We start from the raw sequence: 115,343 nt of genomic DNA, 5'->3' as shown, positions 1-115,343 counted from the left end.
GCGGAAACCATCCTGCCCCGCTGTGGCACGGGGCCTGTGCGGTTATACCTGCCCACTACTGTGCCCAGCGGAAGCCAAGCGGAACGACTAATTCCGCCTCTCTTCAGATCCGACGGTAACGCGTGAAGAGAAACCCGGCCTCTTCCAGCAGGCAGGCCGGTGCGAGCCGGTGCGGAACCGTGACGGACGGGCCCCCGGCGATCCTCTGGGCGTCACCCGCCGTGAGCATCGGCGAGATCGTCAGACACAGCTCGTCCAGCGCGTCCGCGGCCACGAACTGGCCCAGCAGCCGGGGCCCGCCCTCGGTGAGCTGTCGGCGCAGCCCCCGGTCCGCGAGTTCCCGTACGGCCCGGGCCGGGTCCACGCCCGCCCCGTCACCGGCCACCACCACCTGCGCCCCGGCCTTGACGGCCTCGGTGACCCGGCCGGCGGGGGCGGTGGCGCCCGTGAGCACGAGGGTGGGCACCAGGGGGGAGGCGAACAGCGGCAGCGAGAAGTCCAGGTCCAGGCTCGCCGAGACCACGGCGATGACGGCGGCGGGAGCCTGCCCCGCCGCCGCGCGGCGGGCCGCGAAGGCCTCCCGGGCCCGCGCCGGGCGGTAGCCCTCCTGGCGAACCGTTTCCGCACCGACGACCACCACATCGGCCAGGGCCCGCAGGGTGCCGAAGATCCGCATGTCGGTCTCGTTGGAGATGGGCTGGGAACGCCCGTCGTGCTGGGCCGCGCCGTCCAGGGTGGAGACCATGTTGGCCCGCAGCCAGTGGCCGTCCGGGCCGAGCCCCGGGTACTCGTACGCCTCGGCGAGTTCGTCCAGCGACCACGCACGGTCGGTCTGGTCCGCTGATGTCTGATCGGTCACAGGGAACAGGCGTCGCATCGGTGCAGTGTGCCACGCCCCGTAGAGTTAAGAGCTGTGTCAACCTCTCTCTCGCCCTCAGCGTCAGCCTCCGGGCGGCCCCCGATAGCCGACGTGGGACCGCAGTCCCTGTGTGCCCGCGAGCCCCGGGTGCCCGCCGAACGGCTCGTGGCCGAGATGGTGCCGCCGCCGCGCTTCGACGCGGTGCGCTTCGACACCTACGATCCCGACCCGGCCCAGCCCAGCCAGTCCGAGGCCGTCACCGTCCTCGCGGACTTCGCCGCGGGCCTCGGCGGGGCGCACGCGAGCGGCTCGGGCAAGCGCCGCTGGTTCGCGAGGAAGCCGGTGGCCCCCACCGCCCCGCGCGGGGTGTACCTCGACGGCGGCTACGGCGTCGGCAAGACCCACCTGCTCGCCTCCCTCTGGCACGCCACCCCGGCCGAGCCGGCCCTCAAGGCCTTCGGCACCTTCGTGGAGCTGACCAACCTCGTCGGCGCGCTCGGCTTCCAGCAGACCGTGCAGACCCTCGGCGGGCACCGCCTGCTGTGCATCGACGAGTTCGAGCTCGACGACCCGGGCGACACCGTCCTCGTCTCCTCCCTGCTCAGCCGCCTGGTCGAGCAGGGCGTGGCGCTGGCCGCCACCTCCAACACCCTGCCCGGCAAGCTCGGCGAGGGCCGCTTCGCCGCCGCCGACTTCCTGCGGGAGATCCAGGGGCTCTCCGCGCACTTCCGCCCGCTGCGCATCGACGGCCAGGACTACCGCCACCGCGGCCTGCCCGAGGCCCCCGCGCCGTTCTCCGACGAGCAGGTGACGAAGGCCGCGTACGCCACCGAGGGCGCGAGCCTCGACGATTTCCCGGGGCTGCTGGAGCACCTGGCCAAGGTCCACCCCAGCCGGTACGGGGCCCTGACCGACGGCATAGCGGCCGTCTGCCTCACCGACGTCGGGCCGGTCCCGGACCAGTCGACGGCGCTGCGGCTGGTGGTCCTCGCCGACCGGCTGTACGACCGGGAGGTCCCGGTCCTGGCGGCGGGCGTCCCCTTCGACAAGCTGTTCAGTGACGAAATGCTGAACGGCGGCTACCGCAAGAAGTACTTCCGGGCCATCTCGCGGCTCACCGCGCTGGCACGCGACGCGAAGCCCCTGGTGTCCCAGTAGGTTTGGAGACGTCGGCCCGTTCCGCGGGCCGGCCGTGTCCACTTCTGCGAAAGGGATCCACCATGGCTGGCGCCACCCGCAATGCACACGCCGTCTGGGAAGGCGACCTGTTCGAGGGCAAGGGCGAGGTCACCCTCGACTCCTCCGGCCTCGGCAGCTTCAAGGTCTCCTGGCCCGCGCGCACCGACGCGGAGGCGAACGGGCGGACCAGCCCGGAGGAGCTCATCGCCGCCGCGCACTCGAGCTGCTTCAACATGGCCTTCTCGAACGGTCTCGCGAAGGCGGGCAACCCGCCGACCAAGCTGACCACTTCCGCCGCCGTCACCTTCGTGCCGGGCAAGGGCATCACCGGGATCCACCTCACCGTCGAGGGCGAGGTTCCGGGCCTGGACAACGACGCGTTCGTCGCCGCGGCCGAGGACGCCAAGCAGAACTGCCCGGTCAGCCAGGCCCTGACGGGTACGACCATCACCCTCAGCGCGAAGCTGGCCTAGCTCCTGCGCTCCGCCCCGGTCCGGCCTCGTCGGCGTTCGAGGCGCGGGGTCTGGGGCGGAGCCCCGGGAGGTCCGGGCGCGGCGCGGCCGGGACCGCGGGGCGGCGTGGTACCACGGGCCGGTCGAAGACCGCCCCCGCACCCGGAGTTGCCGATGAACCTCAGCCGACGCAGCATGATGGCGGCCGCCGCCATCTCCTTCGGCGGAGCCCTCGGCGCGCTGTTCACCGGCGCCGCCGCCCCCGCAGCCGCCCGCGGCTACGGCCCGCTCGTCACCGACCCCGCCGGGCTGCTCGACCTGCCCGCCGGGTTCACGTACCGGGTCCTCTCGCGAGCCGGCGACCCGCTGCGTTCGGGCGAGGGCACCGTCCCGGGCAATTTCGACGGCATGGCCGCCTTCGACGCCGGGCAGGGCCGCGTCCGGCTGGTGCGCAACCACGAGAACCGGGCCACCGCCGCCCTGCGGGTCCCTCCCGTCGAGGGGCTCACCTACGACCCGTACGCCCTCGGCGGCTGCACCCTCCTCGACCTCGACCCGGCCGGCCGCGTCACCGGCGAGCGCGTCGCCCTCGCCGGCACGGCCGTCAACTGCGCGGGTGGCCGTACTCCCTGGAACACCTGGCTGTCCTGCGAGGAGACCGAGGACCGGGCGGGCACCGCCGGCTACACCCGCGACCACGGCTACGTCTTCGAGGTCGACCCCGCCGACCCCCGCCGCTCCGGCGCGGTCCCGCTCACCGCGATGGGCCGCTTCGCGCACGAGGCCGTCGCCGTGGACCCGTACCTCGGTGTGGTCTACGAGACCGAGGACGCCTTCGTCGAACCCTTCGGGCTCTTCTACCGGTTCCTGCCCGCCCGCCCCCTCGGCGGCCCGGGCTCCCTGCGCGCGGGCGGCGAGCTGGAGGCCCTGCGGGTTCCCGGGCTGGCGAACCTGGCGGTGGTGGACGAGCCCGGGGCCCAGTTCCCGGTGGAGTGGGTCCCCGTGCCGGACCCGTCCGCGTCCGGGACCCCGATCCGGCTCCAGGACTTCGGCCCCGGCGGGATCACCCACGCGCAGAAGCTGGAGGGCTGCTACTGGGGCGACGGCGGCGTCCACTTCGTCTCCAGCTACTCCCGCACCCGCGAGGGCGCCCCCGCCGACCACCACGGCCAGGTCTGGTTCTACGACCCGCTGCGCGCGCGGCTCCGGCTGGACGTGGTGTTCGGCCCGGCCGCGGACGTCCAGCTGCCCGGCGACTCCCCCGACAACATCTGCCTGGCCCCCGACGGCGGCCTGATGGTGTGCGAGGACGGCGGCGGCGCGCAGTACGTCTTCGGCGTGACCCCCGGGGGCGAGGTCTACCCGGTGGCCCGCAACGCCGCCGACATCGGGAAACCGGGGGCTCCGGAGTGGGGGGAGTTCGCCGGGGTCACCTTCTCTCCCGACGCCCGGACCATGTACGTGAACGCGTACACGCCCGGGACCACCTTCGCGGTGACGGGCCCGTGGCGGTGATCCGTACCGCCTTCCGTACCGCCTTCCGGCCCGCCCGTACCGCCTTCCGGCCCGCCCGGCCTGGTCTTTCGTCACGTCGCGGTCCACTGCGTTGTGGTGGAGGATCGTAGGGAGTCGACGGATCGAGGTAGGTAGCGGTGGCCAAGAAGGACAGCAGGAAGCCGGCGGGGGCGGCCGGGGCCGCCGAGAACGCGAGTGCCGCGAGTGCCGCGAAGGCCCGCAAGGACGAGAAGGCCGCCAAGGGCACGGAGGGCGGGAAGGCCGCCAAGGGTGCCGGGGCCGGGAAGGCTCCCAAGCCGCCCAAGGGCGAGAAGGCGGACAAGCCCGCCAAGGCCGCCAAGGCCAACAAGCCGGAGAAGGCTGAGAAGGGCGAGAAGGGCGAGAAGGCCGCCAAGGGCGAGAAGGAGAAGAAGGCCGACCCCGGCGGCGACTCAGGCTCCGCCGGCGCGACCACCGCCGGCGGGAAGCCGAAGTCCAAGCCCCTCTCCCTCCGCGAGCTGCTCCGCATCTCCGCCGAGAACTCCAAGGGTTCCAAGGGCGGCGCCCGCAAGTCCGGCGGCCACGGGTACGGCAACGGCCACGGGTACGACGCCCCCCTGAGCCCCCTGCTCCGCGTCCCCTCCGGCGAGCGCGTCGACCTCGGGGCCCTCCACCCCGGAGCGACCCCGGGCGGTCCCACCGACAAGGCGGCCGGCGTGGCGGCCACCGCCTTGATGGGCGAACGGCTCGCCTCCCTCCAGGAGCGGCTCTACGCCGCCAGCACCGCGGGCGACCGCCGCCGCGTCCTGCTGGTGCTCCAGGGCATGGACACCAGCGGTAAGGGCGGCACCGTCAAGCACGTGATCGGCCTGTTCAACCCCTCCGGCTGCCGGATCAAGGCCTTCAAGGCGCCCACGTCCGAGGAGCAGAACCACCCCTTCCTCTGGCGCATCATGAAGGCGCTCCCCCAGCCGGGCGAGATCGGCATCTTCGACCGTTCGCACTACGAGGACGTGCTCATCGCGCGCGTCCGCGACCTGGTGCCGCGCAGTCAGCTGGGCCGCCGCTACGCGCAGATCAACCGGTTCGAGAAGTCCCTCGCCGACGACGGCGTCACCGTGGTGAAGGTCTTCCTCCACATCGGCTACGACGAGCAGCGCAAGCGGCTCCTGGAGCGGCTCGACAACCCGGACAAGCACTGGAAGTTCAACGCCGGCGACATCGAGGAGCGCTCCGTGTGGCCCGCGTACCAGCAGGCGTACGAACTGGCCCTGGAGCGCTGCTCCACGGAGGCCGCGCCCTGGTACGTGGTCCCCTCGGACCGCAAGTGGTACCGCAACTGGGCGATCAGCAAACTGCTGCTGGAGCATCTGGAGGGCATCGCGCCGCAGTACCCGAAGGGTGACTTCGACGTGGAGGAGTGCCGCACCCGCCTGCTTGCCACATAGTCATATATTTTGCGTATGTGACCATCTCAGTACGCAGGACGACGGCTGCCGTCGCGGCCGTAGCAGCTCTCAGTGCCGCCCTCGCCGCGTGCGGGGGCGGCACCGGTACGCCGGACGCCGGCGGCCGGGCCCGGATGGGAGCCTCCGCGGCCCCCTCCGCTCCGGCCTCCGCCTCCCCTTCCACTGCGGGGTCCGCCGCCCCGGCGGCGAGCCCCCGGAGCAGTCCGCCGGCCGCTCCGCAGCCCGGGGCCCCGGGCAAGGCACCGACCCTGGCTCCCGGTCCGGGCGGTCTGACCCCCGTCTTCGACCGCGCGAAGCAGCGGACCGACAAGACGGTGGCACTCACCTTCGACGCCGACATGACGTCCGATCAGGGGCCGCGCGCGGCGGGCGGCGAGCGCTTCGACAACCCGCAGCTGATCTCCACGCTGCGCACCCTCAAGGTGCCCTCGACGGTGTTCATGACGGGCCGCTGGGCCGAGGAGTACCCGGACCAGACGAAGTCCATCGGCACCGACCCGAACTTCGAGATCGCGAACCACTCGTACAGCCACCACGCCTTCACGTCCCCCTGCTACGGACTCCCCACCCTCGACGAGGCGGCCGCCCGCGCCGACGTGGACCGGGCTTTCGAGGCCTTCCGCAAGGCGGGCGCGGTCAACACCGTCCCGTACTTCCGCTTCCCCGGCGGCTGCTACGACGACCAGGCGCTCCGGGCCATCTCCACGGCCAAGGTCACGGCCGTCCAGTGGGACGTGGTCAGCGGGGACGCGTTCGCGAAGGATCCCGACGCGGTGGCCGAGCAGGTGCTGGCCGGGGTGAAGCCCGGCTCGGTCGTGGTCATGCACTGCACGCGCAGCGCGGCCCCGGTCACCGAGGAGGCCATCCGGAAGATCGTCCCGGAGCTGCGCAAGCGCGGCTACCGCTTCGTCAAGGTCTCCGACCTCATCGGGAAGTAGCCGGGCCGCCGAGGGCCTCGGGCCCACGGGCTCAGCCGGAGCAGGCCGTGCGCTGCGCGTCCTGCCACTCGCACACCGGGCAGAGCACGACGCCCGGTGTCGCGACCCCGTACTCGGTGGGCTTCCCGCACTCCACGCAGTCGGCGTAGGGCGGCCCGGCCACCCGCCCGGCGGGGGCCGCGGGGGCGGGGCAGTACGAGGTGTCGGGCGCGTGCCGCTCCGTCTGGTCCATGTGGACGAGCCTACTGCGCGGTCAGTGGGCGGCGGCCGGCTCGGTGGCCTCGCTCGGGCGGACGATGACGAAGCCCTCGCCGCTGAGCTTCAGCTGGACGGCCTCCCCGGAGCCGCCCCGGATCATCGAGCCGATGGACTGGGAGCGGTGCAGCGCCGCCTCCAGGCGGGCGCTCCAGCCGACCACCGCGTCGGTGTCCACGCAGACCGGGGCCTGCGGGGTGACCGGTATGACGATCGGGTTCCCGTCGCAGACGACGGCGAGCTTTCCGGTGCCGGTGAAGAGGCTGTTGAAGAGGCCGCCGCCGGCCATGCCGGCACCCTTGAGCATCTTGATCTCGTAGCCGAGGGTCGGGTCGAAGCACAGCACGTTGCGGCCGTTGACGGTGAGCGCGTCGCCGGGCTCGAACTCGATGACGAAGCAGTGGCCCGCCCGGTGCGCGAACCAGGCCTCGCCCTGCCCGCGTACGGACATCAGCGGGAGCCCCTCACCCGTGACGGCGCGCCTGAGCATGCGGCCGACGCCCTCCCCCTTGCGCTCGAACTGCAGGTTCCCCCGGAAGGCGACCATGGAACCCTGGCGGGCGAGCATCTCACCATCGACGGTGTACTTCACGGACTTGGCGTTCTGCAGGGTCATCCCGGGTACGGCGGACGCCTCGGCCAGGTTCCCGGACGCGAAAAGGTCACTCTTCATGCGGTCGATCCTCGTCCGTACCGGGCCCCTCGGGCATCAGCCTGAAGGCGGAGGCTGGCATCCTTGACCGGATGAGCACCGAGGACACGCGCCACGACACCCAGGTACCCGCAGTCGGATCCGACAGCCCCTTCCGGCAGGAGCGGATCGCCCGCGACGACGCACCGCAGTACGTCCTCCCGCTGGTGGTGCGGATCGAGAAGGCTGAGCCGCCGGCCCGGACCGACGCCCTGGAAACGGCCGCCCGCGCGGTGCTCGTCCTGCTCACCGACGAGCGGTCGGCCGGCGAGGGCGAGTGGGCGGCGGCGGTCCGGGACTGGCAGGACGCGCGGATCCGCAAGGTGGTGCGCAGGGCCCGCGGAGCGGAGTGGCGCAAGGCCGGGACCCTGCCGGGCCTCACGGTGCACGGCGCCGACTCGGAGGTACGGGTCTTCCCGCCGGTCCCGCTCGACGGCTGGCCCAAGGAGCTGGCCAAGCTCCAGGTGTCGGGCACCGACCTGGACGACCCGGAGCCGGTCGCTCCGGCCGAGGCCGGGCTGCCGGTCCTCTGGCTCAACCCCGCTCTGGACATGTCGGCCGGCAAGGCCATGGCCCAGGCCGGACACGCGGCGCAGCTCGCGTGGTGGGAGCTGACCGGCCCGGAGCGGTCCGCGTGGCGGGAGTCCGGCTTCCGGCTGGCCGTACGGACGGCCCCGCGCGAGCGGTGGACGGAGCTGTCCGGGAGCGGGCTGCCGGTGGTGCGGGACGCGGGGTTCACCGAGATCGCGCCCGGCTCGTGCACGGTGGTCGCGGACCATCCGGCGCTGCGGGCGCGGCTGTAGGGGTGTCTTGCCGGCCCGGCATCCGGAAGGCGGCCCGGAAAGACGGCCCGGGCCGGGAACCTCAAATGTTGCTCTGAACGTCCCCCTGGGCGGGTTGGCCCGGCTCCGTCGGGGTCATGACATCGGCACACGGACCGATGAGAGGGGGCGAGGGGACATGAAGCCCATGGCACACCTGGGGGTGGGCATCGGCTGGCGGCCGGAGATCGCGGGGGCGGTGGAAAGCCTCCCGGGCTTGGACTGGGTCGAGGTCGTGGCGGAGAACATCTGCCCCGGCCACCTGCCCGAGTCCCTGGATCGGCTGCTCGCCCGCGGGATCCGCGTGGTGCCGCACGGGGTCTCGCTGGGCATCGGCGGCGCCGACCGGCCGGACCCGGCGAAGCTGGCCGCGCTCGGGGAGCGGGCGGTGGCGCTGGGGGCTCCGCTGGTCACCGAGCACATCGCGTTCGTACGGACCTCCTCGGTCGCGCCGGGACCGGTGCTCGAAGCCGGTCACCTGCTGCCCGTGCCGCGGACCCGGGACGCGCTGGACGTGCTCTGCGAGAACGTGCGGATCGCGCAGGACGCGCTGCCGGTGCCGCTCGCGCTGGAGAACATCGCGGCGCTGGTGTCGTGGCCGGGGGAGGAACTCACCGAGGGGCAGTTCCTGACGGAGCTCGTCGAGCGGACCGGGGTGCGGCTGCTGATCGACGTGGCCAACCTGCACACCAACCGGGTCAACCGGGGGGAGGACCCGGTGGCCGTACTGGACGGGATTCCGCTGGAGGCGCTGGCGTACGTGCACGTCGCCGGGGGCGTGGAGCGGGGTGGGGTGTGGCACGACACGCACGCGCATCCCGTACCGGCGGCGGTGCTGGATGTTCTCGCGGAGCTCCGCTCCCGGGTTGAGCCGGCGGGGGTCCTGCTGGAGCGGGACGACGACTTCCCGCCTGACGCGGAGCTGGCGGGTGAGCTCGCCGCGATCCGGCGGGTGCTGGGCGGCCCCGCGGGAGCCGTCCCCGACCCGCCCTTCCCCCGTTCCCCGGGCGCTGCCCGGACACGCGCCGCGAACACCGGCGCGGCCGAGGTCGGCTCCGGCCCGGCCCGCGCCGCAAGCGATGGCGGGGCCGAGGTCGGCTCCGGGGATGCCGTGCGGACTCGGGTCGGGATCGGGCAGGCCGCGCTGTTGTCGGCGCTGGTGGCCGGGACGCCCGTGCCCGAGGGGTTCGACCGGCAGCGGGTGCGCGTACAGGCGCGGGCGCTCGCGGCCAAGCGGGCCGGGGTCGTCTCCAAGCTGGCGCCCGAGCTGCCCGGGATCCTGGGCGGGGAGGACGCGTACCGGGAGGCCTTCCTCGGCTACGCCCGGCACCGGCCCATGACCGCCGGATACCGGCGGGACGCGATGGACTTCGCCGAGCACCTGCTGGTCCGGAACCTGCCCGCCGACCCCGCCGCCCGGCGCCGGCTCACGCTCTGGTGGCGGGACCGGGCCGGAGCCAGGCCACCGGGCCGGGCCGTGCGCTGGGCCCGCGCCCTGGTGGGGAGGGCGGCATGAACTTCTTCGACCTCCTCGCCGTGGCCGTCTGGATCGGCGTCATCGTCTCCAGCGTCCTGCTCGTGCGCGGCCTGCGGCAGTCGCGGCCGCCCACCCTGCGGCCCGCTCCTCGCCTGCACGACCTGTCCGAGGCCGCCTTCATGGCCGGCGGGCCGGGCGCGGTGGTGGACGCCGCGCTCGTCTCGCTGCTCTGCGACGGCCGGATGCTGGTCGGCGGGCCCGGCATCGTCCAGGTACGGCCCGGGGTGCGGGGCGGCGACCCCGCCCAGCGGGCCGTGCTCCAGGCCTGCCAGGGCGCTCCGTCCGGGTGGCTGTACCAGATCCGCTACGCCGCCATGCGGGACCCGGCCGTACAGGAGACCGGCGACGGCCTGGCCGCCCGCGGACTGATCGCCACCCCCGGCGGGCGGCACCGCTGGCTGCGCCACGGGGTGATCCAGGCCGTGGTGTGCGGGGTGCTGCTGATCCTCTCGCTGCCGCTGTCCTTCGTCGCCTTCGTGCTCCAGGAGGGGGCCGGATCCGTCCGCGTGCCGTTCATCGCCGAGGTGCTGCCCGTCCTGCTGGGCGGAATCGTCGTGGGCACCGTCGGCGCCTCCCGCGCCCGGCAGCGGATCACCCCGGCGGGGGCCGCGGCGCTGCGCGCCATCCGTGCGCACTACGGGGCCGACCAGAGCCCGTACGTCCAGACCTCGCTGTTCGGGCTCCGGGGTCTGCGGGACCCTTACCTGCGCGAGCAGTTGGTTCCGGCGGCCCGCGGGACCCGGCTGGCGGCGGCCCAGTCGCGCGGGCATTCCGGCGGCTCGCGATCCTCCTGGGAGTCCGGGGCCTCGGACTCGGGAGCCTCGATGATCCCGGTCGTCTGGTGCGCGGGCTCCGACGGCGGCGGGTCCGGCGGGTCCGGCGGGTCGGGCTGCGGCTCCTCGGGGTCGGGGTGCGGGTCCTCCGGGAGCGGTTGCGGGGGCGGCGGATCCGGTGGTTCGAGCTGTTCCAGCGGATCGAGCGGATCGAGCTGCTCCAGCAGCTCCAGCGGTTCGAGTTGTAGCAGTTCGTCCAGTTCCAGCTGTGGCAGCAGTTCCTGACCGCCCATCACGGACCCGTCACGAGCTGCTCACACCTCGGCAGAGCCCTGTACCGGCCGCTTCCACATCTTGTAGAACTCGGACATGTTCTGGGTCCTGTTCCTCCTCCTGGCCTGGGCAGGGCTGCTGATCGCGTGCACCCGCCTCCTGAAGGCCGCCGCCGAACTGGCGGAGCCGTCCCCGCCGGGCACCGCCGCGCGCCATCACCACGACGAGCTGAACCTGTACGAGGCCGCCTACCTCGCCGGCGGGCCCGAGCGGGTGGCCGAGCTGACGCTGCTCTCGATGCAGCGCCAGCGGCGGCTGCTGCTCGCGTACACCGGCTGGGCGACGGTCGTCGACCCGGTGGGCCGCGATCCGCACGAGTGCTCGGTGCTCGGCGCGTTCGGGCCGGACGGGCAGGAGCCGGTGACCTCCATACGGGCGGTCGCGGCGCGGGATCCGGCCGTACGGGCCCTCGCGGACCGGCTCTCGAAAGCCGGGCTCGCGCTGCGCGAAGGGGCCCAGCAGGACGTCGGCGCGGGGATCCGGTCGGTCCGGCGGGCCACCGTGCTGGTCCTCGGCATGCTGGTGGCCGCGCTGTGCGTACCCGATCCGGGGACCACGACCACGATGATCCTGTGCTGGTTCGCGCTCCCGCTGATCCTCGCGCTGGGCTGCCTGGCCATAGCCCGCGTCGAGGGGCACGCCCATTCCGGGTGGGCCTCCCCCGCCGGCCGGCGGCTCCTCGTGGAGCTGGGCCGGGAACGGGGTGTGCGGGGCTCGCTCACCGCGGTGGCGCTGCGGGGGCTGCGCGCGGTCACCGATCCCGAGCTGCGGGCGGCGCTCACGTACGGCAAGCGGGGCCGGATTCCGCGGCAACGGGGGCATTGAGCGCGACACCGGCCGGTGGTCCTGTACAGGGGGCCACCCGCCGGATCTCATCGGAGGGTCCGATGAGACGAGAGGCCCTGCCATGCGCATGCCCCGGGTGCCCGCCACGGTCGCGCTGGCCGTCCTGACACTGGCAGCCCTCCTGCCGACGGCCTCCGGCGCCGAGGCCGCTCCCCCCGGCCCGTCGCCGTCGGCGCCCCCCGGCCTCGCCTCCGCCCGGGCGGCCGCCGAGACCGCCGGGGCCGAACTCGTGGCCCGGCGAGCCGCGGCCGCCGCGCGCGCGGGGCTCGCGGGCCCGGGAGGGGCAGCGCGGCCGGGCCGTCAGGGTGCCGGTGACGGAGTGGAGTTCGGGCCGTGTCCCGTCGCCGAGGGGCTCGGGCCGGACGTGCGGTGCGGCACGCTCCGGGTGCCCGTCGACTACGCCCGGCCCTTCGGGGAGCGGACCGAGATCCTCGTCAGCCGGGTCGCCGCCTCCGGCGCGGGCGGGGCCCGGCGGCAGGGGGCGCTCGTGTACAACCCCGGCGGGCCGGGCGGGAACGGCCTCTTCTTCCCGCTCGTCGCCGGTCTGCCCGAGTGGCGCCGCGTCGGGGCCGCCTACGACCTCGTCGGCTACGCCCCGCGCGGGGTGGGCCGATCGGGGCACGCGCTGTCCTGCCAGGACCCGGCGCGGTACGCCCAGGCTCCGGCCGAGGCCGTCGGCGCCCGGCCGGACGCCGCCGCCAAGGAGGCCGGGGTCGCCGCCGCGCGGGCCTACGCCCGTGGTTGCGCGGAGCGGGCCGGGGCGGCCCTGGGCTCGTACACGACCCTGAACAACGTCCGTGACCTGCACGTGCTGCGCGCGGCGCTCGGCGAGAGCCGGCTGACCTTCATGGGGGCCTCGTACGGCACCTACCTGGGTGCGGTGTACGCCACCCTCTACCCCGGCCATGTCCGCCGGATGGTCTTCGACTCGGCGGTCGACCCCGACCCCCGCAAGGTCTGGTACCGCAACAACCTCGCCCAGGCCCCCGGCTTCGAGCGCCGCTGGGCCGACTTCCGCATCTGGGCGGCCCGCCACCACGCCGCGTACGGGCTCGGCTCCACCGCCGAAGCGGTCCAGGCGAGTTACGACCGGGTGCGGGCGGCGCTCGCCCGTGAACCGGCGGGCGGGGTGGTCGGCACCGGGCAGCTGCACTCCGCGTACTTGCGGACCGCGTACTACGACGAGGTCTGGCCGGGCCGCGCGGCGGCCCTGGCGGCGTTCCTGCGGGGCGACCCGCACCCGCTCGTCTCGCTCGCCGCCCCGGATCCGGCGGCGGCCGCCGAGGGCGAGAACGCGACGGCCGTCTACACGGCGACCCTGTGCAACGACGCCCCGTGGCCCGGCGACTGGGAGACCTGGGACCGCGACAACACCGAACTGGCCCGCACGGCCCCCTTCGAGACCTGGGCCAACGCCTTCCTGAACCTGCCGTGCGCCTTCTGGCCGGTGCGCGAACGGCAGCGGCCGGTGGACGTCGGGCCGCGGCCGGGAGCCCCGCTGCCCAGCACGCTGATCGTGGCGGCCGAGCGGGACGGCGCCACCCCGTACGGGGGCGCCCTGGAGCTCCAGCGGCGGCTCGGGCCGCGGGCCGGGCTGGTGACGGAGGCGGGGGCCGGAACCCACGGAGTGGTCGGCGGACGCAATGCCTGCGTGGACGCTCACGTGGAGCGGTACTTGCTGACAGGTGACACCTCGGGGTGGCGTGTCACGTGTGCGCCGCATCCGGAGCCCGCACCGGTGTCGCTGGACGACCGGGCAGCGGCCGCCCCGGGGCACCCCAGGGCACTGCTGCCGCCAGTCGTCTGAACTTCCGGGCGGGATCTCCGGCTGCGTCGATTCGGGGGCAGGGCCTCCCGATCCCCGGAGGGCGCCGGTCAGCGGTCCTCCGGTCCTTCCCCCCAGGGGAGGTCTCTAGGCGAGTCCGGCCACCAGATCGGCGACGGACTTGCGGCGCCCGGTGTAGAAGGGCACCTCTTCGCGGACGTGCATGCGGGCCTCGGAGGCGCGCAGGTGACGCATGAGGTCGACGATGCGGTACAGCTCGTCGGCCTCGAAGGCCAGCAGCCACTCGTAGTCGCCGAGCGAGAAGGAGGCCACCGTGTTGGCGCGCACGTCGGGGTAGCCGCGGGCCATCATGCCGTGGTCCTTGAGCATGCGGCGGCGGTCCTCGTCGGGCAGCAGGTACCAGTCGTAGCTGCGCACGAAGGGGTAGACGCTGACGTAGTCGCGCGGCGTCTCGTCGGCCAGGAAGGCCGGGATGTGGGACTTGTTGAACTCGGCCGGGCGGTGCAGGGCCATGTTCGACCAGACCGGCTCCAGCGCGCGGCCCAGCTTGGTGCGGCGGAACAGGTTGTACGCGGTCTGCAGCTCGTCGGAGGTCTCCGCGTGCCACCAGATCATGATGTCCGCGTCGGCGCGCAGGCCGGAGACGTCATAGGTGCCGCGGACGGTGATGTCCTTGGCGGCCAGCTGGTCGAACAGCTCCTGGACCTCGTCGGCGAAGCCGGCGCGGTTCTCGGGGAGCACGTCCTTCAGCTTGAAGACGGACCACAGGGTGTAGCGGATGACCTCGTTGAGGTCCTTCGCCTTCTTCCCCGCGTTGGGAATCTTCTCTGGTGCAGTCATGTGTCTATTGTCCCGTGTGCTGATCAGTGGTCGGTGCCAGGGGTGCCCCAGCGGCGCCCAACGTGGCGATCACCACGTCGGCGGCCTTGCCCGCGCTCGCGATGCAGGCCGGGATGCCGACCCCGTCGTACACGGCTCCGCACACCGCGAGGCCCGGCAGGGCCGCGACGGCGGAGCGGATCCGGGCCACCCGGCCGAGGTGGCCGACGGGGTACTGGGGCAGGCCGCCGTCCCAGCGGGTGACGGTGGAGGCCACCGGGCGGACGGTGGGCGCGAGGCCCACGGCCTGGCCGAGGTCGGCGAGGGAGACCTCGACCAGTTCCCCGTCGGAGCGCTTCAGGTCGCCCTCGTCGCCGTGGCGGCCGACGGAGGTGCGCAGCAGGAAGAGGTCGGGATCGGTCCCGGCCCAGGCCCACTTGTTGCTGGAGAAGGTCGAGGCCTTGATCGTCCGGCCGTCCACGGGCGGTACGAGGAACCCGCTCGCGCCGCCGTCGGCGATCCCCGCGGGCAGGTCGGAGCGGCGCAGGGCCATCGTGACCAGGGCCATGGAGGCGTACTCGACCCCGCGCAGCTCGGTGGCGGCCAGGGGTGCGATCCCGTCGAGCAGGCGGGCGGCGGGTCCGGCCTGGACGGCCACGACCACCCCGTCGGCCTCGATGGCCTCGGCGCCGCCCGGTGCGTCGGCGAGCACGCGCCAGCCGGTGGCGGTACGGGTGAGCTCGCGCGCGGGGGTGTCGAGGAGGATCCGGGCGCCGGCCGCCCGGCAGGCTTCGGCGACGGCGAGCGGGAGCCTGCCGATGCCGCCGTCGATGCCGGAGAAGACGGGACCGGTCTGCCCCGCGCGGGCGGCCCGGGCCTGCAGGTCCCGTACGCCCTCGCCGAGGGAGGCGTGGCTGCGGGCGGCCTCGAAGAGCTGGGGGACGGCGGCGCGCATCGAGATGCGGTAGGCGTTGCCGGCGTAGACCCCGCCGAGGAGGGGTTCCACGAGCCGGTCGACGACCTCGTGGCCCAGCCGGGCGGCGACGTACTCGCCGAGGGCCACGTCCTCGCCGATCTCCTCCGGTGCCAGCGCGTGTTCGGCTCCGGCCCGGGCCAGGCCCTCGGCGGAGAGCACTCCGGACGCCGCGAGCGGGCCCAGGTCGCCGGGCACGCCCATGACGTGACCGCCCGGCAGGGGGCGCAGCACGCCGCGGGTCCAGAGGCGGGCGGTGGCGGTGGCGGGTGGCTGCAGGGCCTCGCCGAGGCCCACCGCGCGGGCCAGTTCGAGCGCTTCGGGGCGGCGGGCGAGTACGGATTCGGCCCCGAGGTCCACGCGCAGGCCGGCCAGTTCGCCCGAGCGCAGCTTGCCGCCGAGGCGCGGGCCGGCTTCCAGGAGGGTGACGCGAAGGCCCTCGGCGAGCAGCCGGTGGGCCGCCGCGAGGCCCGCGATCCCGCCGCCGATGACGACGACGTGACCGGCGGGGGCCGGCCGGTCCGTACGCGTGTCCGCTTCGTGCATGGACACATCGTCTCAGACCCCTCATCGGGCGGTCGCCGAGGCCTGACCGTGACCGCTTCGGGATCACCTCGGAACCGTGCGTACGAAACCCGGGGCGGGACCCGGTACGTCAGAACGTCGAGGCACGGACAGATGCGCGTCCGACGATGCGGACACCTACCAGGGGGACCCAACGATGCAGACCCAGCACAGACGTTACGGCCGGTACGGACGGCGCTCGGCGACGGCTCTGGCAGCGCTCTCCCTGACCGGGGCGCTCGTCCTCACGGGCTGCGCCTCCGGCGGTGACGAAAAGGCGAGCAAGGCGGACGCGGCGTCCACCCAGCAGCGGGAGGCCGTCGGGGAGGGAGGGGCGGCCGCGGCCGCGTCGGGCGCGCCGGCCCCGGACGCCGACAAGAGCCGGCCGCAGGCTCCCGCCGTCCGCACGCAGATCATCCGCACGGCGACGCTCGGCGTGGAGACGGCCGACGTCCAGAAGGCGACGGCCGGTGCCCGGACGGCGGCGGAGAACGCGGGCGGGTACGTCGGCAACGAGGGCACCACGCGCGCACCCGACGGGTCGATGACCTCGACGGTGACCCTGCGGGTGCCGGGCGAGCGCTTCGACGCGGTGCTGGCCGCGATGGAGGGCGCGGGGAAGCTGCTGGAGCGCAAGGTCGAGGCGCAGGACGTGACGCAGAAGGTCGCGGACGTCGACAGCCGGGTCAAGTCCCAGCAGGCGAGCGTGGTGCGGGTGCGCGAGATGATGGAGAAGGCCTCGGGGCTCACCGAGGTGGTCACGCTGGAGGCCGAACTCAGCAAGCGCCAGGCCGATCTGGAGTCGCTGCTCGCCCAGCAGACGGCGCTGAAGGACCAGACCTCGCTCGGCACGATCACGCTGACGTTCTCGGAACCGGGGAAGCAGCCCGTCAAGGAGAAGGAGAAGCCGGATCCGGGCTTCTCCGACGCCCTGATCGGCGGCTGGAAGGTCTTCGCCGCGGCGGTCCTGTACCTGCTGATGGCGCTCGCCGCAGCCTCGCCGTTCCTGCTCAGCGGCGCGTTCCTGCTGCTCGGTTTCCGGCAGTACCGCAAGTGGCGGCCGGCGAAGCAGAAGCCCGGCCCCGCGGCGCGTCGCCTTCCCGCACAGAGCGGGCCGGTGTGGCCGGGGCACACGGCCGCCGCCCCGGCGGATCCGGCGCAGCCGGACGCGACCCCGCCGGCGGTCCGGGACTGACCGCCCGTGCGCACGTAGCGTGGGGCCCGCAGGCACAGGCGGCGGGGAAGGACGGTACGGGCGCATGGGGAACGGCACGGAACGACTGGTGGTGGTCGGCGGTGACGCGGCGGGGATGTCCGCCGCGTCACAGGCCCGGCGGCTCAAGGGTCCGGCGGAGCTGGAGATCACCGCCTTCGAGCGCGGGCACTTCACCTCGTACTCGGCGTGCGGGATCCCGTACTGGATCGGCGGCCTGGTCGGCGGCCGGGACGAGCTGATCGCCCGGACGCCCGAGGAGCACCGCGCGCGGGGCATCGACCTGCGGACGCGGACGGAGGTCGTGGAGCTGGACCTGGCGGGACAGCGGGTGCGCGCGCGGGATCTGGAGTCGGGCGCCGAGTACTGGACGGGGTACGACAAGCTCGTCCTCGCCACCGGCGCCCGGCCCGTCCGCCCGCGGCTGCCCGGCATCGGCGCGCACGGGGTGCACGGGGTGCAGACGCTGGACGACGGGCAGCGGCTGATGGCGGACCTGGAACGGACGGCGGGCCGCCGGGCGGTGGTCGTGGGCGCCGGCTACATCGGCGTGGAGATGGCGGAGGCCCTGATCGGGCGGGGCTTCGAGGTCACCGTGCTGCACCGGGGCGAGCAGCCGATGTCCACGCTGGACCCGGACATGGGCGGCCTCGTCCACAGCGCGATGAACGCGATGGGCATCCGTACGGTCGCGGGCGCCGAGGTGACGGAGATCCTCACCGACGGGGAGGGCCGGGCACGCGCGGTGGCCACGGCGGCCGGGGAGGAGTACCCGGCGGACGTGGTCGTCCTGGGCATCGGCGTCGAGCCGCGCACGGCCCTGGCCCGCGCGGCGGGCCTGCCGCTGGGCGAGTCGGGCGGGCTGCTGACCGACCTGTCCATGCGGGTCCGCGGCCACGGGAACATCTGGTCGGGCGGCGACTGCGTGGAGGTCCTGGACCTGGTGGCGGGCCGGATGCGGCACATCCCGCTGGGCACGCACGCGAACAAGCACGGCCAGGTCATCGGCTCGGGCGTGGGCGGCGGCTACGCGACCTTCCCGGGCGTGGTCGGCACGGCCGTGAGCAAGGTCTGTGACCTGGAGATCGCCCGTACGGGCCTGCGCGAGCGGGACGCGCTGGCCGTCGGGCTCCGCTTCGTCACGGCGACGATCAGCTCGACGAACACGGCGGGCTACTACCCGGGGGCGGCGGAGATGACGGTGAAAATGCTGGCGGAACGCCGCACGGGCCGCCTCCTCGGCGTCCAGATCGTCGGCGGCGCGGGCTCCGCGAAGCGGGTGGACATCGCCGCGGTGGCCCTGACGGCCGGCATGACGGTGGAGCAGGTGGTGTCCCTGGACCTGGGCTACGCCCCGCCGTTCTCCCCCGTGTGGGACCCGGTCCTGGTGGCCGCGCGCAAGGCGGTGTCCGCGGTGCGGGGGGCGGGGGCCTAGGTCGGGCCGCTTCCCGGGGTTCCGCCCCGGGCCCCGCGCCCCACACGCCGGCTGAGGCTGGAATCGCCCGTCGGGCAATCCAGCCTCAGCCACGCCGCGGCACCCCGCAGGGTCTAGCGCTGCGTCTGCGTGTGGACGTAGTCCACCAGGCGGGTCAGGGCGTCCGGGTTCGTCGTCGGGAGGACGCCGTGGCCCAGGTTGAAGATGTGGCCTTCCAGGCCCGCCGCGGCGTCCAGGACCTCGCGGGTCTTGGTCTCCACCGCCTCGGTGGTGGAGAAGAGGACCGCGGGGTCCAGGTTGCCCTGGAGCGCCTTGCCGGGGCCGACCCGGTGCACGGCGTCCTTCAGGGAGACCCGGTAGTCGACGCCCATGACGTCGGCGCCGGCCTCGCCCATGAGGCCGAGCAGCTCGCCCGTGCCCACGCCGAAGTGGATGCGCGGGACCCCGTACGAGGCGACGGACTCCAGGACCTTCGCGGAGGCGGGCATCACCGAGCGGCGGTAGTCCGCGGGGGCGAGCGCGCCGACCCAGGAGTCGAAGAGCTGGATCGCGGAGGCGCCGGCCTCGATCTGGACCTTCAGGAAGGCGGAGGTGATCTCGGCGAGGCGGTCCAGCAGGTCGGCCCAGAGCTCGGGGTCCCCGTACATGAGGGCCTTGGTGTGCTCGTGGTTCTTGGAGGGGCCGCCCTCGACCAGGTAGCTCGCGAGGGTGAAAGGCGCGCCGGCGAAGCCGATCAACGGCGTGGAGCCCAGTTCACTCGTGAGCATGCCGATCGCCTCGGTGACGTACGAGACGTCCTCCGGGGTGAGGTCGCGCAGCTGTGCGAGGTCCTCGCGGCGGCGGATCGGCTGGGCGACGACCGGGCCGACGCCCGGCTTGATGTCCAGGTCGATGCCGATGGCCTTCAGCGGGACCACGATGTCGGAGAAGAAGATGGCCGCGTCCACGTTGTGGCGCCGGACCGGCTGCAGGGTGATCTCGGTGACCAGGTCGGGCCGCATGCAGGATTCCAGCATCTGCGTGCCCTCGCGCACCTTGCGGTACTCCGGGAGGGAGCGCCCCGCCTGCCGCATGAACCACACGGGGGTGTGCGGCACCGGCTCGCGCCGGCACGCCTTCAGGAAGGCGGAATCGTACGTCTGGCTCGGCGTGCCCGTGGGGCGGGTGTTGGCGCTCACGACTCAAATCTTCGCACGTATGAAGAAGTGCCCGGCCCGGCGCGGGTGTCCCTGCGCCGTACGAGCGCTCGTTCCGCCTAGTCTTCCCCGCATGGCTGCGGCTCAGGGACGATTTTCAGATGGCGCTGACGGTACGGACAGCGCGAAGGACAGCTCCGTCCCACTCCCGTTCCGGCGGGCGGTCGACGGCTTGAAGAAGGCGAGGCTGCGGCAGGGGATCGAGATCGACCCCACCAAACCGCCACAGAGGCTGGCACCCCACGCGTACGCGCTGGAAGCGGCGGTCGTGGACGGTGACGAGGACCTGGCCGACGGCCGGCTCATCCTCTTGCACGACCCGGCCGGGCACGACGCGTGGCAGGGCACCTTCCGGCTGGTGACGCTCGTACGGGCGGAACTGGAGCCGGAGATGGCCGTGGACCCGCTCCTCCCGGAGGTGTGCTGGTCCTGGCTGACGGGGGCGCTGGACGCGCGCGGGCTGACGTACGGGGAGGCGAGCGGGACCGTGACCATGGCCGCCTCGCACTACTTCGGCGGGCTCGGAGAGCGGCGGCCGGCGACACAGATCGAGATCAGGGCCTCGTGGACGCCGCGCGAGGGGGTGGGCGGCGTGCCGGACACCTCCGCACACCTGTCGGCCTGGTGCGAACTGCTGTGCCAGATCGCGGGGCTGCCGCCGGTCGGGCCGACCGAGACGGTGACCGGCGTGGTCTCGCTGCCCCAGCGCCGCGGTCCGCATCACCCTCAGGGGTAGTTCCGCGAGGCCGGGACCCCTGCCGGCGCCTGCCGACCCATGCCGGTTCCCCTCGCCCCGGGCCCCGACACGGGGGCCGGATGTCGTTACAGGGCGCCCGTTGCGGGCTTCTGATCACCCTATGATCGATCGTGCGTCCGAATTGCCCGAATTGTTACTCACCAAATCGTGATCATTCCCTAAAGCCGGGCGGGTGACGTGCCGAAGGAGTCATAGACCATCCGCACGGTTCGCACCGGCTTCCTTCCCCGAGCCGGCCGTCCCGCCACTCCCCCCCAGGAGGCCTAGGTGTCCGTTCTTCTCGAGCAGCCCGCAAGCCTGGTCGCCTACCGCCCGAACAAGCCGACGGCCATGGTCGTCGTGGCCGACCCGCGCGTGCGTTCCACCGTGACCCGCCATTTGTGGGCCCTCGGAGTTCGCGACGTGATCGAGGCTTCGTCCATCGCGGAGGCCCGTCCACGCATCGGCAGCCCGCGCGACATCTGCGTGGCCGACGTACACCTGCCCGACGGTTCCGGTCTCACCCTGCTCTCCGAGACCCGCGCCGCCGGTTGGCCGAACGGCCTGGCCCTGTCCGCCGCCGACGACATCGGCGCCGTACGCAACGCCCTCGCGGGCGGAGTGAAGGGCTACGTCGTCACCGGCACCCGGACCAACATCGGGCTCCCGTCCCGGCCCGGCGCCGCCCCCATCGGCGCCGCCGCGGCCCGTATGCACCGCCGCCCCCCGGGTGCCCCGAGCCACCCGGGCGGCTACCGAGAGCTCTCCGGCCGCGAGGTCGAGGTCCTGCGCCTCGTCGCGGAGGGCCAGTCCAACAAGGCCATCGGCGTTTCGATGGGCCTGTCCGCCCTGACCGTCAAGTCCCACCTCGCACGGATCGCCCGCAAGCTGGGCACCGGCGACCGGGCCGGGATGGTCGCCGTCGCCCTGCGGACCGGGATCATCCACTGACCCGGCCGATATCCCCCGAAAGACGCCGGGAGAACTCCCGGACAACCCGGGGAAACGTCCGTCCTCCCCCCTCGCGCCCGTCGCCGGAACGTTCCGGCGACGGGCGCGTCGCATCCACGGATACCCTTGACCGGTGACCGACGCCCAAGAAACCGCAGCAGGCCTGCGCACCACCACCGGGGGCGGCCCCCCGGACGACGAGGTTTCGTCCGACGGGCTGCCGATTCCCTTGCTAGAACCCCGTGAGGGCATCCCCCCGGTGGTCGCCGACGCCGCCGCGCTCGCCGAGGTGGTCGCGGCCTTCGCCGCGGGCACCGGCCCCGTCGCCGTGGACGCCGAGCGCGCCTCCGGCTACCGCTACGGCCAGCGCGCCTACCTCGTACAGCTGCGCCGCGAGGGTGCGGGCTCCGCACTGATCGACCCGGTGGGCTGCCCCGACCTCTCCTCCCTCGGCGAGGCCCTGTCCGGCACCGAGTGGATCCTGCACGCCGCCACCCAGGACCTTCCGTGCCTGCGCGAAATAGGCATGGCGCCCACCTCCCTCTTCGACACCGAGCTGGCCGGCCGCCTCGCCGGCTTCCCGCGGGTCGGACTCGGCGCGATGGTCGAGGGGGTCCTCGGCTACGTGCTGGAGAAGGGCCACTCGGCCGTCGACTGGTCCACGCGTCCGCTCCCCGAGCCGTGGCTGCGCTACGCCGCGCTCGACGTGGAGCTGCTCGTGGACCTGAGGGACGCGCTGGAGAAGGAGCTGGACCGGCAGGGCAAGCTGGAATGGGCCCACCAGGAGTTCGACGCCATCGCCGCCGCACCGCCCGCGCCGCCCCGCAAGGACCCGTGGCGCCGGACGTCCGGCATGCACAAGGTGCGCCGGCGCCGGCAGATGGCCGTCGTACGGGAGCTGTGGGAGTCCCGGGACCGGATCGCGCAGCGACGTGACGTGTCACCGGGCAAGGTGCTGGGTGACGCCGCGATCGTCGAGGCCGCGCTCGCCATGCCGCTGAACGTGCAGGCCCTCTCCGCCCTGCCCGGCTACGGGCAGCGCATGGGCCGGCGCCAGCTGGACCAGTGGATGGCCGCAGTGGACCGGGCGAAGGCCCTGCCCGAGGCCGAGCTGCCGCTGCCGGGGGCGACCCCGGCGGGTCCGCCGCCGCCGCGCTCCTGGGCGGACAAGGACCCGGCGGCCGCGGCGCGGCTGGCCGCGGCCCGGACGGCCGTGTCGGCGCTGGCGGAGGGGCTGAACCTGCCGCAGGAGAACCTGATCACCCCCGACACGGTCCGCCGGCTGTGCTGGGAGCCGCCCGAGCGCCTGGAGGCCGACGCGGTGGCCGAGGCCCTGGCGGGCTACGGCGCCCGCCCGTGGCAGGTCGAACAGGTGACGGACGCCCTGGTCACGGCCCTGGCCGCGACCCCGCCCGTGATCGCGGCCGCACCCGAGACCGACGACTGACGCGCCCGCTCCACAGGGGGAAGCCCCCGGCCTTCCGGCCGGGGGCTTCCCCCTTTCCCGTTCGTGTCCCGGTTCCGCTACAGCCGGACCGGACGTCTTTTGAACACGCTCAAAGCCGCCTAGCTTTTGAACGTGATCAAACATGGGCGGGGATACGAGGCGTGGGTGAGCGACTTCGAGACCGAACGGGAGCGGCGGGCCGAGCGGGGGGATCCGGAGTGGAACCGGGCCGCCACGCTCCCCCCGGAGCTGGTGCGCAGCCTGCAGCGGTTCCAGGTCGGTGAGGACGGGGACGGCTCCGCGCTGATCGGCAAGGCCGACCGGGCCGGCGATCCGGTGTACGCACGGGCCGTACGCCTCTTCGTTGCGGAGGAGCAGAACCACGCGCGGATGCTGGCCCTGCTCCTGGAGGCGGGGGGTGCGAGGACCCTGGACGCCCACTGGAGCGACACGGCCTTCGTACGGCTGCGCAGACTGCTGGGGCTGCGGGTGGAACTGCTGGTGCTGATGGTGGCGGAGGTCGTGGCCCTGCGGTACTACCGGGCCGTGCGGGACGGGGCCGCCGATCCGCTGGCCTCGGAGGTCGCGCGGCTGATCCTCGCCGACGAGGAGCGCCACGTCCCCTTCCACTGCCTGCGCCTGCGCGAGGCCCTGGCGCCGCTGCCCGCCCCCGTCCGCCGGTCGGCGGTCTCGGCCTGGCGGGCCGTGCTCGCCGCCGCGGCCGTGGTGGTCGCCGCGGACCACGGACCGGCCCTGCGCACCCTGGACGTCAGCCGCCGCGCCTTCGTGGCGGACACCGTCCGGTCCTCGGCCGCCATGGCCGCGGACATCGCCGGCATCTCGCGAGAGGCGTCGGCGGCCGCGCTCGGGGCGCCGTCATGATCACGTGGGCGACGGGGCTGCGGAGCGGGGCTGCGGAGTGTGACCTTCGCCGCTCCTCCCGCGAGGGCTGTGCATGCCGGTTACCGGCAAGTAGCATGGAGAGGTGAGCGGGCGCTCAGTAATGGGCACGCCCCCGCGCAGCAGTGCACACCCGCACCTGGAGGAGAGCCAACGTGCCTCGTACCGTCAGGGACGTCGTCTTCGTCGACGGCGTCCGCACCCCGTTCGGCAAGGCGGGCCCGAAGGGCATCTACAACGAGACCCGCGCCGACGATCTCGTCGTCAAGGCGATCCGGGAGCTGCTGCGCCGCAACCCGGACCTGGACCCCGCGAAGATCGACGAGGTCGCCATCGCCGCGACCACGCAGATCGGCGACCAGGGCCTGACGCTGGGCCGCACGGCCGGCATTCTCGCGGGCCTCCCGCAGTCCGTCCCGGGCTACTCGATCGACCGCATGTGCGCCGGCGCGCTCACGGCCGTGACCGCCGTCGCGGGCGGCGTGGCCTTCGGTGCGTACGACGTCGCCCTCGCCGGCGGTGTCGAGCACATGGGACGCCACCCCATGGGCGAGGGCGTGGACCCGAACCCGCGCTTCGTCTCCGAGAAGCTGGTCGACGAGTCCGCCCTGTTCATGGGCATGACCGCCGAGAACCTGCACGACCGGTACCCGACGATCACCAAGCTCCGCGCCGACGAGTACGCCGTGCGCTCGCAGGAGAAGGCCGCCAAGGCGTACGCCGACGGCAAGATCCAGCAGGACCTGGTGCCGATCTCGGTGCGCAACAACAACGAGGCGGCCGGTGAGACGGGCTGGGGCCTGGTCACCGCCGACGAGCCGATGCGTCCGGGGACCACCCTGGAGAACCTGGCGGGCCTCAAGACCCCGTTCCGGGTCCACGGCAACGTCACCGCGGGCAACGCCGCCGGTCTCAACGACGGTGCCACGGCCGCGATCATCGCGTCCGAGGACTTCGCCCGCGAGAACAACCTCCCGGTCAAGATGCGCCTGGTCTCGTACTCCTTCGCGGGTGTCGAGCCGGAGGTCATGGGCTACGGCCCGATCCCGGCCACCGAGAAGGCGCTGGCGCAGGCCGGTCTGACGATCGATGACATCGGGCTCTTCGAGGTCAACGAGGCCTTCGCGGTCCAGGTCCTCGCGTTCCTGGAGCACTACGGCATCGCCGACGACGACGCCCGCGTCAACCAGTACGGCGGGGCCATCGCCTTCGGTCACCCGCTCGCCTCCTCCGGCGTCCGCCTGATGACCCAGCTGGCCCGCCAGTTCGAGGAGCAGCCGCACGTCCGCTACGGCCTGACCACCATGTGCGTCGGCTTCGGCATGGGCGCCACGGTCGTCTGGGAGAACCCGAACTTCACCGCCGAGGGAGACAGCAAGTGAGCACCACCACCACTGAGCTCCTGAAGGGCGCGGCCGAGCTGTTCCCGGACGAGGTCGTCACGCGCGCGCTCGTACGCCACCTGGACCTGCCCTTCGGCGCCGGGCGCTTCGCGCTCGTCACGCTGGACAACGGCCTGGACCACACCAAGCCGACCACCTTCGGCCCGCAGTCCCTCGCCAACCTGAACGCGGCGATCGACCAGGTCGAGCAGGAGGCCCTCGCGGGCTCCATCGTCGGTGCGGGCCTGACCGGCAAGCCGTTCATCTTCGCGGTCGGCGCCGACCTCAAGGGCGTCGAGCTGCTGAAGAAGCACGACGAGGCGCTCGCCATCGGCAAGGGCGGCCACGACGTCTTCAAGCGCCTCGCTGCGCTGGCCGTCCCCACCTTCGCGTACTACAACGGCGCGGCGATGGGCGGCGGTGTCGAGGTCGGTCTGCACTGCACCTACCGCACCGTCTCCAAGGCCATCCCGGCCTTCTCGCTGCCCGAGGTCTTCCTCGGCCTGGTTCCCGGCTGGGGCGGCTGCGCCCTGCTGCCGAACCTGATCGGCGCGGACCGCGCGGTCTCGGTCATCATCGAGAACTCGCTGAACCAGAACCGCCAGCTCAAGGGCAAGCAGGTCTTCGAGCTCGGCATCGCGGACGCGCTGTTCGACGGCGCGGACTTCCTGGAGCAGTCGCTCCTGTGGACCGCGAACGTGCTGAACGGCACGACCGAGGTCGTCCGTGACGAGATCGACCGCGGCGAGGCCTGGGACGCGGCGGTCGCCCGCGGCCGCTTCATCGCCGACTCCAAGGTGCACGGCGCGGCCCCGGCCGCCTACCGCGCGCTGGAGATCATCGAGGCGGCCAAGGACGGCGACCTGCAGAAGGGCTTCGACGCCGAGGACGCGGCCCTGGCCGACCTCATCATGGGCGGCGAACTGCGCTCCGGCATCTACGCCTTCAACCTGGTCCAGAAGCGCGCCAAGCGCCCGGCCGGCGCCCCGGACAAGAACCTGGCCCGCCAGGTCACCAAGGTCGGCGTCGTCGGCGCGGGCCTGATGGCCTCGCAGCTGGCGCTGCTGTTCCTGCGCCGCCTGGAGGTGCCGGTGGTCCTCACCGACATCGACCAGGAGCGCGTGGACAAGGGCGTGGGCTACGTCCACGCCGAGATCGAGAAGCTGCTGGGCAAGGGCCGCATCAACCAGGACAAGGCCAACCGCCTGACCGCCCTGGTGACGGGCGTCCTGGACAAGGCCGAGGGCTTCGCGGACGCGGACTTCATCATCGAGGCCGTGTTCGAGGAGATGTCCGTCAAGCAGAAGGTGTTCGCGGAGGTCGAGGCGGTCGCCCCGGCGCACGCGATCCTCGCCACCAACACCTCCTCGCTGTCGGTCTCCGAGATGGCCTCGAAGCTCCAGCACCCGGAGCGCGTGGTCGGCTTCCACTTCTTCAACCCGGTCGCGATCCTCCCGCTGCTGGAGATCGTCCGCGGTGAGCAGACCGACGACGCCTCGCTGGCCACGGCCTTCGGTGTCGCGCGGAAGCTGAAGAAGACCGCGGTCCTCACCAAGGACGCCCCGGCGTTCGTCGTGAACCGCATCCTGACCCGCTTCATGGGCGAGATCCAGAACGTCATCGACGAGGGCACCCCGGTGGTCACCGCCGAGAAGGCCATCGAGCCGCTCGGCCTGCCGATGTCCCCGCTGGTGCTGCTGGAGCTCGTGGGCCCGGCGATCGGCCTGCACGTCTCCGAGACCCTGAACCGCGCCTTCCCGGAGCGCTTCACGGTCTCCCCGAACCTGGCCGCGGTCGTGAAGGCCGGCAAGCGCGGGTTCTACACGTACTCCGCCGAGAACGACTTCAAGCCGGAGCTGGACCCCGAGGTCGCAGCCCTCCTCGTGCAGGGCGATGTCGTCCTCACCGAGGAGCAGGTCCGCGACCGCGTCCTGGACGCGGTGGCGCAGGAGATCGGCCTGATGCTGGAGGAGGGTGTCGTGGCCGAGGCCCAGGACATCGACCTCTGCCTCATCACGGGCGCGGGCTGGCCCTTCCACCTGGGCGGCGTGACTCCGTACCTGGACCGTGAGGGCGTCTCCGAGCGGGTGAACGGCAAGAAGTTCCTGGCCCCGGGCCTGGCGAGCGTTCCGGTCTGATCCGGACCCTCATACGACGACGGCCGGCGCCGCACCGCCCCGAAGGGGGTGGTGCGGCGCCGGCCGTCGTAGGCGGGCCGGTCGTGCTCAGCGCGCGAAGAGGGCCAGCGCGTTGGCCACGGGCCGTTCGATGACCTTCCCCGGGGTCTCCCGGGGGTTGTTGCGCAGTTCCCCGCCCACGACCATGCTCGTGGACCCGCCGCCGTCGAGGCCGATGGCGTCCTGGGCGCCGAGCGAGGCGAGGAGTTCGGCGGCCTCGGCGAGCGTGGCTCCGGCGTCCACACCGGGATTGCGCCCGTCGACCGTGACCAGGAGGAGCGCGCCGTCCGCGGTGACGCCGGCCAGCGTGCGCGGGGCCTTCCGGGGGGCGGCCGCCGCGGCGCCGAGCGCGGACTCCCCGTCCTTCAGCAGCCGGTAGCGGCCGCCCACCGCGGTGTCGACCTGACCCTCCACGGGCAGTCCGACCATGTCGTTCATATGGACGGACCGCTTGATCCGGCCGCCCTTGCGGGCGTGGGACTGCAGCCAGTCCGCACGGTCACCCGTCGCGTAGAGCGTGCTGCCGTTGGCGGGGAGGCGTCCTCCGGCGGGCTTTCGGACGTCCACCACCCGCCCGTCGGCGTCGAGTACCGCTTCCATGCTGCCCGGGGGGCCGGGCGGAGTGCGCTCGCCCCACTCCGCCGTGAAGGCCACGAGCTCGTCGCCGTCCGTGCACAGACCGCCGTACGGCTCCTCCATCGGCTCTTCCGTGACGGCCTCGCGGTCGCCGCCCACGCCTCCGCAGCCGAGGACGCGGCCCGGGACGCGGTTGATGCCGTCCAGTTCCCCGCGCGATCCGTCGTCGGAGATCACCTGGCCCTCGGTGGTGACCTCGTCGATGCGGGCGTCGAGGCGGCCGTCCCGGGTGCCGAGCAGCAGGGTGGTCCGGCCGTTCGTCGCCTCGCTGAGCAGCCGTCCGCCTTCGGTGTAGAGGCCCAGCGGGTCCCCGTCGTAACCGCCGTAGTTCTTGCCGGTGCTGATGTCGAAGTAGGAGGCGTTGACTGCGGCCAGCGCCCCGGCGGCCGCGGCCATCTCCCGTACCGTCTCGGCGTGGGCGAGGGACTTCCCGTGGACGGCCCCGACCCGGACCTTGGCGTCGGGCCGGATCGCCAGCATCTGTACGTGGGATTCCGCGCGGCCGTCGAGTTTGCGGACGAACTCCTTGTAGGTGACCCCCTCGGGCAGCGCGCCGTCCGGTACCGGCGCCCGGGAGGGGAACCCGGAGTCCGGGAACTCCGACCCGCTCGAACATCCCGCCAGGGCCAGGGCCATGACCAGGGCGGCCGCCATGCGGGCGTGCCTAGCCATGGAAGGCACTCAGCGCCCCCGGTGACATGCCCAGGTCGCCTATGCGGATGGTGACGTGCGAGCGGACGGAGTGCCCGGCCGCGTCCTCGTAGGTGCAGGTGAAGAAGTCGTAGCCCTGGTAGGCGGCGGGGGCCTGGTAGACGACCGTGCCGTCGGGGGCGCAGTGCAGCATGCCCTGCCGGGGGATGCCGACGCCGGTGCGGCGCAGACCGCGCTCGGCGTCCGGGGGCAGGGTGACCTGCGCGCCGGGGGGCAGGTGCAGGGCCCGGCCGGGGACGCTGTGGCGGCGGATCCAGAACCCCTGGTCCTCGATGCCCGAGCTGGGGATGAGCTTGTCGCCCTGGGCGGGCATCAGGCCGACCACCACGCGCGGGAGAGTGATGGCGCCGTCGGGGGCGTCCGCCTTCACCTTCACGGTGCAGGTGTGGGTGGCGGCCTCGGTGCCGGAGGCGTAGCCCATGTAGCGGCCGTTCTTCAGCAGCCGCAGGCCCTGGAGGTCGCCCATGACCACCGCGTCGCCCAGGGTGTCGCCGAGGACGTAGCCGTACGTGCGGTACGCGCCGCCGCTGGGGGTGATGGTCATCGCCAGGGTGAACTCCTGGCCGGGAACCAGGGGCCGGCTGGGGTCGGCCGAGGACGCCAGGTCGAGCACTCCGCTGTCGGCGCCCTGGGTGATCCAGGCGCGCACCACGGGGAACCAGGCGGTCACTTCGCTGCTCATGCCGTCGCTCCCACTATTGCCGCGCCGACCCGCTCCTTGGTGAGCCGGTCGAATTCGACGTCGTCCAGGAACTGCACGGCCTGGTTCGCGTCGAACTGGTTCTCGATGTTGCGGAAGAAGGAGGCGGGCAGCAGCTCGCGCGAGCGCAGCTCACCGGCGACGAACCGCGCGCACTCCACGGCGCCGACCGGCCGCATGTGCGAGTTGTCCCCCACCCCGTCGGGGTAGTTGGGGTGCTCACCTGGTTCGAGGTACAGGAAGACCTGCTTGCAGCCCTGCGGGCCGAGCTGCCGCCACCAGGCGACGCTCCACTCGTTGAGGTCGATCAGGGGCGCGGACATCTGCGCCGCCACCTCGCGCTTGGCGGCCGGGTAGAGCTTCAGCGGCCGGCGGAAGTTGCCGAACCGGTCGAAGACCGCCCGCTCGTGGCTGGGGACGAGTACGGGGTGGGCGCCGCGCAGCCGGGTCTCGATGACGTAGCGCCGCAGGTTCCCCTGGTAGTCGTCGAAGGGCTCGGTGTGCAGGCCCGCGCCGGGCTTCATGTCGTTGGGCCCGAAGGAGATCAGGTGCAGGTCGCCGGGACGGATGTTTTCCAAGATCCATCCGAGCCTGCCGCGCTCCATGAAGCTCTTGGTGCTGGCCCCGGCCCGGGCACAGTTGATCACGTCCACGCCCTGCATGAAGAGCGGCATCGCCTGCCCCCAGCCGGTCATGGGCGCCATGCTGCCCTGGCGGCTGCACACGCTCGATCCGCCGGACAGGAAGATTGCCGTCATGGTGCGTCCTTCATGTGTCTCTCAGAACTCCCCGAAGCCCCGTGCCCCGAGGTGCAGCTGCGCCCGCTGATCGCCGACGATGTTGGCGTCCATGGTGTCGATGACCTCGAAGGCCCGTTCGCAGTTGGACGTGTCGCGCAGAACGAAGAACGCCTCGGCGCGCTCCCTGTACTGCGGTTCCACCTCGAACTGCCGCTCGATGATGGCGATGATCTCGTGCACGGCGTGGTCGACCGTGCGGCAGGCCGGGCCGAAGCCGTCCCGCGCGAGGTCGAAGTAGCCCCGCTTGTAGTGCTTGCTGTAGAAGGACTCGTCGTCGAAGTTCGTGTAGACGATGGGCTTGCCCATGTACGCCACGTCGAAGAACACCGAGGAATAGTCCGTGACCAGCATCGAGCACTCGCGCATCGCGAGCTGCACGTCGCGGCCCGTCGTCGACACCGTGACCGACGGGTGGTCGATCTTGAAGTGGTTCAGGTACGGGCGGATCTCGTAGTGCGGCATGAACTCCAGCTCCACGCCGTAGTACTGGATCGCGCTCAGCAGCCGTTCGTTGCGCAGCAGTGCGGAGAAGAACCGGTAGTACTCGGACGCGGCGAAGGGGATCTCGGGCTTGGCCGCCCTGTTGTACGAGGGCGCCACGATGTCGCGGCGCCAGGTCGGCATGACCAGGATCCGCCGCGGCCCGTTGACCGGCTCCAGGGCGTCGAAGCGGGGCAGACCAGTCGCCGCGACGCGCGCGTAGCCGTAGCCGCAGTGCTCGGCGTAGTACGACCGCTCGCTGCGCCCCGTGGTGAGCACCATGTCGACGTTGGTGGCCTGGCCGTGGATGGAGGCGACGACGTCGTTGTAGACGACTCCGTGCTGGAGGAAGACCCGCTTGTAGCGCAGCAGGTCTCCGTAGCCGCGCAGGAACGCCCGCTTGAGGAGGCCCGGGAAGCCCAGGTAGGCCTCCAGGTCGTAGGCGTTGATCAGCCGTTCCGCGTGGAGCAGGTAGGCGCGGTGCTTCCATGACAGCCGGTCGATGACCTGCCCGTACCGGGCCACCTTGTCCCAGTCGGGGGAATCGCCGTTGATCGAGTAGTAGACCTTGGTCTTGGGCCGGTTCTGCCGGATCCACTTGAACAGGTGGTAGCTGTTGTCCTGGGCGGTGTCCTCGCGCTCGCCGATGATCCAGATGCCCCGGTTGTGGAGATAGGGGTACGTGAACCAGTACATGAGGCGGGTGCGCCAGCCGGGGCGGCCCGGCAGCGAGTTGCGCAGCTCCCACTTGAACCGGCGCAGCTTGTCCTTGCACCGGGCCCCGAAGCCGCGTACCCAGCGGACGGTGACCTGCTCGTCGTCGTCGATGGACACGACGAAGCGCTGCCGGCCCTCGGTGTGCACGCCCTTGAAGCGGTGCAGCATCTGGCGGGCCGCCAGCGGGACGTCGTGGTGACGGTCCTCGTCGATGACCCGGATCACCATGTTCAGCTCGGTGTTGGCCAGCGAGTCGAGGGTGCCGGGGCGGGCCGTGGCGCGCCAGCCGGAGAACCAGTCCTGGTTCTTGCGGGTGCGCCAGCGGTCGCGGCGGTAGTGCTGCTCCACGGGGAGCGTCACCTCGCGCCGCCCGTCGGAGAGCACGAGCTGGAGCCGGTTGGTGTACCGGGCGTTGATGTCGACGCCGGACAGGACGAGGAGCCCCTCGAAGTGGATCTCGCCGTCGGTCCAGTCGAAGGTCTCCAGGACGGCGCTGGCCCGCGGAACGCGCAGCAGCGTGGTGCGCACCGGGTCGGACACCAGCCTGCGGTAGACGCCCTCTTCGTCGAGGAAGAGCGTGGGCAGGTACTCCGGCGCTCCCAGCGGGTCCACGAAGAGGTCGAGGTTGCCGGTGACGATGGCGTGGTGCTGGACCTTGGACTGCGGGTGGACGGCGTACTGGAGGATCACGTCGTCGGGGATCTGGCTGTAGACCGAACCCAGCAGGGGCAGGACCGAGGCGAGCTCGGGCCGGCTCATGATGCGGTGCATGTTGCGCACGTAGGGCTGGAGCGTACGGACGACGAAGCGCTGGGCCAGGACGACGGTCCGCGGCGGGGCTCCCTGGACCGAGGCCAGTACGTGCGCGGCGAGCCGGACCCGGTCCACCGTCTTGACGGGGTCGTTCCAGGGCGAGTCGAACAGCGAGTTCTGGTTCTGCTCGTCACGCTCGAAGAAGCGGGCGTCCTGCGCGATCGCCACGACCCGCGCGTACAGGACGGCCGGGACGGTGAACCAGTCGTCCTCCAGACCCGGGCCGGGACCGCCGCGGAAGCCGTGCTCCCGGATGTAGGAGGTCTTGAACAGCTTCCCGCCGAGCAGCGTGGAGAAGACGAGGTACGGCGCGTCGGCCAGCCGGCGGACGGTGTCCTTGGCCGTGAAGTACCGCTGCCACGGCTCGTCCTCGCTGCGCCAGGGGCCGGGGAAGTTGTCGGCCTGGCCGACGACGACATCGGCGCCCCTGACCCGGCGGGCGGCCCCGAGCAGCCTGCCGATGGCGTCCTGGCCGAGGATGTCCCGGGCGCGCGCGAACATCACGTAAGGGGCGACGGCGTACTGCAGCCCGTGGTCGAAGGCCGCGGCGGCGCCGAGGCTGTGCTGGGTGACGACGCCCGCGTTGGGGTAGTAGGCGGCGAAGGCCGCGAGCTGCCGTGCGGTGCTGTCGTTCGACCCGTCGTCGACGAACACCACCTGGGTGCGGGCGAAGCTGCGCTGGGCCACGAGCGAGGCGAGGAACTCGCGCAGGTGGTACTCGTCGTTGTGGCAGTGGACGACGAGCGTGGCGCCGTAGCTCTCGGGCTGTTCGACGGGCCCGGTCGGGTCGGCGTCCTGCCACCACAGCCACGGGGTGCCCCGGTCCGAGGTCTTGGCCCGCTGTTCCCCGGTCTCCGGGCGCAGGCCCAGGTTGCCGCTGACGGTCTCGTAGACCTCGAAGACGCCCGCGTCGCACGAGTGCCGCAGGCCGGCGACGTCGACACCGCTGATGTTCAGCGCGGTCGAGGCGCGCTCGCCGGCGTGCCGGATCTGGACGAAGAAGTTCCAGTTGCCCACCCGGTCGGTCTGGTCCAGGGTGGCCTTGAGGTCGATGGTGGTGTGGTACCGGATCCAGTCCTTGTCGATCTCCACACCGGAGACGGGGAAGTGGTGGTCGGCCTTGGTGCTGCGGCGGCGCAGCACGGCGATGAGCTCGACCTTGTCGTCGGCGCCGAACCGGCCGAACTGATTGCGGATCGCGCCGGAGATGTGCAGCTCGCCGTCGACCATCTCGATCGACGAGGCCTTGTTGTACATGCGCGAGTCGGCGAGCGTGTGGCCGGTCAGCTCCAGCTCGGTGACCTCGAGGAACTTCTCGGCATCGGGGTGGCCGAGCAGTGACCCGGACCAGAACACCCTGTCGTCGCGCTCCACGATGTCGGAGCTGATGACGCTGCGGCGCTTCATGTAGTCGGAGGCCGACACGGCGATGTCGACGCGTCCGTGCATCAGGCCGAAGGCGCGCACCCGCTCCATGGGGCCGCACAGTTCGAAGGTGCCGGGGTCGAGGCTGTGCAGGTACGGGGCGACGGCCGCGAGGAACCCGCTGTGGAAGGCGTGGTCGCCGGTGCGCAGCTCGGGCGTGTAGAGCCGCAGGTCATGCGAGAGGAACTTGGCACCCTTGCGGGCCAGCAGGTCCGGCCGGCCGACGCTGCGCAGGAAGCTGTCGGTGTACTGGTGCACCAGGACGCGGTCGCTGATGCTGCGCAGCTCGTGGCGGCGGTTGGTGATCGACGGCTGGTCGGACTCCCTCTCCCACATCCACCGGTAGACGGGGGTGGCGAGGATGGTGAAGGAGCGCGCGTAGAAGTTCGCGACCGTGGAGAAATAGGTGTCCTCGAAGAAGACGCCCTCGGGGAAACGGATCCCGTGGTTGTCGAGGAAGTCCCGGCGGTACAGCTTTCCGGCGGCGATCGGGTCGTCGATGAGTTCCGGCATGCCGCCCAGGCCCGCGACCGTCTGGTCGGCCGGGTACAGCTGGGGCTGCCAGACGGTGAGCTCGTCCGTGGCGTGGTTGATGCGCACGACACGGCCGGCGGTGATCTCCGAGCCCGTGACGAGCGCCGAGGACAGGAGCGTCTCGGCCGCCTTGAGCGGCAGCTCGTCGTCCGCGTCGAGGAACATCACGAACTGGCCGGAGGCCGCCTCGATGCCGTTGTTGCGGGGCGCGCCGCAACCGCCGCTGTTCTGCGGCCGCTCGATGACCCGGACGCGTCCGTCCTGGGCGGCGAACTGGTGGGCGAGGGCGAGGGTGCCGTCGGTGGAGCGGTCGTCGACGACGAGCACCTCGACGCTGCGGTGCGTCTGCGCCAGGGCCGACTGGAGGGCCCGCGCGAGCGTGGCGCTCGCGTTGAAGGCCGGTATGACGATGGTGACGCCGTAGTGCGATATGTCGACCGGGAGGCTCATCGAGAGTAGTGCTCCGGTTCGACGTAGCCGGGCCGCAGGGCCTGGGCCGGAATCTTGGAGAGCTGCATGGTGTCCGTCACGGCGCCCGTGTACTCGTCCGGGTAGGGACGGGGGTACGGCACGAAGCCCGGGTCCTCGTACGGCTCGGGGGCGGGGAAGCGCTGGGCGGCCTCCTCCACCTCGCTCAGGCCGTCCTCGCCGCGCCGGCGGTGGCGTCCGGCGTGCAGGTGCTCGGCGATGGAGCCGGCGCGCGTCGGGATGTTGCCGGGGTCGAGGCGTTCCATCGTGCGCGTGAAGTCCCGGGTGGAGAGCCAGAACTTGAACATGATGACGAGTTCGAAGCCGCCCATCAGCACGGCCGACACCGCCGTGGTCCACAGGATGTGGCCGATGACGGGGCCGACGATGAAGATGAACATCTGGAACTCGATGCCGCTGATGAGGTGCGGCCGGATACGGCTCTGCACCAGCGCGTGGCGCACCCGCGCGTACCAGGGGAACTTCTCGCGGAACTGCTCGTGCAGGTCGATGACCTCGGCCTGTTCGGCGTCCGTGCTCTGGCGCTTGAGCTCGTCCGCCTGGCCCAGGGGGTTCTCGCGCAGCAGGTCCTCGATGAAGACGACCTTGCGCTCCTCCTCCTCGACTCCCTGCTCCGCCTGGCGGGCGAGGGTGACGGCGGCGATCTTGGCGCGCATGGACATGCGCATCTTGTAGATCTGCAGGGCGTCGACGTAGCGGAGCATGTCGAGGAAGATCACGACGAGCGCCGCGAGCAGGTACACCTCTTCGTCGTGCTGGACGAACTGCCCGCCCATCAGGGTCAGCGCGCAGACCAGGACGCGGATGCGGTCGAAGACGTAGTCGAGCCAGCCGCCGAAGATGGTCCCGTTGCCCTTGAGGCGCGCGAGCTTGCCGTCGATGCAGTCGAGGATGAAGCTGAGGTGGTACAGGGCGGCGCCGATGCACAGCGAGACCCAGTCGCCCTGGAAGAAGAAGTACGCCGAGCCCAGGCCCACGAAGAGCGCGGCCCACGTCACCCGGTTCGGCGTGACGAAGTTCCATCGCGCCAGCACGCAGACCAGGCGGGTCGCTATCGGGTCGACCAGAAGGACCGTCCACCAGGCGTCCCGCTTTTTGCAGGTGAGCTTCTGGACGGCCTTCAGTGACAGCTTCGACATAACCCCTCAGTCATCGACACCGGCACGGGATGTACAGGCAGAACCTTCATCCTGTGATCACGTGTGACGGCATGTGGCGGTCAGTGACCCCAACCATTCACTTATGGTTCAGGTAAAGGGCGTTCTTTAGACTTTAGCAAGACGTGACAGACACGTTCCAGGCCAGAAGTTGACAGCCGTCCTCACCAAAGTGGTACACGGTCTGACGAAACGACCGCTATGGGACGCGCCACGGAGTGAACTCCAGGCCATCGGATCCCAGTTGCTGCCGGGCGACGCGCAGCCGTCCGTCCATTCCCACCGTGACGATCACCACACGGCCCTGGCTGTCGAAGGCCGCGGCGGGCGGGACGATCGAGCGCTCCCCCGAGGGCGACCACCACACGCCCGTGTCCGGCCGCCCGTCCGGGTGCGCGCCGATCGCCGGCACTCCCCCGTGGCCGGAGCGCACGAGCACCGTGCAGCCCCAGCCCTGGATGTCGGCGCCCGAGACTCCGGTGACCGGTCCGTCCCCGTCGGGTCCGCCGAGGCCTATCGGCGCGTGGGCGCCGGGCCACCAGACGCAGACCTCGTTCGTAGCCCCGTAGCGGAAGCGCACCATTCCGGCTTCCGGGGCGACCGAAAGGCTTCCGGCGCGCAGGCTCACCGGGATCCGGCGGTCCTCCTGCCACTCCGACGCCCCGCCCCGGTGGTACCAGTGCACGGCGGCACCGTCGTCCCGGGTCCGGGCCACCAGGTGCACGCTGCCGTCGGGCGACGCGAAGGCGGCCATCTCGTCGGCGACCTTCCGTCCGCGCAGTGCCTCCCAGCCGCTCAGGACCCCCTTCGGGGACTGCTTGCGCACGCTGACGCCGCGTCCGAAGTTGCGGACGAACACGTGCATGAAGCCATCGGCGGCGAAGGCGGCCACCGGGAACCCGATGGAGCGGGCCACCTGCCAGTTCGTGTGGGGGTTGCCGAGCGGGACCCACGGCCCGAGGGGCCGGCCCGTCTGGTACTGGGCGGCGCACACCACCTCGATGTCGGCGCCGCCCTCCTTGCGCTGGGTCCGGCTCAGGCCGATCAGGTACGCGTAGCCCTCGGGCCCCTGCACCACGGTCAGGCCCGGCATGAGGTCCGGGCCTTCCAGCAGCTCGGGCCCGCTCCACCCCTCGGCCTCGCTGCGGCCCTCGGTCCACCGGACGACACCGGCGGCCGTGGGCAGGTACGCGGACAGCCGGCCGTCCTTGCCGCTGACCAGCCACCGGGTCGGCAGCGGATACCGGGTGCCGGACTCGGGAGGCAGCCCGGGGTCCGTGCCGGCCGCGCGGCAGTCCACGAAGACGGGTACGCCGACGTCCCGCTGGTACCGGCGGGCCGCCCTCAGGGCGCTGCGCGTGACCTGACCGCGCGCCGCCGGCTCGGTGACGACGGGAAGCCTGCGCTCCTTGTCGAAGCCGACGTGCGTGGGATCCGGATCGAGGGTGCGCACCCGGACGGGCCCGGTCTCGTGGAGCACGTCGAGGATCTGCCCCGTGATGCTCCCCGCCCCGGCGTCGAGGACGAAGGGGTCTCCGGAGAACCGGCAGCCGCGCCGGCGGGCCTCGGCCACGGCCGCTTCCAGGGCGCGGTACTCGGCATCGCCGCCGCCGTCGAGGCAGACGATCTCGATCGCCGAGCCGTCGGGCTCCGAGGCGATCAGGGGGATGGCTTCACCGGGTGTGGCGACGACGATGGCCACCGGAGCGGCCCGGCCCGCCCCCGTACGAGGGGCCGCCGGCGACTGCTCACGGGGCGTGGCGCCGCGTCTCGCTCGGCGTCCGGTCGCTCGGACCATTGGCTCTGCCCCCCATTCCTCGCACGGCTGCGCTTATCCACTCCATACCAACCCCAAGACGATAGGCGCTCTCCCGTTCGAGTTGAAAATCTGCCTATAGTGCAGCGGCATCCGGCCCACCGCGCCGTCCGTCAGCCGACCGAGGCCCCGAGGATTCGAGCAGTATGACCCAACAGACCGCCACGCCCAGTCACCGGAACACCGGGCGGCGAGGAGTGCGTCCGCCCAGGTCACGCGGGCGCCGCGCGATGAAGATCGTCCTGGTGGTGGTGGTCCTGCTCCTGATCGGCGCCGCCGGCACGGGCTGGTGGGCGTACAACCACCTCAACGGGAACATCGACAGCGTCGACCTCGACCAGGCGATCGGTGTCGACAACCGGCCGGCGAAGGTCCCGGACAGCGGGCAGAACATCCTGGTGCTCGGCTCGGACTCGCGCGCCGGTGCCAACGGTGAGCTCGATCACGGCGACGTCAGCGGTTCCCGCTCGGACACCAACATGCTGGTGCACATACCCGAGGGCCGTAAGAAGGCCACCGCGATCAGCATCCCCCGCGACACCCTCGTGACCCGGCCCGATTGCAAGGACAAGAACGGCAAGACGATTGCCGGGGCGAATCGCATCATGATCAACAGCGTCATCGGAACCGGTGGCCCGGCCTGTGTCGTCAAGACCGTCGAGCAGATGTCCGGCGTCCGCGTCGACCATCTCGTGAAGGTGGAGTTCGCCGGGTTCAAGGAGCTCGTGGACGCGCTCGGCGGCGTTGACGTCACCCTCGACAAGCCCATCAAGGGCGGTCTGAACCTCGACGCGGGCACGCACCGGCTGAACGGCACCGACTCGCTCAAGTTCGTTCGCACCCGCCACGGTTACGGGGACGGCAGCGACCTCGGACGCATCGACCTGCAGCAGAAGTTCATGATCGCGATGCTGTCCGAGATCAAGAAGCAGGACGTCCTCAGCAGCCCGGCCCGCCTCTACAAGCTTGCCGACGCCGGTACCAAGGCGCTGACCACCGACGCCGAACTCGACTCCCTCAAGGGCCTGTCGGACTTCGCCCAGAGCATGAAGGGCGTGGACCCGGAGACCATGGAGACCATCATGCTCCCGGTCGCCTACGACAAGATCGACAAGAACCGCGTCGTCGCCGTGGAGCCGCAGTCCGGCCAGCTGTGGGAGGCCCTGCGCAACGACCGGCCGATCCCGGCCGCGGCCAAGAAGTCCCCCGCCACCGGCGGCTGACACACCCCGCTTGCGGCTCACGACGCCGACGAGCCCCGGCCCCCAAGGGCGCCGGGGCTCGTCGGCGTCGTGAGCCGACGCGTTCAACGGCCCTCGCGCGCCGGGTTCGGGGTCATGCCCTCGCCCCGGCCCAGCCGGCTGTGCTGCTTCCCGTAGAGGAAGTAGACGACGAAGCCGATGACCATCCAGATCCCGAAGCGCAGCCAGGTCTCGGCCGGCAGGTTCAGCATCAGCCAGACCGACGCGGCGATCGACACGATGGGCACGAACGGCACCCACGGGGTGCGGAAGGACCGGTGCAGGTCGGGCCGGGTGCGGCGCAGGACCATCACGCCGAGCGCGACGACGACGAAGGCGAAGAGCGTGCCGATGTTCACCAGGGTCGCCAGCTCGTTGATGCTGGTGAATCCGGCGACGATCGCGATGATCCCGCCGAGCAGGATCGTCGGCCGGTAGGGCGTACGGAACTTCGGGTGGGTCCGCGAGAAGAACCGCGGCAGCAGTCCGTCGCGGCTCATCGCGAAGAACACCCGGGTCTGGCCGAGCAGCAGGATCATGCAGACCGTGGTCAGGCCCACGGCGGCGCCGAAGCTGATGATGCCTCCGTAGACCGGATGGCCGGCGGATTTGAAGGCGTCGGCCAGCGGGGCGCTGACGGAGAGCTCCTTGTAGTTCTGCATGCCGGTCACCACGATCGAGACCGCCACGTAGAGCACGGTGCAGATGATCAGCGAGCCGAGGATGCCGCGCGGCATGTCCCGCTGCGGGAGCTTGGTCTCCTCGGCCGCGGTGGCCACCACGTCGAAGCCGATGAAGGCGAAGAAGACCACGGAGGCGGCGGTGAAGATGCCCATGACGCCGAAGTTGGTGGGCTCGTAGCCGAAGAGGAGCTGGACGAGCGGGGCGTCCAGTCCGGAGCCGCCCGTCTGGGGTTCGGCCGGCGGGATGAAGGGCGTGTAGTTGGACTTCGTGATGAAGAACGCGCCGGCGATGATCACGATGAGCACCACCGTGACCTTGATCGCGACGACCACCGCGGTGATCCGCGCGGACAGCTTCACCCCGATGACCAGGATCACGGTGAGGACCAGGACCAGGATGAAGGCGAGCAGGTCGAAGTGGCCGCCCGGAACGTCGGGTCCCTGGAGCGAGGCGGGCAGGTGGACTCCGGCGTTGTCCATGAGCGAGCGGACGTACCCGGACCAGCCGACGGCCACGACCGCGGTGCCGAGGGCGAACTCCAGCACGAGGTCCCAGCCGATGATCCAGGCGGGCAGCTCGCCGATCGAGGCGTACGAGAAGGTGTACGCGGATCCGGCCACCGGGACGGTCGAGGCGAACTCGGCGTAGCACAGGGCGGCGAGCGCACACACGACGCCGGCGGCGACGAACGCGAGGGCCGTGGAGGGTCCGGCGGTCTCCTTGGCGACCTTGCCCGTGAGGACGAAGATGCCGGTGCCGATGATCACGCCGACGCCGAAGACGGTCAGGTCCCAGGAGGAGAGCGACTTCTTGAGCGCGTGTTCCGGCTCTTCCGTGTCGAGGATCGACTGTTCGACTGATTTGGTACGGAAGGGACCGTTCAGGTTCCTACTCACCGACGCACCTCCGCAGGGCAGACCGCATCGAAACGAAACGGGCCGGAAGGCCCACCCTCCAAGGGTGAACCTCCCGGCCCGTGGCGTGCAACCGCAGATGATCAGTCGCAGGCCGCTCGCTGGTCGGACGGCGCGGGGGCCGTGCTCAGTCGACGGCGGCGGCCGGCTCGCTGTCGTAGCGCCCGTCCAGCTTGGCCACCAGGCCCGTGACCTGCCGCGCGATGTCCGGGGCGGTCAGACCGATCTCGGCCATGACCTCCTTGCGCGTGGCGTGGTCCAGGAACCGCTGCGGAATGCCGAAGTCACGCAGCGGTACGTCGACCCCCGCGTCCCTCAGCGCCTGCGCGACGGCGGAGCCCACACCGCCGGTACGGCTGTTGTCCTCGACGGTGACGACCACCCGGTGGCGGTCGGCGAGCGGGGCCAGGGCCTCGTCCACCGGCTTGACCCAGCGGGGGTCGACCACGGTCGTGGAGATCCCCTGCTTGTCGAGGAGGTCGGCGATCTCCAGGCACATCGGGGCGAGCGCGCCGACCGAGACGAGCAGTACGTCCGGCCGGGTGACCTCGTCGGCCGGACGGCGCAGCACGTCCATGCCGCCGATCCTGCCGACGGCCGGCACGGCCGGGCCCACGACGCCCTTGGAGAAGCGCACGACGGTCGGCGCGTCCTTCACCAGGACGGCCTCGTTCAGCTGCGCGCGCAGCTGCTCGGCGTCGCGCGGGGCCGCCAGGCGCAGGCCCGGGACCACCTGGAGGATGGACATGTCCCACATGCCGTTGTGGGAGGCGCCGTCGGTGCCGGTGACACCGGCACGGTCCAGGACGAAGGTGACCCCGCACTTGTGCAGGGCCACGTCCATCAGGACCTGGTCGAAGGCGCGGTTGAGGAAGGTCGCGTACACCGCGAAGACCGGGTGGGCGCCGCCGGAGGCCAGGCCCGCCGCCGAGGTGGCGCCGTGCTGTTCGGCGATGCCGACGTCGAAGATCCGGTCCGGGTAGGCGTCGGCGAACTTCTTCAGGCCCACGGGCTGGAGCATGGCCGCGGTGATGGCGACGATGTCCTTGCGCTCCCGGCCCAGCTTGACCATCTCGTCGGCAAAGACGGAGGTCCAGCTGGCGGCGTCGGTGGAGACCGGCAGGCCGGTGTCCGGGTGAATCACGCCGACCGCGTGGAAGCGGTCCGCCTCGTCCTGGACGGCCGGCTCGTAGCCCCGGCCCTTCTGGGTGAGGCAGTGCACGATGACCGGTCCGCTGAAGCGCTTGGCGCGCTGCAGGGCCGATTCCAGGGCCTCGATGTCGTGGCCGTCGATGGGCCCGATGTACTTCAGGCCCAGGTCCTCGAACATGCCCTGCGGGGCGATGAAGTCCTTGAGGCCCTTCTTGGCGCCGTGCAGGGTCTCGTAGAGGGGCTTCCCGACGACCGGGGTGCGCTCCAGGAGGTCCTTGCCGCGGGCCAGGAAGCGCTCGTAGCCGTCCGTGGTGCGCAGGGTGGCCAGGTGGTTCGCGAGGCCGCCGATGGTGGGGCCGTACGAGCGCTCGTTGTCGTTGACGACGATCACCAGGGGGCGGTCCTTGGCGGCGGCGATGTTGTTCAGCGCCTCCCAGGCCATGCCGCCGGTGAGGGCTCCGTCGCCGATGACCGCCGCGACGTGGTGGTCCTCCTTGCCGAGCACCTCATTGGCCTTCGCGAAGCCGTCGGCCCAGCCCAGCACGGTGGACGCGTGCGAGTTCTCGATCACGTCGTGGTCGGACTCGGCGCGGGAGGGGTAGCCCGACAGGCCGCCCTTCGTGCGCAGGCCGCCGAAGTCCTGGCGGCCGGTGAGCAGCTTGTGCACGTAGGCCTGGTGGCCGGTGTCGAAGAGGACCTTGTCCTTGGGCGAGTCGAACACCCTGTGCAGAGCGATCGTCAGCTCGACGACACCGAGGTTGGGGCCGAGGTGCCCGCCGGTCTTGGAGACGGCGTCGACGAGGAAGGTCCTGATCTCTGCGGCGAGCCGGTCGAGCTCCTCCTGGCTGAGCCGGTCCAGATCGCGCGGTCCCTTGATGCGGGTCAGCAGCACCCGTGCCTCCTTGCAGTCGCTTGCTGGTCTGCCGAGTCTAATGTTCGCCAGTTGGGCGTAAGTGAAGCGCGGTCCCGGTCAGGTCACACCTTTGTCATACCTGTACACATCAGCACGGAGCCACACCCCCCAAAAGGGTGTATACCCGCACATCTGTACGTACACGCCCACGCGCAGGTGCCCGGCGCCACATGAAGTGGCACCGGGCACTGTGACGGTTCTTACCGCCGTTTCACGCTCCGCGCACGCCGGTCAGGCGCGCCCGGCCGTCTTCTGCGTCTTGCGGGTGACCGAGTCGATCACCACGGTGGCGAGGAGGACCGCTCCGGTGATCATGTACTGGATCGGCGTCGCGATTCCCTCCAGGGCCAGACCGTACTGGATGGAGGTGATGACCATGACGCCGAGGAGGGCGTTCCAGGTCCGGCCGCGGCCGCCGAAGAGGCTGGTGCCGCCGATGACGGCCGCCGCGATCACGTTCATCAGCAGGTCGCCGGCGCCGGCGCTCTGGTTCGCCGCCGCGATCTTGGAGGCCCAGAAGAGGCCGCCGATGGCCGCGAAGGTGCCGGCGATCGCGAAGACCGTGATCCGGACCCGGTTGACGTTGATGCCCGCGCGCCGGGAGGCCTCGACGCTGCCGCCGAGGGCGAAGACCTGGCGGCCGAAGCTGGTGCGCCGCAGGAGGAAGTCCGTACCGACCAGGGCCAGCAGGAAGAGCACGATCGCCAGCGGCAGGCCCTTGTACTGGTTGAACACCATGGCCGGACCGAAGGTGAACACCGCGAGGAGCCCGGTGCGCAGCAGGATCTCGCCGAGCGGGCGGGAGGGCACCCCTGCGGCCGCGCGGCGCCGGTTGTCGGAGAACGTGGCGAGGAAGTACGCCACCACGGCGAGGGCGGCGAGCCCGTAGCCGACGGCCACGTCCGAGAAGAAGTACGTGGTCAGCTGCCCGACCACGCCCTCGGAGTCGAGGTTGATCGTGCCGTTGCTGCCGAGGATCTGCAGCATGGCGCCGGACCAGAAGAGCAGGCCCGAAAGGGTGACGGCGAAGGCCGGAGCGCCGATCTTGGCGAAGAAGAAGCCGTGGAGGGAGCCGATCAGGGCGCCTCCGGCGATCGCCGCGAGGATGGCCAGCCATTCGTTGACGCCGTTGGTGACCGAGAGGACGGCCACGATCGCACCGGAGACGCCGCTGACCGAGCCGACCGAGAGGTCGATCTCACCGAGCAGCAGGACGAAGATGATGCCGACCGCCATCATGCCGGTGGCCGTCATCGTGATCGCGATGTTGGTGAGGTTCTCGGCGCCGAGGAAGTTCGAGTTCAGGCCCTGGAAGATGCTCCAGATGATGATCAGGCCGAGAACGACGGGCACGGAGCCCAGGTCGCCCGCCTTGAGCTTGCGGCCGAACTCGTTCACGTACCCGGCGAAGCCCTGCTCGCGGACGAGCAGGCGGGGGTCCACGGCCGGGATGGCGTCGTGGGCGGCAGCCGGGTTGACGGGGTCTATGTGCTGGGTGCTCACTTGCGGGCCTCCCCTGTGCGGGCCGCCCGGCGGGTCACGGCGTTGTCCGTGGCCCCGGTGATGGCGGAGATGATCTCTTCCTGCGACGTGTCCTTCACGGAGAAGACGCCGTTGTTGCGGCCCAGCCGCAGGACGGCCACCTTGTCGGCCACGGCCTTCACATCGGCCATGTTGTGGCTGATGAGGATGACGGCGTGACCGCGCTCGCGCAGCCGCTCGACCAGGTCGAGCACCTGTGCGGTCTGCTCGACGCCGAGGGCGGCGGTGGGTTCGTCGAGGATCACGAGCTGGGGCTCGCCCAGCATGGAGCGGGCGATCGCCACGGTCTGGCGCTGACCGCCGGAGAGCGAGGCGATCGGGATGCGGACACTGGGGATCCGGATGGACAGGGTGGTCAGGAGCTCGCGTGCGCGGCGCTCCATCTCCACCTCGTCGAGGATGCCGCGCCGCTTGAGCTCGCGTCCCAGGAAGAGGTTGCCGACGACGTCGATGTTGTCGCACAGCGCGAGGTCCTGGTAGACCGTCGCGATGCCCAGGTTCTGGGCGTCGTGGGGCTTGGTGATCGAGACCGGGCGACCCTGCCACTCGATGACTCCGTCATCGATGGGGTGCACGCCGGCGATCGTCTTGACCAGCGTGGACTTACCGGCGCCGTTGTCGCCGACGAGGGCGACCACCTCGCCGGAGTGGATCTCGAGTTCTACGTCGGTGAGGGCCTGAACGGCGCCGAACCGCTTCGAGACCCCGCGCAACGCCAGTACGGGCGCAGCGGACACATGAACCATCTCCTTGCCGCCTGACCGGCGGGGATGTCGTGCAAAAGAGCAGGACCACGGGGGATTTGAGAGAAAGGTTTCTGTCCGGCGCCCCGCCAGTGGCGGGATGGAGGCGGGAGCGCCGGACAGGCATGGGGGCCGCTCGGCGGACCGAGCGGCGGGGGCCTTACTTCAGGCCGGCGGTGGCGCAGGCGGCCGCGTACTTGTCGGTGCAGATCTCGTCGACCGTGTAGACGTTGTCGCGGATGACGGTGTCCTTCACGTTCGCCTTGGTCAGCGAGACGACCGGGATCAGCAGGGACGGGACGCCCTTGGTGGTGGGGCTGTCGACCTTGGCGGTGGCCGTGGTCGCGATCGACTCGCCCTTGGCGAGGGCGACGGCCATCTTCGCGGCGGCCTCGGCCTCGGGGGCGTACGGCTTGTAGACGCTCATGAACTGCTCGCCCGCGACGATCCGCTGCACACCGGCGAGTTCGGCGTCCTGGCCGGTGACCGGGGGCAGGGGGGACACGCCGGCCGCCTTGAGGGCGGTGATGATGCCGCCGGCCATGCCGTCGTTGGCGGAGTAGACGCCGATGACCTTGTCCTTGCCGAGCGCCGAAAGCGCGGCCGCCATGTTGGTGTTGGCGTTCTCCGGCTTCCACTCGACGGTGTCGTACTCCTTGCCGACGTTCACGTTGCCGTCGAGGACGGAGTGTGCGCCCTTCTTGAACAGCGCGGCGTTCGGGTCGGTGACGGAGCCGTTCATCATGACGATCTGGCCGTCCTTGGCCTTGGCGCCCAGGGCCTCCAGGAGCGCCTTGCCCTGGACCTTGCCGACCTCTTCGTTGTCGAAGGAGGTGTAGGCGTCGATCGGGCCCTCGGCGAGGCGGTCGTAGGCCACGACCGGGATGCCGGCCTCCTTGGCCTTCTTGACCGAGCCGGCAATGGCCTTGGAGTCCACCGCGTCGATGATCAGGACGTTCACCTTGTTGGTGATCATCGTGTCGACCTGCGAGTTCTGCGTGGTCGCGTCCTGCTTGGCGTTGGCGTAGACGACCTCGCCCTTGCCCGCGGTCAGGTCCTTGACCGCCTTCTCGATGAGCGGCTTGTCGAACTTCTCGTAACGCGCGGTCTGGTTCTCCGGCAGGAGCAGACCGACCTTGATCGCGCCGCCCTTGACCGCGCCGGTGGCGTTGTCCTTCTTGTCCCCGGACTCCTTCGCGCTGCCGCAAGCGGCAAGCGAGACGGCCATGGTGCCGGCGGCAACGGCGACGGCGACTCTGCGCATACGCGTGTTCATTACTTGAACCTCCCTGACGAGGCCGCAGCACTGCGGCCGAGGTGGATGTGAGTCAACCCCGGCCGCGAGTTTGTCGTCAAGGAGTGAATGCTTAACGAGATGACAACGACGCCATTCGTTATCTAACTGAAGACAAGACGGCAGGTGCTCGCACTCCACTTCCATTTTCCGCCAAAAGCGTCGAATCGCCCATCTCACTCAGTACGAGGGCCAGCGCGCCCAGCACCTCGGCCCGGCCGCCCAGGGACCCCGTGAGCACCGACAATTGCCGGGCGGCACTGGGGATCGCGTACCTCCCCACTGATTCACGGATGGGAGCCAGGACCAGTTCACCGGCGTCCGCGAGGGAGCCTCCCAGGACCACCCGGCTCGGGTTCAGGAGATTGCACAGACTGGCCACGCCGCTGCCGATGTGGCGGCCCACGTCCGTGATGACCCGACGGCAGCCGGGGTCTCCGCCCCGGGCCAGTTCCACCACCCGTTCCATCGTCAACTCCGGTCCGTGGCTGCTCTGCAGGAGCGGCAGCACGTACCGGGCCGCGGCGAAGGTCTCCAGGCAGCCGCGGTTGCCGCAGCGGCAGACCGGGCCCGATTCGTCGAGCGTGATGTGCCCGATCTCGCCGGCGGTGCCGCCGGGTCCCCGGTAGATCTGGCCGTTGATGACCAGCCCCGCGCCGACACCGCTCGCGACCTTGATGTAGGCCAGGTCCTTCACTCCCCGGCCGCTCCCCCAAACGAGTTCACCGAGCGCCCCGAGGTTCGCGTCGTTGTCCACGTACACCGGTACGCCCAGGCGCTGCGAGAGCTCGCGCCGCGGGTTGATCCCGGCCCAGCCCGGCAGGATCGCGGTGGAGCCGAGGGTGCCGGACTCCAGGTCGATGGGGCCGGGCACGCCGAGACCGACGCCGATGACCTTGTCGCGGCCGATCCCGATGCCCTCGACGAGCCGTCCCACCAGGGCTTCCGCCCGGTCGAAGCCGTCGACCCAGGAGGCGTCCACGTCCAGCGGCTCGGACTCCTCGGCCAGCACCTGGTGGGCCAGGTTCCCCACGGCCACCCGCAGGTGGGTGTGGCCGAAGTCCACGCCGATCACGATGCCGGCGTCACCGCTGAGCGAGACGCTGCGCGCCCGCCTGCCCCCGGCGGAGGTGTCCGTGACCTCGACCGTCCCGGCCTCCTTGAGCTCCCGGACGATGTTGGAGACCGTGGCCGCCGACAGTCCGGTGCTCCGGGCGATCTCCGCCTGGGTCAGCGAGCCGGCGAGCCGTACCGCCCGTACGACGCGCTCCAGATTGGCGCGATGCAGTGAAGACTGCGATCCGGGAGTCTGCACGACTCATCCACTCCTGCCCATAAGCAACGGCAAGCCGTCGCCCCCCGGCCGGGGCCGTCAGCGGCTGCGTGCTCCGGCTGACACGAGACCCCGGCGTCTCTCCAACTTGTGAACCTTAAGTCGAGCCTTTGCGCCTCGCGACGTCAAGAGGCCGCCACAGTACGAATCGGCTACTACCGGTCATAAGTATGAGAGAAACCTCCATCCTGATCGTGCTACGGTCGCCGTGGCGCTGGTCTTCACGGTCTTCACGGCCGGATCGGGCGCCCTCTGTCATGCAAGCGCTACGCGAGGAGGTGTTCGGGATGAGTCCCGATCGAAGTCCTTGCAGCGCTCTCTTCGGCTGAGCTCCCTGAGCGGCCGGTCTCTCTTCGAGTGTGCACGCACGCGGCCCCGCGCCGCCTCCGTGCGTTCCTGCATTCATCTTCGTAACCCCTTCCGCACGCCCTGACGCTTCCGCCAGGCGTGCGTCATCCATGCCCATCGGCGTGCCTCGTGGCCGTACGTGCCACCTCGCGCCGACCCATGATCACTCCACGTGACCGCTCGGCTCCGTGCTGCCCGGACACCGTGGAGGGAGGTATTTGCCATGACCATGCTCACCCCCCGTACCCCCACGAAGCTCGCACCCCCGGGCCGGGCCCGCCGAGAGCGCAAGGCCGCCGAGCTGGAGGCCCGCACCCGGGCCGTCGGCGAGCGGCTCGCCGCGATCAGCGCCCGTCCCGGCGTCCGGGTCCTGCAGGAAGCGGACGCTTCCCGCAACGGCCTCACCCACACCGAGGCCGCGCTGCGCCTGGAGCGCCACGGCTCCAACGTCATCGCCCAGGAGCGCGCCCCGCGCTGGTACGTCCAGCTGGCGAAGGCGTACGCGAACCCCTTCATCGCCGTCCTGGTCTTCCTGGCGGCCGTCATGTACTGGCAGGACCCCGCCGACCCGGGCGTCGTCATCCTCTCGGTGATGGTCGGGATCAGCGGCGTGCTGCGCTTCTGGCAGGAGTACCGCTCGGGCCGGGCGGCCGACGCCCTCAAGCAGCTCGTCACCACCACCTGCGCGGTGCAGCGCCGGGCCGGCAGCGGCTCCGGGCCCACCACCTTCGAGATCCCCATGGACCAGGTGGTCCCGGGCGACGTGGTCAAGCTGGCAGCCGGCGATCTGATCCCGGCCGACCTGCGGCTCATCACCGCCAAGGACCTGATGGTCGGCCAGGCCGCCCTGTCCGGCGAGTCCCTGCCGGTCGCCAAGGCCGACACGCGCACGGACGACCTCGGCCAGCACGAGACCACCGACCCCGTCGAGGCCGACAACCTCTGCCTGATGGGCACCTCCGTGACCTCCGGAACCGCCACCGGACTCGTCGTCGCCACGGGCTCCGACACCTACTTCGGCTCGATGGCCGGCTCCCTGGTCGGCGAGCGCCCGGAGACCAACTTCGACACCGGGGTGCGCAAGGTCAGCTTCCTGCTGATCCGCTTCATGCTGGTGATGGTCCCCGTCGTCTTCATGATCAACGGCTTCACCAAGGGCGACTGGGAGGCCGCCTTCCTCCTCGGGATCGCGGTGGCGGTGGGCCTGACCCCCGAGATGCTGCCGATGGTGGTCTCGGCCAACCTGGCGCGCGGCGCGGTGGCGATGGCCAAGCGCAAGGTGGTCGTCAAGCGGCTCAACGCGATCCAGAACCTGGGCGCCATGGACGTGCTCTGCACCGACAAGACCGGCACCCTCACCGAGGACCGGATCGTCCTGGACCGCTACCTCGACGTGCACGGCGACGAGGACAACGAGGTCCTGGAGTACGGCTACCTCAACGCCCACTTCCAGACGGGCCTGAAGAACCTGATGGACCAGGCGGTCATCGACCGCGTGGGCGAGGCCGAGGAGGTTGTCGTCGATGCCCGATTCTCGATGGTCGACGAGATCCCCTTCGACTTCGCCCGGCGCCGGATGTCCGTGGTCCTGAACCGCAACAGCATCGTGGGCGGCTCCGGCCGGCCCGAGCACGTCATGATCACCAAGGGTGCCGTCGAGGAAGTCCTCGCGCTGTGCACCCACATGACGGACCGCGGGCAGAAGGTCGAGCTGACCGAACAGCTCCGGTGGCACGTCACCCGCATCGCCGAGGACAACAACCGCCAGGGCCTGCGCGTCCTCGCCGTCGCCACCCGGACGATGGGCACCCCCCGCGACACCTACACGGTCGCCGACGAGGACCGGCTGACCCTGGTCGGTTTCCTCGCCTTCCTCGACCCGCCGAAGGCCGACGCCGCCCGGGCCCTGCAGGGCCTCGCCGACAAGGGCATCGCGGTCAAGGTGGTCACCGGCGACAACGAGCTCGTCGCCGCCCGGGTCTGCGCCGACGTCGGTCTCACGGTCGGCCACGTCGTGGGCGGCACCGAGATCGACGGCCTCGACGACGCCGGACTGCGCGCGCTGGCCGCCCGTACGACGGTCTTCGCAAAGATCAACCCGGTCCAGAAGGCCCGGATCGTACGGGCCCTGCAGGCCGACGGCCACACGGTCGGCTTCCTCGGGGACGGCATCAACGACGCGGCCGCGCTGCGCGACGCGGACGTCGGCATCTCGGTGGACACCGCCGTGGACATCGCCAAGGAGTCCGCCGACATCATCCTGCTGGAGAAGGACCTGACCGTCCTGGAGCAGGGCGTGATCCAGGGCCGGACCACCTTCGGCAACACGATCAAGTACATCAAGATGACGGCCAGTTCCAACTTCGGCAACGTCTTCTCCGTGCTGGTGGCGAGCGCCTTCATCCCCTTCCAGCCGATGCTGGCGATCATGCTGCTGGTGCAGAACCTGGTCTACGACATCGCCCAGCTGGCCACCCCGTGGGACCGGATGGACGAGGAGTACCTGCGCAAGCCCCGCAACTGGGACGCCAAGGGCATCGGCCGCTTCATGCTCTGCATCGGCCCGATCAGCTCGATCTTCGACATCGCGATGTTCGTCATCATGTGGAACGTGTTCGCCGCCAACACCGAGGCGCACGCGGCGCTCTTCCAGTCCGGCTGGTTCATCGAGGGCCTGCTCTCGCAGACCCTGGTCGTCCACATGATCCGCACCCGCAAGATCCCCTTCATCCAGTCGCGGGCGTCCTGGCCGGTGATGGTGATGACCGTCCTCGCGGTGCTGACCGGGCTCTTCCTGCCCTTCTCTCCGCTGGCCTCCTCGCTGGGCTTCGTCCCCCTGCCGGCGAGCTACTTCCCGTGGCTGATCGGCGTGCTGCTGGCGTACTGCACGCTCACGCAGCTGCTGAAGACCGTGTACATCCGCAAGTTCGGCACCTGGCTCTGACAGAGCCCGCACGAAGAGAAGACACGAAGAGAGAAGGGAGAAGGCCGATGATGCCCACCGAATGGGAGATGGCCGGGCACCTGGTCGCGGCGCTCGGATTCGGGGCGGCCATCGGCCTGGAACGGCAGTGGCGGGCCCGGATGGCGGGCCTGCGGACCAACGCCCTCGTGGCGGGCGGGGCAGCGCTGTTCGTACTGCTCTCGCAGTACGGGTTCATGAGCGAGGTCTCGGAGGTCCAGTACGACGGCTCGCGGGTCGCCGCCCAGATCGTCTCGGGGATCGGCTTCCTGGGCGCCGGCGTGATCATGCGCGACGGACTGAGCGTCCGGGGCCTGAACACGGCCGCCACCCTGTGGTGTTCGGCGGCCGTGGGCTGCCTCGCGGGCACCGGGATGTTCGTCCTGGCGGCCTGCGGCACGGTGGGCGTGGTGGGGGCGAACCTCCTGCTGCGCCCGCTGGGCCGGCGGATGGACCGCGAGCCGGGGGGCGGGGCCGAGGTGGCCACCGACTTCCACTTCGAGGCCGTGTGCCTGGAGACGGAGGAGGCCCACATCCGCCACCGGCTGGTCGACGCGCTGGGCCGGCCGGGGTACCAGCTGCGCTCGATCCGCAGCCAGGACGGCCCGGAGGCCGGCCTGGTGACGGTGTCCGCGCTGCTGACCGCCGAGGGCGAGGGGGGCCGGATGCTCGAGGAAGCCGTCAGCAACCTCTCTCTCGACCCCTCCGTCTCGGCGGTCAGCTGGTCGGTCGTGCCCGACCCCTCCGCTGCGTGAGCGGAGGCGCTACTTGAGCGTGGCGGAGGTCAGTCCGGCCTGGATCTGCCGCTGGAAGGACAGGTAGACCACCAGCATCGGGATCATCGCGATGGTCACACCGGCGAACAGCACCGGCAGGTCCGTCTCGTAGCCCATCTGGTACTGCAGCTGGATCAGGCCCTGGGTGAGCATGTAGCGCTCGGGGTCCGATCCGGTCTGCGGCTGCATCAGCACGGACGGCAGGATGTACTGGTTCCACTGCCCCAGGACATTGAATATCCCGACGCTGATCAGGCCGGGCTTGGCCATCGGCATCATCACCTGGAAGAAGATCCGGGTGTGGGAGGCCCCGTCGATCACGGCGGCCTCGTGCACGGCCGTCGGCAGCGTCCTGAAGAACGAGTGCATGAAGAAGACGGTGAACGGCATCGAGTACGCCACGTACACCAGGATCAGACCCTGGAACGTGTTGAGCATGTCCAGCCGCTTCACCATGAAGAACAGCGGGACGAGCGCCAGGAAGACCGGGAACATGGCCCCGCTGACGAAGAAGTAGTAGATCGGCCGGTTGCCCCGGAAGGGGTAGCGGGCCAGGACGTACGCGGCCATCGAGCCGAGCAGCATCGTCAGCGGAACCGAGAACACCATCACGATGAGGGTGTTGGCGAAGTAGCTGCCGATGCCCTTGTCCCAGGCGCGGGGGAAGGCGTCGAAGTGCCAGTTGGCCGGCCAGCTCAGGGCCGACTCGCCGATCTGCACGTCGGTCTTGAACGAACCGAGCACCAGCCAGATGAGGGGCAGGATGATCATTATCCCCCACACGGCGAGGAAACCGTGCGAGAAGACGTTCAGGACCATGCCGTCGGAACCGCTCTTGCGCTTCCCGCGGGGGTGCCCGGTGGCGGAGGCGCGCTTCTCGGCCGCCGCCTCGCCCGGTGCTTTGATCACAGTGGTCATCGTGGTCTCCCGCTAGAACTCGACGTGCTCGCGGCGAGTGGCCCGCAGCGTGATGGCGGAGAGGATCAGGGTGAGGACGAGCATCACGACCCCCATGGCGCAGGCGTAACCGGCCTTGCCGAAGTAGAGGAAGTTACGCATCAGCACCGTCGCCATGACCTCGCTGTGGTGGTCCGGTCCGCCGCCGAACTGGCCCGAGGTCATGGTCGACACGAGGACGAACATGTCCATCGCGGCGATGCCCAGATAGACCGCGGAAGTCTGTACAGAATCCCACAGCAGGGGCAGCGTGACCTTGAAGAAGGTCTGTGCGCGCTTCGCGCCGTCGAGCAGGGCGGCTTCGTAGATGTCCTTGGGGATCGACTGCATGGCGGCCGAGAAGAGGACGAGGTAGAAGCCGACCCCGTGCCAGACCACGACGAGCAGCAGGCACCAGAGGACGAAGTTCGGCTCGTTGAGCCATTCGATGGGGTGGGCCGGATCGACCAGACCCAGTTTGGTGAGGAATCCATTCAGCAGCCCTCCCTCGTCGCTGCGGTACACGGCTCCGAAGAGCACCGCGAGGATGGCGAGGGAGAGGACCTGCGGGAAGAAGTAGATCACCTTGTAGAGGGCGGAGCCCGCCACTCCCTGGACTCCGCCGGCTCCGCTGCGCCCTCCGGCGTTCAGCATGAAGGCGAAGAACAGGGAGATCAGGATGGTGATCGTCGGGACGAACACCAGGAGCAGCAGGTTGTGCAGCAGCGCGCCGCGGAAGACCTCGTCCTTCATCAGGGCCGAGTAGTTGTCCAGCCCGACGAAGTCGAAGGTCGGTGACTGACCCGTCCAGTTGGTGAAGGAATAGCCGAACGTCTGAATGTACGGCCAGATGACAAAGGTCAGGTACAACGCGAGGGGCAGGATGAGGAAGCCGGCGATGAAGCCGCCCCGCCCCTTGCTGTTTGCTACGTGGCTCATGGTGTCCGTCCCTGGTGTTTCCGGGTGCCCGGTGGACGCGGTGTCAGCTGCGCTTGTTGTTCTTGGCGTTCGGGTCCTTCGTGGCCTTGTCTACCGCAGCCTGGGCCCGCTTGATCCATTCCTTGGGCTGGATGCGCTTGGCCATCAGCTCATTGGACGCGTTCTCCAGCTCGGTACCCATCTCGCTGTACCAGTCGCCGTAGCGGTAGTTGAAGGTGTTGTCCCCGGCCGCCTTGAGCGCCGCGACGGCCGACTGGGTACCCGGGCGGAGCTTGACCGTCGGGTCCACGCCGTCCTTGAGGACGGTGAGGGAGTTGGCCTGCTGGGCGAAGAGGGTGGACCACTCGCGCGACAGCATGGAACGGAGGAACTCCAGGCCGCCGGCCTTGTTCGCGGCCTTCTCAGGGACGATGAAGGGCTCGCCGGCGCCGGCGCGGATGGCCTCGAAGGGCAGCTTGGACCCGGGCAGCACCGGCATCGGCAGGAACTGCATGTCGAAGTCTTCCGGGGTCTGCTTGAGCTGCTCGTTCTCCAGCCAGGAGCCGGAGGTGATGAAGGCGGCCTTGCCCTGGTTCCACTGGGTCTGGGACTCGGTGTGCGTCAGGCCGTTGGTGCCGGCCAGCAGCAGGTCCTTCTCGACGATCTCGTAGATCGCCTCGACCGCCTCGAGCGCCACCGGGTTGTTCGCGAAGGCGTTCGGCTCCAGGTTGTCGATCGCCTTCATGGCATCCAGGCCGCCCTTCTTGGCGATCAGGTCCATGATGGCGACGTTGATGTAGTACGGGTACTTGCCCTGGTGGGCCAGGCCGCCGATGCCGGCCGCCTTGGCCTTCTGACAGATGTCCATGAACTCGGGCCAGGTCTTCGGCGCGGTCCAGCCCTTCTCCTTGAAGAGCTTGCCCGAGTACCACAGGCCCCAGACCGTGTAGACGTACTGCAGGGCGACGAACTTGCCGCCGATCATGCCGCCTTCGATGGTCCCGGGCATCAGCGTGTCCCGGACCTTCTTGGTCGGGTCGTCGAGCGACGGGGCGTCGAGCACCACGGTGAGGTCGGCGAGCTGGTTGCCCTTGGCGAGCACGTCCAGCTTGATCTGCTGCGCGCCCGAGTCGTCGACGACGTCCGGCGGGTTGCCGCCGTTGAAGCGCGGCTGGAGCTTGGAGGTGATCTCCTGGGTGGAGAGGTGCGAGGAAGTGGTGCCCCACTTCTTGTCGAACGCCGCTTCCCAGGCCTTGGCGTAGTCGTCGCCGTAGCCGCCCTTGAAGACGACCACGTCGAGCTTGCCGCCCTTGGCGACACCGAACGGGTTCTCCTTGGTGACGGCCACCTTGGACTCGTTGCCCTTGGTCGTCTCGTCGGAGCCGGAGGCGCACGCGGACAGGAAGCTCATCGTCGGTACCGCGATGAGGCCGAGTGCCGCGGAGCGCTTGATCAGGTCCCGGCGGCCGAAGCCCTCACCGTTGCTGTTCTCGCCGTGGGCGGAGGTGGATCCCATGCTCAAGTCCTCGCCTTCGTCAGAAGTGTGAAGGAGGAAGGAAAGTGCGACTGCTGCCGCCCAGCGGACATCACCGCAGGTCCCCGCCATCCCCCCGTCCGGAGCCGCTCGTTTCGCGGTGACCCGGACGGGCACAGGTATAGTCCACTTCCGCTCCTGTGAGCAAGATCATGTACCGGTATGGGCCCCTACTTTTCCGAGTTGAGACCTCACCGTCACCTGAGCCGGACCGTCGGAGCCGCCCGCAAAAACGGAAGGGCCGTACCCCCTTAACGGAGGTACGGCCCTTTGGTGCCGGTATGCCCTGTGTGCTTAGCCGCGGATGAGGTTGCGGAGCACGTACTGCATGATGCCGCCGTTGCGGTAGTAATCCGCCTCGCCCGGGGTGTCGATGCGGACGACCGCGTCGAACTCCACACCGGTGTCGGTGGTCACCTTGACCGTGCGCGGGGTGGTGCCGTTGTTCAGCTCCTCCACACCGGTGAAGGAGAAGGACTCCTCGCCGGTGAGGCCCAGGGAGGCCGCCGTGACGCCCTCCGGGTACTGCAGGGGCAGGACGCCCATGCCGATCAGGTTGGAGCGGTGGATGCGCTCGTAGGACTCGGCGATGACGGCCTTGACGCCGAGCAGCGCGGTGCCCTTCGCCGCCCAGTCGCGGGAGGAGCCGGAGCCGTACTCCTTGCCCGCCAGGATGACCAGCGGGATGCCGGCGGCCTGGTAGTTCTGCGAGGCGTCGTAGATGAAGGAGACCGGGGCGCCCTCGACGGTGAAGTCGCGGGTGAAGCCGCCCTCGGTGCCCGCCGCGATCTGGTTGCGGAGGCGAATGTTGGCGAACGTACCGCGGATCATGACCTCGTGGTTGCCGCGGCGGGAACCGTACGAGTTGAAGTCGCGGCGCTCGACGCCGTGCTCGGTGAGGTACTTGCCGGCCGGGGTGTCGGCCTTGATGGCGCCGGCCGGGGAGATGTGGTCGGTGGTGACCGAGTCGCCCAGCTTCGCCAGCACACGGGCGCCGGCGATGTCGGAGACCGGAGTGGTCTCCATCGTCATGCCCTCGAAGTAAGGGGGCTTGCGCACGTAGGTGGACTGCGGGTCCCACTCGAAGGTGTTGCCGGTCGGGATCGACAGCGCCTGCCACTGGGCGTCGCCCGCGAAGACGTCCTGGTAGGACTTGCTGAACATGTCTTCGCCGATCGCGTTCGCGACGACATCGTTGACCTCGGCCTCGGTGGGCCAGATGTCCTTCAGGAAGACCGGGTTGCCCTCGGAGTCGGTGGCGATGGCGTCCCTGGTGATGTCCACCTTCATGGAGCCCGCGATGGCGTACGCGACGACCAGCGGCGGGGAGGCCAGGTAGTTCATCTTGACGTCGGGGTTGATGCGGCCCTCGAAGTTGCGGTTGCCCGAGAGGACCGAGGTGACCGCCAGGTCGGCGTCGTTGATCGCCTTGGAGATCTCCTCCTCCAGCGGACCCGAGTTGCCGATGCAGGTGGTGCAGCCGTACCCGACGAGGTTGAAGCCCATCTTGTCGAGGTACGGGGTCAGGCCCGCCTTGTCGAAGTAGTCGGTGACGACCTTCGAGCCCGGCGCCAGGGTGGTCTTGACCCACGGCTTGCGGGCGAGACCCTTCTCGACGGCCTTCTTCGCCACGAGCGCCGCGGCCACCATGACGTAGGGGTTCGAGGTGTTGGTGCACGAGGTGATCGCGGCGACGGTGACGGCGCCGTGGTCGATCTCGAAGGAGGTGCCGTCGGCCAGGGTCACCGCGGTGGGCTTGCTGGGCACGCCGTTGGCCGCGGCCGGGGAGTCGGACGCCGGGAAGGACTCCTTGCCGGCCTCCTCGTCGTCGGAGACGTAGTTGCGCACGTCCTGGGCGAACTGCTGCGAGGCGTTCGCGAGGATGATGCGGTCCTGCGGGCGCTTGGGGCCGGCGATGGAGGGGACGACCGTGGAGAGGTCGAGCTCCAGCTTCTCGGAGAAGTCCGGCTCGGCGGCCGGGTCCAGCCACAGGCCCTGGGCCTTGGCGTAGGCCTCGACGAGCGCGACCTGCTGGGCGTCGCGGCCGGTCAGGCGCAGGTACTTCAGCGTCTCGTCGTCGATCGGGAAGATCGCGGCGGTGGAGCCGAACTCCGGCGACATGTTGCCGATGGTGGCGCGGTTCGCCAGCGAGGTGGCGGCGACGCCCTCACCGTAGAACTCGACGAACTTGCCGACGACGCCGTGCTTGCGGAGCATCTCGGTGATGGTCAGCACGAGGTCGGTGGCGGTGGTGCCGGCCGGCAGCTCGCCGGTCAGCTTGAAGCCGACGACGCGCGGGATCAGCATGGAGACCGGCTGGCCGAGCATCGCGGCCTCGGCCTCGATGCCGCCGACGCCCCAGCCCAGTACGCCCAGGCCGTTGACCATCGTGGTGTGCGAGTCGGTGCCGACGAGGGTGTCGGGGTACGCCTGGCCGTTGCGGACCATGACCGTGCGGGCCAGGTGCTCGATGTTGACCTGGTGGACGATGCCGGTGCCCGGGGGGACGACCTTGAAGTCGTCGAAGGCGGTCTGGCCCCAGCGCAGGAACTGGTAGCGCTCCTTGTTGCGGCCGTACTCCAGCTCGACGTTCTGCGCGAAGGCGTCCTTCGTGCCGAACTTGTCGGCGATCACCGAGTGGTCGATGACCATCTCGGCGGGCGAGAGCGGGTTGATCTTCGCCGGGTCGCCGCCGAGGGCCTTCACGGCCTCGCGCATGGTGGCGAGGTCCACGACGCAGGGGACGCCGGTGAAGTCCTGCATGATCACGCGGGCCGGCGTGAACTGGATCTCCTCGCTGGGCTGGGCCTGCGAGTCCCAGTTTCCGAGCGACCGGATGTGGTCGGCGGTGATGTTCGCGCCGTCCTCGGTACGGAGCAGGTTCTCCAGCAGGACCTTCAGGCTGTAGGGAAGGCGGGCGGAGCCCTCGACCTTGTCCAGCTTGAAGATCTCGTACGACTCGTCGCCCACCTGCAGCGTGCTGCGGGCGTCGAAGCTGTTCGCCGACACGACAGTCTCCTTCATGCATGAATTCGCGCGTATTGCCGCAATCCTGCCGCGAGGCACTCTGGCCTTTCCGCTAAGGTGAGGCTAAGTTAGGTAACCCTTACCAGCGGGGCGGCTGCGGCACGTCCGGGGCAGATATCTCGATGTCGAGATAACTCTAGTACATGCCGGGGGCGCGGGACGAGGCACGCACCCTCAGGCCCGCCGGTACCGTCAGCCGCCCAGTGGATTCCGCATGTCCGGATTCGATGAGCTTGACCAGGGACGAAACCGCCGTTTCGGCAATCCGCTCGGGATCGAAGGTGACGGTGGTCACGGCGGGTTCGTTCTCGGCGTACGCCGGGTCCTCGCTGGCACAGACCAGCAGCAGGCCCTTCTCCCCCGGGTCGGCACCCGGACCGGCGGCCGGACCGGCACCGGGGCCGGGGACGGCGATGCCGTGGCGCGCGGCGGCGGCCAGCACCTGCCGGCCCCCGGGGTCGTATACGCAGTAGACGGCGTCGGGCCGGTCCGGCCGGTGCCGCCCGTCCGGCCCCGCGAAGGCCGGGTCGAAGGCGTGCCCGGCGTCGTCATTGGGGTCGAAGGGGATCACGAGCGGGGCCCGGCGCCGCTCGGCGCACCAGTGTTCATAGGCTGACGTGACGGCCCCGGTGTAGAACTCCCGGCCGTAGCCCGCGTGCAGCGCGATCCGCCGGGCCCCGGAGGCCTCCAGGTGGTCCAGCACCTCGCGGGTGGTGGCGGTGTGGTCGTTGTCCACCCACACGTCGCCCGGCAGCGGATCGACCGGAGGCCCGTCGAAGACCACCGGCATCCCCCGCGCCCGCAGTGCGCGCAGCACCGGGTCGTCGGCCGGGCTGTCGAGCAGCAGCATCCCGTCCACGGCCAGGGTGTGCCACAGCGGCTCGGCGCCGCGGTCGGCGGGCAGTGTGGTCAGGGCGTAGCCGTGGGCGTGCGCCGCCGAGGTGGCGGCGATCAGCAGCCGGGCGTAGTAGGCGATCCGGGCGAAGTCCCAGGCGAAGCCCGCGTACGTGGTCACCGCGAGGCCCAGGCTGCGGTTGTGCGGGCCGCGCCGGGCTCCGTAGCCGAGGGCCCCGGCGACCTCGCGCACCCGGCGGCGGGTGGACTCGCCGAGGCGGCCGGTGCCGTTGAGCGCGTGGGAGACGGTCGCGGTGGAGACCTCGGCGGCGCGGGCGATGTCGGCGAGGGTCGGACCGGGAACCGGCGCGGGCGGGGGCATCGGGACATGTCCTGATGCGTGAAGAAGGGGGGCGGGCACGGCGCCATCGTACGGATTTCGTCGCCGGAGGCGGCTTCTGGTTAAGCCCTTAACCAAACAGCCTCCTGGCCACGCCAACGTTTGGGAGTGTGCATGCAGTCTTCTCCTTCCCCCCGGTCCCCGCTGTCCGGCCACTCCCCGCTGTCCCGCCGCGGGCTCCTCGCGGCCGCCGGAGCCGCGGGCGCGGCGGGTCTGCTGGGCGCGGGGCCCGCCGCGGCCGCCGCGCCGCCCGCCGGCGGGCGCAACTCGGCCGCGCTGGTGATCCGCAACGCCTCGGTTTTCACGGGGGTCACCGGGACCGAACGCCGGGGGCCCCTGCGGGCCGTCGCGGTCGGTCGGGACGGGAAGATCCTGGCCACCGGGACCGACGCGGCGCTGCGCCGGTACGTGGGCCGGGACACCGAGGTGGTCGACGCCCGCGGCAACACCGTGATGAGCGGGATCCACGACGGCCACGTCCACCCGCTCGGGGCCGGCGAACGCTCTCTGTCCCCCTCGCTGGAGAGCGCGGAGACCACCCCGGCCGAGCTCCTGGAGATCCTGACCGGCTTCCTCGCCGACACCGGCGGCGCCGCCGCCGAGCCCGACGGCTGGCTGGTGGTCGAGGACTGGAACCCGGTCGGGCTGCTCCCCGTGGGCACCGCTCCGCACCACTCGGTGCTGGACGCGCTCCCGACGCGGCGGCCCGTCGTCCTGATCGGCGGCGACGGACACAACCTGTGGGCCAATCAGCGGGCCCTGGACATCGCCGGGATCACGGCGGCCACCCCCGACCCCGTCGGCGGCAAGGTGGTCAAGGGCGCGGACGGGAAGCCGACGGGCGTCCTGAAGGACGACGCCCAGGGGCTGGTGAGGCGCCTGATTCCCGAGCACACCCGCGCCGAGCTGGTCGCGGCGTGCGCCGAGGTGCTGGGGCTGGCGGCCGCGTCCGGGGTCACCACGATGATGGACGCCCTGGTGGGGCGGCACGAACTGGAGCTGTACCAGGCGCTCTCCGCGGCGGGCAGGCTGCCGCAGCGGATCGTCCCGGCGATCCGGCTGGACGCGGACCAGGCCAAGGACACGGCGGGCTCGCTGGCGTACGCGCGGGGCCTGCGCAAGGAGTTCGGGGGCGTACGGGGGATCCGGTTCGGGATGATCAAGGTCTTCCTCGACGGGGTCATCGAGTACCCGGCGCAGACCGCCGCCCTGCTGGAGCCGTACCTCGACGCGAACGGCAAGCCGACCGCGAACCGGGGCGAGCTCTACACCTCGGCCGCGGACTACGGCCGGCTCAGCGCCGCCTTCAACCGGGCGGGCTGGCAGATGCACGCCCACGGGCTCGGCGACCGGGCGGTACGCACCGCTCTGGACGGGTACGAGTACGCCCGCAAGGTGACGGGGCAGCGGGACGCCCGCAACGCGGTGGCGCACCTGCAGATCGTGAACCCCGCGGACCTGCGTCGCTTCGCGCGGCTCGGGGTCGCGGCGTGCATGCAGCTCCAGTGGGCGACGCGGGACACCTGGACGGTGGAGGCCCTGCTCCCCTACATCGGGCCCGAGCGGCACCGGTGGCTGTACCCGGCGCGCAGCCTGGAGAAGGCGGGCGCACGGCTGACGGGCGGTTCGGACTGGCCGGTGGACGCCCTCCAGGTGTGGAACCAGCTCCGGACGGCGATCGACCGGCAGGGCTCGGAAGGGGCGGGCGAGCTGTACCGGGCGCAGGAGGCGCTGAGCCGGGACACCACCTTGCGGATGCACACCTCGGGAACTGCCTGGCAGCTCCGCCAGGAGGAGCTGACCGGCACGCTGGAGCCGGGCAAGGCGGCGGACCTGGTGGTCCTGGACCGGGACGTGACGCGCTGTCCGGTGGCCGACATCAGCGGGACGGGCGTACGGATGACCCTGGTCGGCGGCCGGGTGGTGCACGAGGCGGATTCCGCGTCGGGCCGGGCGGCTGCGGCCCGGCTGGCCCGCGCCGCGGCGGCGGGCGCGCGCCCGGCCTCGTACGCCTCGGTCCACGGCGGCGGCAAGGGCCGGCACCACGCCTGCGGGCACTGAGCCTGCGGGCACCAACCCCGCGGGCACCGAGGGGGCTCCGGGGCGGGGACTTCTTCCGGTCCCCCGCCCCGGGCGGCCGCCGGTCAGCCCGCAAGGCCGTGGCGCGCGGCCCAGGCCGTGACGGCGGCGGCGATCTCCGCGGGCCGGTCCTCCGGGCAGAGGTGGGCGGCCGCGCCGCAGTACTCGCTCTCCAGCGCGGAGATGTTCTCCTCGCTCCACGCGAGCAGCTCGGGGCCGACCATCAGGGCGGGCGAGCCGTCGAAGTGGAGCAGGAGCTTGGGCACCCGCGGGCTGGCGGCCAGCCAGGCGTCGTACGCCTCGACCCGGGCGACCACGTCCGCCGGTTCGCCGCCGATCGGCAGGGAGCGGGCGAACCGGAGCAGGGGGAGCCGGCTCTCGGGGGTCGGGTAGGGGGCGGCGTAGACGGCGTGGTCTTCCTCGCTCAGCGTGCTCAGCACCGTCTTGCCGATGCTGTCCTCGATGAAGAGGTTCCGCTCCAGGATCATCTCCTCCCCCACCCCCGGGGTACGGATCGCCTCGAACCGGGCGCGGGCCGCGGGCGGGTACTCCTCCCAGGTCATCGGCCGCAGGATCGTCTCCATGAAGGCGAGGGCCCGGACCTGCTCCGGCCGGCGGGCGGCCCGGTCGAAGGCGAGCGCGCCGCCCCAGTCCTGCCCGACGAGGACGAACCCGTCGAGGCCGAGGGCCTCGAACCAGGCGTCGAGGTAGCGGGCGTGGTCGGCGAAGCGGTACGCGCCGCCGGGCTTCCCGGAGCGGCCCATCCCGATGAGGTCGGGGGCGAGGAGGCGGACCCGGCCCCCGATCCGGGGCAGTACCCCCCGCCACAGGTGGGAGGAGGTCGGGTTGCCGTGCAGGAAGACGAAGGGGACGCCGTCGGGGGCGCCGAGGTCCTCGTAGTACATGGTCGAGTCGAGTACGTCGATGACGGGCACGGGAACCATCCGTTCATTTCGTTGGTGTCACGAACGTTTGCGTTACCAACGAACTTAAATCGTTAGTGCCACCAACGCAAGGGGTACGATCCCGCCATGACCACGGAAGAGGACCAGGGCGCCCCCGCCCTCCCCGCGCGACTGCGCGAACTCCCCAGCCGGCTGCTCTCGCAGGCCTCGGCGCACGCCGCACGGCTCGTCACCGAGGGACTGAGCGGGGCGGATGCCCACAAATGGCACTACGCGGCCCTGGTCGCCCTGGACGAGTTCGGGCCCGCGAGCCAGGCGGCCCTGAGCGGCCGCACCGGCATCCACCGCAGCGACCTGGTCGCCGTCATCAACGAACTCGCCGAACGCGGGCTGGTCGAGCGGACCCCCGACCCCGCCGACCGGCGGCGCAACGTGATCACCCTCACGGCCGCCGGCCGGCGCCGCCTGCGCAAGCTGGAGCAACTGCTCGCCGCGGCCCAGGAGGAGCTCCTGTCCCCTTTGTCCGCACCGGAGCGCGAGCAGCTCGTCGGACTGCTCGGCCGCCTCGTCGCACACCACGCGCACGGCGGCCCCACGATGGGAACTGACGACCGGTAAGTCCCTTTTGGTGCCCATTGATACCAGCTGAACCCATTGACACCCGACGACACCCGACGACACCCGTTGAGACTCACCCGCCACCCGTCTGCCACGCCCAACGCGATCGACATCTCATATCTGAGATACGGTGCATCCATGGCAGACGACTACCTCGTACGCATCGGCAAGCTCATCCGTGACGCCCGGCAGCACCGGGGCTGGACACAGAGTCAGCTCGCGGATGCTCTCGGCACCAGCCAGAGCGCCGTGAACCGGATCGAGCGCGGCAACCAGAACATCAGCCTTGAGATGATCGCGCGCATCGGGGAAGCCCTCGACAGCGAAATCGTCTCCCTGGGTTACGCCGGCCCGATGCACCTGCGCGTGGTCGGCGGCCGCCGCCTGTCCGGCGCCATCGACGTCAAGACGAGCAAGAACGCGTGCGTGGCCCTGCTGTGCGCCTCACTGCTCAACAAGGGCCGTACGGTCCTTCGCCGGGTGGCCCGCATCGAGGAGGTCTACCGCCTCCTCGAGGTCCTGAACTCCATCGGCGTCCGCACCCGCTGGATCAACGACGGCGTCGACCTGGAACTCGTTCCGCCGGCCCGCCTCGACATGGACGCCATGGACGCGGACGCGGCCCGCCGCACCCGCAGCATCATCATGTTCCTCGGTCCCCTCCTCCACCGGATGGACCACTTCAAGCTGCCCTACGCGGGCGGCTGCGACCTCGGCACCCGCACCATCGAGCCGCACATGATCGCCCTGCGCCGCTTCGGCCTGGACATCACCGCGACCGAGGGCATCTACCACGCCCAGGTCGAGGCCGGGATCTCCCCGGACCGCCCGATCGTGCTGACCGAGCGCGGGGACACCGTCACCGAGAACGCGCTGCTGGCCGCCGCCCGGCACGACGGCACCACCGTCATCCGCAACGCCTCCTCCAACTACATGGTCCAGGACCTGTGCTTCTTCCTGGAGGCGCTCGGCGTCCGGGTCGAAGGCGTGGGCACCACGACCCTGACGGTCCACGGCGTCCCGAACATCGACGTCGACGTGGACTACTCCCCCTCCGAGGACCCGGTCGAGGCGATGAGCCTGCTGGCCGCGGCGGTCGTCACGGAATCCGAACTCACCATCCGCCGGGTCCCGATCGAGTTCATGGAGATCGAGCTCGCGGTCCTGGAGGAGATGGGCCTCGACCACGACCGCTCCCCCGAGTACACGGCCGACAACGGCCGCACCCGCCTGGTGGACCTCACCGTCCGCCCGTCGAAGCTCGAAGCGCCGATCGACAAGATCCACCCGATGCCCTTCCCCGGGCTGAACATCGACAACGTCCCCTTCTTCGCCGCCATCGCGGCCGTGGCCCAGGGCCAGACCCTGATCCACGACTGGGTGTACGACAACCGCGCCATCTACCTCACGGACCTCAACCGCCTCGGCGGCCGCCTCCAACTCCTGGACCCCCACCGCGTCCTCGTCGAGGGCCCCACGCGCTGGCGCGCGGCAGAAATGATGTGCCCCCCGGCCCTGCGCCCGGCGGTGGTCGTCCTCCTGGCGATGATGGCGGCCGAGGGCACCTCGGTCCTGCGCAACGTCTACGTCATCAACCGCGGCTACGAGGAACTGGCGGAGCGCCTCAACTCGGTGGGCGCACAGATCGAGATCTTCCGCGACATCTAGGAACCAGGACGAACCCGTCGCATTCAGACCTGTCCTGATGCCCGGTCAACCCCCGGGCTGATCTGCGGAGATACCCCTCCACGCCTCCCGTTGCCTTCCCGTCGCTTCCGACGCCTTGTGCAGCGGATGTGCAGCGCAGGAATCGAACACTGAAGTACCGTCAGCTAGACCTGAACCCCCGTCACTCCTCATGGAGAGTGGCGGGGGCTTCCTGTTTTCTCCGAAACGGGGCGTACACCCCGGCACGGGGTGCAGACCGAACCTCTCAGCGGTGGCCGTCGGCCACCTCGCGCCGTTCACCCCTGCAAGGGCTGGCGACGCTGCCCACGGAGAACGCCGTGAACACCATCCATTCTCCCAGCTGTGAGAAAAAGCCTCATTCTTCGGACTTCATGACGGTCGGCGACCCGCGGTCACCACGGTGGGGGTGGGTCCGGCCGGCGTTGTCCATCAACGGGCTCCACAGGTCGAGGTTCGGTCCGAGGCGGGCGCCTCTTCGGGGCTGTCGCAGGCGTTGCCTATGGCGCCGAGGATGAGGAGGACGACGAGGAGGTCGCCGGCCTTGTTCAACGGATCGTCAGATGTCGCGGGCGGAATCTGCGCGGGCGGCCCGTACGCACGGTTCGGGGCCGCGGTCGTTTCGGGATCGCTCGCGCCGTGTCTCACCTGCCGTGCACGGCACCGGGAGACGTCAACAGTTTGTATAAGATCCGCGCGAAGTGACGTGCTTTGCCACCCGAGGAGCCTCTGTGAGTCGTACCCGCACACCGCTGTCCGCCGTCGCCCTGGCCGCCGTTCTGGCGCTCGCCTCGACGGGCTGCCAGGACTCCGGGGACGACAAGAACGAGCCTCCGAAGCCGCGGTACGACTCCAGCGCCCTTACTCCGGCAGAGAAGCGGTTCATGGATGTGATGTGGGAGGTCGGCAACCGCGACACGCTCCGGAAGGCGACGGCTCAGGAGATCGCGGCCTCGCCCCGCTATTACGCGATCCAGTGCACGGGTGACGCGCAGCAGCGGGCGAAGTTCGTCGACGAGAACGACCACGATCCGAAGTTGACGCCGGAGCAGCGGGTGAAGCTGCTGGAGTCCTTCGAGCGGGACCTGTGCGCGAACACGGCGGCCGGCGATCCTGAGAAGGCTGCGCCCGACGCCGCCCAGGACGTCGAACTCGGCAAGCCGGAGATCACGACGAAGTACTCGATGACCGAGGTGAAGGTCCCGCTCACGGTCACGAACCACAGCTCGAAGAAGTCGAACTACTCGGTCGAGCTGGAGTGGGTCGACGCGGAGGGTACGCGGGTGCACAACGAGACGGCATACATCGAGAACGTGCGGCCGACCCAGACGACGAAGGAGAACCAGGACGTCTACGCCGAGGAGGCCGTGATGGAGAAGATCAAGGATCTGCCGGTGAAGATATCGGGCGTGAAGCGCACCGAGTCGTTCTGAGACCAGCCGCGCTTCCGGCCCACCGCCGCGTTCGTCCGACGGTACGTCGAGCACGCGAAGCCAGGGGTTCGCCGCCGGGACAGCGTGCATGCAGCCGGGCACATCCTCCCCGGCCCCGTCAGCGCCGGCCGGCCCGGCGAAGAGAGCAAAACGTACGAGTACGAGGAGAAGCCGTGAACCGGATACCACCGCAGCCGCAGTACCAGCCCTTCCGGCAGCCGATTCCGCCGCGGCGGGGTGGGCGCAGCATGAAGACCGTCGCCCTTGTGGCGGGGGCGGCCGTCGGGGGTCTTCTCCTGTTGGGGGTCGTCATGGGGAACCGGGGATCCTCGGTACCGGAGCCGCGGTCGCCCCGTGAGGCGTACATGAGCGGCTGGACGGCCCTGCGGGACGGAAAGGCGAAGGAAGGCTCCGAATCGTCGTGCGCTGCGCTGGTGGACCCTCGGGAGTCGGAGGATCTCCGGAAGGCGTTTCGGCAGGGCTGCACGGACCGTGTGCTGATGCACGGGAACAGGTCGGATGAGTACGCGGACACGAAGATGCCGCAACCGGTGGAGGACACGGGCGACGTGATCCACGGAGATGAGAGCGATCCCTCGCCCGTGACGCCGTCGCCGCAGGTGAAACCTCAGGACTGTGGCTGGGTGGCTCCTCCCCCCGTGTTCGTTCCCGGGCCCCCGGAGCGCGACAGGTACGGCGGCATCATCGCGGGAACCGAGCACGGGCGTTGGCAGCAGCAGCCGCAGCAGTGGGTGTGCCGGTGAGCGCGCATGCGCTTCAGCGGCGCGCGGGCCGGTCGTGTTCGGGGTGTCGGGCGGCGTTCGCGGGTGAGGGTCGCCGATCAGTACCGCGACGTCCAGGAAGTCGCACGAGGCCCCTGCCCTCGGGCGGGCGCCTTCGTCGTGTTCTGGGATGTCCCCACGGCCTCGTCGGCCGGGCGCTACGCTCCCCCGGAATTCGACGAAGTGTCAGAGGAGCCCCATGCCCAGCCTGCCCGCCGACGGCGCGCCCCTGCCGGACCAGCCTCCGCCGCCGGGCCGGTTCGGTTCCCCGCAGAGGACCCTCCTGGGATGCGGCGGGATGGCGACGGTCTTCCTCCTGCTGCTCCTGGTCGTCGCGGCGTGCTCCGAAAGGACGCCGGCGAAGCCTCTGCCGGCGCCCACGGTGACCGCCACGGTCACCGTCACCGCACAGCCCGCACCTGCTCTCCGTCCCATGCCCCGGATCGTGGGATCCACGTACGCGGACGCGGCGAAGCAGATCGAAGTCCTCGGCGGAGGCTCCCTGCAGCGCAGGAGCGTCTATACGGACGTCGTCCTCCCCGCCGATACGGGCACCTGGCTGGTGTGCATCCAGGGACCGGCCCCGGGAGAAGGAATCACCAACGGCGGACAGCGGGCTGCCCTGGCCGCGCCGGATGCGACATGCCCGGAGCGAGAAGGGACTCGACTCCACCCGGAGGCCCGCCCGACCCCCACCCCGCCCCCGGCTCCGGCCCCCGCGCCCCCCAAGGGCGACGGCAAGGGGTCGTCCTCCGGGGCCAGTAGCAGCGGCGGCGGCACGTCCTCGGGAGGGGGCGGCACGAGCGGCGGCACGAACAGCGGGGGCACCAGCGGCGGAGGCACCAGCGGCGGCGGAGGCAGGAGCGGCATCCAGTTCGGCCAGTCCTGCTCTCCTGTCGGTGCCAGCGCGACGACGTCGGACGGCCGCCCTGCGAAGTGCTTCATGGGCAGGGACGGCCACGCACGCTGGGGATACCGGAACTAGCCCGACATCCGGGTGGAACGACGGCTTCAGCCGGGGTAGTTGGTGCGCCAGGGCTCGTAGTACGGGTTGTCCTCGCAGCGTTCCATGATCTCCACCTTCTTCACCGTGTCCACCGGACAGACGGCCACGATGAACGAGCGGGCGATGCCGCCCGGGAAGGCCACCTCGACCTGGGAGGCGTACTTGTGGGTGTCGCCGATGGTCTGGTTGACGTCCACGCCGCCGGGGGCGTCGATGTAGTAGTTCCAGCCACTCTTCCAGGACTTGTACAGGTCGTGGTTGTAGGTCGTGGAGACGTACGGGGAGGGCTGGTTGACCAGGACGTAACTCTCGATGTCGTACTGGCCGTTCAGGGTGTCCCTGGGCAGGAAGCCCTCCTCGAAGACCACCGACGGCGGGCGGCCGTCCGAGCGGTAGAGCTGCTTGCAGTTGATCCGCCAGGACGGGGAGGGAGTGATGCGCTCCACCTCCACGCGTTCGTCGGCGGCGGCGAAGAGGTGGTCCCGGACCCGGGGACAGGAGTTCGCGGGAGCCGCCGCGTGGACCGATCCGGGGGCGGCGGCCGGGGCGGAGGCGGAGGCGGAGGCCGGGGGCAGCAGGGCGGCGGCGAGGACGGTCGCGAGGACGGCGGCGCGACGGCGCAGGGCACGAAGGGTGATCATGGGCCCACCCTGGTGCCGTCGGGCCGCGCCCGGGGGCATCCTCACCCGTTGGTGAGCGTGTCGAATTTCGCCTCGACTGCCTTGCTTCGGGCGAGAGTTGATGATGGAACGATCCTGCTGGGCCGGAGCGCGCCAGGGGGCTCTGGGTAGGCTCGCGCACCACGGCGGTTCCATGCCGCGTGATCTTGGGGGTCATTTCATGTCCGTACATCGAGGCGTGCGTCGAGGCCTGCATCGAGGCGTTGCCCTGGCAGCCGCCGTGGGGGCCGCCGTCCTCCTCCTCGCCGGGTGCGGGGAGCCCGCCACCCCGGAGGGCAAGGACTCCGGCACACCGGGATCCGCGCCCACCCCGACCGGGTCCGGGCCCTCGGTGCCGATGCCGGGGCTCATCGGGAAGACCTCCACCGAGGCCGAGACCCTCGTCACGCCGCTGTTCACCAAGCCGGTCGAGGCGCGCAGCGCCTACGGCGACGTCCCGCTCGCCACCGATCACGGCCCGTGGGCGGTCTGCTTCCAGACCCCGGCCGCGGGCACTCCCGTGGCGGGCGGCGCCACCGTCGAGATCTTGCTCGTAGCACCCGGGATCCAGTGCCCGTCCGCGGCCGGCGCCTCCCTGCATCCGCCCAAGGGGCCGAGCCCCGCCGAGACCCCGGTCCCCTCCGCGGACCCGGGCCATCCGAAGCCGAAACAGCCGAAATCCAGCCCGACCCCGGCCCCCGGTCCCCGGGACGTCCACTACGAGAACTGCACCGAGGCCAAGGCCGCCGGCGCCGCCCCGATCCGGCGCGGCGAGCCCGGTTACGGCAAGCACCTCGACCGGGACGGCGACGGCATTGCATGCGACAAGTAAGAGGGTAGGGAGGGGGGTTGGGGCGCCCCGCGCTGCGGCGAATTCCGGCCATGCCCCCGCAGGCCTAGCCCCCGATGGGGGTCCGCCCCCAGAATCGCCCGGTCGGGACAGTTCTGAGGGCGGGCGGAGCCATGGCATCAGCGCAAGCGGCACGGACGGGCACCAGTGGCGGTGGCCGTCGCGGTACGGAGATACCCCGGCTGGAGGGCGCCCCGCTGCTCGGGTCGCTCGCCGACCTGAAGTCGGACGCCCTCGGTACGTACCAGCGGGCGCGCCACCTGCACGGTGACGTGGTGCGGATCACGGCCGGCCCGCCGGGGCTGCGCACCGAGCTGCACTGCGTGTTCTCGGCGGAGGGGGCCCAGCAGGTCCTGGCCTCGCAGGCGGCCAACTTCCGCAAGGACAACGCCCTGTACCAGGAGGTCCGCGTCGCCCTCGGCAACGGTCTGCTCACCAGTCAGGACGAGGACTACCTGCGTCAGCGGCGGCTGGTCCAGCCGCTGTTCACCAAGCGCCGGGTGGACGGGTACGCGGAGGCGGTGGCGACCGAGACCGCTTCCGCCCTCGACGCCTGGGACGCGACCCCGGACGGGGTCGTCGACGTCGCGCAGGAGATGACGGCGCTGGCGCTGCGCGCCGTCTCCCGGATCCTCTTCGGCGCCGACGTGGACGCCACCGCCGATGTCGTGGACCGGTGCTTTCCGGTCATCACCGCCTATGCGATGCGCCGCGGCTACTCGCCCGTCAACCTCCCCCGCACCTGGCCCACTCCGGGCAACAAGCGGGCGGCTGCCTCGATGGACGAGCTGTACGCGGTGTGCGACGGGATCATCGCCGAGCGCCGCCGGATCACGGGGGCGGGTGAGGGGGACGGCCAGGATCTGCTGTCGCTGCTCGCCACCGCGAGCAGCGCGGACGACGGGGAGTTCGATGCCACCGAGCTGCGCGACCAGGTCCTGATCTTCCTGCTGGCCGGGCACGAGACGACCGCCACCTCGCTCGCCTTCTCCCTGCACCTGCTGGCCCGCCATCCCGATCTCCAGGACCGCGCCCGCGCCGAGATCGCCGCGGTCCTGGGCGACCGTACGCCCGGGGCCGCCGACCTCGACCGGCTCCCGTACCTCTCCCAGGTGCTCAAGGAGGCCATGCGGCTCTACCCCGCGGCCCCCGTCCTCGGCCGCCGCTCGGTCGCCGCGGCCGAGGTCGACGGGCACACCATCCCGGCCGGCGCCGACGTGATCGTGGCGCCCTGGGTGACCCACCGCCACCCCGCCTACTGGCCGGACCCGGAGCGCTTCGACCCGGACCGGTTCACCCCGGAGGCGGAGGCGGCCCGGCCGCGGTACGCCTGGCTGCCCTTCGGAGGCGGTCCGCGCGCCTGCATCGGACAGCACTTCTCCATGCTGGAGTCGGTGATCGCACTGGCGATGCTGCTGCGGGCCTACGAGTTCGAGGCGGTCGACACCGAGATCTCCGTCGTCGCCGGGATCACCCTGCTCACCACCGGTCCGGCGCGCTGCCGGATCCGCCGCCTGAGGGCCTGACTCCGTCGTCTACCGGGCTTCGGCGCCCGCCGCCGGTGTGTGGTTGCCCTGGAGGCGGGCGAGGTCCGAGGGCCGCACCTGGATGACGAAGAGCGCGATGAGCGCCGTGACCAGGGTGAAGGCGGCCGCGGCCACGAAGGCGGCGCTGACGCCCGAGGTGAGGACCTGGTCGCTCCAGGGCTTGGGGTACTGCTTGGTCTTGGCGAAGAAGAGTTTCTGCTCAGGGGTGGCGGTGCGCAGGAAAGAGCCCGCCTGGTCCCTGGCCTCGTTGCGGCTGGCCGTGCCGAAGACGGTGACGAGGATGGACAGGCCCAGCGAGCCGCCCACCTGCTGCATCGCGTTCAGCAGTCCGGAGGCCGCGCCCGATTCCCGGTCGGGGACGTTCGAGAGCGCCATCAGGGTCAGGGAGACGAACTGCATGCCCATGCCTGCGGCGAACAGCAGCATCGGGCCCAGGATGCTGCCCAGGTAGGTCGAGTGGATGTCGGTCTGTGTGAGCCAGGCCAGTCCGGCGGCCGAGAACAGGGAGCCGGCCACCATGAACGGTTTGGGGCCGAACTTGGGCAGCCCCTGGGAGGTGATCCCCGCCGTCACCGCGATCATCGCGCTGACCGGCAGGAAGGCGAGCCCGGCCCGCAGCGGGCTGAACCCCAGCACGTTCTGCACGAACAGGGTCAGGAAGAAGAACATGCCGAAGATCGCGCAGGCGAAGAAGAGCATGATCGCGTACGTACCGGCCCGGTTGCGGTCGGCGAACATGTGCAGCGGGGTGATGGGCTGGGGCGAGCGCCGTTCGTTGACCACGAAGAGGGTCAGCAGGACCACGGCCGCCGCGAAGGAGCCGAGGGTCAGCCCGTCCAGCCAGCCGTCCTGGGACGCGCGGATGAATCCGTAGACCAGGGCGACCATGCCGAGGGTGGAGAGCAGGGCGCCCGCGAGGTCGAAGTGTCCGGGCCGGCGGGCGGATTCGCGGATCACCTTCGGGGTGACCAGGGCGATCAGCAGGGCGATCGGTACGTTGACGAAGAGCACCCAGCGCCAGTTCAGCCACTCCACGAGCACCCCGCCGGCCAGCAGCCCGATCGCGCCGCCGCCGGCCGAGACGCCGGCGAAGACCCCGAAGGCCCGGTTGCGTTCGGGTCCTTCGCGGAAGGTGGTGGTGATCAGCGCGAGGGCGGTCGGCGAGGCGATGGCGCCGCCGACGCCCTGGAGGGCGCGTGCGGCCATCAACTGGCCGGCGTTCTGGGCGAACCCGCCCAGCAGGGAGGCCAGGCCGAAGAGCAGGACGCCGAAGATGAAGACGCGCCGCCGGCCGAGGATGTCGCCGGTGCGGCCGCCGAGGAGCAGCAGGCCGCCGAAGGTGAGGGTGTAGGCGTTGACGACCCAGGACAGGCTCTCGGTGGAGAAGTCGAGTGCGGTCTGGATGTGCGGCAGCGCGATGTTCACGATGGTGATGTCGAGAACGACCATGAGCTGGCAGGAGGCGAGCACGAGCAGAGCTAGTCCGTGACGGCCTTCCTTGCCCTGGACCTTGCCGTCGGTCCCGGTGCTGGTACTGCTCGGCGTAGCGTTCGGGTCCACTTTTTCGACGCTAAACCTGTACTGGGGGTGCCACCACTCGAACGGCCTAGCCTATGCGACATATGCCATGTGGTATTTCACATGACACACTGATTTCATGGATCGCATGGATGACTTCCTCAGGCTCTCCGCGAGCACCGCCCGGTTCACCTACGGCGCCCCGCGCGCCTTCGCCTTCGGTGACGAAGGCAGGCTCCTCTGGTTCCTCCGCTCCACCGGCCCCACCGATCCCTTCGACAGCCTCTGGGTCCTGGACACCGCCACCGGCACCGAAACCCGGCTCGCCGACCCCCGCGAACTGTCCCCGGAGCCCGCACCCCTCCCCGTCGTCGAGCGCCGGCTGCGCGAGCGCTCGCGGCTCGTCGCCGCCGGGATCGGCTCGTACGCGCTCTCCGCCGACGGGCTCACCGCGGTGTTCGCCCTCTACGGGCGCCTCTACGAAGTCACCCGCGCGGCCGGCGCCGGAACGCCCGCGCAGCCCAAGGAACTCCCCACCGCCGGTCCCGTCTTCGACCCGCGCCCGAGCCCCGATGCCTCCCGCATCGCCTACGTCACCGGCGACGCCCTCCACACCGTCCCCGGCGGCCGGATCAGCCCCGACGACGGAGCCCGCTGGGGCGTCTCGGAATTCGCCGCCGCCGAGGAGCTCGACCGGCACCGGGGGCACTGGTGGTCCCCCGACGGGGAGCGCCTGCTGGCCGCCCGCGTCGACGAATCCGCCCTCCAGCGGCGCTGGTTCGCCGACCCGGCGCACCCGGAGCTGCCGGCCGAGGACTTCGCCTACCCCGAGGCGGGCGGCCCCAACGCCGACGTGCGGTTCTGGGTGCTCGGACCGGGCACGGACGCCGCGGTCCGGCTCGACTGGGACACCGAGACCTACCCGTACGTCTCCGACGCGGAGTGGGACTCCGCCGCCGAGATCCTGCTCACCGTGCAGGACCGGCTCCAGCAGAACGTCCTGCTGCTCTCCGCGGACCCGGACACCGGGCGCACCCGGGAGCTGTCGCGCACCACGCACCCCCAGTGGGTGGACCCCATGCTCCCCGGCACCCCGGCGCGCCTGGCCGACGGCCGGATGCTCACCTCGGCCGACACCCCCGGCGGGGCGGCCCGCGCGCTCGCTCTGGACGGTGTACTGCTCACCGGCGACGGGCTCCAGGTCCGCAGGGTGGCGGGCACCCACGGGAACCGGCTGCTGATCGAGGCCGGGCGGCGCGACCCCGCCGAGCAGCAGGTGCTCCTGCTGGACCCGGACACGGGCGAGGTGTCCCCGCTCGCGGACGGGCCCGGGGTGCACGCCGTCCTGGCGGCCTCCGCCGGGGCGCTGCTGCTGAGCTCCGCCGACGCCGACGGGATCCGGCGGGTCCTGCGGACCGCCGACGGGAGGGAGTCCTGCCCCGGCGACCAGTCGCAGCCGCTGCCGTACCGGGTGGTCCCGGTGCTGGAACGGGTCACCGAGCACGGGGTGCCCACCGCCCTGGTGCTGCCGCGCGGGCACGTCCCCGGCACGCGGCTGCCCGTCCTGATGGACAGTTACGGCGGCCCCGGCATGCAGGACGTCAGCGCCGAGCCGCGCCGCTGGCAGCACCGGCAGTGGTGGGCCGACCAAGGCTTCGCCGTGGTCACCGTCGACAACCGCGGCACCGCGCACGTCTCGCCGCGGTTCACCCACGCCATGTTCCGGGGCTTCTCCGAGGTCACCCTGGAGGACCAGGTCGCCGCCCTGCAGGCGCTCGGCGCGCGCCACGCCGACCTCGACCTGACCCGGGTGGGCATCCGCGGCTGGTCGTACGGCGGGTACCTGTCCGCGCTCGCGGTGCTGCGCCGCCCGGACGTCTTCCACGCGGCGGCGGCCGGGGCCGCCCCGACCGACTTCCGGCAGTACGACACGGCGTACACCGAGCGCTACCTGGGGCTGCCCCAGGCGCACCCGGAAGTGTACGAGCGGGACAGCCTGCTCGCCGACGCGGCGGGCCTGCGCCGGCCGCTGCTGCTGGTCACCGGGCTGGCCGACGACAACGTCCACCCCTCGCACACCCTGCGGCTCTCGCAGGCCCTGACCGACGCGGGCCGCCCCCACCAGCTCCTCGCGCTGCCGGGCGTCACGCACATGACCCCGGGCGGAGTACGGGAGAAGGTCATGGCGCTGGAGCTGGAGTTCTTCCGCAAGGAGCTGGGCCTGGCCTGAGGCGTGGGGGGGGGGGGGGGGGCCCCCCCCCCCCCCCCCCCCCCCCCCCCCACCGCCACCGGAACGACGGAAGGGCCCCGGAGCGAGATCATCGCTCCGGGGCCCTCCCCGTACCCGGGTTCCCCGCCGGTCCCCCGGGCCGCGGCTACGCCATGTGGCAGGCCACCTCACGGGAGGCGACCGTCCGCAGCAGCGGCCGTTCGGTGCGGCAGATCTCCTGCGCCACGGGGCACCTGGGGTGGAAGGTGCAGCCGGGGGGCGGGGCGGCCGGACTCGGCGGATCGCCGAGCAGCACGATCCGCTCGCGCCGCCGCTCGGCCGCCGGGTCGGGCAGCGGAACGGCGGACAACAGCGCCCTGGTGTAAGGGTGCTGGGGGTTCTCGTAGAGCGACTTCTTGTCGCCCATCTCCACGATCCGGCCGAGGTACATGACCGCGACCCGGTCGCTGACCCGTTTGACGACCGAGAGGTCGTGCGCGATGAACACGTAGGCCAGGCCCAGTTCGGCGCGCAGCCGCTCCATCAGGTTGACGATCTGCGCCTGGACGGAGACGTCGAGCGCCGACACCGGTTCGTCGGCGATGATCAGCCGGGGGCTGGTGGCGAGCGACCGGGCGATGCCGATGCGCTGCGCCTGACCGCCGGAGAACTCGTGCGGATAGCGGTCGATGTGCTCCGGGATCAGTCCGACGAGCTCCATCAGCTCGGCGGCCCGGCGTCGGGCGTCCGCCGCGCTCGAACCCTGCACCAGCAGCGGGTCGGAGATGATCCGGGCCACCGTCTGGCGGGGGTTGAGGGAGGAGTGCGGATCCTGGAAGACCATCTGGAGGTTCCGCCGCAGGGGGCGCAAGGCGCCCTGGGAGAGCCGGCTGATGTCCTTGCCGTCGAACTCGACGCTTCCGGAGGTCGGTTCCAGCAGCCGGACCAGCATCCGCCCGGTGGTGGACTTGCCGCAGCCCGATTCGCCCACGAGGCCCAGGGTCCGGCCTGCCTCCAGGTCGAAGGAGACCCCGTCGACGGCGCGCACGGGCGCCCCCCGGCGCCCGGTCGCGGTCCGTTTGCCGGGGAAGGACATCGTCAGGTCGCGCACCCGCAGCAGCGGCGGCGGGGTCTCTCCGCGGGCCGCCGGGACGCGGTCGGTGCGGGTGTCCGGCTGGTTCGTCGTGCTCATCGGGTCACCTCCCGGACGGCGCCCGCGAAGTGGCAGGCGGACTCGCGGCCGGCGTCGCCGTAGGGACGCAGTGCGGGCCGCACCGTGGCGCAGCGCTCGCGGTCCGCGTCGTCGGCCGCGGCCGCCACGGGGCAGCGCGGGGCGAAGGCGCATCCCGGGGCCGGGGCGAGCAGGGAGGGCGGGGAGCCGGGGATGGCCCGCAGCGGCTCGTCGTCGGCGTCGTCCAGCCGGGGGAGGGAATCGAGGAGCCCCCGGGTATAGGGGTGCGCCGGGTCGGCGAACAGGTCGTCCACCGGTGCCTGTTCGGCGGCCCGGCCGCCGTACATGACGAGTACCTCGTGGGCGACCCGGGCGACCACACCCAGATCGTGGGTGATCATGACGACGCCGAGTCCGCGTTCCTGCTGGAGCCCGGCGATCAGCTCCAGGATCTGCGCCTGCACGGTGACGTCGAGGGCGGTGGTGGGCTCGTCGGCGATCAGCAGGTCGGGTTCGCACGCCAGCGCCATGGCGATCATCGCTCGCTGGCGCATGCCGCCGGAGAACTGGTGCGGGTACTCCCCCGCCCGGCGGGCGGGTTCGGGAATGCCCACCTCGCCGAGCATGTCGACGGCGCGCCGTTTCGCGGCCGCCCGGCCGGCCCGGAAGTGGACCCGGAAGTGCTCGGCGATCTGCTCGCCGACCGTGTAGTAGGGGTGCAGGCTGGACAGCGGGTCCTGGAAGATCATGGCCATCTTGCGGCCGCGCAGCTTGGAGAGCTCCTTCTCGGACCTGGTGGTCAGCTCCTGCCCGTCGAGGGCGATGGAGCCGCCGATCTCGGCGCCCCGGTGCAGGCCCATGACGGCGAGGGAGGTGACGGACTTGCCCGAGCCGGACTCGCCGACGATGCCGAGCGTGCGGCCTGCCTCGACGGTGAAATCGAGGGAGTCGACGGCGCGCACGGTGCCGCGCGGCGTGGTGAACGTGACCTGCAGGTCGCGCACTTGGAGCAAGGGGGCCTTGGGTGCTTCGGGTGCTTCGGGAGGAGGGGCCATCAGTACCTCACCCTCGGGTCGATGACGGCGTACAGGAGGTCGACGGCGAGGTTCGCGACGACGATGAAGAAGGCGGCCAGCAGGGTGACCCCGAGCACGACGGGCTGGTCCGAGCTGACCAGGGCCCCGTAGAACAGCCGCCCGATGCCCGGGAGTCCGAAGATGGACTCGGTGATGACGGCTCCGGCGAGCAGGCCGCCGAGGTCCATGCCGAAGATGGTGAGGATCGGGGTCATCCCGGAGCGCAGTCCGTGTTTGACCACGACGGTCCGCTCGGGCATTCCCTTGGCGCGGGCGGTACGGATGTACGGCTCGGCCATCGCCTCGATCATCGAACCGCGGCTCTGGCGGGCGTACATGGCGGCGTAGAGCAGGGCGAGCGCGGTCCAGGGCAGGAGCAGGTTGCTCGCCCAGGCGAGCGGGTTGTCGGTGAAGGCCTGGTAGGCGGGGTAGGGCAGGAGCCCGGCGATCCGGATGACTCCGTAGATGAGCATCACGGAGGTGAAGTACACCGGCAGGGAGGCGGCGGCGACCGCGCCGACCATGAGGACCTTGTCCGTGACCGTGTCCTTGCGCAGGGCGGCGGTGACTCCCGCGCCGAGTCCGAGGACGAGCCAGAGGGCGGCCGCGCCGACGGCGAGGGAAGCGGAGACCGGGAGCCGGTCCATCAGCAGGTCCCATACGGGCAGGGAGTTCTCGTAGGAGTAGCCCAGGCAGGGGAAGTCGCACTGGACGGCGTACTGGCCGGTGCCGAGGGTGCGTCCGGTGAAGATCCCGGTGAGGAACTCGCCGAACTGCCGCCACAGCGGCCGGTCCAGGCCGAGGTACGCGCGTACGTCGGCCAGCCGCTCGGCGCTGCAGGTCTTGCCGCAGGCGGCCGCGGCCGGGTCGGAGGGGAGCACGTAGAAGATGAGGAAGGTGACGGCGGCGATGGCCAGGAGGACGCCGGCGAGGGCGAGCAGCCGGCGCGCGAGGTAGAGGATCACGTCCGGCCGCCCCTCGGGTCGAGGATGTCGCGCAGGGCGTCGCCGAGCAGGGTGAAGGCGAGGACCGCGAGGAAGAGGAAGAGGCTGGGGATGACGAAGTACATGGGGTCGGTCTCGTAGAAGGCCACGGACTCGGCGATCATCTGGCCCCAGGAAGGGGTGGGCGGGCGGACGCCGACGCCGAGGTAGCTGAGCGCGGCCTCGGTGCTGATCATGCCGGGGATGAGCAGGGTGGTGTAGGCGATCACCGGGCCGGAGACCCCCGGGAGGATGTCGCGGGTCAGGATCCGCCAGGAGCTCGACCCGCCGACGCGGGCGGCGTCCACGTACTCGCGGTGTTTGAGCGAGAGTGCCTGGCCGCGGACGACGCGGGCGACGCCGGGCCAGCCGAAGACGCCGATGACGACGGTCATGAGGACGATGCGGTTGACGTCCTTGGCCACCGACAGCATCGCGATCATGAAGATGAGGGACGGGAAGGACATCGTCAGGTCCATCAGGCGGGACAGGACGGTGTCGGTGCGGCCGCCGAAGTAGCCGGCCGCGATGCCGGCGGCGGTGCCCGCGACGACCACGATGGCGGTGGCCGCGAAGGCGATGAGGAGCGAGACCTGGGCTCCGTTGACGACGCGGGCGAACAGGTCGCGGCCGCTGACGGGTTCCACGCCGAGCCAGTGCTCGGGGCTGATCCCGCCGAAGGAGCCCAGCGGCTGACCGCCGAGGTAGGGGTCGATGGCGGACTTGTCGAACTCGTCCGGGCCCCAGCCGCCGAGGGTGCCCAGCCAGGGGGCGGTGGCGGCCATCAGGACGAAGAGCAGGACGACGCAGAGGCTGACGCGGACGGCGGGGCGGCGGCGGAGTTCCCGCCGGGCGAGCTGCCAGGGGCTGCTGCCCGGGGGGAGGGCCCCGGCCGGTGCGCCGTCCGGGGCTGCCGGAAGGGCGGCGCCCGGTCCGGCGGCGCCCGGTGCGGTGGTGGTCATGGTGTCAGGGGCCCCCGCGTCCTCAGCCCTGGCTCTTCGCGGGGTCCTTGAGGCCGACGGTGGCGTAGTCGATCTGGCCGACCCAGACGGGGTGGCCGAAGGCGCCGGCGATGTTGGTGCCGACGAGCAGCGGCTTGCGCTCCAGCAGGAGGGGGATGGCCGGGGACTTCTTCATGATCTCGGCGTCGAGGTCGATCCAGGCCTGGTTGGCCTGCTTGGCGTCGGCCATGGCGTTGATCTCGTCGATCCGCTTCATGGTGGCGTCGTCGCGGAACTGGGCGTTGTTGCCCTGGTTGCCCTTGTCCTTGATGGTGCGTCCGTCGAAGACGAAGGGGATCCAGGTGGAGCCGGACGGGTAGTCGGGGCACCAGCCGGCGAGCGACATGTCGGGGGTCGTGGAGAGGTCGCCGATGACGTCGTAATAGGCGCCCGGGTCGACCGTGTCGATGACGACCTCGACGCCGGCCCGGGCGAGGCCCTGCTGGAGGGCCTCCGCCTTGCCCTTGTCTCCGGTGGAGACGGCGAGCGAGACCTTCAGGGTCTCCTTGCCGGCCGCCTTGAGGAGTTCCTTGGCCTTGGCGGGGTCCCCGGACGGGGCGATCTTGAGGGTGTCGGCCTGCTTGCCGCCGGACATGGCCGGGGGCAGGTAGGCGGTGGCGATCTCGTTGAGGGCCGGGCCGCCGCCCGCGGTGATCACGGCCTCCTTGTCCACGGCGTACTGCACGGCCTCGCGGACCTTGGGGTCGTTGAAGGGCGCGCGCGAGTTGTTGAGGTGGAGCATCTCGGTACAGCCCTGGGACTCGGCCAGCAGCCGCGACTTGATCTCCGGCTTGGGCAGCACCTTGGGGGCGCTCTCGGGCCGCATGTCGGACCACTGGACGGAGGAGGCGTCGGCGCCCTCCCCGGCGATGATCCGGTCGTCGATCTGGCCGCCCTTGAGACCCATGACGACCACGAACTTGTCCGGGTAGGCCTTGCGGACGGAGTCGGTCTTGGCGTCCCAGTGCTCGTTGCGGACCAGGACCAGCTTCTTGTCGCGGTCGTACGACTCGATCTTGTACGGGCCGGAGGAGAACGGGCGGGCGTCGTACTGCGTGCCCTTCTCCTGCGACTCGGGGACCGGAGCGAAGGTGGGGAGGGTCGCGGTCGCGGAGAACTCGGCGACGGGACGCTTCAGTTCGAAGACGATCGTGCGGTCGTCGGGGGTCTTCACGGAGTCGAGGTGCTTGCCCTGGAGCGGGCCCTTGTAGCCCTCGGTACCGGCGAGGTACTGGGCCGCGTAGTCGGGGCCGCCGGTGAGGTCGGGGGCCATCGAGCGCTCGACGTTGTACTTGATGTCCTGCGCCTTGATGGGCGAGCCGTCCTCGTACTTCACGCCCTCCTTCAGGGTGAAGGTCCAGGTGCGGCCGCCGTTGGAGGAGGTGCCGAGGTCGGTGGCGAGGTCGGGGACCAGCTCGCTGCCGGCCTTGCCCGGTTCGGCCTTGAAGGTGACCAGGGTGCGGTAGAGGAGGCGGGTGCCGAAGTCCATGGTCGGCATGACCCAGTTGCGGGCGGGGTCGAGGTGGGCGAAGTCCTGGTTGGACAGGACGGTGAGGGTGCCGCCCTTGACGGGCGCACCGCCGAGGATCTTCCCGTCGTTGGCGGAGGCGGGGTTGGAGGCCCCTGCACCTGCGGCGGAGCCCTTCTTGGGGTCGGAGCAGCCCGAGGCGCCGAGTGCGAGTGCGGCCACCAGGGCGGTGGCGAGGGCGAGTTGGGTGCGCTTGGTCATGGGTCACTCCAGTGAAGGGCCGCGCTCTATGATGTGACCGGTAACATAGTAATGTGAAATTGTACTGACAAGGGGTTGGACCCAGGTTGGACCCACCGTTATCCAGCCGTGTCCAAATCAGCGGGTGCGGAGGGGTGTTGGGCATGCCGAACGCCGGGCGCGCCACTGCGCGGCCCGGCGTCGTAGGAGGAGCGGGGGGGGCTGGGGGTGGGGGCTGGGGGTGGGGGCCTAGAGGCCCGAGCCCAGGCGCCCCTTGGGGCGGCCCACCGGCTCGTCGCGGCCTTGCGCCCAGAGGGAGCGGACGTGGCCCAGGTGGCGGGTCATGCAGGCTTCGGCCGCCTCCGCGTCGCCGGTGAGCATCAGGTCCAGGAGCTCGATGTGCTCCTCGGCGGAGGAGACCAGCTTGCCGGCCTCGTCCAGGCCCGTCAGGCCGTACAGCCGGGAACGCTTGCGCAGGTCGCCGACGGTTTCCACCAGGCGGTCGTTGCCCGAGAGGCCGAGGAGGGTGAGGTGGAATCGGCGGTCGGCCTCCAGGTAGCCGATGAGGTTGTGCTCGCGCGCGCTGGTGACGATCTCCTGCGCGATGGGGCGCAGGGCCTCCAGGGCCTCGGGCGTGGCGATCTTCGTGATCTTGCCGATGGTCGGGACCTCGATCATCGTGCGCAGCTCGGTGTACTGGTCCAGATCGCGCTCGCTGACCTCCGTGATCCGGAAGCCCTTGTTGCGGACCGGTTCCACCAGACCCTCGCGGGCCAGGTCGAGCATGGCCTCGCGCACCGGGGTGGCCGAGACGCCGAGTTCGGCCGCGAGGCCGGGGGCGGAGTAGACGCTCCCGGGGCGCAGCTCACCCGCTATCAGGGCTGCCCGCAGGGCGTGGCCGACCTGGTCGCGGAGCCGTTCCTGAGCCTTGATGAGACTGTGCTGCTTCAGGTCACCCATTGCATTTCCTCCGAGACCGCTCACACCACCGGCGTGCGGAGGAACAGCGTACAATGTCACGTTGCGCTTGCTCCTCAGCGGATGCCGCCCCCGGCGGCCTCGAACAGGGCCACCGCCACAGCCAGATCTTCCCAGGCCATGCCCACACTCTTGAAGAGCTGTGGACAACTCGCCGCCCCCGGGCCCGGCAGCCGTCCCGCGACCAGGTCGGCCAGGGTGCCGCTGATGTGACCGGCGCCGATCGCCCCCTCCGCCTCCGGCACCAGCAGGTCCCCCGCCTCCCGCAGAGCCGCCGCACGCGACTCCACGTAGACGGCCGCCCGCCGGACCAGCGCCGTGTCCACCTCACGGGCGTCCGGCTCGTGCGAGCCGACCGCGACCACGGTGGCGCCCGGCCCGATCAGCCGCCCGTCGAAGAGGGGCTCGCGGGAGGTGGTGCAGCAGATCACCAGGTCGGCGTCGGCCACTTCCGCCGCCACCCCCTGCCGGGCGGGGACGCCCAGCCCCCGCGCGTGCGCCGCCAGTTTCTCCGCACCGTCGGCGCCGGCCGGTGACCCCGCACGGGCCACGACCACCACCTCCGCCGGCTGCCGCATCGCGTGCACCGCTTCGAGGTGCCCGTACGCCTGCGGTCCCGATCCGAAGATCAGCAGCCTCGGCGGCCGCCCGGCCGGGGCCAGGTGGCGCAGCGCGAGCGCCGAGACCGCCGGGGTGCGCAGGGTGGTCAGCGCCGCCCCGTCGAGCAGGGCGAGGGGGCGCAGGGTGGGGCCGTCCAGGAGGAGGTAGGACCCGGTGATCCGGGGCAGACCGAGCGCCGGGTTCCCCGGGGCCACCCCGGCGATCTTCACGCCGGCGTAGGACCCGGTGGCGGCCGGCATCAGCAGCAGCTCGCCGCCTCCGGGCACCGGCAGGGCGCTGCGCGGCGGGCAGGTCTCCGGGTCCAGCCCGGCCAGCAGGACGCCGGCCAGCGCGTCCGCGGCGGCGGCCGGGGTCAGCAGACCGGCCATCTCGGCGCCCGACAGCTGGGGGATCACAGCAGGAACCCCGTGCCGAGCGCGTCCTGCGGGTCGGCCGAGAAGAGGTGCTCGCCCGTGCGGTACGCCGTACCGGTGACCTCCGTGACCACGCCTTCGGCCACCCGCGCGGCGACGCGGCCGGTGAACACCGTGCCCACGACCGACTCGTGCAGCAGGTCCTCCCCCTCCCCCAGCCGCCCGTCCTCGGCCAGCAGCGCGAGCCGTGCCGAGGTGCCGGAGCCGCAGGGCGAGCGGTCGATCTGGCCGTCGGCGAAGACGGTGACGTTGCGCTGGTGCGGTCCGAAGGGGGTGTCGGGGAGCTCCTCGTACAGGGTCACCCCGTACACCCCGGAGAGCAGCGGCCCGTCCGGGTGCCAGGTCCCGGGGTGGGTGGCGAGGGCGGCCCGGATCTCCTTCCCGGCGCGCACGAGCTCGGGCAGGGAGCCCGGGGTCACGTCCAGGCCGAGGTCCCGGGCGGACAGGGAGGCGTAGCAGGCCCCCGCATGGGCGATGTCCACCTCGGCCATGCCCAGAGTGGTGGCGACGGGCACCTTGCGGGCGCTGGTGCGGGCCGGGACGTTGCGGAAGGTGACCCCGGTGGTACGGCCCTGGGCGCGGTGCACGGTCGCGCCGACCCGCCCCGAGGGCACGTCGATGCGCACCTGGACGTCCCCGTCGTCCGGGGCGGCGACCCGGCCGGTGTCCACGGCCCAGGCGCCCAGCGCCATGGTGCCGTGGCCGCAGGCGGTGGAGTAGCCGTCCTTGTGCCAGAACAGCACTCCGAAATGGGCCCCGTCGTCGTCGGGCGGGACCACGAAGCCCCCGTACATCCCGGCGTGCCCGCGCGGCTCCTGCACGAGGAGCCGCCGTACGTCGTCCAGGGCGCCGCGCCGGGGGGCCGTGCCCGATCCCCCGGGCCCGATGGCGGTGGCGCAGCGCTCGGCGACGGTGTCCCCGGGCACGGGCGGGGCGCCGCCGGTGGTGAGATCGACGATGCGGAAGGGCTCGCCCGCGGTGTGGTAGTCCACGGTTCGTACGACGGTCACAACAGGAACCCTCCGGGGAACGGGTCGGACGGGTCGAGGAAGTACTGGGCGGTACCGGTGATCCAGGCCCGGCCGGTGACGGTGGGCACGAAGGCCGGGCGTCCGCCGACCGTGGTCTCCTCCACGAGGCGGCCGGTGAACTCGGTGCCGATGAAGGACTCGTTGACGAAGTCCGTGTCCAGGGGCAGGAGTCCGCGGGCGTGCAGCTGCGCCATGCGCGCGCTGGTGCCCGTGCCGCACGGCGAGCGGTCGAACCAGCCCGGGTGGATGGCCATCGCGTGCCGGGAGCGGCGGGCGTCGGAGCCGGGTGCGGCGAGGTAGACGTGCTTGACCCCGGCGATGGAGGGGTTCTCGGGGTGGACGGGCCGGTCCGGGGAGCCGTTGACGGCCTCCATGACGGCCAGGCCTGCGGCGAGCAGGTCGCCCCCGCGCTCCCGGTCGAAGGGCAGGCCCAGCGCGTCGAGTTCGACGAAGGCGTAGAAGTTGCCGCCGTAGGCGAGGTCGTAGGTGACCGTGCCGTATCCGGGGACCTCGGCCTTGAGGTCGAGCCCGACGCAGAAGGCCGGGACGTTGGTGAAGGTGGCGGCGGTGGCCGCCCCGTCCTCGACGCGGACGTCGACGCTGACCAGGCCGGCCGGGGTGTCGAGCCGGACGGTGGTGACCGGCTCGACGACCGGCACCATGCCGGTCTCCACCAGGACGGTGGCGACCCCGATGGTGCCGTGCCCGCACATGGGGAGCAGGCCCGACACCTCGATGTAGAGGACGCCGAAGTCGGCGTCGGGGCGGGTCGGGGGCTGCAGGATGGCGCCGCTCATCGCGGAGTGGCCGCGCGGCTCGTACATGAGCAGGGTCCGGAGGTGGTCCAGGTGCTCGATGAAATGCAGCCGCTTGTCGGCCATGGTGGCGCCGGGGATCACCCCGACTCCCCCGGTGATCACCCGGGTGGGCATGCCCTCGGTGTGCGAGTCCACCGCGTGGTAGATGTTTCGGGTGCGCATCAAGTCCCCCTCGGACTTCGGACTGGGTTAGCTGAGGCCCTCGGCGAGCGCCTTCTCGGTGGCGGCGCGGACGCCGGCCTCGATCTCGCCGGTGAGCGGGAAGCGGGGCGGGCGAGTGGGGCCGCCGGGGCGGCCGGCCAGGTCCATGGAGAGCTTGATGGCCTGGACGAACTCGGTCTTGGAGTCCCAGCGCAGCAGGGAGTGCAGGGACTTGTAGAGCGGCAGGGCGGTGTCGAGGTCCCCCGCGACGGCGGCGCGGTAGAGGGTGGCGCAGGCCTGCGGGAGTGCGTTGGGGTAACCGGCGATCCAGCCGACCGCGCCGGCGAGGGCCAGCTCGAGCAGGACGTCGTCGGCGCCGATCAGCAGGTCGAGGCCCGGGGCGAGTTCGGCGATCTCGTAGGCGCGCCGCACGTCCCCGCTGAACTCCTTGACGGCGACGATGGAGCCGTCGGCGTGCAGCCGGGCCAGCAGGGCCGGGACGAGGTCCACCTTGGTGTCGATGGGGTTGTTGTACGCGACCACGGGCACGCCGACGCGGGCGACATCGGCGTAGTGGGCGCGCACGGTGTCCGCGTCGGCCCGGAAGGCGTTCGGCGGCAGCAGGAGGACGGATCCGGCTCCGGCCTCGGCGGCCTGTTCGGCCCAGCGGCGGGATTCGGCGCTGCCGTAGGCGGCGACTCCGGGCATCACGCGGGAGCCGTCGCCGGCGGCCTCGACGGCGGTACGGACGACGGCGGCGCGCTCCTTGTCGGTGAGCGTCTGGTACTCGCCGAGGGAGCCGTTGGGGACGACGCCGTCGCAGCCGTTGGCGATCAGCCAGGCCACGTGTTCGGCGTAGGCGTCGTGGTCGACGCTCAGGTCCTCCCGCAGGGGCAGGGTGGTGGCGACCATGATGCCGTGCCAGGGGCGGGTGCGGGTGTCCGTACCGGCGGGCGCGGGGGTGTGCGCGTGGGTCATGAGAGTGCTCCCTAGGGTGATGTGTGACATTTTACTAGTGGGTGTGACGTGGCCACAAGAGGTGCGGCCGCCCTGTCGGCGGTCCCGTCAGGGAAGTTCGGCGGGAAGAGCGGCGAGGTGCCGGAGAGGAACCGGGCAGGACAGCGGCCTGCGGTCGGGGGCCGGGTCGGTCCCGGCGAGCGCGGCGACGGCCGGGCCGCACATCCGGCCCTGACACCAGCCCATCCCGGCCCGGGTGAGGAGCTTGACCGTACGGGCGTCCCGCGCCCCCAGGTCTTCGACGGCCTCCCGGATCCGGCCCGCCGGGACCTCCTCACAGCGGCACACGTCCGTGTCCTCGCGCAGCCAGCCGGTCCAGCCGGAGCCCGGGCGGTGGGCACCGGCCATCGCTGCGGCGAACGCGCGCAGCCTCGTACGGGTACGGACCAGGCGCGCCGGAACCGGCCGGCCCGCAACCGAATGGGCAGCGATCTCCCCCTCGGCCAGGGCCAGTTGGGCGCCGCCGATGCCGCCGGTCTCCCCGGCGGACCAGACCCCGGGGACGGAGGTGCGCTGCTGCGCGTCCAGCTCCAGGGCGACCGTGGCGTCCGGGCTCGGACGGGTGGCGCAGCCCAGACCGGTGGCCAGCTCCAGCTGGGGCACCAGCCCGTGGCCGACGGCCACGGCGTCGCAGGGGATGCGGCGGGCGGTGCCGGGGACCGGGCGCCAGTCCCGGTCGAGGCGGGCCACCGTGACTGCCTCCACCCGGTCGGTGCCGTGCGCCTCGGTGACGGCGTGCCGGGTGAGCAGGCGCACCCCGTGGCGGAGCAGGGCCCCGCCGTACGTGGCGCCTTCGGCGAGCTTGCCGGGGTTGCGGAGCAGGGCGGGGGCGTGGGCGGCGTAGCCGGTGTACGCGGCGGCCTCCACGACGACGGGCACCCGGGCTCCGGCGGAGGCGAGCGAGCCGGCCACGGCGAGCAGCAGGGGCCCGCTCCCGGCGACGACGACCCGGCTGCCGGGAAGCACGAGCCCGCCCTTGAGCATGGCCTGCGCCCCGCCGGCCCCGACGACCCCGGGCAGGGTCCAGCCGGGGAAGGGCAGCTGGCGTTCGTAGGCGCCGGTCGCGAGCAGGACGGCCCGGGCCCGGACCGTGGCGGGGGCCTCGTCGGACCCCGCGACGGCGTGCAGGGTCCAGGCAGCGCCTTCGGCGGCCGGGACGACCGTCCAGACGTGGTGGTGGGGCAGGTACGTGATCCGGCCGACCGATGCGTGGGCGCGCAGGGCGGCTTCGCGCGAGGCGAAGGCGGACCATCCGTGGTGCAGGGCCTCGGGGCGGGCCGCGCCGAGTCCGGGCGCGGGGTGGCGGTAGAACTGCCCGCCGGGGCGCTCCCCCGCGTCGAGCAGGATGACGCGCAGGCCCAGGCCCGCGGCCGTGACCGCGGCGGCGAGGCCGGCGGGGCCGGCGCCGACGATGGCGAGGTCAGACGGCGAGGTCGTCATGGCCGGTCCCTTCCTGGGTGGTGACGTGGTCGCCCGGGCGGGCGGGGACGAGGCACGCGCGCTGGTTCGGGCGGCCGTTGACGGTGACGAGGCAGTCGTAGCAGCTGCCGATGCCGCAGAACGCTCCGCGGGGGGCGGCGGTTTCGCGGGTGGTGCGCCAGGCGAGGATGCCGGCGGACCAGAGGACGGCGGCGATGCTCTGTCCGGTCTGGGCCGGGAGTTCGCGGCCGTCGAAGCGGAGGCTCCAGGTTTCGGCGGGGGTCCCGCCCACCAGGTCGCGGGGCGACCTTCGCCGGCCCCTCGTGGCTTCGCTCATCGCTTCCGTCCTCCTCGATTCCTCTGACTCGGTGCGCGCACCGCCTTGGCCCTGCGGGGCGAAGTCCCCTACCCGCCCTTCCACCGTTCCCCGGGCTCCGCCCGGACCCGCGCCTCAAACGCCGGCGAGGCTGGCAATACCCCCGGGGCTCCGCCCCATACCCCGGTCCTCAGACCCCGGTCCTCAGACCCCGGTCCTCAGACCCCGGACGGCTGGAAATGCCCTGCCCCAGCCCCGCCGGCGTTTGAGGCGCAGGGTCCGGGGACCGGTCCCCTGCAACGGCGCCGCACCCCACCCCCCGGTCATCGCGGGGCCTGCGCAAAGCGGGCCGGGGCGAACGGAGCCGGGTCCAGCGCGGGGGCCGCACCCGTCAGGAACGCCGCGATCAGCGCACCCGTCCCCGGGGCCAGGCCGATGCCCGCGCCCTCGTGGCCGCAGGCGTGGAACAGCCCCGGCACCCGCGGGTCCGGACCGATCGCCGGGAGGTGGTCCGGCAGGTACGGGCGGAAGCCGTGATAGGTCCGCAGGACCCTGACATCCGCCAGGACCGGGAAGAGGGCCGCCGCCTGCGCCGCCAGCCGCCGCAGCGCCTCCGTCGACAGCGAGCGGTCGAAGCCGACCCGTTCGCGGGTGGCGCCGATCAGGACCGGCCCCGCCGGGGTGCCCTCGACCACCGCCGAGGACTGCAGGGACGCCGACCCGCTCGCCACGTCCGCGATGTAGTCCGCGGCGTAGACCTTGTGCCGCACCACCCTCGGCAGCGGCTCCGTCACCAGGACGAACCCCCGACGGGGCAGCACCGGAAGGCGGACCCCGGCCAGTTCGGCCACCGCTCCGCCCCAGGTGCCGGCCGCGTTGAGCACCGCCGGGGCGAGGAGGTCTCGGCGGGGCGTACGGACGCCGCACAGCTCGCCCGCGGGGCCCCGCAGGAGCTCCGTGACCTCCTCCCCGAGGTGCACTTCCACGCCCGGCGCCGCGGCAAGCAGCCGCGCCGCCGCCTGGGCCGGCTGGACCTGTGCGTCCTGCGGGTAGAGGAAGCCGCCCGCCAGGTCCGGGGCGAGGTGGGGCTCCAGTTCGGGCAGCTCCCCCGGCCCCACCTCGACCGCGTCGACCCCGGCCGCGCGCTGGCCGTCCGCGAAGCCTCGCAGGGCCTTCACGGTGGCCTCGTCGGCGGCGACGACCAGGCCGCCCTTGGCCTCGTACTCGATCTCCCTCGGGAGTTCGAGCGCGAGCTCGCGCCAGAGCCGTGCCGACAGCAGCGCGAGCTCGAGCTCGGGCCCGGCCTCCTTGTCGGAGACGAGCAGGTTGCCTTCGCCGGCGCCGGTGGTGCCGCCGGCGACCGGGCCGCGGTCGACGACGGCCACGCGGAGTCCGGCGCGCGCCGCGTAGTACGCGCACGCGGCTCCGACGACGCCGGCGCCGATGATCACGAGGTCCGGGGAATGTCTGGGCACGACAGTAATATGTCACATTTCCTTGAGGGGGGACAGAGCCGTTCGAGGTCAGCCGCGCAGCGGACCCTCGCAGCTGTAACTCGACGTTCCCGCCACCCGGTTGGTCCAGATATCCAGCACCCCGAAGGAGCAGTTCATGTCGGCCAGGTTGTTCGAGGCCGCGCCCGCCCGGTCGAGGATGAAGTAGTCGACCGTCTCGGACATGTCCTTGAAGTTCTGGTCCTCGCTGCGCCAGTCCTTGAGGTTCGCCGTGATCCTGCCGGTGCAGGTGAACCGGCGCTTGCCCGGCTCGCCGTTCTCCACGCAGTCCGGGGTGTTGTACGTGGCCGTCGCGAAGGTGGACTTCACGTCCGCGAGCACCGCGTCGCGCAGTTGGGCGTTCGGGGTGAAGGAGGTGTTCGGCACGAACAGCTGGTCGACCTTGGCGATCTGGGCGTCCAGGAACCGGTCGTAGCCGGTCTGGACGGCCGCGTCCCGGCCCATCCTGCTCCGCCAGGCGTCGAAGCCCGCCGGGTCGTCGGCCCGCAGGTAGCCGTACATCTCCCGCAGCTTCGAGGGCTGCTCGGTCCACAGGAACTCGAAGAAGGCGCCGGAGTAGCCGTAGAAGCGGAAGCCGTCGTTGGCGTAGGTGGCGTGCAGGAGCTGGTCCACCGACATGCGCGGGCCGCCGCCCGCCGTGTCGCTGATGATGCTCTTGATCAGGGACTTGCGCACGGCGATGCCGTTGTCGCGGGTGGCGCCGTCGAAGAACTCGGCGGTACCCTCGTCCATGGCGGTCGTACGGTCGCCCTGGTACCAGGCGCCCTGGCCGAAGGTGCCGGGGACGGCGAAGCGGCCGTTGAGGTAGTGCGTGTACTCGTGGCGGAAGAGCTCTTCCAGGGTGAGCTGGGAGTCCTGCGGGACGCGGCGCTGGTAGGTGTAGAAGGTGGCGCCGTTCTCGATGTACATGCCGCCGTTGCTCGTGCCGTAGCCGGTGAGGAGCGGCTGGTAGTTCACGTAGTCGGCGCGGGAGGCGTAGAGCACGATGTTCAGGGTGGCGTTGGTGTCCCCGGCGATCGGCTGGTCGGTGCCCACGACCCGGTGGTACTGGGTCTTGACCTGCTTGCTCGCGTAGTAGAGCTGGTCGACGGTGGCCCGGTCGAGGGCGGTGCGGACCTTGATGGCGCCGCTGTCGTACGTATAGGTGTGGGGGAAGAGCTCCCGCTCGATGTCCTCCTTGCACACCCCGTACGGCTTGCACGCCTGGTAGAAGTTGAGCCAGGAGACGGCCTTCGCCCACGGCTCGCTGCCGTCGCCGAAGGCGGCCCTGGCCGTGCCGAGGAGCGCGCCCAGGTCGGCGGTGACCCCGTCCTTCAGCCCCGCGATCTGGCCGAAGCGGCCGAACTCGGCTATGGCGTCGCGGGCCACCCAGGCGTTCGCGGTGCCCTTGAGGTGGGCGTAGGCCGCGAAGTTCTTGAAGGCGGCGCGGTACGGGGCGTCGGCGGCGGCCGCCGCGTGGAACGCGGTGTCGTTGTTGTACACGCCGAGGTAGTTGACGGAGAGGGCGGCGAGCGCCGCGCCCGCCCAGCCGGTGTCCAGGTGCGTCGCGGTGTGCGACGGGTCCATGGTGGCCAGGACGTTCTTGATCAGGCCGAGCTGGTGGTGGCGCAGGCCCGGGGCGCTGCCGGCGTAGAGGGCCTCGCGCAGGGTGCGGGCGTTGGAGGCGGTGGCGTCGAAGCTGCGGGCCGCACCCGCGAAGGCGGCGATGGCCTGGCGCATGGCCTCGACGGTCGGGGCGTCGGTGACGTCGATCTCGGCGCGGGAGTGGTCGTGATAGGCCACGGCGTGCAGGTAGGTGAACATCTCCTCCAGGTGGGAGGAGTTCAGGCCGTCGTGGGCGGCGGCCAGGCCGGATATCCGGCGGGAGACGGCCTGCACGTGGGCGTCCGACATGACGGGGGCCAGGCGGGCGTCCCAGGTCCAGATGAGGCCGGAGAGACAGCCGCCCTTGGCCGCGGTGACGGCCGGGTCGGCGAGGAAGTCCGCGAACTGCTCCGGGGTGAGCCCGGTGATCCCGTCGAGGGTGCAGGGGACGCCCGCGGCGGTGCCCTGGGCGGCTGCGGCGAGCCTGCCGCTCTTCGTGGCGGTGCCGCTCTTCGTGGCGGCCGCGGCGGAGGGCGCGGTGACGGCGCCGGGTACCTTGCCCTCGGTGACGGCCTGCCCGCCGGACTCCTGGCCGCCGGGGGCCGGAGCGGCCGCGGGGGCGGCCTGCCGCGCGTCGGCGAGGTGCTCCACCTCGTCGAACGGGTTCGCACCGGCCTCGGCGCCCGCGGCTCCGGCGGCGCCGGCGGCGAAGGTGCCGGGCGCGGCGGCAGCCGGAGCGCCGGCCCGGGCACCGGTCTCCGCGGCCTGGGTCACGGCCTGGCCCGCCGTGGCGAGGAGGGTGACCGCGACGGCGGCGGAGAGGAGGGACGTGCGCACGACTCTGTGCTGGGACACCAAGGACTCCTGGCTGGGAGGGGCGGTGGGGAAAGGTGCGGAACTGCCCTGCTTCACGCGGCGTTTGGCGGGGATTAACGGGGCGCGGTGTGAGCTGTAACATAGTAATGTGAAATTGCACTGACAAGACCTGTGCGCCCACCAGTTCGCATCTTCTTGAGGGAGCCCCTGTGACCGACACCCCCTCCCGCCCCACCACCGGGCTCAACATCGGCAGTCACGACCTGCCGGTATCGGCCGAGTTGTCCCGCTTCATGGCGTCGGACTGGGTGGCCTCCCCGCTGCCGGACGCCGCACGCGTCCCCGCGTACGCCGTCACCCCGGCCCGCCGCGCACGCCTCTCCGCGCGCTTCCCCGGGGAACGGCTGATCATCCCCGCGGGCGAGCTCAAGGTCCGCAGCCACGACTGCGACTACCGCTTCCGCCCGCACAGCGCGTACGCCTGGCTGACCGGACTCACCGGCGAGGACCAGGTCGGCCACGTCCTGGTCCTGGAACCGGCCGGCCCGCACGGTCACGAGGCCGTCCTCTACCTGCGCCCGCGCTCACCGCGCACCGGCGGCAACGAGGAGTTCTACCGCGACCGCCGCTACGGGGAGTTCTGGGTCGGCCGCCGCCCCGACCTCGCGGAGGCGGAGCGGCTCTCCGGCATCCGCTGCGCCCACCTGGACGCACTGGGCTCCCCGACGGGACGCAATGCCGCCGCGGACCCGGAACTGGCCGTCGCCCTCTCCGAACTGCGCCTGGTCAAGGACGCCTGGGAGGTGGCCGAGCTACAGCTCGCGGTCGACCACACCACCGCCGGGTTCGAGGACGTCGTACGGGACCTCCCGCGCGCCCTGGCCCACCCGCGCGGCGAGCGGTGGATCGAGGGGGTCTTCAACCGCCGCGCCCGCGCCGAGGGCAACGGCACCGGCTACGAGACGATCGCCGCGTCGGGCGCGCACGCCTGCGTGCTGCACTGGATCCGCAACGACGGCCGGCTGAACGCGAGCGACCTGCTCCTGATGGACGCGGGAGTGGAGACCGACGGCCTCTACACGGCGGACGTCACCCGCACCCTCCCGCTGTCGGGCCGGTTCTCCCCCGTCCAGCGCCAGGTGTACGAGCTGGTCCTGGCCGCACAGGACGCGGGCATGGCGGCGCTGCGGCCGGGCGCGAGCTTCCGCGACTTCCACCGGGCCGGCATGCGGGTGATCGCCGAGGGGCTGGCGGAGTGGGGGGTGCTCAAGAACGCCGAGGGTGATCTGCACCGGCGCTACACCCTGTGCAGCAGCGGGCACATGCTGGGGCTGGACGTGCACGACTGCGCGCAGGCGCGCGCGGACACGTACCTGGACGGGGTCCTGGAGGAGGGCCAGGTACTCACCGTGGAGCCGGGGCTGTACCTCCAGCCCGACGACGAGACCCTCCCGCCGGAGCTGCGCGGCATCGGCGTCCGCATCGAGGACGACCTCGTGATCACGGCCGAGGGCGCCCGGCTCATGTCGGGCGCCCTGCCGCGCACGGTGGCGGGCATCGAGGAGTGGATGGGGAACCTGCTGGAGGACGGCGGCCGCTAGCGGGCCGACGAGCGGGACGGGCCCCGGCGCGCGGTTCACCGCGCCCGGGCCTCGCGCCCCGCCGGACAGTCAGCCGGCCGGCCGGTCAGTCAGTCGTTCCAGTTGTTCCCGTTGCGGTAGCCGCCGTCGTTCCAGCCTCCGTTGCCATCACGCCAGTTGTTGCCGTTGTCGTGGTTCCAGTTGCCGTTGTCGCGGTCGTGGTTCCAGTTGTCGTTCCGGCTGTCGTGGTTCCAGTTGTCGTGGTTCCAGTTGTCGTTGCTCCAGTTGCTGTTGTCCCAGTTGCTGTTCCAACTGTCGTTGTTCCAGTCGTTGTTGTCCCAGCACCAATTGGGGCGGTCCGCGCGTGAGGTGTCGCAGCAGTAGCGCCACCAGTCGTCCCCGCGCCAGTCACTGCCGCGCCAGTTGGAACACCGGTCGTATGTCTGCGGCAGGCCCGAGGCAAAGGCACTGCTGACCGGCATCAGGCCGAGCGTGATCCCGGCGGCCCCTGCCACGGCTGCCGCAACGAACCCACGGCGCATAGTCATACACCTCCGAGAATGAAGGGTTGAACGGTCCGGATTACTCCGTTATGAGCCGTTTCCACCCTCCCCCCTCCCCTGCCCACTGTCAAAGGCACCGCAGGGGCACCCACGCTCACCAGCGGAAAGGCCTACGGGAGCACCGCCAGCCCGTCCAGCTCGACCAGCGCCGCCTCGTCCCACAGCCGGACCACGCCCACGACCGCCATCGCCGGATACTCCCGGCCCGCCAACCGGCGCCAGACGCGGCCCAGTTCGGCGGCGCAGGTCCGGTAGTCGGCCACGTCCACGGCATAGACGGTGACCCGCGCCAGGTCCGGCGGCGAGCCGCCCGCCTCCGCCAGTGCGGCCAGCAGGTTGGCCAGCGCCCGCTCGAACTGCTGCGGCAGCGTCTCGCCCACCACCTTCCCCGCTCCGTCGAGCGCCGTCTGCCCGGCCAGGAACACCAGCCGGCTCCCGCTCGCGACGACGGCGTGCGAGAAACCCGTCGCCGGCGACAGCTCCTGCGGGTTGATCCGCTCCAGGCTCACGCTTCCCCCACCCCCGGCATCCCCTGCATCTCGGGCATCTCCCGCGTTGCCCTCATCGCAGCCATGTCCCTCGCCTCCCGGTAGAGCTCCTTGGCGATGATCGTGCGCTGCACCTCGCTCGCCCCCTCGTAGATCCTCGGCGCCCGCACCTCCCGGTACAGGTGCTCCAGCAGGTGGCCCCGGCGCAGGGCGGCCGCCCCGTGCAGCTGTACCGCGTGGTCGACGACGTACTGGGCCGTCTCGGTGGCCAGCAGCTTCGCCATGGCCGCCCGCCTCGGCACCTGCGGGGAGCGCGCGTCCGCGTCGTAGGCCTCCGCCGCCGCGTACACGAGCAGCCGGGCCGCCTCGGTCCGGGTGGCCATCTCGGCCACCCGGTGCGCCACTGCCTGCAGGTCGCCCAGCACCCCGCCGAAGGCGGTACGGGCGGCCGTGTGCGCCACCGTGGCGTCCAGGGCGGCCCTGGCCATCCCGACGGCGAAGGCGCCCACGCTGGGGCGGAACAGGTTCAGGGTGTCCATGGCCACCTTGAAGCCCCGGCCCGGCTCGCCCAGCAGGTCGTCCGGGCCGACCGGGACCCCGTCGAAGGCGAGCGCGCCGATCGGGTGCGGGGAGAGCATGTCGAGGTGCTCCCCCGAGAGCCCCGGCCGGTCCGCCGGGACCAGGAAGGCGCTGACCCCCTTGGCGCCCGGGCCCTCGCCGGTGCGGGCGAAGACGGTGTAGAAGTCGGCCTCGGGGGCGTTGGAGATCCAGCACTTCTCCCCGCTGAGCCGCCAGCCCCGGCCCCCGCGCCCTCCCCGCCCCCCTCCCCCGGGCACCGCTTCGAGCGCCAGCGCCCCCGCGTCCGACCCGGCCCCCGGCTCGCTCAGCGCGAAGGCCGCCACCGTGCGCCCGGCCCGCACCCCGGGCAGCCAGCGCTCGCGCTGCGCGTCGCTGCCCGAGCGCAGCACCGGGTAGGCGCCCAGTCCCTGGAGGGCGAGGGCCGTCTCGGCCTCCGTGCAGCCGTAGGCGAGGGATTCGCGCAGCAGGCACAGTTCCAGCGCGCCCGAGGTGAACACCCGCCCCAGCAGCCCCTCTTCGCCGAGTGCGGCGAGCAGCGGCCGGTTGACCCGGCCCGGTTCCCCCTTCTCCGCCAGCGGCCGCAGCCGCTCCGCCGCCAGTGCGCGCAGTCGCGCGCACCACTCCTCCTGGTCCGCCCCGAGCGCGAATCCCGTGAATCGGGTCATCCGTATGCCCCAGCCTCTATCGCGTCCTGTTGACTCCCGTCACCATGACGATACGCTCGTGCTGCGTTCGCACGGCCCGGCTCTTCCACTTCGGTCCACAGTCCATACGCAGGGTCCGGCCCCCACCCGGGGCGCGGGCCGTCGCAAGGGGGCGAACCCGCCTTGGAGCTCAAGCCTTCCGCTCACCGAGACACCTTCGCGCGCGATCACCTGCCGCCCGCGCACGCCTGGCCGCGGCTGCTCTTCGAACTCCCCGGGCTGGCCTACCCCGACCGGCTCAACTGCGGCGTGGAGCTGCTCGACGCCACCATCGCCCGGCTGGGTCCCGGCCGCCCCGCCTTCCGCGGCGCGGACGGCACGGTGTGGACGTACGGGGAGCTGCACGCCCGCGTGGACCGGCTCGCGCACGTCCTCACCTGCGACCTCGGCGTGGTTCCGGGCAACCGGGTGCTCCTGCGCGGCCCGACCGGCCCCTGGCTCGCCGCGTGCTGGCTGGCGGTGATGAAGGCGGGGGCGGTGGCCGTCACGGTCCTGGCCCAGCAGCGTGCGCAGGAGCTGGCCACGGTGTGCTCGATGGCCCGGGTGAGCCACGCCCTGTGCCAGGCGGAGGTGGTGGACGACCTGGTGAAGGCGGCGGTGCCGGGTCTGCGGATCACCGCGTACGGCGGCGCGGAGCCGGATGACCTGCTGCGTCTGGCGGAGCGGCATCCGGAGCCCTTCACGGCGGTGGAGACCTCCGCCGACGACGTGGCGCTGATCGCCTTCACCTCGGGCACCACCGGGCGCCCCAAGGGCTGCATGCACTTCCACCGCGATCTGCTCGCGGTGGCCGACACCTTCTCCCGGGAGGTGCTGCGCCCCCGCCCGGACGACGTCTTCGCGGGCAGTCCGCCGCTCGGCTTCACCTTCGGCCTCGGCGGTCTGGTGGTCTTCCCGCTGCGGGCCGGCGCCTCGGCGCTGCTGCTGCCGGACGGCTCCCCGCGCCGGCTGCTGCCCGCGCTGGCCGAGCACCGGGTGTCGGTGCTGTTCACCGCGCCCACCGCGTACCGGTCGATGCTGGACACGCTGGGCCCGTACGACACGGGCGCCTACGACCTCTCCGCGCTGCGCCGCTGCGTCTCGGCGGGCGAGAACCTGCCGGCCGCCACCTGGCAGGCCTGGTACGAGCGCACGGGCCTGCGGATCATCAACGGGATCGGCGCCACCGAGCTGCTGCACATCTTCATCTCGGCGGCCGACGAGGACATCCGGCCCGGTACGACGGGGCGCGTGGTGCCGGGCTGGGAGGCCCGGGTGGTGGACGAGGCGGGGCTGCCGGTGGCGGACGAGGTGCCGGGGCTGCTGGCCGTACGGGGGCCGGTGGGCTGCCGCTACCTGGCGGACCCGCGGCAGGGCGAGTACGTACGGGACGGCTGGAACCTCACGGGCGACACCTACGTCCGCGACGCGGAGGGCTACTTCCGCTACGTGGCCCGGGCCGACGACATGATCATCTCGGCGGGGTACAACATCGCGGGCCCGGAGGTCGAGGAGGCCCTGCTGCGCCATCCCGACGTGCTGGAAGCGGCCGTGGTCGGCCGCCCGGACGAGCGGCGCGGGCAGATCGTGGTCGCGTACGCGGTCCCCCGGGAGGGCGCGGTCCTCACCGAGGACGCCCTGCGCACCTTCATGCGGACCGAGCTCGCCCCGCACAAGTGCCCGCGCACCTTCGTCTTCGTGCCCGCCCTGCCGCGTACGGCGACGGGGAAGCTGCAACGCTTCCGGCTGCGCGATCAAGGAGAGCATTTAGAGTGAAGCCGTGGTCGAGCAGCACACCCCGCGATCTCTGATCGTCACGTTCTACGGTGCCTACGGGCGGGCCTTCCCCGGCCCGGTCCCGGTGTCCGCGCTGGTCCGCCTGCTGGGCGCGGCCGGCGTGGACGCTCCGTCCGTCCGCTCGTCGGTGTCCCGGCTGAAGCGGCGCGGCTTCCTGCTGCCCGCGCGGACCGGGGACCGCGCGGCGGGGTACGAGCTCTCCGAGGAGGCGCACCGGCTGCTGGAGGACGGCGACCGGCGGATCTACGGGGCCGCCCGCCCGGCGGAGTCCCAGGAGTGGCTGCTGGCCGTCTTCTCCGTCCCGGAGCAGGAGCGGGCGAAGCGGCACCTGCTGCGCTCCCGGCTCGCCGGGCTCGGCTTCGGCTCGGTGGCTCCCGGCGTGTGGATCGCCCCGGCGCAGTGGGACGGGGAGACCCGGCACACCCTGGAGCGGCTGCACCTGACGCCGTACGTGGAGCTCTTCCGGGGCGCCCACCTGGGCTTCGCCCCGACAACGGAGTCGGTGGCCCGCTGGTGGGACCTGGCGGCGCTGGCCAAGCAGCACGAGGAGTTCCTCGACCTCCACGAGCCGTCGCTGCGCGCCCTGCAGACGGGCGCGGCCGTCCCCACCCCGGAGGCCGCCTACCGCGGCTACCTCCTCGCCCTGGACACCTGGCGCCGGCTCCCGTACGCCGACCCGGGCCTGCCGCGCGAGCTGCTCCCCGCGGACTGGCCGGGCGACCGCTCGGCGGCGGTCTTCGCGGAACTGCACGAGCGGCTGCGGGACCTCGGGGCCGGATTCGTGGAGCCGTGAGCCCGGCGTCCCGGAAAAGGGGCTGTACCGCGCACCGGACCCGGGTGATCATGTGCCATGACATGGACCTTCACCCCTGATCTCGCGGCCTGGCTGAGCGCGGTGCGCCCCTCCGTGGCGGCGCAGCCCGTGCCCCACACCCAGCTGGTCACGGTCATCGACGCGCTGGAGCGGCAGGGCCTGGACGCCTTCGGGTCCGAGCCGCCTCTCTTCGGCTGGTGGACCGGGGCCGACGGGCTGGTCGCGGGCGCCGTCGTCCAGTGCCCGCCGCACCCGCTGCTGATCGGCGCTCTGCCCGCCGAGGCGGTCCGGGAGCTGGGCACCGCGCTCGCCTCCGAGCCGCTGCTCGCCGGGGTCGACGCGCTCAACGCCCGCCGCGAGGACGCGAGGAAGCTGGCCGTCTCCTGGGGGAAGCCGGCCGGGGTCGTGGAGGAGAACCGCCTCTACCGGCTCGCCGGTCTCGTTCCCCCGGATCCCGCCCCGGCGGGCCGGGCCCGGCGCGCCACGGAGGCCGACCTCCCGCTGCTGCTGGACTGGGTCACCGCCTTCAAGCGGGAGTCCGGCGAGGGCGGGGCCGCCTCGGAGGCGGCCCTGCGCGACCGGCTCTCGTACGGGGGCATGCTGCTCTGGGAGGACGCCGGGGCCCCGGTCTCGCTGGCCGGGTTCTTCCGGCCGATCGACGCGGTGACCCGGATCGGCCCGGTCTACACCCCGCCGGAGCTGCGCGGCCGCGGGTACGCCGCCGGGGCCACGCATGCCGCGACGGAGGCGGCCCGTGCGGCCGGGGCCTCGGAGGTGCTGCTCTTCACCGATCTGGCGAACCCCACCAGCAACCGCGTCTACCAGCGCCTCGGCTACACCCCGGTCGAGGACCGGGTGGAGGTGGCGCTGAGATGACCGGGCGCGACGAGCCGCTCGATCTGCTGGAGCCGCTGGAGCCGCTGGAGCCGCTCTGGATGCTGGCCGCGAACGTCGTCCTGTGGCGCCGTCACGGCGAGGGCGGCCAGGGCCAGCGCCCGGGCACCCGGATGTTCAAGGGCGGCTCCAAGGTGTACGTCCACTACCGGACGAGCGGCTGGGAGGAGTGCCAGGTCATCGGCCGGCCCCGGCACGGCCGCCCGTACCGCCTGGCGTTCGTGGCCACCCGCCACCTGTACGGCTTCCGGCCCCGCCTCGTGCGGAGCCCGGCCGTGCTGCGGGTGGCCGCCTCTTCCGATTTCGGGGGCTTCCGGGACGAGGCCGAGGCCCGCGAGGACGCCGTGGCGATGGAGCACCTCGCCTGGGAGCTCCGCTCCGGCGCCTGGCCCGACTGGCCGCATCCGGAGCCCTGCCACTGCCACGAGTGCCTGGCCCTGCGGCCCCGCCGGTAGACGGGGGCTAACCCCGCCCCGTCGGCGGCTTGCGGCTGCCGGCGAGGTAGGGGACGGGCCAGGGTGCGGCGGGGCCGGCGTAGGACTGATCGGCGGCCGCGTGCAGGGTCCAGTGCGGGTCGTAGAGGTGGGGGCGGCCGAGCGCGCAGAGGTCCGCCCGGCCCGCCAGGAGCAGGGAGTTGACGTCGTCCCAGGAGGAGATCGCCCCGACGGCGATCACCGGGACGTTCAGGGCGTTGCGGATCCGGTCGGCGTACGGGGTCTGGTACGCGCGCCCGTACTCGGGGGTCTCCTCCGCCACCACCTGGCCCGTCGAGACGTCGATGGCGTCCGCGCCGTGGGCGGCGAAGGCTCCGGCGATGGCCACCGCCTCCTCCGGCGAGGTGCCGCCGGGCGCCCAGTCGGTGGCCGAGAGGCGGACCGTCATCGGCCGGTCGGCGGGCCAGACGGCGCGGACCGCGTCGAAGACCTCGAGCGGGAAGCGCAGCCGGTTCTCCAGCGGGCCGCCGTAGGCGTCGGTGCGGTGGTTGGTCAGCGGGGAGAGGAAGCCGGACAGCAGGTAGCCGTGCGCGCAGTGCAGCTCCAGGAGGTCGAAGCCGCTCGTCGCGGCCCGGACTGCGGCGGCGGCGAAGTCGGAGCGGACGGCGGCCAGGTCGGCGGCGCCCATGGCCCGGGGCACGGCCGAGACGCCGGGGCGGTAGGGCAGTGCGGAGGCGGCCATCAGGGGCCAGTTCCCCTCGGGCAACGGGGCGTCCATGCCCTCCCACATGACCCGGGTCGAGCCCTTGCGGCCCGAGTGGCCGAGCTGGACGCCCAGCGCGGTGCCGGGCGCCGAGGTGTGCACGAAGTCGGCGATCCGGGCCCAGGCGGCCGCCTGCCCGGCGGTGTAGAGGCCCGTGCAGCCCGGGGTGATCCGGCCCTCGGCGCTGACGCAGACCATCTCCGTCATCACCAGGGCGGCTCCGCCCAGCGCGCGGGCACCGAGGTGCACCAGGTGGAAGTCGCCCGGCACCCCGTCGCCGGATGCCTCCGCAGCAGAAGCCGAGGCGCCTCCACTCGCCGAGTACATGTCCATCGGGGACACCACTACCCGGTTGCGCAGGGTCAGGCCCCGCAGGGTGAACGGCGTGAACATCGGCGGGGTTCCCGCGTCCTCCGGAGCCCCGTCCGGGGCCTGGGGACAGCCGAAGTCACGCTCCACGGCGCCCGTGAAGCGCGGATCGCGCAGCCGCAGGTTGCCGTGGGTGACGCGCAGGCTGCGGGTGAGGAGGTTGAAGGCGAACTGCCGGGCGGGCTGGTCCACGTACCCGGCGAGCTCCTCGAACCACCGCATGCTGGCGGCCGCCGCCCGCTGGGTGGAGGCCACGGCAGGCCGCCGCGCGGCCTCGTACGCGGCCAGCGCCGCCGGGACGTCCGGCTCGGTCTCCACCGCCCGCGCCAGGGCGAGGGCGTCCTCCACCGCCAGTTTGGTGCCCGAGCCGATCGAGAAGTGCGCGGTGTGCGCGGCGTCGCCGATCAGCACCGTGTTGCCGTGCGACCAGTGCGCGTTGACCACCGTACGGAACTGCGTCCAGGCGGAGCCGTTTCCCCGCAGCGGCCGTCCCCGCAGGGCCTCGCCGAAGATCTTCGCGCAGCGCGCCGCCGATTCCGCCTCGTCGCAGAGGTCGAAGCCGGCGCGGTGCCAGACCTCCTCGCGCATCTCGACGATCACGGTCGAGGAGTCCGCCGAATAGGGGTAGGCGTGCAGCTGCACGACCCCGTGCTCGGTCTCCGCGATCTCGAAGCGGAAGGACTCGAAGGGGAAGTCGGCGGCCAGCCAGATGTACCGGCACCGCCCGCCCGTCAGCGTGGGCCCGTAGTGCGCCGCCCCGGCTTCCCGGGTCGGGCTGTGCACCCCGTCGGCCGCCACGACCAGGTCGTACGAGGCCGCGAGCGCCTCTGGTCCGGGCGCCCGGGTGCGGAAGCGCAGCCGGACCCCGAGGCCCGCGCAGCGCTCGTGCAGGATCTCCAGGAGCCGGCGCCGCCCCAGCGCGGCGAACCCGTGGCCGCCGGAGGTCAGCAGCCGGCCCCGGTGCACGATGTCGATGTCGTCCCAGCGGACGAACTCGGCGCTCAGGGCCGCGTAGACCACGGCGTCCGCCGCCTCGATGCCGCCGAGGGTCTCGTCGGAGAGGACCACCCCGAAGCCGAAGGTGTCGTCGGGGGCGTTCTTCTCCCACACGTCCACCGCGTGCCCCTGCCGGGCCAGCAGTGCGGCGGCGTACAGCCCGCCCGGCCCCCCGCCGACCACGGCGACCCGCAGGGCGGCGGGTGTCCGGCCGCTGCTCGTCGCGCCGGTGCCCGTCGAACCGGTGCTCATCGCACTACCGGCCCTTCCACTGGGGCGGCCGCTTCCCGGTGAAGGCCGCGTGGAACTCCCGGTAGTCCTCGCCGTTCATCAGCAGCGCCTGGGTGTTCGCGTCGAGTTCCACCGAGGCGGCGAGCGGCATGTCCAGCTCGGCGGTCAGCAGTGCCTTGGTCTGCGCGTACGCGAGGGCCGGACCGGAGGCGAGGTGCGCGGCGAGCTCCGCCGCGCGCACGGAGGCCTTGCCCTCCTCGGTGACCTCGCTGAGCAGCCCGATTCGCTCGGCCTCCGGGGCCCTGACCTGCTCGCCCAGCATCAGCAGCCGGGTGGCGTGGCCGAGCCCGACGACGCGGGGCAGCAGGTACGCGGCGCCCATGTCCCCGCCGGAGAGGCCGACCCGGGTGAAGAGGAAGGCGAAGCGGGCGGTGGGGTCGGCGATGCGGAAGTCGGCGGCCAGCGCGATGACGGCCCCCGCCCCCGCGGCCACGCCGTGGACGGCGGCGATGACCGGGAAGGGGCATTCCCGCAGGGCTCGCACGACCTGTCCGGTCATCCGGTTGAAGTCGAGCAGCTGGGCGGTGTCCATCGCGAGGGTGGCGCCGATGATCTCGTCGACGTCGCCTCCGGAGCAGAAGCCGCGGCCTTCGCCGCCGAGCACGAGGGCGCGTACGGACCGCTCCCGGGACAGTTCGGCGAGCAGGTCGCGCAGGTCGGCGTAGGCGCCGAAGGTGAGCGCGTTGAGCTTCTCGGGGCGGTCGAGGGTGACGGTGGCGACGCCGTCCCGCCGGTCCACCCGGAGGTGGTTCCAGCGTTCGGTCGCGGGTGTGGAACCGAGGAAGGGACTCACCCTCCCGAAGGTATCACCGGTCCATGACTGTCGTCAGGGAAGCGCGATAACTATGGGCCCGCGTCCGGGCCGGGGCGCCACACGCACCGAAGGTCCCGAGCCGGTGTGCCCGACGTCCCTTGCGATCACGTCGGGGTGCCCTACGGCGGGACATTTTCACTTCGTATCGTTGAAAGCAGGATTTCTCACGCCACACCCCGTACGAGCCACGCCCACACGACCCACGACCCCACGGAACGGACGGTCCCGCCTTGCCCGACGCCTCCGCCTGGCGGATAGCCCTGCCGCACACGACAGCGGCCGTACCCATCGCCCGCGCCCTCGTCCGTACGGCCCTCGCCGACATCGACGCGCCCGCCGACAGCGACACCGCCGAACTGCTCACCGCCGAACTGGTCGCCAACGCCGTGGAGCACACCCCCGGCGAGGCCCCCATCGAGCTCGTCGTGGAACTGCTCGCGAACGGCTGCCAGGTCGAGGTCCACGACGGGGTTCCGGCGCCGCCCGCCGACCTGTCCACCCCCGGCCCGGACGACGCCCACCCCGACCCCTGGCAGGAGCACGGCCGCGGCCTGCTGCTGATCCGGACGCTGAGCTCGGCCTGCGGCCACCGCGCCACCCCGCACGGCAAGGCCGTGTGGTTCACACTGCCGTCCCGGCCGGCCCTCTAGTCCTCCGGCCCTCCGGCCCCGGCGCATGACTATGCGGCCCGCCCCTCCAGGGTCGCGACGAGCACGGCCTTGATGGTGTGCAGCCGGTTCTCGGCCTCGTCGAAGACGACGGAGTGCGCCGATTCGAACACCTCGTCCGTCACCTCCAGCGACTCCAGCCCGTGCCGCTCGTGAATCTCCCGGGCCACCTTGGTACCGAGGTCGTGGAACGCCGGCAGGCAGTGCATGAACTTCACGTCCGGGTTCCCGGTGGAGCGCAGCACGTCCATGGTGACGGCGTACGGGCTCAGCGCCTCGATCCGCTCGTCCCAGACCTCCTTGGGCTCCCCCATGGACACCCAGATGTCGGTCACCACGAAATCCGCCTGCGCGACGCCCTCCGCGAGGTCCTCGGTGAGCGTGATCCGGGCGCCGCTGGCGGCCGCCAGCTCGCGCGCCGCGGCCACCACGGGCTCGGCGGGCCAGTAGTGCCGCGGCGCGACGATCCGTACGTCCATGCCCAGCAGCGCGCCGGTCACCAGGTAGGAGTTGCCCATGTTGAAGCGGGCGTCGCCGAGGTAGGCGAAGGCGATCCGTTCGAGGGGCTTGGCGCAGTGCTCGGTCATCGTGAGCACGTCGGCCAGCATCTGGGTGGGGTGCCAGTCGTCGGTGAGGCCGTTGAAGACGGGCACGCCGGCGTGGGCGGCGAGCTGCTCCACGGCGTCCTGCGCGTCACCCCGGTACTGGATGCCGTCGAACATCCGTCCCAGCACCCGCGCGGTGTCCTTGACCGATTCCTTGTGGCCCATCTGGGAGCCGGAGGGGTCGAGGTAAGTGGTGTGGGCGCCCTGGTCGGCGGCGGCGACCTCGAAGGCGCAGCGGGTGCGCGTGGAGGTCTTCTCGAAGATCAGGGCGATGTTCTTGCCCTGGAGGCGGCGCCGCTCGGTCCCGGCCTTCTTGGCCGCCTTGAGTTCGGCGGCGAGCTCGACGAGGCCGCGGAACTCGGCGGCGGTGAAGTCGAGCTCCTTGAGGAAACTGCGGCCGACAAGATCGGTGGCCATGGGGGCGCTCCAGAGTCATGCTGACAGGGGATGCTGGAAGTCTATACGACGGCCCGTATTGATATACAGAGCCCTCGTGTACGAACCCGGACCCCGGCCTCCCCTCTGGCACGGTCGCCCTTCCGGCCTGCTCTCCCTGCCCCGGCCTCCCTGCCCCGGCCTCCCTGCCCTGCCCTGCCCTGCCCAGTCCCGCCCCGGCCGGCTAGGCCACCGCGTCCCGCTCCACCGGACAGCTCATGCAGCGCGGCCCGCCCCGCCCCCGCCCCAGCTCGCTGCCCGGGATCTCGATCACCTCGATGCCCTGCTTGCGCAGGTGGGTGTTGGTCGTGACGTTCCGCTCGTAGGCGACGACCACGCCCGGCTCCACGGCGAGCACGTTGCAGCCGTCGTCCCACTGCTCGCGCTCCGCGGCGTGCACGTCCTGGGTCGCCGTGAGCACTCGGATCCCGTCCAGGCCGAGGGCCGCGGCGATGGCCCGGTGCATGTGCTCCGGCGGGTGGTCGGTCACCTTCAGTTCGCTCGGCCCGCCGCCGGGCTCGATCGTGTAGGAGCGCAGCATTCCCAGGCCCGCGTACTGGGTGAACGTATCCGCGTCGACCATCGTCATCACCGTGTCCAGGTGCATGAACGCCCGCCGCTTGGGCATGTCGAGCGCCACGATCGTCGTCGCCGACCCGGCGGCGAACAGCCCGCGCGCCAGCATCTCCACCGCCTGCGGAGTGGTCCGCTCGCTCATCCCGATCAGCACGGCGCCGTTGCCGATGACCAGGACGTCGCCGCCCTCGATGGTGGAGGGGTAGTCGGCCTGCCCCTGCGACCAGGTGTGGAAGGGGCCGGAGCCGGTGAAGAGCGGGTGGTGCTTGTAGATGGCCTCGAAGTGCACGGTCTCGCGCTGCCGGGCCGGCCAGCGCATCGCGTTGATGGACACCCCGTCGTAGATCCAGGCGGAGGTGTCCCGGGTGAAGAGGTGGTTCGGCAGCGGGCCCAGCAGGAAACCGTCCAGCTCCAGGGCGTGGAAGCGGACCGACACCGGCTCCGCGTGCCGGTCCAGGAACTCCCGCTTGGTCATCCCGCCGATCAGCGCCTCGGCCAGGTCCGCCGAAGCCAGTCCGTCGAAGACGGCCCGCAGGTGATCGGTGGCGAGCGGACCGTACTCCTTCTCGTCGAAGACCCGGTCCAGGACGAGGTGTCTCGCCTCCGGGATGTCCAGGGACTCGACCAGCAGGTCACCGAAGAGGTGGACCTCCACGCCCCGGTCGCGCAGTACGTCGGCGAAGCCGTCGTGCTCCTGGCGCGCCCTGCGCACCCACAGCACGTCGTCGAACAGCAACGCGTCCTTGTTGCTCGGTGTGAGCCGCTTCAGCTCCAGGTCGGGCCGGTGGAGGATGACGCGGCGAAGCCGCCCGGTCTCGGAATCGACATGGAATCCCATGCCGTACACGTTCTCAGACCGGGCGGCTTTTTGACGTGGCGTCGGCCCAGCGGGTTCGCCCCCGCCGGATCCGGCGGCGGGCGGGGGCCCGCCGGTTCAGCGCAGGCCGAGCAGGGCCTCCGGGGTACCGGTGAGGTCCGGGGCGATGACGCCCAGCGCGGGGGCGGTCACGTTCGGCAGCCCGTAGTTGGACGCGTCGGGCATGGTCAGCGGGGAGCCGACGAGCAGTCCGGGGGTCCGGGTGCGCATCGTGGTCGCGGGTGCGTCGAGCGAGCCCTCGCCGTCCGTCTCGGGCTTGCCGGCCAGGTTCGGCACCGGGGAGGTGAGGAGGGTGTCCCCGAGCTCGGTGCCGATCGGCACCGCCGGCAGCAGCGGGGTCGGCAGCATGTCGCCCTTGTGGAAGCGGGGCGCCTCGGGCGCTCCGACCACCGGCACCGGCACTCCGGTGGCCAGGTGCGGGACGTCCACGCCGAGCGTGGTCCGCACCGCGTCCAGGGGGACTCCCACCGGCACCGCGTCGGCCATGGCCGGGGTGGCCGCGCCTGCCGCGGCCATACAGGTCATGAGTGCCGCAATGCTTCCGCGCGCGGTCATCTTCATAGGTGACGTTCCGTCCTTCCAGGGTCGCGGACATTCCGCTGCCCTGGATGAACGATCCCGCCGGTGGTTTTCCCGGAGTTCTCCGCGAAAGTTCCCCCATACGACCTAATGCGCGGCCGTACGGGGGTCCTTCCTTGACGCCGGGCGGTGCGGCCGGGACACCCCCCGGCGCCCTCAGAGCCTCGGGTCCACCGGCTCCGACTCAAGCGCGAGGACGGCGAAGACCGCCTCGTGGATCCGCCACAGCGGCTCCCCGGCCGCCAGCCGGTCCACGGCCTCCAGGCCGAGCGCGTACTCGCGCAGGGCGAGCGAGCGCTTGTGCCCGAGGTGGCGCCCGCGCAGCCGCTCCAGGTGGTCCGGACGCGTGTACTCGGGACCGTAGATGATCCGCAGGTACTCGCGTCCGCGCACCTTCACCCCCGGCTGCACGAGCCGGCCCTTGCCGTCCCTGGCGTACGCCTGGAGCGGTTTGACGACCATGCCCTCGCCGCCGGCGGCCGTAAGCTCCAGCCACCAGTCGGTGCCCGCCCGCACCGAGGCCTCGTCCGCGGTGTCCACCAGGATCCGGCCGGTGCGGCGCAGCAGTCCGGTCCCGGCGGCCTCGTCGGCGGCGACGAGCCGGTCCAGCCAGAACAACTGCTCGTCGTGGGGTACGGCCGCCAGCGAGCGGCCGGCCGCCGCCAGCAGCTGGAACGGGGCGAACCGTACGCCGTCCAGCCCGTCGGTGCTCCAGCAGTAACGCCGGTACGCCTCGGTGAACTTCGCCGCGTCGGCGGCGCGCCCGCGCTGGCGCTCCAGGAGCTCCCCGGTGTCGACGCCCCGGGCCGCGGCCGCCTCCAGGGCGGCGACGGCTCCGGGGAACACGGCGCCGGAGGCCGCGCCCACGGCGGCGTACTGGTTGCGCAGCAGGCCGCCGGACTTCAGCGACCAGGGCAGCAGTTCGCCGTCGACGAGCAGCCAATCCGTGGCGAGCTCCTCCCACAGCCCGGCGTCGGTGACCGCCGAGCGGAGCCGGCCGAGGACCTCCTCGGTGACCTCGGGGTCCTTGAAGAAGGGCCGTCCGGTACGGGTGTAGACGGACCCGGTGGGGCCGTCGACCCCGAACCGCTCGCGGGCGGCGGAGGCGTCCTTGCAGAGCAGCACGGTGGCACGGGAGCCCATGTGCTTCTCCTCGCAGACGACCTGGGCGATGCCGTCCTTGCGGTACTGGGCGAAGGCCTCGGCGGGGTGCTCCAGAAAGCCCTCGGCCTGCGAGGTGGCGGTCGGCGCCATGGTCGGCGGGAGGTACGGGACCAGGCGCGGGTCCACGGCGAAGCGGCTCATCACCTCCAGGGCGGCGGCCGCGTTCTCCTCGCGGACGTTGACGTTGCCCAGGTGCCGGGTCTCGACGATCCGGCGGCCGTGGACGTCGGCCAGGTCGAGCGGGCGGCCGTCGTGTCCGCCGGGCACCTCGGTGACGAGCGGCTTGACCGGCTCGTACCAGACCTTCTCGGCCGGTACGTCGACCAGTTCGCGCTCGGGCCAGCGCAGTGCGGTCATCTTCCCGCCGAAGACGGCTCCGGTGTCGAGGCAGATGGTGTTGTTGATCCAGGCGGTGTTCGGGACCGGTGTGTGGCCGTAGACCACGACGGCCTTGCCCCGGTAGTCCTCGGCCCACGGGTAGCGCACGGGCAGCCCGAACTCGTCGGTCTCGCCCGTGGTCTCCCCGTACAGGGCGTGCGAGCGCACCCGGCCGGAGGTGCGGCCGTGGTACTTCTCGGGCAGGCCGGCGTGACAGACCACGAGCCTGCCGCCGTCGAGGACGTAGTGGCTGACCAGGCCCTGGATGAAGGTGCGGACCTCCTGGACGAACTCCTCCGGCTCCCCTTCGAGCTGCTCGATCGTCTCGGCGAGGCCGTGGGTCCGCTGGACCTTGGACCCCTTGAGGTGACGGGCGAGCTTGTTCTCGTGGTTCCCGGGCACGCACAGGGCGTTGCCGGAGCCGACCATGCCCATCACCCGGCGCAGCACGCCGGGACTGTCCGGGCCGCGGTCGACGAGGTCGCCGACGAACACGGCGGTGCGGCCGTCGGGGTGGGCGCCGTCCTGGTAGCCGAGCTTGGCGAGCAGGGTCTCCAGCTCGGAGGCGCAGCCGTGGATGTCGCCGATGATGTCGAAGGGGCCGGTGAGGTGGGTGAGGTCGTTGAAGCGCTTCTCCAGCACCACCTCGGCCGACTCGACCTCTTCGGGCGTGCGCAGCACGTGGACCTTGCGGAAGCCCTCGCGCTCCAGGCCGCGCAGCGAGCGCCGCAGGTCGCGGCGGTGGCGCTGGATCACGGCGCGCGGCAGCTTCGCCCGCTCGGGGCGGGCCGCGTTGCGCTCCGCGCAGACCTCTTCGGGCAGGTCGAGGACGATCGCGATGGGCAGGACGTCGTACTCCCTGGCGAGCTGGACCAGCTGCCGGCGGGACTCGGCCTGGACGCTGGTGGCGTCGATCACGGTGAGGCGGCCGGCGGCGAGCCGCTTGCCCGCGATGTAGTGCAGGACCTCGAAGGCGTCCTTGCTGGCGCTCTGGTCGTTCTCGTCGTCGGCGACCAGGCCCCGGCAGTAGTCGGAGGAGATGACCTCGGTGGGCTTGAAGTGCGTGCGGGCGAAGGTGGACTTCCCCGAGCCGGTGGCCCCGATCAGGACGACGAGGGACAGGTCGGTGACGGGAAGTACGCGCTTGCGGCCGGTGGTGGCACGGGTATCGGTGTCGGTGTCGGTGGTCATGCTGCCTCGCCCTCCTTCGGGGTGTCGGTGGTGCCGGTGGTCTCAGTGGTGCCGGTGGTGCCGGTGGTGCCGGTGCTCAGGGTGAAGACGGCCATCTGGGTCGGCGGCCCCACCTCGGGGTCGTCGTCCCCGACGGGGACGTATTCGACGCGGTAGCCGTGCCGGGAGGCGACGTCCCCGGCCCAGGCCCGGAACTCCTCGCGGGTCCACTCGAAACGGTGGTCGCCGTGCCGGACGTGCCCGGCGGGCAGCGTCTCCCAGCGGACGTTGTACTCGACGTTCGGGGTGGTCACGAGGACCGTGCGGGGGCGGGCCGAGCCGAACACCGCATACTCCAGGGCGGGCAGCCGCTCGAGGTCCAGGTGCTCGATGACCTCACTGAGCACGGCCGCGTCGTAGCCCACGAGCCGCTTGTCGGTGTACGCGAGCGAGCCCTGCGTCAGGCGGACGCGGGAGCTCTGCCGCTCCCCCATCCGCTCCAGCCGCAGCCGCCTTGCGGCGATGTGCAGCGCCCGGACGGACACGTCCACGCCGACGATCTCCGTGTACGCCGGGTCCTTGAGCAGCGCCTGCACCAACTGGCCCTGGCCGCAGCCCAGGTCGAGGACGCGGGCCGCACCGGCCGCTCCCAGCGCGGCGAGGATCGCCTCGCGTCGCAGTACGGCGAGCGGTACGGGCTTGTCCTCCGTGTCGCTCGCCTCGTCGACCGCGTTGTCGAGCTCCTCCACCTCACTGCCGTCGGCCTCGGCGAGGCGGACCAGCTCGAGGCGCTCCAGGGCATCCTGGGTCAGCCGCTTGTGGCGTGCCAGGTAGCGGGAGGTGATCAGCTCGCTCTCCGGGTGTTCGGCGAGCCAGCCGTCCCCGGCGCGCAGCAGCTTGTCCACCTCGTCGGGGGCGATCCAGTAGTGCTTGGAGTCGTCGAGGACGGGCAGCAGGACGTACAGGCCGCGCAGCGCGTCGGACAGCCGCAGCTCGCCCTCCAGGACGAGGCGTACGTACCGCGAGTCGCCCCACTCCGGGAAGGTCTCGTCGAGCGCGACCGGGGTGGCCGTGACCGACTCCCAGCCGAGCGGGCCGAACAGCCGGCGCACGAGCCCGGCGCCGCCCCGGGCGGGCAGCACCGGGATCTCGATGCGCAGCGGGCGCACCTCGTCGGGCAGCTCGGGACGGGCCGCGCACTGCCCCTTCAGCGCGCTGCGGAACACTCCGCTCAGCGCGACGGCCAGCAGCGAGGAGGCGGCGTAGGGGCGGTCGTTGACGTACTGCGCGAGCGCGGTGTCCGGCGTGCCGCCCTGCCCCTTGCCCTGACCACGCCGCACGAGCGCGACCGGGTCCACTTCCAGCAGCAGGCCCGCCGTGCACCGCTCGTCCGTGGCTTCGGGGTAGAAGACGTGGGCGGTGCCGTGGGAGGTGGAGAACGCCTGCGCCTTGCCGGGATGCTTGTGCAGCAGGAAGCCCAGGTCGGTGGCGGGTCGCTCGGCCGTGCCGGTCGTGGAGATCGTCAGGAACATACGAGCGATTGTTGCTGGTCAGCGGTGTTGCCCGCGCCCTATTTTCCGACGGCGCCTACCGTCGAATCATGAGTGGCATCGTCGTTGTGTACGAGCTCGACCAGCCGGTGGCGGGGTCCGTCCACCGGGTGCACGCCGCGCCCGCCGCCCCGGGAGGCGGCCCCGAGCGCGGCCCGCGGACCATGTGCGGCAAGGACACCTTCGCCATGGAAACGGCCGACTGGAAGCCGTCCGAACATCCGGACGCCTGGTGTCCGCCGGAGTACGCCGACTCGGTGTGCCCGGGCTGCGAGGCGGTGATGGGCGAGGGCTAGGGCCAATTCACCCTCCGAGATCGGGTCCCTCGCCGGGTCTCACATCGGGTCCGTGTCGGTTCCCGTGTCGGGCCCTCGGGGTGATGACGTCTCCATCATGACAGGTCAGAGGCCGTTTTCGTAGGACGGACGGCACAGCCGATTCGCCTTGTCCGGGGCCCTGCGCGGATCACAAGATCTCCTCTATGAATCCCACGGAGAACATCAATCACGACGCCGTGCTGCGAGCCCGGGTGGCGCTCCTCGGATCGGGCACGCTGCCCGTCCGGGAGCGGGTGGCCGCCTATCGCGTCCTCGTCCGGGTGAGTCCGTTGGCCTATCTGCCTCTGCTGGCAGCCGCGTTGTTCGCGTACAGCCGCCAGGAGTTCGCCCACCGGCCCGGGATAGCGCTCGCCCTGCGCGCCGAGTCCGTCGCCGCCGCGCGCCGGATGTGCGCACTGGAACCCGAGGAGACCCAGCTCCTCCTCACCGCACTGGTGCACTACCGCGAACAACTGCTCCTGATGGAGCGTCCGGAGGAACAGGCCGCCGTGGAAGCGGAGATGGGCACGCTCGTGACCTCGGGCGGCGGTTCGCCGGGCGTGCGCTGGGACCTCAGCGGAGCGTGACGGCCAGTTCCGCGATGCCGTCGGGGCCGATCCGGCAGCAGCCGCCGATGAGGCGGGCGCCGGCGCGGTGCCAGGCGGCCGTGGGCCAGGGGGCCGGGGTGGCCGGGGCCTGCCAGGTCTGGGTCGCGGCGTCCCAGACCGAGCCGTCGTTGGGGTACGCCAGCAGCGGTCCGGCCGTGACGGCGGCGGCCGCTTCCAGGGCGGGCAGGACCTCCGCCGGGTCGCAGCAGTTCACGCCGACGGCGATGACCTGCGGGGACCCGGCGGCGAGCGCGAAGGCCTCGGCCAGGGGCTGGCCGGCCCGGGTGCGGCCGCCCTCCACCGTGTAGCTCAGCCAGGCCCGGGCGCCGGTCTCCGCGAGGACGGTGAGCAGGGCTTCGGCCTCGGTGGTGTCCGGGACGGTCTCCAGGGCCAGGACGTCGGGGCCCTCGGCCAGCAGCGCCGCGATCCGGGGCCGGTGGAAGGCGGCCAGCTCGCGCACGCTCAGGCCGTACCGCCCCCGGTACTCGGAGCCGTCCGCCAGCACCGCCCCGTACGGTCCCACGGACGCGGCGACCCACACCTCCTGCTCGGCGGCCCGGGCCGCCGCATCGGCCAGCCGGACGCTGCGCCGCAGCAGGGCCGTCGTACGGGCCGGGCCGTAGCCGCGCCGGGCGAAGGCGGCGTACCCCACCTGGTAGCTCGCGGTGATCAGCACCTCGGCGCCGGCCCGTGCGTAGGCGGTGTGGGCGGCCGTCACCTGCTCCGGCCGCTCGGCGAGGACCCGGCCCGTCCAGAGGCCACCGGACAGGTCGCAGCCCTGGTCGGCGAGCTGGTTGCTCAGCCCGCCGTCCAGGAGCACGGTCCGCCCGCCGGGGCCGGCCAGGGCCTCGGCGAGCGGGCGGGAGGCGCGGGGCACCGTCGTCCCTCCCGTCAGCCGAGCTGGGACTGGACCCGGGAGGAGATCAGCTCCAGGTGGTCCAGATCGCCGAGGTCGAGCAGCTGCAGGTAGAGGCGGGAGGAGCCGACCGCCTCGTAGGCTCCGATCCGGTCGACGACCTCGGCCGGGGAGCCCGCCAGGCCGTTGGCCTTGAGCTCCGCCACGTCACGGCCGATGGCGGCGGCCCGCCGCGCCACCTCCGCGTCGTCCTTGCCCACGCACACGACGAGGGCGTTGGAGTAGACGAGGTCGGCGGGCTTGCGGCCGGCCTGCTCGGCGGCCGCACGGACCCGGCCGAACTGCCGCTGGCTGTCCGCGATCGAGGCGAAGGGCATGTTGAACTCGTCCGCGTACCGGGCGGCGAGGCGCGGGGTGCGCTTCGCGCCGTGGCCGCCGATCAGGACCGGAATCTTGTCCTGGGCCGGCTTGGGCAGCGCCGGGGAGTTCTCCACCTGGTAGTGGACGCCCCGGAAGTCGAAGGTTGCGCCGGGATCGGTGGCCCACAGGCCGGTGACGATCTCCAGCTGCTCCTCCAGCCGGGCGAGGCGCTCGGCCGGGAAGGGAATGCCGTACGCCTTGTGCTCCTCCTCGAACCATCCTGCGCCCAGGCCGAGTTCGATCCGGCCGCCCGACATCTGGTCGACCTGCGCGACCTGGATGGCGAGCACGCCGGGGAGCCGGAAGGTGCCGGCCGTCATCAGCGTGCCCAGCCGGATCCGCTGGGTCTCGCGGGCCAGGCCCGCCAGGGTGATCCAGGCGTCGGTGGGACCGGGCAGACCGTCGGCCGCGCCCATCCGCAGGTAGTGGTCCGAGCGGAAGAAGGCGTCGAAGCCCAGGTCCTCGGTGGCCTTGGCGACGCTCAGGAGGGTGTCGTAGCTCGCGCCCTGCTGGGGCTCGGTGAAGATACGGAGATCCATGTCTCCATCCTGCCCTTTCGGCCCCGGCCGGGTGAATCTGAGTCAACCGGGCGCTCCCCACCGCCCGCGCCAGTGACCAGCCCGGATGGGGATCGTTGGCTCGGACGGAGCCGGACCGCCCGGCCCGCGCGCCGGCGGCCTTCGCCGGTGCGTCCACCGCCCCCTTCCACCTCCCGGAAGGGCCAGGGCCGAGGAGGCCGCCATGTCCCAGGAGTCCGCGCCGGAGACCCACCGGCAATCCCGTCAGGACTGTCAGACCGGGCAGGCAGCGCACGACCACGCCCGCCAGGAGCCCGCGGTACCCGCGCAGGGCGGCGCGCCGAAGGGCCTGCTGCAGCAGATGGAAGAGCTGATGGCAGCGCTGAACGCCGACCTCTCGCAGCTCGACGCCGACCTCCAGTCCTCGACCGACCGCAGCCCCGGCGCTGCGCTGTCCCAGGGGGGCCGTACCCCGGAGAGCGAAGACCGCCCGTCCTACCGGTCCTCCTGACCGCCCGGGTCCCGTCGCGCGCGGCGGGACCCCACCGAAACACCCCGGCTCAGGCCACGCCGGAGGCGGATCCCCGCTCGCGCACGGTCATCCGCCGCAGGATCGCCCGGACCCGGTCACTCGACTCGTCGGCCGCGTCTATCGACTCTATGCACTGCCAGTACAGACCCTCGTCGTCCGTCCCGCAGGCCACTCCGACCAGCGCTATGCCCACCTCGCCGAGCAGCGCCTGGAGCCCGAGCAACGCCTGCCGGGCGTCCGTCACCTCGGTCAACTGCGCTGCCCGGGGTGGGAGATCGGGCGCATAGCCCTCTCCGCGCAGAGCCGCCCGGTCGAGTACCCCGCAGCCTCTGCCCCCCGCTTCACCCAGCCCCCGTGCCTCCGATCTCAGCTCCGGCGGCCCGGTGACCGCCAGCCAGCTCCCTATCCCCTGCGCGAGGGCCTGCGCCTGCCAGGCCTCACCCACGATGTCCCATGCAGCCCCGCTCTGCGCCAGCGCGTGCCGGCCGGCTGCGATGAGCCGTACCGCGTCCATATGCCGTCCCCCGTCCGCACGACATCTTGCCGTTCTCTCCACTACCCAGAGTGAGGGCAACGGGCCGGTAAAGCCAGGGGTATTCGGAAATTGTGGACACCGAAGATGGTTGTGGATATCGCCATCACTCCGAAGAGTGACGGTCTGCGCCGGGAGCGCCCGGGACGGGGAACCTCAGCTCGTTCCGCTCGATCTTCGCGGCGAGCGCATCCAGCACATCGACCCCGAGGACCTCACAGAACTGCAGCAGGTAGGCGAGCACGTCGGCCACCTCATCGGCCACTCTGTGTGCGGTGTCCGGCTTCTCCATGACCTTGGCGGACTGTTCCGGCGTCAGCCACTGGAAGATCTCCACCAGTTCGGCCGCCTCGACGCTCAGCGCCACCGCCAGGTTCTTGGGCGTATGGAAGGGCTCCCACCCGCGCGCCGCCGCGAACTCGGCGAGCCGTCGCTGGAGCCGGTCGATCCGCTCGCCGGCTCCCTTGTCGCCCTCGGTCACTCCACGCTCTTCAGTCATGCACCAGGTCTACCACCGAGATCCCCTCGACCCCCCGGGCGGCCGTCGCGCAGGCCTCGCCCGCCGAGGCCGCCAGCCTGACCTGCCCGCGCCCGCAGGCCAGTACGGCCAACCGCAGCAGCTCGGCGGCCTGCCGGCCGTCCAGGTCCCGGTCGAAGCCGTCGGCGAGCACCGTCAGCGCCTGGCGTGCGGACGGCAGTTCGGCCGCCGGATCCACGTCCAGGACCCCCGGACCCGTCAACAGCACCAGTGCGAGGGCCAGGAAGCGCAGCTCGCCCGCGCCCAGCCGGGCCAGCTCGGTGGCGGGCCTGCCCGGCCCCCGGTCCAGCAGGCCGGTGACCGGGCCGCCCTCGGGGGCCCGTACGTCCAGCCCGGCCACCCGCCCCGCGCAGCCGGTGCGGGCGGCCCCGGTCAGCAGCCCGTACCGGGTGCCGCACTCCAGGCGGGTCCGGCGCAGCACGTCGGCCAGGTTGGCGCAGTCGCCCAGGAGCCGCCCCTCCCCCGGCAGGACCGGCTCCCGCATCCGCTCCGGGCGGGGGTCGCAGGGGAACACCGAACGCAGTGCGACCACCACTTGCTCGGCGGCGGCCAGCACCTGCCGCTGCCCCTCGGTGGCCCCGGCCACGCGCAGCGGGAGCAGCGCGGTCCCGAGCCGGTCGTCGGGCAGCGGGGCCCTGGTGACCCCGGCGGCTCCGCCGGTCAGCCAGGCCGCCTGGACGGACCGTCGCCCGGGGTCGCGCAGTGCGGTGGCGAGGAGGACCTGTCCGCCCACCGAGAGCCGTTCGCCGACGATCCGCAGCGAGGGCTCCGCCTGGACGGCGAGGTCGAGCCGGACCGGCCCGGCGGGGCCGTCGACCGTACAGCCGATCCGGAACCCCCGGCGCCGCTCGGCGTCGGGCACCGCCCCGTCGGGGATGCGCGCGCGGGGGTCGGGGAACACCTCGTCGAGGGTGGCCCCGGCGCCCAGGGCGGCCAGCGCTCCGTAGGCTTCCAGCACCTGGGACTTGCCGCTCCCGCTCGGCCCGGCGAAGAGGGTGACG

General features: G+C 71.8%; 94 protein-coding genes (1 of these 94 running past the window's edge). 39 read left to right on the top strand and 55 right to left on the bottom strand.

What is annotated here, in order from left to right; genetic code table 11:
- Positions 1-103 precede the first annotated feature (103 nt).
- Complete coding sequence (locus ACFYM0_RS18120) at positions 104-877, bottom strand: pyrimidine reductase family protein (RefSeq protein WP_388502275.1); 774 nt, start codon at positions 875-877, stop codon at positions 104-106.
- 84 nt (positions 878-961) lie between these two features.
- Between ACFYM0_RS18120 and zapE the strand changes: the two genes are divergently transcribed.
- The 5 genes from zapE (at position 962) to ACFYM0_RS18095 (ending at position 6,391) form a co-directional block, all read left to right on the top strand.
- Positions 962-2,017, top strand: coding sequence for a cell division protein ZapE (gene zapE, locus ACFYM0_RS18115; protein ID WP_388502389.1), 1,056 nt, complete (start codon positions 962-964; stop codon positions 2,015-2,017).
- Positions 2,018-2,079: 62 nt separating this feature from the next.
- Positions 2,080-2,511 (top strand): OsmC family protein, encoded by a 432-nt coding sequence (locus ACFYM0_RS18110; RefSeq protein ID WP_327255655.1) that lies wholly within the window; start codon positions 2,080-2,082, stop codon positions 2,509-2,511.
- Between the two features lie 153 nt (positions 2,512-2,664).
- Positions 2,665-4,005 (top strand): alkaline phosphatase PhoX, encoded by a 1,341-nt coding sequence (locus tag ACFYM0_RS18105; protein WP_388502272.1) that lies wholly within the window; start codon positions 2,665-2,667, stop codon positions 4,003-4,005.
- A 506-nt stretch (positions 4,006-4,511) separates the two neighbouring features.
- Complete coding sequence (locus tag ACFYM0_RS18100) at positions 4,512-5,432, top strand: polyphosphate kinase 2 family protein (RefSeq protein ID WP_388502386.1); 921 nt, start codon at positions 4,512-4,514, stop codon at positions 5,430-5,432.
- A 17-nt stretch (positions 5,433-5,449) separates the two neighbouring features.
- Positions 5,450-6,391 carry a polysaccharide deacetylase family protein gene (locus ACFYM0_RS18095; protein WP_388502270.1) on the top strand — a complete coding sequence of 314 codons (942 nt, stop codon included), beginning with the start codon at positions 5,450-5,452 and terminating at the stop codon, positions 6,389-6,391.
- A 31-nt stretch (positions 6,392-6,422) separates the two neighbouring features.
- Here the strand turns inward: ACFYM0_RS18095 and ACFYM0_RS18090 are convergent, their stop codons facing one another.
- Together ACFYM0_RS18090 and ACFYM0_RS18085 are read right to left on the bottom strand one after the other, a co-directional pair.
- The gene (locus ACFYM0_RS18090) at positions 6,423-6,623 is read right to left on the bottom strand and encodes a hypothetical protein (protein WP_388502267.1); all 201 of its coding nucleotides are present in this window, start codon (positions 6,621-6,623) and stop codon (positions 6,423-6,425) included.
- Positions 6,624-6,644: 21 nt separating this feature from the next.
- On the bottom strand, positions 6,645-7,319 hold the full coding sequence (locus ACFYM0_RS18085) for an AIM24 family protein (RefSeq protein ID WP_388502264.1): 675 nt from the start codon (positions 7,317-7,319) through the stop codon (positions 6,645-6,647).
- 71 nt (positions 7,320-7,390) lie between these two features.
- On the opposite strand from ACFYM0_RS18085, the gene ACFYM0_RS18080 reads away from it, so the two are divergent.
- The 5 genes from ACFYM0_RS18080 to ACFYM0_RS18060 all read left to right on the top strand — a co-directional run bounded on the left by ACFYM0_RS18080 (position 7,391) and on the right by ACFYM0_RS18060 (position 13,454).
- Positions 7,391-8,140 carry an aminoacyl-tRNA hydrolase gene (locus ACFYM0_RS18080; RefSeq protein WP_388502261.1) on the top strand — a complete coding sequence of 250 codons (750 nt, stop codon included), beginning with the start codon at positions 7,391-7,393 and terminating at the stop codon, positions 8,138-8,140.
- 157 nt (positions 8,141-8,297) lie between these two features.
- Positions 8,298-9,674 carry a DUF692 domain-containing protein gene (locus ACFYM0_RS18075; RefSeq protein WP_388502258.1) on the top strand — a complete coding sequence of 459 codons (1,377 nt, stop codon included), beginning with the start codon at positions 8,298-8,300 and terminating at the stop codon, positions 9,672-9,674.
- Positions 9,671-10,753: a TIGR04222 domain-containing membrane protein gene (locus ACFYM0_RS18070; RefSeq protein WP_388502255.1), complete on the top strand. Its 1,083-nt coding sequence runs from the start codon at positions 9,671-9,673 to the stop codon at positions 10,751-10,753. Before ACFYM0_RS18075 ends, ACFYM0_RS18070 begins: the two co-directional genes overlap by 4 nt.
- An 84-nt stretch (positions 10,754-10,837) precedes the next feature.
- On the top strand, positions 10,838-11,626 hold the full coding sequence (locus ACFYM0_RS18065; RefSeq protein WP_388502253.1) for a TIGR04222 domain-containing membrane protein: 789 nt from the start codon (positions 10,838-10,840) through the stop codon (positions 11,624-11,626).
- An 82-nt stretch (positions 11,627-11,708) separates the two neighbouring features.
- Positions 11,709-13,454, top strand: coding sequence for an alpha/beta hydrolase (locus ACFYM0_RS18060; protein WP_388502250.1), 1,746 nt, complete (start codon positions 11,709-11,711; stop codon positions 13,452-13,454).
- 105 nt (positions 13,455-13,559) lie between these two features.
- Here the strand turns inward: ACFYM0_RS18060 and hemQ are convergent, their stop codons facing one another.
- Together hemQ and hemG are read right to left on the bottom strand one after the other, a co-directional pair.
- On the bottom strand, positions 13,560-14,273 hold the full coding sequence (hemQ, locus tag ACFYM0_RS18055; protein WP_243331434.1) for a hydrogen peroxide-dependent heme synthase: 714 nt from the start codon (positions 14,271-14,273) through the stop codon (positions 13,560-13,562).
- Positions 14,274-14,277: 4 nt separating this feature from the next.
- Complete coding sequence (gene hemG / locus ACFYM0_RS18050) at positions 14,278-15,771, bottom strand: protoporphyrinogen oxidase (protein ID WP_388502247.1); 1,494 nt, start codon at positions 15,769-15,771, stop codon at positions 14,278-14,280.
- A gap of 175 nt (positions 15,772-15,946) precedes the next feature.
- On the opposite strand from hemG, the gene ACFYM0_RS18045 reads away from it, so the two are divergent.
- Positions 15,947-16,984 (top strand): DUF4349 domain-containing protein, encoded by a 1,038-nt coding sequence (locus ACFYM0_RS18045; protein WP_388502244.1) that lies wholly within the window; start codon positions 15,947-15,949, stop codon positions 16,982-16,984.
- Between the two features lie 64 nt (positions 16,985-17,048).
- On the top strand, positions 17,049-18,437 hold the full coding sequence (locus ACFYM0_RS18040; RefSeq protein ID WP_388502243.1) for an FAD-dependent oxidoreductase: 1,389 nt from the start codon (positions 17,049-17,051) through the stop codon (positions 18,435-18,437).
- Between the two features lie 113 nt (positions 18,438-18,550).
- On the opposite strand, the gene hemE is transcribed toward ACFYM0_RS18040, so the two are convergent.
- Positions 18,551-19,615, bottom strand: a complete 1,065-nt coding sequence (gene hemE, locus ACFYM0_RS18035; protein WP_388502241.1) for a uroporphyrinogen decarboxylase — start codon at positions 19,613-19,615, stop codon at positions 18,551-18,553.
- Between the two features lie 91 nt (positions 19,616-19,706).
- On the opposite strand from hemE, the gene ACFYM0_RS18030 reads away from it, so the two are divergent.
- The 6 genes from ACFYM0_RS18030 (at position 19,707) to ACFYM0_RS18005 (ending at position 27,187) form a co-directional block, all read left to right on the top strand.
- A complete protein-coding gene (locus tag ACFYM0_RS18030) occupies positions 19,707-20,369 on the top strand; it encodes a DUF3000 domain-containing protein (RefSeq protein ID WP_327255641.1) in 663 nt (220 codons plus the stop codon).
- Between the two features lie 288 nt (positions 20,370-20,657).
- On the top strand, positions 20,658-21,320 hold the full coding sequence (locus ACFYM0_RS18025; RefSeq protein WP_214956508.1) for a response regulator transcription factor: 663 nt from the start codon (positions 20,658-20,660) through the stop codon (positions 21,318-21,320).
- Positions 21,321-21,453: 133 nt separating this feature from the next.
- Positions 21,454-22,767, top strand: coding sequence for an HRDC domain-containing protein (locus ACFYM0_RS18020; RefSeq protein WP_388502238.1), 1,314 nt, complete (start codon positions 21,454-21,456; stop codon positions 22,765-22,767).
- Between the two features lie 165 nt (positions 22,768-22,932).
- On the top strand, positions 22,933-23,649 hold the full coding sequence (locus tag ACFYM0_RS18015; RefSeq protein ID WP_388502236.1) for a ferritin-like domain-containing protein: 717 nt from the start codon (positions 22,933-22,935) through the stop codon (positions 23,647-23,649).
- Between the two features lie 173 nt (positions 23,650-23,822).
- On the top strand, positions 23,823-25,049 hold the full coding sequence (locus ACFYM0_RS18010) for a thiolase family protein (RefSeq protein ID WP_388502233.1): 1,227 nt from the start codon (positions 23,823-23,825) through the stop codon (positions 25,047-25,049).
- Positions 25,046-27,187 carry a 3-hydroxyacyl-CoA dehydrogenase NAD-binding domain-containing protein gene (locus tag ACFYM0_RS18005; RefSeq protein ID WP_388502232.1) on the top strand — a complete coding sequence of 714 codons (2,142 nt, stop codon included), beginning with the start codon at positions 25,046-25,048 and terminating at the stop codon, positions 27,185-27,187. Before ACFYM0_RS18010 ends, ACFYM0_RS18005 begins: the two co-directional genes overlap by 4 nt.
- Positions 27,188-27,274: 87 nt before the next feature.
- Here the strand turns inward: ACFYM0_RS18005 and ACFYM0_RS18000 are convergent, their stop codons facing one another.
- From ACFYM0_RS18000 to ACFYM0_RS17975, 6 genes are all read right to left on the bottom strand, one after another.
- Positions 27,275-28,534: a phosphodiester glycosidase family protein gene (locus tag ACFYM0_RS18000; protein WP_388502230.1), complete on the bottom strand. Its 1,260-nt coding sequence runs from the start codon at positions 28,532-28,534 to the stop codon at positions 27,275-27,277.
- Positions 28,527-29,255, bottom strand: a complete 729-nt coding sequence (locus ACFYM0_RS17995; RefSeq protein WP_388502228.1) for a hypothetical protein — start codon at positions 29,253-29,255, stop codon at positions 28,527-28,529. The genes ACFYM0_RS18000 and ACFYM0_RS17995 overlap by 8 nt, the downstream gene beginning before the upstream one ends.
- Positions 29,252-30,031, bottom strand: a complete 780-nt coding sequence (locus ACFYM0_RS17990; protein WP_388502225.1) for a rhamnogalacturonan acetylesterase — start codon at positions 30,029-30,031, stop codon at positions 29,252-29,254. The genes ACFYM0_RS17995 and ACFYM0_RS17990 overlap by 4 nt, the downstream gene beginning before the upstream one ends.
- Positions 30,032-30,052: 21 nt before the next feature.
- Positions 30,053-34,492, bottom strand: coding sequence for a glycosyltransferase (locus tag ACFYM0_RS17985; RefSeq protein ID WP_388502223.1), 4,440 nt, complete (start codon positions 34,490-34,492; stop codon positions 30,053-30,055).
- Positions 34,489-35,670: a CDP-alcohol phosphatidyltransferase family protein gene (locus ACFYM0_RS17980; protein WP_388502221.1), complete on the bottom strand. Its 1,182-nt coding sequence runs from the start codon at positions 35,668-35,670 to the stop codon at positions 34,489-34,491. Before ACFYM0_RS17980 ends, ACFYM0_RS17985 begins: the two co-directional genes overlap by 4 nt.
- 217 nt (positions 35,671-35,887) lie before the next feature.
- On the bottom strand, positions 35,888-37,390 hold the full coding sequence (locus ACFYM0_RS17975; RefSeq protein WP_388502219.1) for a hypothetical protein: 1,503 nt from the start codon (positions 37,388-37,390) through the stop codon (positions 35,888-35,890).
- Positions 37,391-37,650: 260 nt separating this feature from the next.
- On the opposite strand from ACFYM0_RS17975, the gene ACFYM0_RS17970 reads away from it, so the two are divergent.
- Entirely contained in the window at positions 37,651-38,727 is a 1,077-nt protein-coding gene (locus ACFYM0_RS17970) for an LCP family protein (protein ID WP_388502217.1), read from the top strand.
- A gap of 83 nt (positions 38,728-38,810) precedes the next feature.
- Here ACFYM0_RS17970 and ACFYM0_RS17965 read toward each other — a convergent pair whose 3' ends face one another.
- From ACFYM0_RS17965 to ACFYM0_RS17940, 6 genes are all read right to left on the bottom strand, one after another.
- The gene (locus ACFYM0_RS17965; protein WP_388502215.1) at positions 38,811-40,325 is read right to left on the bottom strand and encodes an amino acid permease; all 1,515 of its coding nucleotides are present in this window, start codon (positions 40,323-40,325) and stop codon (positions 38,811-38,813) included.
- Between the two features lie 145 nt (positions 40,326-40,470).
- Entirely contained in the window at positions 40,471-42,387 is a 1,917-nt protein-coding gene (dxs, locus tag ACFYM0_RS17960) for a 1-deoxy-D-xylulose-5-phosphate synthase (protein ID WP_388502212.1), read from the bottom strand.
- Between the two features lie 252 nt (positions 42,388-42,639).
- A complete protein-coding gene (locus tag ACFYM0_RS17955; RefSeq protein ID WP_388502209.1) occupies positions 42,640-43,911 on the bottom strand; it encodes a sugar ABC transporter permease in 1,272 nt (423 codons plus the stop codon).
- Positions 43,908-44,696: an ATP-binding cassette domain-containing protein gene (locus tag ACFYM0_RS17950; protein ID WP_267752825.1), complete on the bottom strand. Its 789-nt coding sequence runs from the start codon at positions 44,694-44,696 to the stop codon at positions 43,908-43,910. Before ACFYM0_RS17950 ends, ACFYM0_RS17955 begins: the two co-directional genes overlap by 4 nt.
- Positions 44,697-44,853: 157 nt before the next feature.
- The gene (locus ACFYM0_RS17945; protein ID WP_388502206.1) at positions 44,854-45,957 is read right to left on the bottom strand and encodes a substrate-binding domain-containing protein; all 1,104 of its coding nucleotides are present in this window, start codon (positions 45,955-45,957) and stop codon (positions 44,854-44,856) included.
- 130 nt (positions 45,958-46,087) lie between these two features.
- On the bottom strand, positions 46,088-47,302 hold the full coding sequence (locus tag ACFYM0_RS17940) for an ROK family transcriptional regulator (RefSeq protein ID WP_327255626.1): 1,215 nt from the start codon (positions 47,300-47,302) through the stop codon (positions 46,088-46,090).
- Positions 47,303-47,891: 589 nt separating this feature from the next.
- Here ACFYM0_RS17940 and mgtA point away from each other — a divergent pair.
- Positions 47,892-50,612 (top strand): magnesium-translocating P-type ATPase, encoded by a 2,721-nt coding sequence (gene mgtA / locus ACFYM0_RS17935; protein ID WP_388502203.1) that lies wholly within the window; start codon positions 47,892-47,894, stop codon positions 50,610-50,612.
- A gap of 47 nt (positions 50,613-50,659) precedes the next feature.
- A complete protein-coding gene (locus ACFYM0_RS17930; protein ID WP_388502200.1) occupies positions 50,660-51,385 on the top strand; it encodes an MgtC/SapB family protein in 726 nt (241 codons plus the stop codon).
- A 9-nt stretch (positions 51,386-51,394) separates the two neighbouring features.
- Here ACFYM0_RS17930 and ACFYM0_RS17925 read toward each other — a convergent pair whose 3' ends face one another.
- From ACFYM0_RS17925 to ACFYM0_RS17905, 5 genes are all read right to left on the bottom strand, one after another.
- Positions 51,395-52,324: a carbohydrate ABC transporter permease gene (locus tag ACFYM0_RS17925; RefSeq protein ID WP_327255624.1), complete on the bottom strand. Its 930-nt coding sequence runs from the start codon at positions 52,322-52,324 to the stop codon at positions 51,395-51,397.
- A 12-nt stretch (positions 52,325-52,336) separates the two neighbouring features.
- Positions 52,337-53,281, bottom strand: coding sequence for a carbohydrate ABC transporter permease (locus ACFYM0_RS17920; protein WP_388502198.1), 945 nt, complete (start codon positions 53,279-53,281; stop codon positions 52,337-52,339).
- 43 nt (positions 53,282-53,324) lie between these two features.
- A complete protein-coding gene (gene ngcE / locus ACFYM0_RS17915; RefSeq protein WP_388502196.1) occupies positions 53,325-54,776 on the bottom strand; it encodes an N-acetylglucosamine/diacetylchitobiose ABC transporter substrate-binding protein in 1,452 nt (483 codons plus the stop codon).
- A gap of 312 nt (positions 54,777-55,088) precedes the next feature.
- Positions 55,089-57,803: an aconitate hydratase AcnA gene (gene acnA, locus ACFYM0_RS17910; protein WP_388502193.1), complete on the bottom strand. Its 2,715-nt coding sequence runs from the start codon at positions 57,801-57,803 to the stop codon at positions 55,089-55,091.
- 154 nt (positions 57,804-57,957) lie between these two features.
- On the bottom strand, positions 57,958-59,037 hold the full coding sequence (locus ACFYM0_RS17905; protein ID WP_388502190.1) for a LacI family DNA-binding transcriptional regulator: 1,080 nt from the start codon (positions 59,035-59,037) through the stop codon (positions 57,958-57,960).
- Positions 59,038-59,169: 132 nt separating this feature from the next.
- On the opposite strand from ACFYM0_RS17905, the gene ACFYM0_RS17900 reads away from it, so the two are divergent.
- On the top strand, positions 59,170-61,116 hold the full coding sequence (locus ACFYM0_RS17900) for an amidohydrolase (protein WP_388502187.1): 1,947 nt from the start codon (positions 59,170-59,172) through the stop codon (positions 61,114-61,116).
- A gap of 83 nt (positions 61,117-61,199) precedes the next feature.
- Here ACFYM0_RS17900 and ACFYM0_RS17895 read toward each other — a convergent pair whose 3' ends face one another.
- Complete coding sequence (locus ACFYM0_RS17895) at positions 61,200-62,069, bottom strand: haloalkane dehalogenase (RefSeq protein ID WP_388502185.1); 870 nt, start codon at positions 62,067-62,069, stop codon at positions 61,200-61,202.
- 96 nt (positions 62,070-62,165) lie between these two features.
- On the opposite strand from ACFYM0_RS17895, the gene ACFYM0_RS17890 reads away from it, so the two are divergent.
- The 5 genes from ACFYM0_RS17890 to ACFYM0_RS17870 all read left to right on the top strand — a co-directional run bounded on the left by ACFYM0_RS17890 (position 62,166) and on the right by ACFYM0_RS17870 (position 67,543).
- Positions 62,166-62,657, top strand: a complete 492-nt coding sequence (locus tag ACFYM0_RS17890; protein WP_388502182.1) for a MarR family winged helix-turn-helix transcriptional regulator — start codon at positions 62,166-62,168, stop codon at positions 62,655-62,657.
- A 138-nt stretch (positions 62,658-62,795) separates the two neighbouring features.
- Positions 62,796-64,325 carry a helix-turn-helix domain-containing protein gene (locus tag ACFYM0_RS17885; RefSeq protein WP_388502180.1) on the top strand — a complete coding sequence of 510 codons (1,530 nt, stop codon included), beginning with the start codon at positions 62,796-62,798 and terminating at the stop codon, positions 64,323-64,325.
- Between the two features lie 749 nt (positions 64,326-65,074).
- Entirely contained in the window at positions 65,075-65,776 is a 702-nt protein-coding gene (locus ACFYM0_RS17880; protein WP_388502178.1) for a hypothetical protein, read from the top strand.
- Positions 65,777-66,024: 248 nt separating this feature from the next.
- Entirely contained in the window at positions 66,025-66,540 is a 516-nt protein-coding gene (locus ACFYM0_RS17875; protein WP_388502175.1) for a hypothetical protein, read from the top strand.
- 217 nt (positions 66,541-66,757) lie between these two features.
- On the top strand, positions 66,758-67,543 hold the full coding sequence (locus ACFYM0_RS17870; RefSeq protein ID WP_388502172.1) for a hypothetical protein: 786 nt from the start codon (positions 66,758-66,760) through the stop codon (positions 67,541-67,543).
- A 26-nt stretch (positions 67,544-67,569) separates the two neighbouring features.
- Here ACFYM0_RS17870 and ACFYM0_RS17865 read toward each other — a convergent pair whose 3' ends face one another.
- On the bottom strand, positions 67,570-68,205 hold the full coding sequence (locus ACFYM0_RS17865) for an ADP-ribosyltransferase (RefSeq protein ID WP_388502170.1): 636 nt from the start codon (positions 68,203-68,205) through the stop codon (positions 67,570-67,572).
- A gap of 217 nt (positions 68,206-68,422) precedes the next feature.
- On the opposite strand from ACFYM0_RS17865, the gene ACFYM0_RS17860 reads away from it, so the two are divergent.
- Positions 68,423-69,055, top strand: coding sequence for an excalibur calcium-binding domain-containing protein (locus ACFYM0_RS17860; RefSeq protein WP_388502167.1), 633 nt, complete (start codon positions 68,423-68,425; stop codon positions 69,053-69,055).
- A 131-nt stretch (positions 69,056-69,186) separates the two neighbouring features.
- Positions 69,187-70,599 (top strand): cytochrome P450, encoded by a 1,413-nt coding sequence (locus ACFYM0_RS17855; protein WP_388502164.1) that lies wholly within the window; start codon positions 69,187-69,189, stop codon positions 70,597-70,599.
- A 9-nt stretch (positions 70,600-70,608) separates the two neighbouring features.
- Here the strand turns inward: ACFYM0_RS17855 and ACFYM0_RS17850 are convergent, their stop codons facing one another.
- Positions 70,609-72,180, bottom strand: coding sequence for an MFS transporter (locus ACFYM0_RS17850; RefSeq protein ID WP_388502161.1), 1,572 nt, complete (start codon positions 72,178-72,180; stop codon positions 70,609-70,611).
- A 97-nt stretch (positions 72,181-72,277) separates the two neighbouring features.
- On the opposite strand from ACFYM0_RS17850, the gene ACFYM0_RS17845 reads away from it, so the two are divergent.
- The gene (locus ACFYM0_RS17845) at positions 72,278-74,368 is read left to right on the top strand and encodes a prolyl oligopeptidase family serine peptidase (protein WP_388502159.1); all 2,091 of its coding nucleotides are present in this window, start codon (positions 72,278-72,280) and stop codon (positions 74,366-74,368) included.
- A gap of 145 nt (positions 74,369-74,513) precedes the next feature.
- Here the strand turns inward: ACFYM0_RS17845 and ACFYM0_RS17840 are convergent, their stop codons facing one another.
- From ACFYM0_RS17840 to ACFYM0_RS17775, 14 genes are all read right to left on the bottom strand, one after another.
- Complete coding sequence (locus tag ACFYM0_RS17840; RefSeq protein WP_243331896.1) at positions 74,514-75,443, bottom strand: ABC transporter ATP-binding protein; 930 nt, start codon at positions 75,441-75,443, stop codon at positions 74,514-74,516.
- A gap of 92 nt (positions 75,444-75,535) precedes the next feature.
- On the bottom strand, positions 75,536-76,573 hold the full coding sequence (locus tag ACFYM0_RS17835; protein WP_388502156.1) for an ABC transporter ATP-binding protein: 1,038 nt from the start codon (positions 76,571-76,573) through the stop codon (positions 75,536-75,538).
- Positions 76,573-77,559, bottom strand: a complete 987-nt coding sequence (locus ACFYM0_RS17830) for an ABC transporter permease (protein ID WP_327255609.1) — start codon at positions 77,557-77,559, stop codon at positions 76,573-76,575. The genes ACFYM0_RS17835 and ACFYM0_RS17830 overlap by 1 nt, the downstream gene beginning before the upstream one ends.
- Positions 77,556-78,539 (bottom strand): ABC transporter permease, encoded by a 984-nt coding sequence (locus ACFYM0_RS17825; protein WP_388502153.1) that lies wholly within the window; start codon positions 78,537-78,539, stop codon positions 77,556-77,558. The genes ACFYM0_RS17830 and ACFYM0_RS17825 overlap by 4 nt, the downstream gene beginning before the upstream one ends.
- A gap of 22 nt (positions 78,540-78,561) precedes the next feature.
- A complete protein-coding gene (locus ACFYM0_RS17820) occupies positions 78,562-80,307 on the bottom strand; it encodes an ABC transporter substrate-binding protein (protein WP_388502151.1) in 1,746 nt (581 codons plus the stop codon).
- A 228-nt stretch (positions 80,308-80,535) separates the two neighbouring features.
- Positions 80,536-81,246, bottom strand: coding sequence for a GntR family transcriptional regulator (locus ACFYM0_RS17815; RefSeq protein ID WP_388502149.1), 711 nt, complete (start codon positions 81,244-81,246; stop codon positions 80,536-80,538).
- A 74-nt stretch (positions 81,247-81,320) separates the two neighbouring features.
- Entirely contained in the window at positions 81,321-82,253 is a 933-nt protein-coding gene (locus ACFYM0_RS17810) for an ornithine cyclodeaminase family protein (protein ID WP_388502383.1), read from the bottom strand.
- A 23-nt stretch (positions 82,254-82,276) separates the two neighbouring features.
- Complete coding sequence (locus ACFYM0_RS17805; protein WP_388502146.1) at positions 82,277-83,308, bottom strand: proline racemase family protein; 1,032 nt, start codon at positions 83,306-83,308, stop codon at positions 82,277-82,279.
- The gene (locus tag ACFYM0_RS17800) at positions 83,305-84,309 is read right to left on the bottom strand and encodes a proline racemase family protein (protein WP_388502143.1); all 1,005 of its coding nucleotides are present in this window, start codon (positions 84,307-84,309) and stop codon (positions 83,305-83,307) included. Before ACFYM0_RS17800 ends, ACFYM0_RS17805 begins: the two co-directional genes overlap by 4 nt.
- A gap of 27 nt (positions 84,310-84,336) precedes the next feature.
- On the bottom strand, positions 84,337-85,266 hold the full coding sequence (locus ACFYM0_RS17795) for a dihydrodipicolinate synthase family protein (RefSeq protein WP_388502141.1): 930 nt from the start codon (positions 85,264-85,266) through the stop codon (positions 84,337-84,339).
- Positions 85,267-85,353: 87 nt separating this feature from the next.
- Complete coding sequence (locus tag ACFYM0_RS17790) at positions 85,354-86,745, bottom strand: NAD(P)/FAD-dependent oxidoreductase (RefSeq protein ID WP_388502138.1); 1,392 nt, start codon at positions 86,743-86,745, stop codon at positions 85,354-85,356.
- Positions 86,726-87,061: a (2Fe-2S)-binding protein gene (locus ACFYM0_RS17785; RefSeq protein ID WP_388502135.1), complete on the bottom strand. Its 336-nt coding sequence runs from the start codon at positions 87,059-87,061 to the stop codon at positions 86,726-86,728. The genes ACFYM0_RS17790 and ACFYM0_RS17785 overlap by 20 nt, the downstream gene beginning before the upstream one ends.
- Positions 87,062-87,363: 302 nt before the next feature.
- Positions 87,364-88,515, bottom strand: a complete 1,152-nt coding sequence (locus tag ACFYM0_RS17780; protein WP_388502133.1) for an NAD(P)/FAD-dependent oxidoreductase — start codon at positions 88,513-88,515, stop codon at positions 87,364-87,366.
- Positions 88,516-88,563: 48 nt separating this feature from the next.
- Positions 88,564-90,993, bottom strand: a complete 2,430-nt coding sequence (locus ACFYM0_RS17775) for a collagenase (protein WP_388502130.1) — start codon at positions 90,991-90,993, stop codon at positions 88,564-88,566.
- Positions 90,994-91,163: 170 nt separating this feature from the next.
- On the opposite strand from ACFYM0_RS17775, the gene ACFYM0_RS17770 reads away from it, so the two are divergent.
- A complete protein-coding gene (locus ACFYM0_RS17770) occupies positions 91,164-92,555 on the top strand; it encodes an aminopeptidase P family protein (RefSeq protein WP_388502128.1) in 1,392 nt (463 codons plus the stop codon).
- 89 nt (positions 92,556-92,644) lie between these two features.
- Here the strand turns inward: ACFYM0_RS17770 and ACFYM0_RS17765 are convergent, their stop codons facing one another.
- The 3 genes from ACFYM0_RS17765 to ACFYM0_RS17755 form a co-directional block, all read right to left on the bottom strand.
- Positions 92,645-93,076 carry a hypothetical protein gene (locus tag ACFYM0_RS17765; protein WP_388502126.1) on the bottom strand — a complete coding sequence of 144 codons (432 nt, stop codon included), beginning with the start codon at positions 93,074-93,076 and terminating at the stop codon, positions 92,645-92,647.
- A 131-nt stretch (positions 93,077-93,207) separates the two neighbouring features.
- Positions 93,208-93,606 carry a RidA family protein gene (locus ACFYM0_RS17760; RefSeq protein WP_388502123.1) on the bottom strand — a complete coding sequence of 133 codons (399 nt, stop codon included), beginning with the start codon at positions 93,604-93,606 and terminating at the stop codon, positions 93,208-93,210.
- Positions 93,603-94,829: an acyl-CoA dehydrogenase family protein gene (locus ACFYM0_RS17755; protein WP_388502122.1), complete on the bottom strand. Its 1,227-nt coding sequence runs from the start codon at positions 94,827-94,829 to the stop codon at positions 93,603-93,605. Before ACFYM0_RS17755 ends, ACFYM0_RS17760 begins: the two co-directional genes overlap by 4 nt.
- Positions 94,830-94,991: 162 nt before the next feature.
- Between ACFYM0_RS17755 and ACFYM0_RS17750 the strand changes: the two genes are divergently transcribed.
- From ACFYM0_RS17750 to ACFYM0_RS17735, 4 genes are read left to right on the top strand one after another with little or no spacing between them, the layout of a single operon-like run.
- A complete protein-coding gene (locus ACFYM0_RS17750; RefSeq protein ID WP_388502119.1) occupies positions 94,992-96,623 on the top strand; it encodes an AMP-binding protein in 1,632 nt (543 codons plus the stop codon).
- 4 nt (positions 96,624-96,627) lie between these two features.
- Positions 96,628-97,437 (top strand): PaaX family transcriptional regulator C-terminal domain-containing protein, encoded by an 810-nt coding sequence (locus tag ACFYM0_RS17745; protein ID WP_388502117.1) that lies wholly within the window; start codon positions 96,628-96,630, stop codon positions 97,435-97,437.
- A gap of 57 nt (positions 97,438-97,494) precedes the next feature.
- Entirely contained in the window at positions 97,495-98,334 is an 840-nt protein-coding gene (locus ACFYM0_RS17740; RefSeq protein WP_388502115.1) for a GNAT family N-acetyltransferase, read from the top strand.
- Complete coding sequence (locus tag ACFYM0_RS17735; protein WP_388502112.1) at positions 98,331-98,807, top strand: hypothetical protein; 477 nt, start codon at positions 98,331-98,333, stop codon at positions 98,805-98,807. Before ACFYM0_RS17740 ends, ACFYM0_RS17735 begins: the two co-directional genes overlap by 4 nt.
- A gap of 7 nt (positions 98,808-98,814) precedes the next feature.
- Here the strand turns inward: ACFYM0_RS17735 and ACFYM0_RS17730 are convergent, their stop codons facing one another.
- The gene (locus ACFYM0_RS17730; protein ID WP_388502108.1) at positions 98,815-101,166 is read right to left on the bottom strand and encodes a bifunctional salicylyl-CoA 5-hydroxylase/oxidoreductase; all 2,352 of its coding nucleotides are present in this window, start codon (positions 101,164-101,166) and stop codon (positions 98,815-98,817) included.
- Between the two features lie 4 nt (positions 101,167-101,170).
- The gene (locus ACFYM0_RS17725) at positions 101,171-101,998 is read right to left on the bottom strand and encodes an enoyl-CoA hydratase family protein (protein ID WP_388502105.1); all 828 of its coding nucleotides are present in this window, start codon (positions 101,996-101,998) and stop codon (positions 101,171-101,173) included.
- A gap of 251 nt (positions 101,999-102,249) precedes the next feature.
- Between ACFYM0_RS17725 and ACFYM0_RS17720 the strand changes: the two genes are divergently transcribed.
- Positions 102,250-102,669, top strand: coding sequence for an ATP-binding protein (locus tag ACFYM0_RS17720; RefSeq protein ID WP_388502102.1), 420 nt, complete (start codon positions 102,250-102,252; stop codon positions 102,667-102,669).
- Between the two features lie 29 nt (positions 102,670-102,698).
- Here ACFYM0_RS17720 and argF read toward each other — a convergent pair whose 3' ends face one another.
- The 5 genes from argF to ACFYM0_RS17695 form a co-directional block, all read right to left on the bottom strand.
- A complete protein-coding gene (gene argF, locus ACFYM0_RS17715) occupies positions 102,699-103,709 on the bottom strand; it encodes an ornithine carbamoyltransferase (protein ID WP_388502097.1) in 1,011 nt (336 codons plus the stop codon).
- A 202-nt stretch (positions 103,710-103,911) separates the two neighbouring features.
- Positions 103,912-105,141, bottom strand: a complete 1,230-nt coding sequence (locus ACFYM0_RS17710) for an arginine deiminase (protein WP_388502094.1) — start codon at positions 105,139-105,141, stop codon at positions 103,912-103,914.
- 96 nt (positions 105,142-105,237) lie between these two features.
- Positions 105,238-105,705, bottom strand: a complete 468-nt coding sequence (locus ACFYM0_RS17705; RefSeq protein WP_383949586.1) for a hypothetical protein — start codon at positions 105,703-105,705, stop codon at positions 105,238-105,240.
- 210 nt (positions 105,706-105,915) lie between these two features.
- Positions 105,916-108,492 carry a polynucleotide kinase-phosphatase gene (locus ACFYM0_RS17700; RefSeq protein ID WP_388502091.1) on the bottom strand — a complete coding sequence of 859 codons (2,577 nt, stop codon included), beginning with the start codon at positions 108,490-108,492 and terminating at the stop codon, positions 105,916-105,918.
- Positions 108,489-110,003: a 3' terminal RNA ribose 2'-O-methyltransferase Hen1 gene (locus tag ACFYM0_RS17695; protein WP_388502089.1), complete on the bottom strand. Its 1,515-nt coding sequence runs from the start codon at positions 110,001-110,003 to the stop codon at positions 108,489-108,491. The genes ACFYM0_RS17700 and ACFYM0_RS17695 overlap by 4 nt, the downstream gene beginning before the upstream one ends.
- Before the next feature lie 68 nt (positions 110,004-110,071).
- On the opposite strand from ACFYM0_RS17695, the gene ACFYM0_RS17690 reads away from it, so the two are divergent.
- Positions 110,072-110,317 carry a hypothetical protein gene (locus ACFYM0_RS17690; RefSeq protein ID WP_388502087.1) on the top strand — a complete coding sequence of 82 codons (246 nt, stop codon included), beginning with the start codon at positions 110,072-110,074 and terminating at the stop codon, positions 110,315-110,317.
- A gap of 185 nt (positions 110,318-110,502) precedes the next feature.
- A complete protein-coding gene (locus ACFYM0_RS17685; protein WP_388502085.1) occupies positions 110,503-110,925 on the top strand; it encodes a hypothetical protein in 423 nt (140 codons plus the stop codon).
- On the opposite strand, the gene mmuM is transcribed toward ACFYM0_RS17685, so the two are convergent.
- Positions 110,912-111,823 (bottom strand): homocysteine S-methyltransferase, encoded by a 912-nt coding sequence (gene mmuM, locus ACFYM0_RS17680; protein WP_388502082.1) that lies wholly within the window; start codon positions 111,821-111,823, stop codon positions 110,912-110,914. The genes ACFYM0_RS17685 and mmuM overlap by 14 nt on opposite strands.
- Before the next feature lie 14 nt (positions 111,824-111,837).
- Complete coding sequence (locus ACFYM0_RS17675; protein WP_388502080.1) at positions 111,838-112,761, bottom strand: LLM class F420-dependent oxidoreductase; 924 nt, start codon at positions 112,759-112,761, stop codon at positions 111,838-111,840.
- A 202-nt stretch (positions 112,762-112,963) separates the two neighbouring features.
- Between ACFYM0_RS17675 and ACFYM0_RS17670 the strand changes: the two genes are divergently transcribed.
- Positions 112,964-113,251, top strand: coding sequence for a hypothetical protein (locus ACFYM0_RS17670; protein WP_388502078.1), 288 nt, complete (start codon positions 112,964-112,966; stop codon positions 113,249-113,251).
- A gap of 49 nt (positions 113,252-113,300) precedes the next feature.
- On the opposite strand, the gene ACFYM0_RS17665 is transcribed toward ACFYM0_RS17670, so the two are convergent.
- The 3 genes from ACFYM0_RS17665 to ACFYM0_RS17655 form a co-directional block, all read right to left on the bottom strand.
- On the bottom strand, positions 113,301-113,786 hold the full coding sequence (locus ACFYM0_RS17665) for a DUF6099 family protein (RefSeq protein WP_330299103.1): 486 nt from the start codon (positions 113,784-113,786) through the stop codon (positions 113,301-113,303).
- Between the two features lie 124 nt (positions 113,787-113,910).
- Entirely contained in the window at positions 113,911-114,303 is a 393-nt protein-coding gene (locus tag ACFYM0_RS17660; protein WP_388502075.1) for a nucleotide pyrophosphohydrolase, read from the bottom strand.
- A protein-coding gene (locus ACFYM0_RS17655; protein WP_388502072.1) for an ATP-binding protein crosses the window boundary here: on the bottom strand, positions 114,296-115,343 show its 3' portion. Its footprint extends 74 nt past the window's final position; the window shows 1,048 of its 1,122 coding nt (coding positions 75-1,122); the start codon falls outside the window, past its right edge — the gene reads right to left on this strand; its stop codon occupies positions 114,296-114,298. Before ACFYM0_RS17655 ends, ACFYM0_RS17660 begins: the two co-directional genes overlap by 8 nt.

The organism is Streptomyces sp. NPDC006487 (assembly GCF_042870555.1).
In the GTDB taxonomy this organism is placed as follows: domain Bacteria; phylum Actinomycetota; class Actinomycetes; order Streptomycetales; family Streptomycetaceae; genus Streptomyces.
This window is presented reverse-complemented; position numbering and strand designations above follow the sequence as displayed.

What these genes read in the sequence shown, in the direction of transcription:
- ACFYM0_RS18085 (WP_388502264.1), bottom strand. Translation starts at nt 7,319, where the DNA reads ATGAAGAGTGACCTTTTCGCGTCCGGGAACCTGGCCGAGGCGTCCGCC.
- ACFYM0_RS17765 (WP_388502126.1), bottom strand. Translation starts at nt 93,076, where the DNA reads ATGCGCCGTGGGTTCGTTGCGGCAGCCGTGGCAGGGGCCGCCGGGATC.
- ACFYM0_RS17700 (WP_388502091.1), bottom strand. Translation starts at nt 108,492, where the DNA reads ATGACCACCGACACCGACACCGATACCCGTGCCACCACCGGCCGCAAG.
- ACFYM0_RS17925 (WP_327255624.1), bottom strand. Translation starts at nt 52,324, where the DNA reads ATGACCACTGTGATCAAAGCACCGGGCGAGGCGGCGGCCGAGAAGCGC.
- ACFYM0_RS17790 (WP_388502138.1), bottom strand. Translation starts at nt 86,745, where the DNA reads ATGACGACCTCGCCGTCTGACCTCGCCATCGTCGGCGCCGGCCCCGCC.
- ACFYM0_RS17885 (WP_388502180.1), top strand. Translation starts at nt 62,796, where the DNA reads ATGGCAGACGACTACCTCGTACGCATCGGCAAGCTCATCCGTGACGCC.
- ACFYM0_RS17675 (WP_388502080.1), bottom strand. Translation starts at nt 112,761, where the DNA reads ATGGATCTCCGTATCTTCACCGAGCCCCAGCAGGGCGCGAGCTACGAC.
- ACFYM0_RS18030 (WP_327255641.1), top strand. Translation starts at nt 19,707, where the DNA reads ATGGCTGCGGCTCAGGGACGATTTTCAGATGGCGCTGACGGTACGGAC.
- ACFYM0_RS17985 (WP_388502223.1), bottom strand. Translation starts at nt 34,492, where the DNA reads ATGAGCCTCCCGGTCGACATATCGCACTACGGCGTCACCATCGTCATA.
- mgtA (WP_388502203.1), top strand. Translation starts at nt 47,892, where the DNA reads ATGACCATGCTCACCCCCCGTACCCCCACGAAGCTCGCACCCCCGGGC.
- ACFYM0_RS17685 (WP_388502085.1), top strand. Translation starts at nt 110,503, where the DNA reads ATGAATCCCACGGAGAACATCAATCACGACGCCGTGCTGCGAGCCCGG.
- ACFYM0_RS17815 (WP_388502149.1), bottom strand. Translation starts at nt 81,246, where the DNA reads ATGGGTGACCTGAAGCAGCACAGTCTCATCAAGGCTCAGGAACGGCTC.
- ACFYM0_RS17755 (WP_388502122.1), bottom strand. Translation starts at nt 94,829, where the DNA reads ATGACCCGATTCACGGGATTCGCGCTCGGGGCGGACCAGGAGGAGTGG.
- ACFYM0_RS17825 (WP_388502153.1), bottom strand. Translation starts at nt 78,539, where the DNA reads ATGACCACCACCGCACCGGGCGCCGCCGGACCGGGCGCCGCCCTTCCG.
- ACFYM0_RS18040 (WP_388502243.1), top strand. Translation starts at nt 17,049, where the DNA reads ATGGGGAACGGCACGGAACGACTGGTGGTGGTCGGCGGTGACGCGGCG.
- ACFYM0_RS17920 (WP_388502198.1), bottom strand. Translation starts at nt 53,281, where the DNA reads ATGAGCCACGTAGCAAACAGCAAGGGGCGGGGCGGCTTCATCGCCGGC.
- ACFYM0_RS18090 (WP_388502267.1), bottom strand. Translation starts at nt 6,623, where the DNA reads ATGGACCAGACGGAGCGGCACGCGCCCGACACCTCGTACTGCCCCGCC.
- ACFYM0_RS17660 (WP_388502075.1), bottom strand. Translation starts at nt 114,303, where the DNA reads ATGACTGAAGAGCGTGGAGTGACCGAGGGCGACAAGGGAGCCGGCGAG.
- ACFYM0_RS17990 (WP_388502225.1), bottom strand. Translation starts at nt 30,031, where the DNA reads ATGACGGCAATCTTCCTGTCCGGCGGATCGAGCGTGTGCAGCCGCCAG.
- ACFYM0_RS17740 (WP_388502115.1), top strand. Translation starts at nt 97,495, where the DNA reads ATGACATGGACCTTCACCCCTGATCTCGCGGCCTGGCTGAGCGCGGTG.
- ACFYM0_RS17890 (WP_388502182.1), top strand. Translation starts at nt 62,166, where the DNA reads ATGACCACGGAAGAGGACCAGGGCGCCCCCGCCCTCCCCGCGCGACTG.
- ACFYM0_RS18060 (WP_388502250.1), top strand. Translation starts at nt 11,709, where the DNA reads ATGCGCATGCCCCGGGTGCCCGCCACGGTCGCGCTGGCCGTCCTGACA.
- ACFYM0_RS17810 (WP_388502383.1), bottom strand. Translation starts at nt 82,253, where the DNA reads ATGGCCGGTCTGCTGACCCCGGCCGCCGCCGCGGACGCGCTGGCCGGC.
- ACFYM0_RS17930 (WP_388502200.1), top strand. Translation starts at nt 50,660, where the DNA reads ATGATGCCCACCGAATGGGAGATGGCCGGGCACCTGGTCGCGGCGCTC.
- ACFYM0_RS17945 (WP_388502206.1), bottom strand. Translation starts at nt 45,957, where the DNA reads ATGCGCAGAGTCGCCGTCGCCGTTGCCGCCGGCACCATGGCCGTCTCG.
- ACFYM0_RS18080 (WP_388502261.1), top strand. Translation starts at nt 7,391, where the DNA reads ATGAGCACCGAGGACACGCGCCACGACACCCAGGTACCCGCAGTCGGA.
- ACFYM0_RS17670 (WP_388502078.1), top strand. Translation starts at nt 112,964, where the DNA reads ATGTCCCAGGAGTCCGCGCCGGAGACCCACCGGCAATCCCGTCAGGAC.
- hemQ (WP_243331434.1), bottom strand. Translation starts at nt 14,273, where the DNA reads ATGACTGCACCAGAGAAGATTCCCAACGCGGGGAAGAAGGCGAAGGAC.
- ACFYM0_RS17800 (WP_388502143.1), bottom strand. Translation starts at nt 84,309, where the DNA reads ATGCGCACCCGAAACATCTACCACGCGGTGGACTCGCACACCGAGGGC.
- ACFYM0_RS18000 (WP_388502230.1), bottom strand. Translation starts at nt 28,534, where the DNA reads ATGGCTAGGCACGCCCGCATGGCGGCCGCCCTGGTCATGGCCCTGGCC.
- ACFYM0_RS17730 (WP_388502108.1), bottom strand. Translation starts at nt 101,166, where the DNA reads ATGAGCACCGGTTCGACGGGCACCGGCGCGACGAGCAGCGGCCGGACA.
- ACFYM0_RS18110 (WP_327255655.1), top strand. Translation starts at nt 2,080, where the DNA reads ATGGCTGGCGCCACCCGCAATGCACACGCCGTCTGGGAAGGCGACCTG.
- ACFYM0_RS17980 (WP_388502221.1), bottom strand. Translation starts at nt 35,670, where the DNA reads ATGTCGAAGCTGTCACTGAAGGCCGTCCAGAAGCTCACCTGCAAAAAG.
- ACFYM0_RS18075 (WP_388502258.1), top strand. Translation starts at nt 8,298, where the DNA reads ATGAAGCCCATGGCACACCTGGGGGTGGGCATCGGCTGGCGGCCGGAG.
- ACFYM0_RS18045 (WP_388502244.1), top strand. Translation starts at nt 15,947, where the DNA reads ATGCAGACCCAGCACAGACGTTACGGCCGGTACGGACGGCGCTCGGCG.
- ACFYM0_RS17695 (WP_388502089.1), bottom strand. Translation starts at nt 110,003, where the DNA reads ATGTTCCTGACGATCTCCACGACCGGCACGGCCGAGCGACCCGCCACC.
- ACFYM0_RS17875 (WP_388502175.1), top strand. Translation starts at nt 66,025, where the DNA reads ATGAAGACCGTCGCCCTTGTGGCGGGGGCGGCCGTCGGGGGTCTTCTC.
- ngcE (WP_388502196.1), bottom strand. Translation starts at nt 54,776, where the DNA reads ATGGGATCCACCTCCGCCCACGGCGAGAACAGCAACGGTGAGGGCTTC.
- ACFYM0_RS17845 (WP_388502159.1), top strand. Translation starts at nt 72,278, where the DNA reads ATGGATCGCATGGATGACTTCCTCAGGCTCTCCGCGAGCACCGCCCGG.
- ACFYM0_RS18070 (WP_388502255.1), top strand. Translation starts at nt 9,671, where the DNA reads ATGAACTTCTTCGACCTCCTCGCCGTGGCCGTCTGGATCGGCGTCATC.
- ACFYM0_RS17710 (WP_388502094.1), bottom strand. Translation starts at nt 105,141, where the DNA reads ATGGGATTCCATGTCGATTCCGAGACCGGGCGGCTTCGCCGCGTCATC.
- ACFYM0_RS17865 (WP_388502170.1), bottom strand. Translation starts at nt 68,205, where the DNA reads ATGATCACCCTTCGTGCCCTGCGCCGTCGCGCCGCCGTCCTCGCGACC.
- ACFYM0_RS17665 (WP_330299103.1), bottom strand. Translation starts at nt 113,786, where the DNA reads ATGGACGCGGTACGGCTCATCGCAGCCGGCCGGCACGCGCTGGCGCAG.
- ACFYM0_RS17820 (WP_388502151.1), bottom strand. Translation starts at nt 80,307, where the DNA reads ATGACCAAGCGCACCCAACTCGCCCTCGCCACCGCCCTGGTGGCCGCA.
- ACFYM0_RS17970 (WP_388502217.1), top strand. Translation starts at nt 37,651, where the DNA reads ATGACCCAACAGACCGCCACGCCCAGTCACCGGAACACCGGGCGGCGA.
- ACFYM0_RS17705 (WP_383949586.1), bottom strand. Translation starts at nt 105,705, where the DNA reads ATGACCTGTATGGCCGCGGCAGGCGCGGCCACCCCGGCCATGGCCGAC.
- ACFYM0_RS17785 (WP_388502135.1), bottom strand. Translation starts at nt 87,061, where the DNA reads ATGAGCGAAGCCACGAGGGGCCGGCGAAGGTCGCCCCGCGACCTGGTG.
- ACFYM0_RS18105 (WP_388502272.1), top strand. Translation starts at nt 2,665, where the DNA reads ATGAACCTCAGCCGACGCAGCATGATGGCGGCCGCCGCCATCTCCTTC.
- ACFYM0_RS17795 (WP_388502141.1), bottom strand. Translation starts at nt 85,266, where the DNA reads ATGACCCACGCGCACACCCCCGCGCCCGCCGGTACGGACACCCGCACC.
- ACFYM0_RS17870 (WP_388502172.1), top strand. Translation starts at nt 66,758, where the DNA reads ATGCCCAGCCTGCCCGCCGACGGCGCGCCCCTGCCGGACCAGCCTCCG.
- hemG (WP_388502247.1), bottom strand. Translation starts at nt 15,771, where the DNA reads ATGCACGAAGCGGACACGCGTACGGACCGGCCGGCCCCCGCCGGTCAC.
- ACFYM0_RS17835 (WP_388502156.1), bottom strand. Translation starts at nt 76,573, where the DNA reads ATGGCCCCTCCTCCCGAAGCACCCGAAGCACCCAAGGCCCCCTTGCTC.
- ACFYM0_RS18120 (WP_388502275.1), bottom strand. Translation starts at nt 877, where the DNA reads ATGCGACGCCTGTTCCCTGTGACCGATCAGACATCAGCGGACCAGACC.
- ACFYM0_RS17690 (WP_388502087.1), top strand. Translation starts at nt 110,072, where the DNA reads ATGAGTGGCATCGTCGTTGTGTACGAGCTCGACCAGCCGGTGGCGGGG.
- ACFYM0_RS17840 (WP_243331896.1), bottom strand. Translation starts at nt 75,443, where the DNA reads ATGTCCTTCCCCGGCAAACGGACCGCGACCGGGCGCCGGGGGGCGCCC.
- argF (WP_388502097.1), bottom strand. Translation starts at nt 103,709, where the DNA reads ATGGCCACCGATCTTGTCGGCCGCAGTTTCCTCAAGGAGCTCGACTTC.
- ACFYM0_RS17950 (WP_267752825.1), bottom strand. Translation starts at nt 44,696, where the DNA reads ATGGTTCATGTGTCCGCTGCGCCCGTACTGGCGTTGCGCGGGGTCTCG.
- ACFYM0_RS18065 (WP_388502253.1), top strand. Translation starts at nt 10,838, where the DNA reads ATGTTCTGGGTCCTGTTCCTCCTCCTGGCCTGGGCAGGGCTGCTGATC.
- ACFYM0_RS17855 (WP_388502164.1), top strand. Translation starts at nt 69,187, where the DNA reads ATGGCATCAGCGCAAGCGGCACGGACGGGCACCAGTGGCGGTGGCCGT.
- ACFYM0_RS17905 (WP_388502190.1), bottom strand. Translation starts at nt 59,037, where the DNA reads ATGCCCCCGCCCGCGCCGGTTCCCGGTCCGACCCTCGCCGACATCGCC.
- ACFYM0_RS17995 (WP_388502228.1), bottom strand. Translation starts at nt 29,255, where the DNA reads ATGAGCAGCGAAGTGACCGCCTGGTTCCCCGTGGTGCGCGCCTGGATC.
- ACFYM0_RS17900 (WP_388502187.1), top strand. Translation starts at nt 59,170, where the DNA reads ATGCAGTCTTCTCCTTCCCCCCGGTCCCCGCTGTCCGGCCACTCCCCG.
- ACFYM0_RS17735 (WP_388502112.1), top strand. Translation starts at nt 98,331, where the DNA reads ATGACCGGGCGCGACGAGCCGCTCGATCTGCTGGAGCCGCTGGAGCCG.